The sequence below is a fragment of the Andreprevotia chitinilytica DSM 18519 genome (assembly GCF_000711875.1).
GTDB lineage: Bacteria > Pseudomonadota > Gammaproteobacteria > Burkholderiales > Chitinibacteraceae > Andreprevotia > Andreprevotia chitinilytica.
This window is the reverse complement of sequence record NZ_JONM01000001.1, coordinates 230687-346029: the sequence shown is the minus strand read 5'-3', so window position 1 is coordinate 346029 and position 115343 is coordinate 230687. Positions and strand designations below refer to the sequence as shown.

Sequence of the window (115343 nt, the reverse complement as noted above, 5' to 3'; positions counted from 1 at the left end):
TGCGCCGACCAAGCTTGTTGCCGTGCTCGACAAGAACGGCAATCTGGCCATCGACCCAAGCTCGCCGACCAGCGCCACCAAGGGCGCGCCAGTGTTCACGCATGACGGCAAAGTCACACCGGATGGCTTTGCCATCAACACCATCGAACCGCCCTACCAGCCGACCTACACCCCGTGGGTGACCGGCAGCAATCCGATGCTGACCGACCCGGCCGGCAACCCGCTGCCGCCGCAAAGCAACACCACCATCGGCGATACGCTCACCGCCAAGAACGTGAACTGGAAGTGGTATGCGGGCAACTACACGCTGGCACTGCAAGATGCCGCGCAAGACCCGAGCAAACCGCGCAACGTGAACTGGGCGGAAAACCCCGGCCAGCCGGACTTCGAGCCACACCATCAGCCGTTCAACTATTACAAGCGCTTCGACCCGACCACCACCACCGGCCAAGCCGAGCGCGCCGCCCACTTTGCCGATGAAACCGACATGCTGGCCGATGCCAAGGCTGGCAAGCTGCCGCCGGTTGCGTTCTTCAAACCCAAGGGCGAGGTGAACGAACATCCGAACTACACCGACATGAAGAGCTCGGACGCCTACCTGGCCGGCATCGTGCAGCAACTGCAAGCCAGCCCGCAATGGAAAAACATGGTGATCGTGTTGACCTTCGACGAGAACGGTGGCTTCTGGGATCACGTCGCGCCGCCCAAGGGCGACCGCTGGGGCCCAGGCAACCGCGTACCGATGATCGTGATTTCGCCGTACGCCAAGAAGGGCTATGTCGATAGCGCACAGTACGACACCACCTCGATCCTCAAACTCATCACCCGCCGCTTCGGTTTGCAGCCACTGGCCGGGGCGCAGACCCGCACCAACGTAGGTGACCTGACCAATGCGCTGGATTTGACTCAGCACTGATCATGTAATGCATGGTATGCGGGACACCACGCAGCAAAAGGCCGGCATCGCTGCCGGCCTTTTGTATTCCTACTCTGCCTCACATTCATGCTGATCGCTTATCGAGCGGCACTCACGGCCACCTTGGGTGGATACGCCGTATCCGCTTCTGGCGATTCGGCATTCGCTTGCACCGCCGCCTTGGCCAGCGATTTGGCATGCATCTTGTGGACTAACGATACCGCCAGCGGGCAAAAGATCACGGTAAAGATCACAGCCGACGAAATCTGTGCACTTGCGGCCGGCACCAGCGCCGCCACGCTCGGATCGATCTGCGCGACTGCGGCAGGAAACGCGACGGAAAGACCAGCCGTACTGCCAACGGCAATGCCGACGGCAGGTGAAGCGCTACGGAAAAACAGGCGATAACCCAGATAGCCAAGCCCACCGGAAATAGCCAACACCATCACGCCCAACAGAATCCCTTGTGGGCCAGCCTCCACCAATTGCTTCAGATTCATATTTGCGCCCAAGGCCCAGGCGAAGAATGGCACCAGGAACGCTTGTGCACTGGTCAACAGCTTTTTCCAGTCCTCATCCAGATTGCCGAGCACGAAGCCGACGAACATTGGCAAGATCACCGCAATCAAGGCGGTATAGGACACCGTCACCATGCCGGATGCACCGAGCGCGGCCAAGGTAAAGAACGGGCTATCGCCCAACAGCACCAGCGCCATCGCGCCCATATCGCTCCGATCACCGACTTCGCCGGCCAGGCCGCCATAGAGCCCGCCGTTCACAGCCGTCAAAGCCGGAATCACGGCGAGCGGGGTCAATCCCCAGAAACCAGCTGCGCCGAAGAAATGCGCGAAGGCCAAACCGAATGCAACGCCAGAGCCAATCTTGGCTAAAAACAGCACCATGCCTTTTTTCAATGGCAGGCCAACCTGGCGCACGCTGATACCGGCGCAAGCGCTCAACAAATACAGCGCAATGAGCGGTGCTGCGGCCTTGACAAACAATTGTTCAGTGAAGCCGCCAATACGCAACAAGCCAGGCCAAAACGTATTCAGGCACGCGGCAATAAGCAGTGGGACGACCATCATGCCGCCCGGCACCTTTTGCATGGTTTTCATGATTCTCATGGGGAAACCTCCATTTGAAATGAAAGGCCTGCCAGAAAACCCAGGCGGTCTTTCAACTTGTATTGACCATCGTCATCACTGATTCGAATTACCTGCTACGAATGACGATCTAAAAAAATGGGCTTTGTGTCCAAGACACAAAGCCCATCCGGGGTTAGATCTTCGGACCGTGGGTGTGGATATCCATCGTACGGTTGTAATTGATCGCTTCCGATTTGGTCAGCTCGCCAGAGAGAACCCGCATGAAGATGGTCATGGTCTCATCGGTCACTTGCTCGATCGATTTGTTACCCAGAATGATCTGACCAGCATCCACATCCATATCGTGCGACAAATTCGAATAAGTGCGTGGGTTACCGCAAATCTTCAGCACCGGCACGATCGGGAAGCCTTGCGGAGCACCACGCCCGGTCGAGAACACGATGCCTTGTGCGCCACCAGCGGCAAGGCCGGTAAGGATTTCCGGTTCGAACCCCGGGGAATCTTTGATCCACAAACCCTTGTCCGGAACCAGATCAGGGTAATCCAGCACGCCCTCGATGATGCGCGAACCCGATTTGTTGATGGCGCCCAGCGATTTTTCTTCAATGGTGGACAGGCCGCCCTTGATATTGCCGGGGGTAGGCTGACCATTGCGCATATCGACACCAACGGCCATTGCGCGTTTTTCCATTACATCGACAATTTCATAAATGCGACGGCCGACTTCCGGAGTACGCGCACGGCGGGCCAGAATGTGTTCTGCCCCCATGAATTCGGTGGTTTCACCAAAGAGCACGGTACCGCAGGCATCGACAATGCGATCCGACATCTGGCCAATCACCATATTGGATGACAAGCCGGAGGTGGTATCAGAAGAACCGCACTTGATCCCCATGATCAGATCTTCCAGGCCAGCTTCAACGCGCTGCTGGCTGGAAATGGCAATGGCCATCTTCTGCACGATATCAATACCAGCATGGATCGTGGCGCTGGTGCCACCCAGCTCTTGCATCACGATCTTTTCAACCGGGCGGCCAGTAGCAGCGATGCGGGCAACGATTTCATCGGCGTTGGAACCTTCGCACCCCAGACTGATCACCAGCGCGGCGCCAACATTGGGATGGCAGCCCAGATTGGCCAGGGTATCGGTCACCAATTTCAGATCCGGCATCAATTGACAACAGCCGCAGTGATGTTGCAAAGCGCGAGACATCTGGGTGTTATAAACAATGGCCTGGGCAATTTCATTCACACAAACGGTAGCAGGAATAATAGCTACGATATTGCGCGAACCAATTTGACCATTTTGACGACGATAGCCGTACCAGGTGTAGTTGCTAGACATGATGGAAACCCCTCATGATTATTGATGATTAATAACGGGAAGCGCGGGTATGGGCGACTTTGCTCGCGCCCTCATTCACATCGCCGCATCCGTATTGGCTGTCAATATTCTGGGTGTGGACGTGTTCACCCGGTTCGATGGTTCGTGTCGCCACGCCCAGGCTTTCGCCATATTTCAAAATTTCTTCGCCTTGCTTGATCTGGCAAGTCGCAATCTTGTGACCAAACGGAATTGCATCTTTGGAAAGCAGTGCAGAAGTATTGCCCGCTTTGTCTTTCACCGTTATGGCATCACTTGGCTTGACGTCCTCAAGCACAGTTGCCACGCTGTCACAGGCCATGATCTTCAGGGCCAGAATAGTATCGCCGTTCATAGAAACCTCCGCCTATCAATTCACGTTGATCGTTAATTCACAAAATTCTTTTAAAACTGCCAACTGCTTTATCCAAATCAATTTACATTTAAAAGCAAATCGTTTGCGAGCTTCATCGCTATTCCATGAGCATTATTTAACGCCAAAGCGGAAACGCCGTCCCTGACAAAATACCAAAAACCCATGCCATTTTTTTCAATTTTTACAAATCATTGAGAAAGGTTTATTGAATTGGAAATCCATGCAGATATTCAATAGCGACAAGAAATAGTCATCGGAAATTGATTCCGGCTGCGCCGTTAATCATTGAATGGGGCGTGTGGTTCGCGAACGCGCAGTAAGGAACCTGGCGGCGAGCAGGGGCGCACCGCGCCCACGGGCGGGTTCGGTGCCAGGGATGCATCAATGAGCACGGATCGCCTGCCGCCGATCGGCAAGCGCGTAAGCAGACGCTACGGCTGATACCCATCCGTCAGCGTATTCATGAACACAATCACATCGGCAATCTCAGTCTCGCTCAGTGCAGGAGCCGCTCCCGGCTGACGTCCGAACGGCGCATCCGTCATATCGACGTTGCCGCGATAGGCCACAGGCAGATCGTCGAACTGGTTGATCGAACCATCGGCATTGGCCGGATACCATTTTTCCGGCTTGGTATCGCGTTCGACATAAAAGTGCATCACGTCCTGCAACGTGTGGAAACGCCCGTTATGAAAGAATGACTTGCGCAGCGCCACATTGCGCAGCGATGGCGTCATGAACAGGCCGCAATACTCAGTGTGGCTGGCCAGATCGGTGCGAGTTGGGCCACATAAGCCCAAGTCGAAATAGCTTGCCACCGCATTGGCAGGAATCTCCGGATTACGTGGCACGCCGAGATTCACAAAGCCGTGATCAGTAAATTGCGGCGGCAAGCCACCTGCACCCGGCGTGCTGACATGGCACTGTGCGCAATTGCCTTTGGCCGGATCGTTGAAGAGCGCCAGCCCGCGCAACTCCTGCGTGGATAACGACACCTTGCCGGCCAGATATTGATCGTACTTGCTGGTGTAGGGATTGAACGAAGCATCGGTCGATTCGAAGGCATGCAGCGCCTGCGAGGCGGCATTCAGCGCAGTCGTCCCGTCCTTGAATACACCGGCACCGAAAACCTGCAGCAACTGCGGCGCGTAGCTGGCCTTCTGTAAACGCGTGGCGAAATCAGCCGGACTCGCGTTCGCCATCTCGTTAGCAGACAGGAAGGGCAGCTTGGCTTGATCGGCAAACGTGTTGACGCGGCCATCCCAGGTCAGCCCACCAGTCGGGCCGGCATCGGTACTGGCGTTGAGGAAGAAATGCTCGCTGAACGCCGGCACGAATTGCAGGTAACGCAAGGATGGCGCGGTGCGTGTGCCGGAGAGAGTGAGCGCTGCCCCACCCGGCTGCACCGCCAGATTGTTCGATGGCGCATAGGCATTGTTCGGATCGTGACAAGTCGCGCACGACATCTTGCCGGAGCCGGACAAGGAAGGATCGCTGAAGATTTGTTTGCCGAGCGCCGCCAGCTGGGCCGATGACGGCGCGGCGGGCACTGGCGTTGCCGCGGTCGCGGCAGGCGTGCTGCTCGCCCCTCCCCCACCACATCCAGCCAAACCCAGCAGCAAACTGGCAGAGAGGAGCGTGACAGCGTGAGGTGAAGGCGAAAACATGGCAGCAACAACCTGATAACAAAAGCGCGATCATGCAAGCCGATGGTGACGTCTAGATGACGCCACAGCGATCAGTAAAATACGCGGTTTGGCACGCCGTAACATCAACGCAATTTGCTGTTTCGCGTTGCCTGGCTGTTCAGCCACAGCCGCCGCTGCCGCTATACTCGTGGCATTTCGTCCTCCCGCCCGATAACGGCACGGCCAAACATGATCCTGAATCAGCGTCAGCAAGAACTTCTGGACTGGGTACAGCGCGACGGTCACGTCAGCGTCGAAAAACTCGCGACGCATTTCGACGTCACGCACCAGACCATCCGGCGCGATATCAATCAACTGGCCGATGCCCGCATGTTGCAACGGGTGCATGGCGGGGCCAGCGCGCATTCGAGTGTGGAAAACGTCGCCTACAACACGCGCCAGGTGATGTTCAGCACTGAGAAGCAACGCATCGCCCGCTTGGTCGCACAGCACATCCCCAATCACGCTTCGCTGTTCATTAACCTCGGTACGACCACCGAAGAAGTCGCCAAGGCGCTGCATAGCCACGTGGGCTTGCGCGTGATCACCAACAATCTCAATGTCGCCGCCATGATGTGCAGCTACACCGATTGCGAGGTCATCGTGGCGGGTGGCGTGATGCGCCCGCGTGATCGCGGCATCATCGGCGAGGCGACCATCGAGTTCATTCGCAAATTCCGCGTCGATTACGCCATTCTCGGCATTTCCAGCATTGAAACCGACGGCACGCTGCGGGACTTCGACTTGCGTGAAGTACGCACGTCCGAGGCGATCATCGAGCATTCGCGCAGCGTGTTCCTCGTTGCCGACCATTCCAAGTTCGGCCGTCCGGCGATGGTGCAGCTGGGGCATTTATCCCAAGTGACTGCCCTCTTTACCGATCGCCCGGTGCCGCCGGAGATGGAAAGCGTGCTGGCGGAAAACGGCACCGAGCTGTACGTCGCCGCGTAATCGCGCGGACTCCGCCTGCGATCCCACGTTCGTTCTTCACCCGAAGCCACAAACAACATTCACTCGAACTCGCACCAAAACATTCCGCTTGTCTGAAAAGCGCAACAAACTGGTGCGATGTTCATAGAGAAAAACCCTTACCTCCACCGCCTGACTCAAACCCCGCTAGCAGCTACAAATCAATGTAGTCGCGGTTTCCAGCACTACACAGCCCCGACTGGCCCGCATACATTGCGCATCGCCAGCCAGCGCGCTCGCCGCGAATCATCTTTTATTTTCCAAAATATTCGAATAATGTTCCGTTTGTGTTGCATTTCGAACTTTATGCGCCACAACCGAAAATCAATCAAACATCCGCTTGCGCCACAAAATACCGGACGCAAGATGCAGCGGTTGCACAATACCGGTGCATGGGAACGGTCATTTCGGGGTCATCGGTAGGGCCTTGGCACAAAGGCTTGCCCATGACGCCTCAACTGGAGAGTCGATAGATGCAAAAGCAATACATCCTGGCCTTGGATCAAGGGACCACCAGCTCACGCGCCATCGTGTTCGATCGCGCCGGCAATATGGTCTCGGTCGCGCAGAAGGAATTCACCCAGATCTACCCGCAAGCCGGCTGGGTCGAACACGATCCGCTGGAAATCTGGGGGAGCCAGGCAGGCGTTGCCGCCGAGGCCGTTGCATCCGCCGGACTGGAAAGCGGCCATATCGCGGCAATCGGCATCACCAACCAGCGCGAAACCACTATCGTCTGGGATCGCGAAACCGGCCACCCGGTATACAACGCCATCGTCTGGCAGGATCGCCGCACCGCTTCCTTCTGTGATTCGCTCAAAGCCGATGGCCTGGAAAAGCTGATCCGCGAAAAGACCGGTCTGCCGATCGATGCTTATTTCTCCGGCAGCAAGATCAAGTGGATTCTGGATAACGTGCCCGGTGTGCGCCAACGTGCCGAGCAAGGCAAGCTGGCCTTCGGCACGGTGGATAGCTGGCTGGTGTGGAACCTCACCCACGGCCGCGACCACGTCACCGATGTCTCCAACGCCTCGCGCACCATGCTGTTCAACATCAACACGCTGGAGTGGGACGACGAGCTGCTGAACCTGCTGACCATTCCACGCAGCATGCTGCCGAGCGTGCGTTCGTCCAGCGAAGTCTACGGCCACACGGCCGACGCGCTGTTCGGCGGCAGCATCGCCATTGCCGGTATCGCCGGCGATCAGCAAGCAGCGCTGTTCGGCCAGCAATGCACCCGCCCCGGCATGGTGAAGAACACCTACGGCACCGGTTGCTTCCTGATGATGAACACCGGCGACAAGCCGATCGCATCGCGCAACAACCTGCTCAGCACCGTGGCATGGCAAGTCAAAGGCCAAGTGCAATACGCGCTGGAAGGCAGCATTTTCATTGGCGGCGCGGTGGTGAAATGGCTGCGCGATGGCATGGGCGTCATTAGATCATCAGCCGAAGTCGAAACCCTCGCCCGCAGCGTGAACGATAGCGACGGTCTGTATCTGGTCCCCGCCTTCGCCGGCCTGGGCGCACCGCACTGGAATCAGGATGCGCGCGGTTCGATGTTCGGCGCCACGCTCGGCACCACCTCCGCCCACATCGCCCGCGCCGCACTGGAAAGCATCGCTTACCAAACGACGGACGTGCTTGCCGCCATGGAAGCCGACTCCGGTATCAAGGTGCCGGAACTGCGCGTGGATGGTGGCGCAACGGTGAACAACCTGTTGATGCAGTTCCAGGCCGACATCCTCGGCATCAATGTGGTTCGCCCGAAAATCACCGAAACCACTGCGCTGGGTGCGGCCTATCTCGCCGGCTTGGCGGTCGGCTACTGGAATGATGTGGAAGACGTGCAAGGGCAATGGCAGCTGGATCAACGCTTTGCACACGACCTGCCGGAAGTCGAGATCGCCCGCCGCGTAAAAGGCTGGCAACGCGCGATTACGGCGACCAAGGCTTGGGCGGCGGGTTGATCGCAACGCATTGGCTCCCCTCGCCCTCGCGTGCAAGGCTTTAGCCTTGTTCAGCGACAAATGGGAGAGGGGTTGGGGGTGAGGGTGGTGCCAAATGCATCGACTTTTGCAAGCACCCTCTCCCTAGCCCTCTCCCATAAATGGGCGAGGAAACAAAACCTTGGTCGTTGCTTGGCTGCAACTCCCACTTATATTCCGTTCCTTTCGGAACCCCTTTCAGGACATTCCAAATGAATCCTCTGATCGCAGAATTCCTCGGCACCGCATTGCTGGTCCTGCTCGGCGATGGTGTTGTCGCCAACGTCATCCTCAATAAAACCAAGGGCCAGAACAGCGGCCTGATCGTGATCGCCTTCGGCTGGGCGATGGCGGTATTCGTCGCCGTATTCTGTGTCGCGGCGTATAGCGGCGCGCATATCAACCCGGCGGTGACGATCGCACTGGCGGTAGCCGGCAAATTCCCGTGGGCTTCCGTGCCGGGCTATGTGGCGGCACAAATGCTGGGCGGCATGTTCGGCGCTTTCCTGATGTGGTTCATGTATCGCAAGCACTTCGAGAACACCGATTGCCCGGATACCAAGCTCGCCGTGTTCTGCACCGGGCCGGCGATCCGCAGCCTGCCGGGCAACCTGGCTTCCGAAGTCATTGCCACCTTCGTGCTCGTGTTCGCCGTGTTGCACATGGTGTCACCGAAAGTCTCTCTGGGCGCGATGGATGCGCTGCCGGTCGGTCTGCTGGTGCTGGGCATCGGCGTATCGCTGGGCGGCACCACCGGCTATGCGATGAGCCCGGCCCGCGATCTGGCCCCGCGCATCATGCATGCCATCCTGCCGATCCCCGGCAAGCGCGACAGCGACTGGGGCTATTCCTGGGTGCCGGTGATCGGCTCGCTGGTGGGCGCAGTGCTGGCGGCGGCATTTTATCTGAACCCGCTGCACTGATCCGCATTCGAACATTTTTCTTCCTCTGCTCATCACTGAGTGTTTGCCCGGACCCATGTCCGGGCTTTTTTTGTGGTTTATTTTCGATTTTCGATCAACCACTTCAAAAACAAACAACAAAACAACATTAAATGAACATATTTTGTTGTTTTATCTTGCATTGACGATTAGAATTATTTTCATACGAACCATACAACAAACGAAACCGACCCCTTTAGCGGTGATCCAATCTTCAGGGGCGGCGAATGAACATCAGAACCCTGAAGGCAGACTGAATTGACTCCGACTGCATTGAACAAAACGATTCATGACTTGCTCATCATCGGCGGCGGCATCAACGGCGCTGGTATTGCACGCGATGCCGCCGGGCGTGGTCTGTCGGTGTTGCTGTGCGAACAAGACGATCTCGCCCGGCATACCTCGTCGGCCAGCACCAAGCTGATCCACGGCGGTCTGCGCTATCTCGAGTACTACGAATTCGGCCTGGTGCGTAAAGCGCTGCAGGAACGTGAAGTCTTGCTGCGCGCCGCACCGCACATCATGGGGCCGCTGCGCTTCGTCATGCCGCACGCGGCTGATCAACGCCCGGAATGGCTGATCCGCGCCGGCCTGTTCCTGTACGACCATCTGGCAAAGCGTGAGGTACTGCCGGGCGCGGAAACGATCCGTTTCGATTCGCACCCGTCTGGCGTGCCACTCAAACGCGGCTTCAAGCGTGGCTTTGCCTATTCGGATGGCTGGGTGCAAGACGCCCGACTGGTGGTACTCAATGCACAGGATGCGCATGAGCGCGGCGCGACCATCCTCACCCGCACGGCAGTAGTCGGCGCGGTGCGCGAAGCAGATGCGTGGCGCGTATCGCTGCGCCATGCCGATGGCACACCGGAAACCGTGTTCGCCCGTGCCGTGGTGAATGCCGCCGGCCCGTGGGTGGATCGCATGCTGCGTGACGTGATCGGCGGCGGCGACGCCAGCCATGCGGTGCGCTTGGTCAAAGGCAGCCACATCATTGTGAAGAAGCTGTTCGATCACCCCTATGCCTACATCTTCCAGAACCCGGACAAGCGCATCATTTTCGCCATTCCGTATGAAGGCGAATTCACGCTGATCGGCACCACCGATATCGAATATCACGGCGATCCGGCTGCCGTTGCCATCGACGAGTCTGAAATTGCTTATCTGTGCGAGATGAGCAACCGCTATTTCGAGCGCCAGATCGGCTCGCAAGACATCGTCGCGACGATGTCCGGCGTGCGCCCCTTGCTGGATGATGCCGCCGACAACGCCGCCAGCGTCACCCGCGACTATTCGCTGGAGTTGAATACCGACGGGCCTGCGCTGCTGTCCATCTTCGGCGGCAAGATCACCACCTACCGCAAACTGGCCGAGCAAGCCGTCGACCAATTGATGCCATCCCTTTGTGCGAAAAACCCCGGCGCGAAAAAATCTGCCTGGACGGCTGGCGTGCCTTTGCCCGGTGGCGACATGCCCAACGCCGATTTTGATGCCTTCCTGGCCGCGACCAAGAAACGCTATCCGCTACTGCCCGAAACGCTATTGACCCGCTACGCCCGCGCCTATGGCACCCGGCTTGAGCGCGTGATCGCTCCGGCCCGCACCGTGGCCGACCTGGGCGAAGAAATCGCCCCGGGCCTCTACGCTGCCGAGGTGCGCTATCTGATCAAGGTGGAATGGGCGCGTACCGCCGAGGACATCCTGTGGCGGCGCTCCAAGCTCAAGCTGCATTTGCTGCCCGAACACGTCGTGGCGCTGGAACACTGGCTGGAAAAACACGCCGGCCGCGATACGCCTGTTGCACACGCACAGCGTGCGCGCGTTGCTTGATGGAGAGAGGTGAATGATGGATCTCTTTACTGGTTCCCGGCATGCCCCGGCCGCTGTGCAACCCCGTTGGCAAGCAGACACAAAGGGCATCAATCCAGCGCCAGTACATCGACGCAAACTCGTGGTCGCCAACTGGAAGATGTACGGCAGCCTGGCCATGTGCCAGGAAGCCGTCCCGCTGCTGGCAAGTGTCGCCACAGCTGAAGTCGGCATCGTGCTCTGCCCGCCAGCGCCCTACCTGGGCGAAGTCGCCCGCCTGGCGCAATCCACTCAAGTGCAGTTCAGTGCCCAAAATGTGGCTGAGACGGTCGATGGCGCACGCACCGGCGAATGGTCGGCCGCCATGTTGAACGAGCTGGGTTGCCGCTACGCCATCGTCGGCCACTCGGAACGCCGCCAGCACCATCACGAACACGACGCATTGATCGCCGCCAAAGCACAAGCCTGTGTCGATGCCGGCCTCACGCCCATCGTCTGCATCGGCGAAAGCTGGGTGGAGCGCCAGACCGGCCAGACCGAAGCCGCCTTGCTACATCAATTGAATGCCCTGCTCGCGACCGAGGGTTGGCGCAAGGCGGTGATCGCCTATGAACCGGTCTGGGCCATCGGCACCGGTCAAGCCGCGACGCCGGAAATGGCGCAAGAGGTGCATGCCTTCCTCCGCAGCCGTCTGGCCGCGATGGATGCCGCAGCCGCCGATGTCATGCCTTTGTTGTATGGCGGCAGTGTGAAAGCCGACAACGCCGCCGCCTTGTTCGCCATGCCGGATATCGATGGTGCGTTGGTGGGGAGTGCTTCGTTGCAGATCAGTACCTTGCTGCAGATTTATGCGGCGGCTTGCGAGGCGTGATGCTGTTTCAATTCCCTCTCCCTCGCGTGCAAGGCTTTAGCCTTGTTCAGCTATTAGTGGGAGAGGGTTAGGGAGAGGGTGGCGAAAAGAATATTGTCCTTGACATGCGCCCTCACCCCCAGCCCCTCTCCCACTTTCCCTGAGCAAGGCTAAGGGCCTTGCACGGGATGGGAGAGGGGAGCAAGTTCAGACCTCGCGATTTCACCGATAGACCATGCAATACCATCGCGAGCAAGCTCACGCCCACCAGACATCTCCAATCTGGAGCCGCTAACAAAACCCTGCTGGCAAGGCGCGCGAAACGCAGACATTACTCAACGTACGGCAAGTGAGTGCAACACAGCCAGCAGGGTTTTGTTAGCGGCTCCCAACGGCGTCGCTTTTTAGGGAAACAAACATGAATACGGGCATCAGCCTCGCGCAATTCATTGCAGAACAATCTGCCAAAGCCGCAGATCAGGATGTCACCGATCTGCACGCCCTCCTCGGCCATGTGGCAACGGCTTGCAAGGTCATCGGCAATGCGGTTGCCAGAGGCGCGTTGACCGGCTCATCCGGCAGTGCCGGCACCGATAACGTGCAAGGCGAGGTACAGAAAAAACTGGACATCATTTCCAATGAAATCCTGATCCAGCAAACCGAGTGGAACGAGCACATTGCCGCCATGGCTTCCGAGGAGATGGAAGACATCTACCCGATGCCGACCAGCCGCCAGCACGGCAAATACCTGCTGGTGTTCGACCCGCTGGATGGCTCGTCGAATGTGGACGTCAACGTTTCCGTCGGCACGATCTTCTCCATCCTGCAGAGCCCGGCCGGCAAGCAACCCAGCGCAGCGGACTTCCTGCAACCGGGCACGGCGCAAGTCTGTGCCGGCTACGCGGTGTATGGCCCATCGACCATGCTGGTGTTCACCACCGGCAACGGCGTGCACGGCTTTACGCTGGATCGTGAAACCGGTGAGTTCATCCTCACCCACGCCCGGATGACGATTCCGGCCGACACGCGCGAATTCGCCATCAACGCCTCCAACTCCCGCTTCTGGGAAGCCCCGGTCAAACGCTATATTGAGGAATGCCTCGCCGGCACCACCGGCCCGCGTGGGCAGAATTTCAATATGCGCTGGGTGGCCTCGATGGTGGCGGAAGTACACCGCATCCTGGTGCGCGGCGGCGTGTTCATGTACCCGAAGGACACCAAGGACTTGGCCAAGGCCGGCAAATTGCGCCTGATGTATGAAGCGAATCCGATGTCATTCATCGTCGAACAGGCCGGCGGCGCAAGCTCGACCGGCCGGGCACGGATCATGGATGTGCAGCCGGATCAGCTGCATCAGCGCATTCCGGTGATTCTGGGCTCCAAAAACGAAGTGGAGCGCGTCGTTCGCTACCACCAGGAAACCTTGTAGGAGCGAGCTTGCTCGCGATTGCTCACGCTCAAACATTGCCATCGCGAGCAAGCTCGCTCCTACAGACATCGAATTCAGTCGTCTTTCAGGAAAACCATCATGCCCCTCGTTTCCATGCGCCAATTGCTGGATCACGCCGCCGAACACCAATACGGCCTGCCCGCGTTCAACGTGAATAATCTGGAGCAGATGCGCGCCATCATGGAAGCCGCTGACCGCACCGACAGCCCGGTGATCGTACAAGCCTCTGCCGGCGCTCGTGCCTACGCCGGTGCGCCGTTCCTGCGCCACCTGATGTTGGCAGCGATCGAAGAGTTTCCGCACATCCCCGTCGTCATGCATCAGGACCACGGCACCAGCCCGGCGATCTGCCAACGTGCCATTCAGCTTGGTTTCTCGTCGGTGATGATGGATGGCTCGCTGGGCGAGAACGGCAAGACGCCGACCGATTACGCCTACAACGTCGCCGTCACCCGAACCGTGGTCGATTTCGCCCACGCTTGCGGTGTCTCGGTCGAAGGCGAACTGGGTTGCCTAGGCAGCCTGGAAACCGGCACGGCCGGCGAAGAGGATGGCGTCGGCGCGGAAGGCAAGCTGGATCACAGCCAGATGCTCACTGACCCGGAAGAAGCCGCGGCCTTCGTACGCGAAACGCAAGTCGATGCCTTGGCGATTGCCATTGGCACCAGCCACGGCGCATACAAATTCACTCGGCCACCGACAGGTGACACCTTGGCGATCGAGCGCATCAAGCAAATCCATGCCCGCCTGCCGAACACCCATTTGGTGATGCACGGCAGCTCATCAGTGCCGCAGGACTGGTTGGCAGTGATCAACGAATTCGGTGGTGCAATTCCTGAAACGTATGGCGTGCCGGTCGAGGAAATCGTCGAAGGCATTCGCCATGGCGTGCGCAAGGTGAACATCGATACCGATCTGCGCCTGGCTGCGACCGGCGCAATCCGCCGCGCCTTCGCCAAAGCCCCGGCTGAGTTCGATCCGCGCAAATACCTCAAGGACGCAACGGTTGCGATGCGAAACATCTGCATTGCCCGTTATGAGGCGTTTGGGGCAGCCGGGAAAGCGAGCAAGATCAAGGAAATCTCGCTGGAGCAGATGGCGACGCGGTATGCCAACGGTGATTTGCGTGCGGTCATTAAATAGCGCAGCGCGTTTCAGGTGATCGGTAATAAAAAACGCCCGGCGATCGGGCGTTTTTTGTTGCTGCTTTAATGGGTCAGTTACAAGGCCGGAGTAAACGGAAAATCCACCTCCGGCTTCCGGCCGGAAACCAGATCGGCAATCGCCTTGCCGGAACCGCAACACTCCGTCCAACCCAGAGTGCCGTGCCCCGTATTCAGCCACAGGCTTGGGTAACGCGTGCCGCCGATATAAGGCAAGTTACCCGGTGTCGCGGGCCGCAAGCCGGTCCAGAATTGCGCCGCAGCATAATCGCTGCCATTCGGAAAGATCTCCCGCGTGCGATCGACAATCGCCTTGCAACGCACGGGATTCAGGTCGAGGTTATAGCCGTTGAATTCCGCCGTGCCCGCCACCCGCAGGCGGTTGCCGAGCCGGGAAAACACCAGCTTGTGGCCATCGTCGGTCAGGCTCACCGTGGGTGCTTGGTGGTGATCCTGTACCGGGATGGTGGCCGAGTAACCTTTGGCCGGATAGATATCGAGCGTGATGCCAAGCGACTTGAGGTGCAGCGGGCTGTAGCTGCCCAGACAGACCACGAAGGCATCGGCAGCCAGTCGTTCGCTACCGGCCGGGTCTCCATTCAAGCCACGCACTCGCACGGCACGGACATCCCCGCCCTCGCGCTCAAACCCTTCGATGGCGCAGTCATAGCGGAACACCACGCCCAGCCCTTCGCACAGTCGCGCCAGCTCATCGGTAAACCGGCGCGCATCACCGGATTCATCGCTGGGTGTGTAGGTGCCGCCGACAATGGGGCGCATGGAGCGCTGCAGCGTCGGCTCGATGGCAAGACATTCCGTCGCACTTTTTACTTGCCGATCCAGGCCGGCATCGCGCATGAGCCGGGCGGCAGGAATGGCCGCTTCGAACTCGGCCGCATCGGTATAGAAATGTAATATGCCTTCGGTACGCTCGTCGTAATGAATGCCGGTTTCCGCCCGCACTTGCTGCAGCAATTCACGGCTGTAAAGTCCAAGCCGCACGAGATTTTGCAAATTGCGGCGAGCATGAGCAGCGGTGCATTGCTGCAGGAAGCGCCAACCCCAGCGCCATTGCGCCGGATCGAGTCGCGGGCGAAACAGCAGCGGCGCTTCCTCGTCCCCCAGCCATTGCAATACTTTCCACGGCGCTTTCGGGCCAGCCCAAGGCTCGGCGTGACACACCGAAATCTGCCCGCCATTGGCATAACTGGTTTCCCGCGCCACTTCCGGCGCGCGCTCGATCACAGTGACCTGATGGCCTGCCTTGGCCAGGAACCAGGCCGACGTCACCCCGATGACACCACCGCCCAAAACGATCACTTGCATGTAAAGCGCACTCCCCGGCCTTTCTTGGACACGCGATTATGCCGCGCCCAAGCCCCTCCAGCGCACGTTTTGCCTCCGTCATATGCTGCGATCTGCCAACATGCACTAGACTAGCGGCGAAAGCGCCATGTCTATTCCAACAATGAAAAACCTCTCGCTCCGCACTGCTCTTGTCATCGCTACGCTGCTCGGCTTGTTGTTGCCGGCCAGCGTGAATAGCGTGCTGCTGCTCACCAGCCGCCTGCAGCAAAGCCGCGTGCAAAATGCGCAGGATCACCAGCGCATCGCCGACATCCTGGTGCTCGGCATGCAAGAACCGCTGTGGAACCTGTCGCCGGATGCCGGCCGGCCGCTGCTGGATTCGGTGATGAGCGACGAGCGCATCATCCGCGTCACCGTCAACGACACCACGCTCGGCGTGTTCCTGTCTGCCAACCGGCCCGAGCGTCGCACCGGCAACGTCCATACCCTGAGCCGCACCGTCACCAAGCAAGGCAACAGCATCGGCACCGTGACGGTCGATCTGGATGACGGCAAGGAAATTTCAGCCATCGAGCAGGAACAGCGGCTCTATACCGGGGCCGTGGTCTTGCAGGTCGTGATCAGCCTGGCGCTGATCCTGTTCCTGCTCAATTCACGCGTGGTCAAACCGTTGGCGCGGCTATCGCAGCAATCGTTGAAGCTGGCGCACCGGCAACTGGATGAACCCTTTGTCTGGGCACGCAAGGACGAAATCGGTCAGCTCGGCCATAACCTCGAATCCACCCGGCAATCGCTGCACGCATTGATCGAGGCGCTGGAATTGAAGAATCTGCAGCTGGAAGCAGACATCCTCAGCCGCCGCCAGATCGAATCTGCATTGCGCGTGAGCCAGGATCGCTATAAGCGGCTGGTCGAATCCACGCAAGTGATCCCGTGGGATGCCAACGCCAGCGAATGGCGCTTTACCTACATCGGCCAGCAAGCCGAGAAGCTGCTCGGCTACCCGCTCACGCTCTGGTACCACGAAGCCTTCCTGTCGAACTATCTGCATCCGGACGACCGTCACCTCGCCTACCAATTGTTCAGTGACCACGCCGATACGCCGGAGCAGGAATTCGAATGCCGTTTCCTCGCCAAGGATGGCCGCACCGTCTGGGTCTTGCTGGTTGCCGCCAGCCATGCCGATAACGAAGGCGTGCGCCAGCTACAAGGCTTCATGATCGATATCAGTACGCGCAAACAGGCGGAACTCGGGCTGGAGCAATACCGGCATCATCTGGAAGAAACGATCGAAGTGCAGACCCGTGGGCTGGCCGCCGCCAATCACGAGCTGGACAGCTTTTCGCATTCCATCTCCACCGACCTGCGCAGCCCGTTACGCACCATCGAGGGCTTCAGCCAGGTGCTGATGGAGGACTACAGCGATCGGCTCGATACCAACGCACGCGGCTACCTCGCCCGCATCCGCTCCGCCGCGCATTCGATGACCACGCTGATCGACGATCTGCTCTCGCTGGCACGACTCAGCCGCAGCGATGCGCGACGCCAGCCGCTCGATCTATCGGCGCTGGCGCTGGAGATCATCGAGGAATTCCAGCTGTTGCAGCCGGATCGGCAGATCGATCTGGCGATTTCGCCGGCGCTCAATGTCGAAGCAGACCCCAAGCTGATCCGCATCGCGCTCCACAACCTGCTCGACAACGCCTGGAAATTCACTAGCCAGCAAACGAATCCCAGAATCAGCCTGGGCGTTACCCACGTGCATGGGCAAAGCGTCTATTACGTGGCGGACAATGGCGTCGGCTTCGATATGGCCCAAGCCAGCAAGTTGTTCAGCCCTTTCCAGCGCTTGCACAGCGACTACAGCGGCAACGGCATTGGCCTTGCGTTGGTGCAGCGGATCATCACGCGCCACGATGGCCGCATCTGGACCAAGAGCTCGCCGGGCGAAGGCGCCACCTTCTACTTCACCTTGCCAGTGCCGCGGCACGAGCCTGATCTGCCAACAGCCTAAGCCATCCATGAATGTGGCATGCCGGCACCGCCTGGCAAAAACCGTTTGCCAAACAGAACGATTGTTCTATAATCGCTCCAATACTTCGTAGCAACACTTCGAACACCTCTTCGAATCACCCTTCTCATACGGAACAGGCAATGGACGACAACAAGAGCAAGGCGCTGGCGGCTGCACTGGCACAAATCGAACGCCAATTCGGTAAGGGCGCCATCATGAAGATGGGCGAAAGCCAGATCGAAAACGATCTGCAGGTCGTTTCCACCGGCTCGCTTGGCCTTGATCTCGGCCTCGGCGTCGGCGGTTTGCCCCGTGGCCGCGTTGTTGAAATCTTCGGCCCGGAATCCTCCGGTAAAACCACGCTGTGTCTGCACGTGGTCGCCGAAATCCAGAAGACCGGTGGTGTCGCCGCCTACATCGATGCGGAAAACGCGCTCGATCCGGTCTACGCACAAAAACTCGGCGTCAACGTGCAAGACATGCTGATCTCGCAACCGGATACCGGTGAGCAAGGTCTGGAAATCTGCGACATGCTGGTGCGCTCCGGCGGCGTGGACGTCATCGTGGTCGACTCGGTGGCCGCCCTCACCCCGCGTGCTGAAATCGAAGGCGAAATGGGCGATCAACTGCCCGGCCTGCAAGCCCGTCTGATGAGCCAGGCGCTGCGCAAGCTCACTGGCAATATCAAGCGCACCAACACCTTGGTGATCTTCATCAACCAGCTGCGGATGAAGATCGGCCAGATGATGCCGGGCCAGAGCCCGGAAACCACCACCGGTGGTAATGCGCTCAAGTTCTACGCTTCGGTTCGCCTTGATATCCGCCGCATCGGCGCGGTGAAAAAGGGCGACGAAATCATCGGCAACGTCACCAAGGTCAAGGTCGCCAAGAACAAGGTTGCGCCCCCGTTCCGCGTGGTCAACTTCGACATTCTCTACGGAGAAGGCATCTCACACGAAGGCGAACTGATCGAGCACGGTGTTACGCACAAGATCGTCGAAAAATCCGGTGCCTGGTACAGCTACAACGGCAACAAGATTGGCCAGGGGCTGGAAAACTCCCGTATCTACCTGAAAGACAATCCGGAAGTCGCGGCCGAAATCGAGCAGAAGATTCGCGCCAAGGTGGGGATCTCCACGTTGCCGCTCGAATCCGGTGGTGGCCTGATGGAAGAGGAAGACAGCGAAGCCGTGGCCGAATAAACCACGCAGTTTCACTGCCCGACTGGCCGCCCCGTGCGGCCAGTCGCATTTCAGACTGCCCTCCGCTGCACTCGAAGTGCGCAATCATCCTTTTCACCGTCCTGCCCCCGGAGCCCGTCGATGTCCGATCTGCGCAACAAGGCCCTCGCCTATCTGGCCCGGCGTGAATACAGTCGCAACGAACTACGGCAGAAGCTCCTGGTTCGCATCGAAGACGAAGCAGACCTCCTCAAACTCGATGCCCTGCTTGATGATTTCGAAGCCCGTGGCTGGCTATCGGATGGCCGCTTTGCCGAGCAATGGGTCAGCAGCCGCGCCAGCCGCTATGGCCCCAATCGCCTGCGCGCAGAATTGCGGCAAAAAGGCGTCGACAGCGAACAAATCGAAAGCGCGATTGCCGGCACCGAAGAAGATGAACTCGCCCGAGCCAATGCCGTCTGGCGCAGAAAATTCCCCAATCCACCCAGCGACGCTGCCGAGCGTGCCAAGCAACTCCGCTTTCTGGCGGCACGCGGATTTTCGCTGGATGTCATCTATCGGATTGTTGGTGGAGAATTCGACGCAGATTGATACCAATGTCTTATGACAAGTGGCAGACTCTGATATTGAAAGCTATCAAGAACGTATTAGTTCACCGAGTCTGCCATGACGATTGCTGCCGGCCCGCCTGCTGCCTCACCCGCTGATCTCACTAGCGCCAGCCCGCTTGATACCGGGTCTGATATCGAGGCAATCCCGGCAGGATTCGACAATGAACTTGATTGGCTTCGCAGCGAACTGGACGGCCTGCGCAACGAATTACTCCGCAAAGAACAACTCGCCTCCATCGGCAGCATGGTCGGCGGTTTCGCCCACGAACTAAACACCCCGATCGGCAATTGCGTCACCGTCTCCAGCACGCTCACCGACAAGACACGGGCAGTCGTCGAAGCATTCGAAGCCAACACCCTCAAGCGCTCGCAACTGGCCGACTACCTAGCCAGTGCCAACGAGGCATCGCAGCTGCTGGAGCGCAATCTACAGTTGGCCCATGAGCTGATCAGCCATTTCAAGCAAGCGGCCGTCGACCAGACCAGTGCCAATCGCCGCAGCTTTGACCTGAAAACAACACTGACCGAATACGCCGAGCTGTTTACGCCGCAAATCCGCAAGACCACCTATACGCTTGAGCTCGATTTGCCGGATCACGTATCGATGGACAGCTATCCCGGTCCGCTGGGCCAAGTCATGGGCAACCTCATCGGCAACGCCATCGTGCACGCTTTCGATGGCCGACCGACCGGGCATATCCGGGTCAACGGCCGCCGCGTTGGCGATCATGTCGAATTGAAATTCGAAGATGATGGTGCGGGCATTCCTGCAGCATCGCTGGCACGAATTTTCGAGCCCTTCTTCACCACCCGATTAGGCCGGGGTGGCAGCGGGCTGGGCTTGCACATCGTGCATAGCCTGGTGACCGGACTACTCGGCGGCACCATTTCAGTACAGACCCAAGAGGGGAAAGGCGCTTGCTTTATCGTGACCTTGCCTTGCATCGCCCCACCCGCAACGGAACCCCAGTCATGAATGCAACCAGCCCGGATCACGACACCCTCCGCCTCTCCGATGAGCCCGAAGAAAGCGGCGAGGCCTTGCAACGCTGGCGCATCCTGGTGGTCGACGACGAACAGGATGTCCACCTCGCCACGGCTTTTGCACTCCGGGACAGCCTGATCCTCGATCGCGAGCTTGAATTTCTGCACGCCTATAACGGCCAGGAAGCACTCAACATCCTCTCCCGTGAGAGCGATATCGCCGTCGTGCTGCTGGATGTCGTCATGCAAGGCGACGACGATGGCCTCAAAGTCGCCCACGCGATCCGCAACCAGTTGAACCTGCAAGAACTGCGCATCGTGCTGCGCACCGGCCATCCCGGTTATGCCCCGGAATACCAGGTGATCCGCGACTACGGCATCAACGACTACAAGACCAAGTCCGACCTGTCGCAAATCCGCCTGCTGACCACGCTCACCACCGCCATCCGCTCTTATCAGCAGCTCAAGATCATCAACGCCAGCCGCCGCGGCCTGGCATTGATCGTCGAAGCCTCCGGCCAACTGTTCGAACGCCGTTCGTTCGAGAGCTTCACCGGCCGCGTCCTTGCCGACATGGCCGCGCTGCTGGGCCTGCCACTAGCGGGGCTGATCTGCGTGCATAACCCCGGTAGCCCCGGCTTTCAGCCCCCCCATGCCTGGACGATCACCAGTGCGATCGGCGCACTGGACAAGCGGATCGGCCAGCCACTCAATGCCATCAACGACATCGAACTCACCAACACGATCGAACACGCCATCCGCTCGCGCAGCACCTTGTTCACCGATGAATACGTTGTGCTCTATGTGTCGCGGCCCAGCGAGCAGGAAGCGGTGATCTACCTGCATACCGGTCGGCCGCTCGACGACATCGAGCAACAGCTGCTCGACGTGTTCTGCAGCAATATCGCCATCGGCCTGGAAAACATTGCGCTGTTCCAGCAGCTGCAGGAACTGGCCTATAGCGACCCGCTCTGCCACATCGCCAACCGTACCCAGTTCGTCAGCCAGCTCGATCAGCTCCGTGCCGGTGCACAGGGTGATGAATGCGTGTTGATGATCGATGTCGATCACTTCTCGCAGATCAACGATGCGCTCGGCCACCTGATCGGCGATCAACTCCTGCAAAGCATCACGCTGCGGCTGCGCGCCCTCATTCCACAGGGCATCGTGCTGGCGCGGGTCGATGTGGACGTCTTCGCGCTGGCTGGCCGCGCCGGCGAGCTCGATATCCCGCAGATTCTGGCCGCGTTCTCACGCCCGTTCGCCGTCGCATCCCACCAGTTGCGCGTGCAAGTCACCACCGCCGCCGCCCGGCTGGCCGATACCGAAGCCGACGGGCTGGGTTGCCTCAAGGATGTGACCATCGCGCTGAACCTCGCCAAGCAATCGGCCCGCGGCGGCGTGATGTGGTATTCGCCAGCCATGAGCCGCGCCTCGCGCCAGCGGCTGAACCTGCTCAATGATCTGGAATCGGCCATCGCCAACCGGCTGCTCACGGTGTTCTATCAACCCCAGATCGAACTCTCCACCGGCCGCGTCATCGCCGTCGAAGCACTCACGCGCTGGCCCTTGTCGGATGGTCAGTACGTGCCCCCTGACCAGTTCATTCCACTGGCAGAGCAATCCGGCCTGATCATCGAACTGGGCGACTGGCTGCTCGACAACATCTGCAAGCAGATTGCCATCTGGCGTGACCAAGGCTTTGGCGAGCTGCGCGTGGCGATCAATGTCTCGATGGTGCAGTTCAATCACGAAGGGTTGACCGACCTGCTCGCCAGCGCCCTGCGTCGTTACCAGATTCCGCCCGAGTTGATCGAAATCGAAATCACCGAAAGCGTGGCGATGCACAACCCGGAAGACGTGATCGCCCGCATCGACCAGTTGAAAAAACTCGGCGTGCAAGTCGCCATCGATGACTTCGGCACCGGTTTCTCGTCACTGGCCTATCTGCAGCGGCTGAAAGCGGACCGGCTCAAGATCGACCGCGCCTTCATCCGCGACATGGGCACCGGCGAAACCAGCATTGCCGAAATGGTGATCAACCTTGGCCACAAGCTCGGCATCAAAGTCTTGGCGGAAGGCGTCGAATTCCCGGCCCAGGCGGCGATCCTGCGCTCGCTCGGCTGCGATGAGGCGCAAGGCTATCTGTATGCCAAACCCGCGCCACCGGGGCCGCTGACCGTGTGGTTTGGGGAAACGGGATTGAAGGTTTAGGCGCGCTGACATTTGCTTGCTGTTGAAATATTGCTGTTGGAATAGGCGCCTAACCCTTCACACGCTGCTGATCCGTTCAATGTCCATGGCAATGGCACACGCGGACCAGCAGTGATCGACTTCCAGTCCGGACCATGCCCGCATCCATCCCAGACGAAGAACTGCTTGTCCGCTATCGAGATGGCGACACCAGCGCGTTTGCCGAGCTGTATCAGCGCCATCGCGTTGGTCTGCATCGCTTCATTCATTGGCAATGCCCTCGCGCCGACTGGGCCGAGGAGATCGCCCAGGACAGCTGGAAGAACGTCATTCAGGCTGCGGATCGCTACGAAGCCAGCGCCAGCTTCAAAACCTGGCTCTACCAGATTGCCCGCAACCGGCTGATCGACCTGTTGCGACAGCAACAACCGGTCCTCGCCAGCGATCTTGCGCACGACGATGCCGAGCAAACCTGCCTGGATCGCATCGCCGATGAAACAGCAGGCGGCGACGGCCCGGAAGCCACGCTGGATCGCCAGCAACAAGCCGATCAATTGCATGCGGCCATTCGGACGCTGCCGAACGAACAACGGGAGGCCCTGGTGTTGCAACAATTCAGCGGGCTGGAGATTGCCGACATTGCCAGCCTGACCGGCGTCAGCACCGAGACCGCCAAGAGTCGCTTGCGTTACGCGATGCAAAAGTTGCGGAGCCTGCTCACGCCATCACCCATGCCCGTGCAGGAGGAAAGAGGATGAGCCAGCCAGACCTGCACAACACCCCCAACCCGGTCAGCGATGCCGAGTTCGATGCCTTTTTGCGCGGCGAAGGCGAGCTGGCAGATGCCTTGCGGCAACTACCGCAAGCCGAACCGAGTGCCGAAAGCGATGCGGCCATCCTCGCTTTTGCGAAGGAACACGTCCGCACGCAACCGCCGAGCGACAGCACATCAGCTACAACGCGGCAGCAAGGCAATGCCGCCAATGACGACACGCATCCCGGCGCAATGCCATTCCGTCGCATTCCTCATGCGTGGAGTTACGGCTTTGGCTTGGCTGCCAGTATCGTGCTGGGGGTGAGCCTGCTGCTATATCGCGGCCTGCCAACGGATCAACCAACACCAGGTCACCCGAAGCCAGCCGACCTTGCCGAGCAGACACCAGCCGCTCAAGCGAAACCCGCCGCCGCCCCGGCGCAGTTGGCGCAGTTGGCGCAAAACGATGCCGTACAGCGTCAAGCCGCCCCCGAAACCAGCAAAGCAGCGGAACGGGCCGCCCCTGCGGCAGCCCCCTCTTCCGCCAAGCCGCAGGTCAATGCGCCAGCCAAAGCAGAACACAAGCGGGAAGCCCCGACAGCCTTGGCCAAGGTGGATCAAACCCAACAAGTTGAGCCCGTCGAGCCCGCTGCAGCAGGCGCACCACCGGTTGCGCTCGCCAAAGCTGATCAGGCGGACGAGCAACGTGCACGTGTGACTTCCGTTGCCCCGCAGACCCATACCGAGGAAGCCATCCGGCCAGCCCCGGTTGCCGCTGCGCCAGCCGCACCTCCAGCAGCCGGGGTAGCCAGCACGGACACCTCGCCAGCCAAAGCGTGGCTGGAGACGATCGAGGCCATGATCGATGCCGGCCTCAAACGTGATGCACGCGAGGAATGGAAGAAATTCCAGCGGGCCTATCCGGATTACCAGCCCTCGCCCAAGCTGCAGGCCAAGCTCAAAACGCTGGATCGCTAGTCGATGCCCGCAGAGAGCTTGAACGTAGCCCGGACGCGTTTTTTGCGGCCGGGGTTGCTCCGTATCCATTGCTGCTCCCGGCTGTCCACAAAAGCCAAACCTTGTAGGAGCGAGCTTGTGCCCCGCAAGCGTGCGATGGCTTGCCATCGCTCAGCGAGGAAATACTCTTGGGGTGCTCGCGATTGCACAGATGGATTTAACGCAGCAATCGCGAGCAAGCTCGCTCCTACAAGAGTTGCTATAAAGCGATCCCGCAAAAAATATTCACCCTTTGCCAACCCGATTTAACCCCGCCCATGCCCCCGCCCCGTTTCATTGATCAGGCCTCCTCACATCAACTGGAACTGCCATGACCAAGCGCCTGTTGTCCCCCTTGTTTACCGTGGCGTGTTTGCTCGCAAGCACGCTCATCGCCAGCCCTCTCAGCGCAGCAACCTTGCCTCGCCCGATGCTGCTGACCACCCCCTCCACCAATGACAGCCCGATCCGCGTGCAATCGCTTTCTGCCGAAGTGGAAATCAGCGGCACGCTCGCGCAAACCACCGTGGAAATGCAGCTGAACAACCCGACCGGGCGCGTGCTCGAAGGCGAGTTGCAACTCCCCCTGCTCGCCAATCAGCAAGTCACCGGCTTTGCGCTGGATATCGATGGCGCACTGCGGCCGGCGGTCCCGGTTGAAAAAGCCAAGGGCCGGCAAGTGTTTGAAGAGATCGAACGCCGACGCGTCGACCCTGGCCTGCTGGAGCAAACAGTGGGCAACAACTTCCGGCTGCGGGTATATCCAATTCCGCCTCAGGGCAATCGGCGCGTGCGCATCGTGTTCAGCGGCCCGCTGGAGCGGCAAGGGCAGGAATTGCACTACCAGTTCCCGATGGCCTATTCCGGCATGACTACCGATTTTTCCCTGACAGTCGAAGTGCAAAACAGCCCTGTCGCGCCAAAGGTCAGCAGCAGCCTGGGCGCAATGCGCTTCGAGCCGGATGGCTTCGGCGTGCAGGCTCGCCTCAAGCGCAAAAACGTCGTCCCAGGCACCGTGCTGGGCCTGCAGTTACCGGCGTCGACGCAAACCCAGGTGTATCGCCAGATCAACGACGACGGCGCATGGTTCGTGGCCGAAGTCCCCATCGCCGGTAAGGCCGAACGCCGCGTGTTGCCCAAGGTGCTCGGGCTGCTTTGGGATAGCTCCGGCTCGGGTGCTGCACGCAATACTGCCGACGAGCTGGCCGTGCTGGATCGCTATTTCAAGGCAATGGGCAACGGCGAAGTCCGCCTGACCCGCCTGCGGGACAAGGCCGAGCCAACCGTCTCCTACCCGATCGTCAACGGCGACTGGTCCGCACTGAAGCAAGCATTGCGCGATACCGTGTATGACGGCGCCAGCGCGCTCAATGACTGGCAGCCGCAAGCCGATGTCGGCGGTTATCTGCTGGTGAGCGATGGCATCAACAATTATGGCAACAAGCCCTTCCCGACCCTCGCCGCCAAGCAACGCCTGGACGCCTTGAACAGCGCCGTCGGTGCCTATGGTGCCAAGTTGAATGCGCTGACCAATAGCCACGGCGGCAAGCTGGTGGATCTGCTGCAGGAAGGCAGCGTGAATGCCGCTGCGGATGCGCTGCTGAACGATGCGCCGCGCCTGGTCGATATCGATGCCACCGGCGCAGCCGACGTCGCCAGCGAAACGCCCTTTGCCCGCAACGGCCTGCTCCGGCTGGCCGGCAAGCTCACTGCCAGCAGCGGCAACCTCAAACTCACCGTGCAAACCGGCCAGCAACGCCGCCAGATCAACGTGCCGCTGCCTGCCAAAGCACCGGAACACCCCTATGCCGGGCGTCTCTGGGCCGGCTACCGCATCGCCGCGCTGCAAGCGGACGACATGTTCAATCGCGCCGCCATTCGCCGCCTCGGCCAGCAATTTGGCGTGGTCACGCCGGAAACCTCGCTGATCGTGCTCGATCGGCTGGATGACTATGTGCGCTATGACATCGCCCCGCCGGCGCTCTATGCCGACGCCTATGAAAAGCTCAGGGCGCTGCGCGGCAGCCAGATACGCGTCCAGCAGAAATCACATCTGGACAACGTGGTGCGCGAGTTCGAAGAAAAGGTGAGCTGGTGGGAAAAAGACTGGCCCAAAGGCGCACGCCCGACGCCCAAGCCCGCCCCCAAACCCACCGCTAGCGATCAGCGTCGGGAACGCAGCAACGAAGTCAACGCTGAAAGCGCCCGCCAATCCAGTGTTGCTGGCGCAATGGCCCCCCGCGCTGCACCAGCACCAGCACCAGCACCAGCCGCGGCACCAGCACCGGTCATGATGAAAGCGGCGGAAAGCAGCGACAGCGTAGCGGGTAGCGACAGCAGCATCGCCATCACGCTCAAGCAGTGGGCACCCGATTCACCCTACGCCAACCGCCTGCGCGCTACCGCACCGGATCAGCTCTACCGGATTTATCTGGACGAGAAACCCAGCTATGCCAACAGCAGCGCTTTCTATCTGGATGTAGCCGATCTGTTGCTGGAAAAAGGCCAGCGAGAACTGGCACTGCGCGTGCTCTCCAATCTGGCCGAGATGAATCTGGAAAGCCCGCATCTGCTGCGGATTCTGGGCTACCGTCTGCTGCAAGCCGGGGAACCCAGGCTCGCCATACCGGTGTTCGAGCAAGTGCTGCGCATGGCCGAAGAAGAACCGCAGTCCTTCCGCGATCTAGGTCTGGCTTATGCCGCCAACGGCGAAGACCAGAAAGCCATCGACCAGCTCAATCGCGTGGTTGAGGGCACTTGGGATAGCCGCTTTGCCGAAATCGAGTTGATTTCGCTGGCAGAGATGAATGCCATCATCGCCAACGCCAAACAATCGCTGGATACCAGCCGCATCGATCCGCGCCTGAAAAAGAACCTGCCGCTCGATCTACGCGTGGCGCTGACCTGGGATGCAGACAACACGGATATGGATTTGTGGGTGACTGATCCGAATGGCGAGAAATGCTTCTACGGCCATCGCTTCACCTATCAGGGTGGCCGGATCTCGCGTGACTCCACCGGTGGCTATGGGCCGGAAGAGTTCTCGCTCAAAACCGCCAAGCCGGGCAAATACAAGATCGAGGCCAATTACTTCGGCAGCCGCCAACAGATCATCACCGGCGCGATCACCTTGCAGGTCAAGCTTTCCACGGCATTTGGCAAAGCCAACCAGCAAGACCAGATGATCACGCTGCGGCTGAAGGATAAAACCGACACCGTGTTCGTGGGGGAATTCGAGGTGAAGGGGAAATAAACCACTTCGCAGGTCATGTTCAAGCCAAGGGCCAGCTCACACTGGCCCTTGGCTTTTGCCGCCACTTTGGATTGATTGGGATTGACTGCGCCCGATCTCAGCGCTCGAACAACTCGCCATCCACGTAGTACCAGCGCCCGCCTTCCCGCACGAACCGACTCCTTTCATGCAGGCGATAAGCGCGACCACCCGCCTTGTAACGGGCCAAAAACTCAACCGTGCCGGCATCGCCCTCCTTGCCGGCTGCTTTCACGCTCAAGCCCAGCCATTTGGCCGGCATATCGCTGGCCAGATCAAGGCTCGCTGGACGGGTACTGGCATGCCAACTCGCCAGCAGGTAGTCCTCCAGCCCGAGCACGTAGGCGCTATAGCGTGAGCGCATCAAGGCTTCTGCAGTGGGGGCCGGCTCACCAGCGTGGTAACGGCCGCAGCAGGCGGCAAATGGCTTGCCGCTGCCGCATGGACAAACATCGAGGCTCGGAGCGGTGTGGGGTTTCGGAGCGGTTTTGGACATAGGGTGATCGGCGGCAGGCTGGTAGACTCGGGATTTGCGCGCCATCTTACCTCGTCCATGCCTGAATCCACTCCCCAAGCCCCTATCCACGCCGCCCTGTTCGATATGGACGGGCTGATGCTCGATACCGAACGCATTGCCTGCCAAGCCTGGCACGATGCCGCCGCCGAGCTTGGCTACGACGTCCCTGCGGAAGTGGTGCTGGGCATGGTTGGCATGCACTCCAGCAAGGTCGAAGCGTGGCTGAAAAGCCAACTGGGCGACGATGCCCCGGTGACCTTGCTGCGCGAAGCGACGCACGAACGTTATCTGCAGCTGACCGATGGACCGATTCCGCTCAAACCGGGCTTGATCGAGCTGCTGGATTGGCTGGCCGCCCAAGGTCTGCCGATCGGTGTCGCCACCTCCACCCGCCGCAGCATTGCCGAACATCATCTCAAAGCCGCCGGCATCTGGCCGCGTTTCGCTTTTGCAGTCTGCGGCGACGAAATCGAACACCCGAAACCCGCGCCGGATATTTATCTCAAGGCTGCCGGGCAGCACGGCATTGCACCGGAAAGCTGTGTGGTGTTCGAGGATTCCAATTTCGGCGTCCGTGCCGCCCACAGCGCCGGCTGCCGCGTCATCATGGTGCCGGACTTGCGCCAGCCGACGTCGGAAACGCTCACGCTCGGTGTACCGGTGGTCGCCTCGCTGATCGAAGCGCAGGCGCTCACCGCCAGCTGGTTCAATTAAGAGAGTCCGCACAAATGGCGCGCAAGAAACAGCTGGCTCGGCAAATTGATAGCCTGTTTCTGCGTCTTGATGCGTTGCGCGCCAATTTGCTGGCCGGTAGCGACCCGGAAGCCTTGCATGAATTTCGTGTGGCATTGCGCGGCTTGCGCACACTGTTGCCGCTGTTGCTGACCAAGCGCGATCTGCTCGATCAATCGCTTCGGGCGGGCTGGCGCAAGCTCGCCAGCCTTACCGGCCCGGCCCGCGATGCCGAAGTGATGCTCTCCGCCCTGCCCGCCGATCACCCGGCCATCGCGATGCTCAAGGAACAGGAAGCAGCCGCTTACCGCGAAGTGATCGCCGCGCTGGAACGGATCGACTGGCCGGTGCTGCACGCCGCCAGCCGCGCCCGCTTAAACAATCTGATCGACACACGTCGCGGTAAACGCATTCGCTTGCGCATCCGCCGCAAGGCCAGCCGACTCGCCCACACGCTCAACGTCGAGCTGGAGACCGATAACACCTTGCAGCATTGGCATCTGTTGCGCATCGAGATCAAACGGCTGCGCTACCTGATCGAGCATGCCGGGCCGTGGCTGCCCAAGTCGCGGCGGCGCGCTTATCCGGCACTGAAACACGCGCAAGGCGTGCTGGGTGAGTTGCATGATCTGGAAGTGCGCACCGAGGCGGGCATTGTGTTGCCGGGGGATGCGAGCCTGCGCGAGAAACTGCTGCTGCACGCGGCCGAGGCCGTGATCAATCTGCGACAAACACGTCGCTGATTCGCAACGCCGGCCAGTGTGCCAACCAACCCTTGCCGCTCACACGCAAGCTCATCAGCTCGCTCGCATCCGGATTGCGCGGGCTCGGGCGCAGCAGCAAATCCCAGGCATCCGCCAATCCATAGGGCGCCAGCAGCGCCAGACTTCCGTCTGACTGAAGCCGTGCGCCAAGGCAGGTGGCAGCTTCCGGATAGAAAGAAACAGCCTCCGCCATCTCACGATAGGGCGCATGGCCATTGCGCACGTGCATGCGCGCCTGATTGCGCACCTGCCAGGTGACTTCCGGCACAGCTTGTTGCAGAGAGCGTTCATGGACGGTTTCGGTGGCACCCGATAAATCGTGCCGGTCGAAATACGCCACATCAACGTCATTCAGCAACGACGGCCGGGCATGCCCGGCAGCCGCATCCCAGATCAGATTGCGCAGAAAACCGGCCACGATCCAGCCATCGGGCAAGCCGAGGTCGGCCATGGCATTCAGGCATGCCATCCGCAATGGATCGGACAGCAACAAGGCCCGCGTACGGGCCTCGATGGATGCGCTCATGAGCAAGACGGCTCAGTGCTTGCCGGTGCTGCCAAACCCGCCAGCACCGCGATCGCTTTCGGAAAATTCCTCGACGAGATTGAACGTCACCTGCACCACCGGCACAACGACCAGTTGAGCGATCCGCTCCATCGGCTGAATGGTGAAGCTGGCGTGACCGCGATTCCACACCGAGACAAAAATCTGCCCCTGGTAGTCCGAATCGATCAGTCCAACGAGGTTGCCCAGCACGATGCCGTGCTTATGACCGAGCCCGGAGCGCGGCAGGATCATGGCGGCGAGGCCGGCGTTCTCCAGATGAATCGCAATGCCCGCTGGCACCAGCGCTGTCGCACCTGGAGCAAGCTCCAGCGGAGCGTCCAGACAAGCGCGCAAATCGAGGCCAGCAGCACCTGGCGTGGCGTAATGCGGCAGGTTGTCCTTGAGGCGATCGTCCAGGATCTTCACGTCGAGCGTGGTCATTTGGTTTTTCCTTTTCCGTAAAGTTGTGCGACGTGGGCAATCAATTTGCGTGCGACGTCCAGTTTCGGGCCGTGCGGCAAGCGGGTTTCACCACTATCGTCGAGCAGGATGACTTCGTTGTCGTCGGCACCTATCGCGTTCTGCACCAGATTGGCAGCAAGGAGCGGCAGGTGTTTGCGCTTGCGCTTGGCTTCGGCGTACTCCAGCAGGTTTTCGGATTCCGCCGCGAAGCCGACGCAGAACGGCGGCTTATCCCGCGTAGCGACGCGGGCGAGGATATCCGGATTGGGCGCCAGCTCGAGCGTGAGGATATGGGCATCCTTCTTGATCTTCTGCTCGGACGGGTTAAGCACGTAATAGTCGGCTACGGCGGCCACGGCAATGAAGATATCCGTGTCATCTACTTCGCTCTCGACCGCGCCCAGCATTTCCTGTGCGCTGAGCACATCGATGCGACGGCAGCCGGGCGGCGTCACCTGCGCAGTTTCGCCGGCAATGATCGTCACTTCGGCCCCAGCCTCCCATGCGGCACGCGCAATGGCGAAGCCCATTTTGCCGGAGCTGGAATTGGTAATGCCGCGCACGGCATCGATACGCTCGAAGGTCGGGCCGGCGGTCAGCAACACGCGTCGGCCGGCGAGCGGTTTGGGCTGGAAGCTCGCTTCCAGATGCAGCATGAGTTCTTCCGGTTCCAGCATGCGGCCGAGGCCGACTTCGCCGCAGGCTTGATCGCCGGCATCCGGGCCGAGGATGGCAACGCCGTCGGACTCCAGCTGGGCGATATTGCGCAGGTTCGGCGCGTTTTCCCACATTTGGCGGTTCATGGCTGGCGCGATCAGCAGCGGGCAATCTCGGGCGGAAATCAGGGTGCTGAGCAGATCATCCGCCAAGCCCAACGCCGCCTTGGCGATCAGGTCGGCGGTCGCCGGCGCCACCAGCAACGCATCCGCACCACGCGTGAGCTGGATATGCGCCATGCCGTTGCTCACGTCCGGCGACCATAGCTGCGTGTAGACCGGCCGGCCGGATAGCGCCTGGAACGTTACCGGGCCGACAAACTGCGCGCCCGCTTCGGTCAGCACCACATCGACCTGCCAGCCCGCCTTGACCATCAGCCGCGTCAACTCGGCTGCCTTGTACGCCGCCACCCCGCCGGTGACGCCGAGCACGATTCGTCTTTGCTTCGTCATTTAGGTGTTCGCTTATTTCCGTTTGCGTGAGGGCTTCACAAAATTCGTCAACTTATGTGGCGGCGAACAAAATCGCCTTGGCTAGGCGCTCAGTCGCAGACAGTACAACTGGTACGGCAAGACTGAGCAACAACGCCAGGGCGGTTTTGTTCGCCGCTACCACCCCTCCTAGATTGCAAGAGTGTAAACCATGCCCATCACCGACTGGCCGCTGGACGAGCGCCCGCGCGAAAAACTGCTGCAACGCGGCGCAGCGGCTTTGTCCGATCCTGAGTTGCTGGCGATCTTCCTGCGGGTAGGCGTCACCGGCATGAGCGCCGTCGATCTGGCCCGCGTGCTGCTCATCCGCTTTGGCAGCCTGAATGGCTTGTTCGCTGCATCGCGGCAGGATTTTGGCGATGTACTTGGCATGGGCGATGCCAAATACGCGCAATTGCAAGCCGTGCTGGAAATGGCCCGCCGCGCCCTTGGCGAGGAATTGCAACGCGGCAGTGCGCTCGATTCCCCGACGGCAGTACGCAATTACCTGGGGCTGTTGCTGCGCAATCGGCCCAACGAAGTCTTCGTCGCGCTATTCCTTGATTCTGGCCACCATCTGCTCGCCACCGCAGAACTCAGCCATGGCACCGTCAACGAAACCCGTGTTTATCCGCGTGAGTTGGCGAAAAAGGCCTTGGCGGTCAATGCCACGGCCGTGATCGTGGCGCACAACCATCCGTCGGGCCGGACCACGCCATCCACTGCGGACATCACGCTCACCCACCAGTTGCGTGATGGACTGAACCTGTTGGAAATCAAGCTACTGGATCATTTCCTTGTGGCAGGACATCAAGTCATTTCCTTTGCGGAACTGGGGATTTTTTCGTAAGCGCCAATCAAGAATCCGCGCTGGCGGCCGATGACCCTTAGATAGATCATCCGCCGGAGCATTGGTCATGCGCATCGTCCAATCCAACGTTCAAAATCAGGCCAGCCACAGCTTCCAGAGCATGCTGCAGACGCAAACGTCGGTGCGTTACCAGGCGCCGGAGGCCAAACGCCCGGATGTGACCCTCTCGGATGCGGCGCTCGCCAAGAGTAGCCAGGAGCCAGCAGCGCAAAAGGCGGACAGCAACAGCGAGATGAGCCAACTCTCGCCCTATCTGCAGCTCCTCAAGGATCTGATCGAGAAACTCATCGGACATGAAATCCATCTGCTGCAGAACCCGATCAGCGATCCGGCTTCCACTCCCGCAGCAGCCAGCCCAGCCACACCGGCGGCGCCACCCACGCCAGACCAAACCAGCGGAGCCGGTTTTGCCGCCGAATACAGCAGCACCTATAGCGAAACCGAAAGTACGCACTACAGTACCGCCGGCACCATTCAGACCAGCGATGGCAAGCAGATTCAATTCAGCGCGCAGCTGGATCTCGCCCGCAGCTATACGCAAACCGTGAGCGAGGGCGTCTATGCCGGCAGCCTCGCCAAACCCAAGCAAGATCCACTGGTGCTGAACTTCGGTGGCACGGCCGGGCAGCTGTCCAGCCAGACCTTTGCCTTCGACCTCAATAACAATGGCCAGACTGAGCAGATCAGCGAACTCAAGCCAGGGTCGGCGTTTCTCGCGCTCGATCTGAACAACAACGGCAAGATCGACAATGGCAGCGAGTTGTTCGGCACCAAAACCGGCAACGGCTTCGCCGAACTGGCCGCTTATGACCAGGACCACAACGGCTGGATCGACGAAAACGATGCGGTGTTCAGCAAGCTAAAACTGTGGCTGAAAGACGACAGCGGGCAAAATCGGCTGGTCGATCTCAAATCGATGGGCATTGGCGCGATCTACCTTGGTTCGTCCCAGGCCGACTTCAACATCAACGACGCACACAACAACACGCTGGGGCAGATTCGGGGCAGCGGCGTGTATCTGACTGAATCCGGCCAGGCGGGCAGCCTGCAGCAGATCGATCTCAGCGCCTAGATTGCTTACGTCGAATCAAGAAAAATCGTCAGAATCGACAAAGAGTGGCGTGCACGCAACACTTCCACTAGGGAAAACCCATGTTTGACAGGGTTTCATACCCCTCGCCATGATCGTTTTCTATCATCGTGACAAGCCCTGCACCCGGCCGGCTTCTACCGGCCTGCATCATCCGCGAGGGCGATGCCGGTGATTCAGTCCAGATCGCAATTCAGTTCAATTCAAATCGTATAAACAGCATCTAGGGGATTAGCACATGACCATCGCGCGTTATAGCTTGATTGCAGCTTCGCTGCTCACGCTCGCAGCTTGCGGCAAACAACAGGAACAGGCCGCACCGGAAGCCAGCGCTCCGCCGGCCGCCTCCGCAGCAGCGGCTGCGCCAGCCGGTGGCGAAGGCACCACCGTCAAGATCGGTCACGCTGCACCGCTGACCGGCAACATCGCCCACCTCGGCAAGGACAACGAGTACGGCGTGAAGATGGCGATCGATGAGATCAACGAAGCCGGCGGCGCCGACATCGGCGGCAAGAAGGTCAAATTCGAACTCGTGTCCGAAGATGACCAGGCCGACCCGAAGACCGCCACCACCGTTGCCCAACGCTTTGTCGACCAGAAGGTCGCTGGCGTGATCGGCCACTTGAACTCCGGCACCACCATCCCGGCTTCCAAGATCTACTCCGATGCCGGCATCCCGCAAATCTCCCCGTCGGCCACTGCCGTTGCCTACACCGCACAAGGCTTCAAGACTGCCTTCCGCGTGATGGCCAACGACGCGCAGCAAGGCAAGGTGCTGGGCGAATACGCCGTGAACAAGCTGAAGGCCAAGAAAGTCGCGATCGTTGATGACCGCACCGCCTACGGCCAAGGTCTGGCAGACGAATTCGAGAAGGCTGCCAAGGCTGCTGGCGCGAATGTCGTGAAGCGCGAGTTCACCACCAATCAGGAAACCGACTTCAACGCGATCCTGACCAGCATCAAGGGTGCCAAGCCGGATCTGATCTTCTACGGCGGCATGGATGCACAAGCTGCCCCGCTGAAGAAGCAAGCCAAGAAGCTGGGCATCAGCGCGCAGGTGATGGGTGGCGACGGCACGCAAACACCGGAGCTGATCAAGCTCGCCGGTGCTGACGCCGAAGGCATGATCTCCTCCAGCCCGGGCCAGGAAAAGGTTGCCATGCCGGGCGGCAAGGCGTTCCTCGACAAATTCAAGGCCAAGTTCGGCACCGAAGTGCAGCTGTATTCGCCGTACTGCTATGACGCAGTCAAGGTGATGGTTGAAGCCATGAAGAAAGCCGGCTCCACCGAACCTGCCAAGTACCTGCCGGAAATCTCGAAAGTCGAACTCGACGGCGTAACCGGCCACATCGCCTTTGACGAAAAGGGCGATATCAAGAATGGCGCCATCACCCTTTATCAGGTGAAGGGCGGCAAGTGGGAAGTGCTGGATACCATTGGCGGCGGCGCCAAGTAATCCAAAGCTGACCAAAGGTTCTGTTGACGTTAGTTTCACGGCTGAGTTTGGGGAAATCAGCTGCAAAACAAACGTTAACAGAGCCTCAGTACCCGGTCCGATTGCAACGGCGCTCGCAAGAGCGCCGTTTTCCATTTCTGCAGCCGCCATTCGACGCCTGCCTGCCACCATCCGACCCGAATTCCGGCAACCCACGCCGCGTTCCCACGCTTAGCAAAGGCAATTCGTCAGCAACCAGCTAACTTGTAATTTGAAACCTTTCAAACGGATGCCTGGATGGTTGCTGAGCCACAGCCTGACCGCGCTCATGTTGCACAAGCTCATTTTGCCGATGAAGCCCAGCTGATCCGGCAACTGTTACCGCTCGCCCGTTTGAATGAAGCCGAACAGGCGGCAGTCGATGCCACAGCCCCGATCATCTGCAGCCGATTGCGCACCGAGCGTCGTAACGGCATTGGGGCAGATGCGCTACTTGCTGCTTTTCCACTGGCCAGCCCCGCCGGGCGCGCACTGCTGACCTTGGCCGAGGCGTTGCTGCGCATTCCAGACCTCGCCACCGCCGACCGATTGATTCGCGATCAGCTCCACGCGGCGGCCTGGGACAGTCAACCGGGTACAACCACTGTAATCCGGGTGATCCAATGGGCCTTGCGGCACGCGCGCAACTGGAGTGAGCACGACAGCATCGAGCCACTGGTCCGCTTCGCCATCAAAGCCGTCCTGCAGGAGCTTGCCCAGCAATTCGTCATCGCTGAAGACCTGATACACGCGCTACGGCGGCGCGAAGCACCGTTTCTTTATTCATTCGATATGTTGGGCGAGGCCGCCCTCAACCGGCAGGATGCAGCGGCCTATCACGCGGCCTACCGCCATGCACTGGAACACCTGAGCTATCAGGCGTTCGGCGAGGGTGCGCGTCATCCACTGGGCATCTCGGTCAAGCTATCGGCGTTGAGCCCGCGCTACGAGCCCCGTCAAGGCGCACAGATCATCAAGACCATGTACCCCGCATTGCGGGGGCTGGCGCTGATGGCAGCCCGGCATCGGCTGCCGCTGACCATCGATGCAGAAGAAAGCGAGCGGCTCGATCTGGCGCTGGATTTATTTGGCTACCTGCTGAACGACCCGCAACTGGTTGGCTGGGATGGCTTGGGGATCGCGGTGCAGGCCTATCAGAAACGCGCCGTGGCGCAGGTGGATTGGCTGATCGATGCCGCCCGTGCAGCCGACCGGCAGATCACCGTACGGCTGGTCAAAGGCGCGTACTGGGATAGCGAAATCAAGCACGCACAACAAGAAGGCTGGCCCGACTACGCTGTATTCACCCGCAAGGAGCACACGGACGTCAGCTATTTGGCCTGCGCACGTCGATTGTTCAGTGCGCCCGATGCCATCTACCCGCAATTCGCCACCCACAATCCCTACACGGCACTCGCGGTCAATGCGATGGCAGGGAGCAGCGAATTCGAGTTTCAGAGCCTGTTCGGCATGGGTGAAACGCTCTACCGCCTGCTGCATGAACAGGGTATCCGGCGCCCGTGTCGGCTCTATGCGCCGGTCGGCAATCAAGCCACGCTGCTGCCTTATCTGGTGCGCCGCCTGCTGGAAAATGGCGCAAACAGCGCATTCGTCCACCAGTTGATCGTCGCGGATCAACCTGATGTCGCTACCGTCGATCCAGTAGCCGCCGCAGCCGCCAATCTGCCCCCTCCCTCCACCGGTGACCCTGCCCTCACCCTCGCCAAACCGACCCAACGAGACGCTGACCATATCCAGGCCGATGGTTTGTGCTGGGGTGAGCCCGCAGCCGTTGCTGCCTTGATTATCGACATCGAATCAGCACGGCGCGCGCTGCTGCGAGCCACGTCCCTGCCCAAGCCAAACGGCATGCAGGAGCCGATTGCAGTGCCCAGCCGGCCAGCCCAGACCGCGCATGCTCCGGCAGACCTGCTACGCGTGCTGGGCACGGTACAAGTAGCGAATACAGCCGAGATTGAGCACGCCTTGACCACGGCCCACGCGTACGCCCCACATTGGGCTGCCACGCAATTGGTCAAACGTGCCGCTTGCCTGGAACGGACTGCCGACCTGCTGCAACAGCGTCAGGCCGATTTGCTGGCCTTGTTGATCGACGAGGCCGGCAAGACCTTGCCCAACGCACTGAGCGAGCTGCGCGAGGCCATCGATGCGTGCCGCTACTACGCCCGAACTGCACTTGCGGCATGGCCAAGCCATCCTCCCGCGCCACTGGGCATGGTCATCGCGATCAGCCCGTGGAACTTCCCTCTGGCGATCTTCCTGGGCCAGATTGCCGCGGCCCTGATCGCTGGCAACGTCGTGCTCGCCAAGCCGTCCGAGCACACCCCGTTGATTGCCTGGCGAGCGGTGCAACTGCTCTACGACGCTGGCGTGCCGCCAGAGGCACTGCAACTGCTGTTGGGGGACGGACAAACAGGTGCCTTGCTGACCGGTGATGCGCGGGTTGCAGGCGTGCTGTTCACGGGCAGTTTGCCCACCGCTCAAGCCATTCACCGCGCATTGGCCCACAGCGATACGGAGGGAAACGAGGAGCGCGTTCTGGTGGCGGAAACCGGCGGCGTGAACGCCCTGATCGCGGATAGCTCGGCACTCACCGAGCAACTGATCCAGAACGTGCTGATCGCGGCCTTCGACAGTGCTGGGCAACGCTGCTCGGCCTTGCGTTTGCTGTGCGTGCCGACGGCCACCGCACCAGTCGTCCTCAACGGGCTCAAGGCCGCCATGAATGAACTGCAAGCCGGTGATCCGCGACTGCTGGATACCGATATCGGCCCCCTGATCTCGCAAACCGCGCTGGGCAAGGTAGAAACCGCGATCCTGAACTTCCGGAATGCAGGGCTGACCGTAACCCAAGGCGAACTGCCCGAGCCGTGCTGGAGCGCGCATTTCGTACCGCCGACACTGGTGGAACTCGACCGCATCGACCAGTTACCGGGTGAAATCTTCGGGCCGGTACTCTGTGTACTGCCCTACTCGCCGGAGCGACTGGAAGCACTGCTGCAGGAAATCGACCAACTCGGCTATGGGCTGGCGCTTGGCATCGAAAGCCGTTGCCCGAGCTTTATCGCCCAAATCCAGGCGGGCCTTTACGCCGGCAATGTCTATGTCAACCGTCCGCAAATCGGTGCCGTTATTGGTTGCCAGCCATTCGGCGGTGCGCGCTTGTCCGGCACCGGGCCGAAAGCCGGCGGGCCGTGGCTGATCTGGCGGCTGGTGCGCCAAGCCGATCCTTGTCAGGCCGGCCCGGCCACGCCCAAGGTAAGCACTACGGCCAAGCGGCTGCGCGCATTGGCCGAGCGTTTTGAACCCGATCTGTGTGTCCTGATCGACAACATCACCAGTCGCAGTCCGGTGGGCCTGTCGCACCACCTGCCCGGCCCAACCGGAGAGCAGAACACCCTGCACTACCAACCTTGCGGTATCGTCGCGTGCGTCGCCCGAGACCGGCAGGCGCTGCTGGTACAACTGATCACCGCCCTGCTCACCGGCAATCGCGCGTTGATCCCGGGTCATATCGAACCGCCCGAATGGGTAGCGAATTTCCCGGATGATCTGCCGGTCGTCGCAGACCCGCTGCACGAGGAGTACGACGTAGTGTTGTGTGATTGCTACAGTGCCGCGCTGGAAAGACAGCTTTCCGAAAGCAATGGTCCGGTGATTCAAGCCGTCATCCCCGATCAAAGTGGCCGTTATCCGCTATTCCGGCTGGTGCGAGAGGTGTGCGTTAGCATTAATACAGCCGCAGCAGGAGGCAATGCAGCGCTGCTTGGCGGCCAGCTGACGGACGGTGGTTAAGGCGTTTTTGGTAGGGGAAAAACGCAAGTAGGCGGGGTTTCCGGGCAGATGTAAGGTGCGCTCGCTAAACTGTAACGGTTGCTTTGAAACACAACTGAATACAGAGACCGTCGCCCCACGATCCACCGATCGCAAGATGGTCAACACCAATAACCTCACCGAGGATGGGAGCAGAAGTGGATATCTTTTTGCAGCAAATCATCAACGGCCTGGTGGTCGGCAGCATTTATGCGCTGATCGCACTGGGCTACACGATGGTGTACGGCATCATGCAGCTGATCAATTTTGCCCATGGCGAAATCGTGATGATCGGTGCGATGGTCACCATCACCTGTATCAACCTGCTGATTGGCGCCGGCATCAACCTGCCCGGCCCCTTGCTGTTGCTGGCAGGCCTCTTGATGGCGATTCCGGTGTCGATGCTGTTGGGCTTCGCCATTGAGCGCATCGCCTACCGGCCACTACGCCGCGCCCCGCGCCTTGCGCCACTGATCACCGCCATCGGCGTTTCCATCGTGCTGCAACAGGCCGCCATGCTGATCTGGGGCCGCAACTATCGCCCCTTCCCCGCCATTCTGCCGACCGAAGTGCATGACTTCTTCGGCGCAGCCATCACCGATCTGCAAGTCGCCATCGTCGTGCTCGCGCTGCTGCTGATGGGTGGCCTGTTTTTCCTGATTGAACGCACCAAGCTGGGCCGCGCCATGCGCGCCACCTCTCAGAACCCGGAAGTCGCCGGGCTGATGGGCGTGAACATCAACACCATCATTTCCATGACCTTCATGATCGGCTCGGCACTCGGTGCGATGGCCGGCGTGATGGTGGCCGCCAACTATGATCAGGCACATGCCTACATGGGCTCGCTGATCGGTCTGAAGGCGTTTACTGCTGCGGTACTCGGCGGTATCGGCAACCTGGCCGGCGCAGTGGTCGGCGGCATTCTGCTGGGCCTGATCGAAAGCATGTGCGCGGGCTACCTGAGCAGTAGCTACAAGGATGTGTTCGCCTTCGTCGTGCTGATCGGCGTGCTGGTGTTCCGCCCAAGCGGTTTGTTGGGCGAACGTGTGGCCGATCGGGCATAAGGCGGAGAGAACAACAATGGCTATCGATTTCCTGAAAACCCCACGCCAACGGCTGGCCGTCTATATCGCGCTGGCCGTGGTGCTCGCGGTACTGCCTTGGGCACTGGGCGGCCTGTTTGAGAACGGCAAATCCTGGCTGCGCGCCGTCGACTTCGCGCTGCTGTACATCATGCTGGCACTCGGGCTGAACATCGTCGTCGGCTACACTGGCCTGCTCGACCTGGGCTATATCGCCTTCTACGCGGTTGGCGCCTATACCTACGCCCTTCTCAATTCGCCGCACCTGCAAGCGATGTTGCCCGTCTGGATGATGCATCCGCCCTTTGTGGTGATGATCATCCTGGCGGCCTTCATGGCGGGCCTGTTCGGCGTCTTGCTGGGCACGCCAACCTTGAAGTTGCGCGGCGACTACCTTGCCATCGTGACGCTCGGCTTTGGTGAAATCATCCGCATCTGCCTGAACAACCTCGATCACCCGATCAACATCACCAACGGGCCGCAGGGTCTGAACGGGATCAGCAAGGTGCATCTGTTCGGGCTTGATTTCGGCAAGCCGATCCAGTGGCTGGGTCTGACCTTTGACGTGGCGCACAGCTACTACTATCTGATCCTGGCCTTCTGCGCGTTGATCATCTTCGTGACCTTGCGCCTGCAGCAATCGCGCATCGGCCGCGCCTGGGTGGCAATCCGCGAGGACGAAATCGCTGCCAACGCGATGGGGATCAATACCCGCAACATCAAGCTGCTGGCATTCGCCATGGGTGCAAGCTTCGGTGGTGTGTCTGGTGCGCTGTTCGCCAGCTTCCAAGGCTTTGTCTCGCCGGAATCGTTCGTGCTGATGGAATCGGTGATGGTGCTGTGCATGGTCGTGCTCGGCGGCATGGGTAACATTCCGGGTGTGATCCTCGGTGCAATCCTCGTGTCGATCACGCCGGAACTGCTGCGCGATGCGATCAACCCGTTGCAAAGCGCGGTATTCGGCCGGCGCGTGTTCGACCCGGAAAACCTGCGCATGCTGATCTTCGGCCTCGCCATGATCACCATCATGCTGCTGCGCCCAGAAGGTCTGTGGCCATCCCGGCGCCGTAAACTGGAAATCCACGAGCATGAAGAGGAGGCTACGGCATGAACGCGCCCCAACAGCTCCTCGCCATCGAGGGCATTCACAAACGCTTCGGCGGCCTGCATGCCCTGAACGACGTCACCCTGTCGATCAACAAGGGTGAAATCTATGGCTTGATCGGCCCGAACGGTGCCGGCAAGACCACGCTGTTCAACGTGTTGACCGGCCTGTATTTGCCGGATGAAGGCAAATTCAATTTCGACGGCAAGAATCTGTTCCGCCAGAAGCCTTATGTGGTGGTCGAATCCGGCATTGCCCGCACCTTCCAGAACATCCGTCTGTTCCATAACATGACGGCGCTGGAAAACGTGATGGTCGGCCAGCACGTGCGCACCAAGGCCGGCGTGATCGGCGCGGTATTCCGCAATCCGTCCGCCAAGGCGGAGGAAGCCACGATCAAGGCGCGTGCCGAAGAACTGCTCGACTATGTCGGCATCGGCAAGCGCAAGAACGAGCTGGCACGCAACCTCAGTTACGGCGATCAACGCCGGCTGGAAATTGCCCGTGCGCTCGCCACCAAGCCGATCCTGCTAGCGCTGGATGAGCCGGCGGCCGGCATGAATCCGAACGAAACGGCGGCGTTGAAAACGCTGATGGAAAAGATTCGTAGCGATGGCGTGACCATCCTGCTGATCGAACACGATGTGAAGCTGATGATGGGTCTGTGTGACCGCATCGCCGTGCTCGACTACGGCAAGAAGATCGCCGAAGGTGTTCCCGAACAAGTGAAGAACGATCCGCGCGTGATCGAGGCCTACCTGGGAGTGGCCCCCGAATGAGTCAAACGCTCCTGCAAGTCAAAGACCTGAAAGTGGCCTATGGCGGTATTCACGCCGTCAAGGGCATCAATCTTGAAATCAAACAGGGCGAACTGGTCGCGCTGATCGGTGCCAACGGTGCCGGCAAGACCACCACGCTGAAAACGCTGATCGGCATGGTCAAGCCCAGTGACGGCGAGATCATGTTCAATGGCAAATCGACTGCCAAGCTGCACGCCTACGACTACGTCCGCCACGGCCTGGTGCTGGTACCGGAAGGACGCGGCATTTTCAGCCGCCTGACGGTGGAAGAGAATCTGCAGATGGGCGCTTATGTGCGAGATGATAAAGCGGAAGTCGCTGCCGATCTCGAGCGCGTGTATGGCCTGTTCCCGCGCCTGAAAGAGCGCTACAAACAGCTCGCCGGCACCTTGTCGGGCGGTGAACAACAGATGGTCGCCATCGGCCGCGCCATGATGAGCCGCCCCAAGCTGCTGCTGCTGGACGAACCTTCGATGGGCCTCGCGCCAATCATCGTGCAGAAGATCTTCGAGATCATCCGCATGATCGCGGCCGAGGGCGTGACCATGTTGCTGGTCGAGCAAAACGCCAAGCTGGCTTTGCAGACCGCCAATCGCGGTTACGTGATGGAATCCGGCCATGTGACTTTGGCCGATTCGGCAGCCAACCTGCTGGCCAACGAGGCGATCCAGAAAGCCTATCTGGGCGAGTAAACGCCTGCAGGCGGCGACTCAATCATCACGCTTGACCAGCCAACACAAAGAGCCGCAACCTTGCGGCTCTTTGTATTTGTGCCGCTGCAATGTCACCCAGCTTCCTGATCAAGAACACCATCGCCGCTTTCCTGTTGCCGCCCATGAATGGCTTGCTGCTGATTGCACTCGGCGCATGGCTGCAACCACGGCGCAAACGGCTAGGGCGTTCCCTGCTGATCAGTGGTATCGCCCTGCTCTATCTGCTCTCCACCCAGCTGGTTGCCAATGGCTTGACCGGCTTGCTTGAGCCCGCGCCGATTTCCGCTGCGAATTTGCGTAACGTGGATGCCATTGTCTGCCTGGGTGGCGGCAAACGATTCGGCGCGTATGACCAGCCCGCCGGCGAAACCGTCAACAATGCGACGCTGGTCCGGCTGCGCTACTGCGCCCAGCTGGCACGGGCCAGCGGCAAACCGGTGCTGGTGAGTGGTGGAGCGCCCATTGGCGGTATTCCGGAAGCCGATCTGATGGCTGCGGCGCTACGCGAAGATTTCCAGATACAACCGCGCTGGATCGAGAACGGCTCCGACGATACCGCTGAAAATGCCAGACTCTCCGCCCGCATGTTATTGCCGCCGCAGCGTCGTATCGCGCTGGTCAGCCAAGCCTGGCACCTACCGCGTGCCGAGCATTTATTCGTTGTTGCCGGCTTCGAAGTCACGCCAGCGCCAACCGATTTTGCCAATCGTGAGCCGTTCAGCCTGTTGCAGCTGCTGCCCAAGGCCAAAGCGCTATATGAAAGCAGCTTGGCTATTCACGAACTGGTCGGACTCATCTGGTATCGGCTGCGTTAGAATCCGCCAGTTGCACCAAAAAAACGCAAAGCAAAAGCATCCAAATCAAAAACAATTGGAGGAGTCCCATGAACCGTTTGATTCTGCCGCTGCTGCTTGCAGCGCTCGTGGCGGGCTGCGACAAGCCAGCCACACCACAAGTTGCAGCGCCCGGCACCAGCAGCACCGCCGATACTGGCTACCGCGAGCCGAACCCGCTATTGAACCTGCCACCTGAGCAGTTCAAGACCGTGCTTGGCGATTGCGCCTACAAGGTGTTCGTCGCGACTCAGCACCCGGACGATGCAACGCGCAAGCAGTGCTACAGCGACATCCGTACTCGCCTGAAAGCAGCAGTCAATCAAGAAATCACCGATCACGAGTTCGAGAATCCGTATATTCCGCAGCGCGTGAAGCACGAGCAGGACGAGCACCGCATGTAATCCGCGGACGCTGTCTTGGTCAGCCCAAGCAACAAAAAGCCCCGCAAACTGCGGGGCTTTTTGTTGGTAGAACTGGGTAAAACCCGTCGATTACTCGACCTTGGCCTTGGACACCAGATCGTCCACATACTTCTGAGCACGCTCGCCCTGCACTTGACGCTGCAGATCGGCCTTCACTTCATCGAACGACGGGCCCTTGGCTTCGCGCACGTCATCCAGCTTGATGATGTGCCAGCCGAACTGGGTCTTCACCGGCTCGGAGATCTTGCCCTTCGACAGTTCGGTCAGCGCCTTGGCGAATTCCGGCACGAAACCGCTCGGGTTCGCCCAGCCCAGATCGCCGCCTTGTGCGCCGCTGGCCTTGTCCAGCGACTTCGCCTTGGCGATGTCGTCGAACTTCTTGCCCTTCTTCAGTTCAGCCAGGATCGCCTTGGCTTCCGCTTCATCCTTCACCAGGATGTGGCGAGCCTTGTATTCCTTGCCGCTCATGCCGGCCTTGATCTTGTCGTACTCTTTCTTCAGATCGGCATCGGAAACCTGGTTGTTCTTCACATAGTCATTGACCAGCGAGCCACCCAGGATTTGTTGCTTGGCGATGTCGAGACGCGCTTGCACGTCCGGGGTCTTGTCCAGGCCCTTCTTGGCCGCTTCTTGCGACAGCACTTCGCTACGAACCAGTTCTTCCTTGATCTTGGCGCGCAGTTCCGGCGTATCTTTCTGGCCGCGCTCAGTCACTTGCTTGACGTAGAACTCAAGCTTGGAATCCGGAATGGCGACGCCGTTGACGGTAGCCACATTGCCAGCAAAGGCTGCGGCAACGCTGAGAGACAGCAGCAGCGCGAGACGTTGAGGTTGACGCATTGAGTCTTTCCTTGAGTGTTGTTACGCGTGAGATTTATCAGAATTCACCAGGCGCATACGCTTTCACGCTCAACGCATGCACCTGGTCTGGAATCAGGTCGCCCAGCAAGCCATACACCGTACGGTGTCGCTGCAGCGCAGTTTGCCCAGCAAAGACCTTTGAAACAATGACGAGATCAAAATGCCCGCCGCCAGTGTTACCGGCATGCCCGGCATGCGCTGCGCTATCGTCATGCAGCTCCAGCGCCTCAGGATTCAGCACCGCCAGCCGCTGACGGATCTCGTCATGCAAGCGCATTAGGGTAACACGTGCTTGAACGGCTTGACGATGACGTCAACATAGACGCCGACAGCGCGATACGGGTCAGCCTCCGCCCATGCTTGCGCTACCGTCAGCGATTCAAACTCTGCCACGATCAGGCTGCCGGAAAAACCGGCTGCACCCGGATCAACACTATCAACAGCCGGAAACGGCCCGGCTAATACCAGGCGCCCTTCTTCTTTCAACGCTTCCAACCGGGCAAGATGTGCCGGGCGGCTAGCCAGGCGATCGGCAAGACTCTCTAAACGATCAGTTCCGATGATGGCGTACAGCGGCATGGCTTATTCCGTTTCCTTGTTCTGTTCTGGCGTCGCCTCGATGTGGCGCGACAAGTACAGGCTTTGTGCCAATACGAACAACAGCGTCAGGCCCATCGTGCCAAACAGTTTGAATTTGACCCAGAGCGCCTCATCGAAATGGAACGCGATCACCAGATTCAACGCCCCGAGGACCGCAAAGAACAAGGCCCACGCCCAGTTAAGGCGGAACCAGACCACTTCGGGCAACGCGATGTGCTGGCCCATCAGGGATTTGATCAGATTCTTGCCGCGCAGGTAGTAGGCGCCCGTCAGGACCAGCGTAAAGGCCCAGTACAACGCCGTTGGCTTGACCTTGATGAAGGTCTTGTCATGCAGAAGGAGTGTGGCCCCGCCGAGCACGATGATCATGGCAAAACTCAGCCACAACGTAGCGTCGACTTTGCGCCAGCGCCACCACGAGAACAGCACCTGCAAGGTGGAGGTCACCATCGCCACGCCGGTGGCGATGAATAGATCGCGGGTAACGAGATAGGCGCCGAAAAACAGCAGGACAGAGAGGAGATCGAACAGAAACTTCATTGGCAGCACGTTCGCTGAAGATTGCGCATTATGCTGCTGCGCTTGGGGCAAAACAAGTTGGGCCGACGTGAATAGTCCGCGCAGCGGCGAAAAAGCCAGATCACAACGAACAGCAGCAAACTTCAGGAGATAAACGGCGGAAACGCAAAGGGCCGGCATAACCGGCCCTTGCATGGAATGAGGTGGCGAGCCTAACCCCCGGCACTGGCATCAAACGCTGTGGCTGCTTCCTTCCGGACCTGACCAGGTTCACGTCTTAGCCATGCGGGGAGACCCGCCATTGCAGAGGCGAGACTATATCACAGCGGCCGACCGTCTGTCCGTTCTCCGACAAGATTGCGTTCAAACAGCGTGCGTTGCATCGCAAGATCATGTTCCTGCCCCGCCATCCAATACAGTTTCGTCAGCGCTGCCTCAGGCGTCATGTCGGCCCCATTGAACGCGCCAACTTCCCTCAATTCGGCACTAGCCGCGTAGTCAGCAGCTACACCACCTCGCGGACACAAGCTCAGATTGACCAATGGATGATGTGCGGCATAGGCATGCAATGCCCGGTGCAAGCTGACGCAATTAGGTAAATTGCCGCTGCCAAAGCTCTGTAGCAATAACGCATGCGGCGGATCAGTAGCTAGCGCAGCAGACAACCAAGTCGATGTACCGCCAGGTGCAAGTGAGAACTGGACAATCTTCGCCATTTCCGCGACCGGTTGAAACTGGAACGGCACGGCAGGTGGTTGCAATTGCGCCTCGTCCAGCAGCCATTGGCCGTGACGGAAAACGCCAAGCGCCGGCGCATTCGGACTATCGAAGGCCGCCACACCAGCGCAATCCATCTTGCGAACGCGACAGCCGCGAAATGCTTGCCCGGCAAAGACGACCGCAACCTCACGCAGCCGTTCATCCCGCGCCAAGGTCAACGCGGCAGCGACATTGGTCGGTGCATCACTTCCCGGCGCATCCCAAGGCAGCATCGCGCCAGTCAACACGACGGGCTTGTTCAAACCCTGCAACATGAAAGCCAGCGCGCTCGCCGTCCATGCCAGCGTATCCGTCCCATGCAACACGACGAAGCCGGCGAATTCATCGGCACGTGCAGCGATATCGCGTCCGATACAGTTCCAGTCGGCCGGCCCCATCGAGCTTGAATCGAGCAGCGGCGAATACTCCAACATGGTGATGCCGGTGTGGATGCGCGTGACTTGCTCGGACAAGAAACCAGCCACCGGCGCAAGGCCATTCGGGCCGGGCTGCATGCCAAGCGTGCCGCCGGTGTAAATCACAAGCAGGGACATGTTGTTGACGCCTCCGTTACAATCGCGTTTTGCCTGTTATCAAGCAACGCCCCAATGACCATTGTCGACAATCGCAAAGCTTTTCACGATTTCTTTATTGAAGACCGCTTTGAAGCCGGCCTCGTGCTTGAAGGCTGGGAAGTGAAATCGATCCGCGCCGGACGCGTGCAGCTGAAAGAATCGTATGTCACTTATATGAAGGGTGACTTCTACCTGCTGGGCGCACACATCTCGCCGCTCACCACCGCATCGACTCACGTTTATCCCGATCCAACCCGAGTACGAAAGCTGCTGCTCAATGCGCGCGAAATCGAAAAACTGGCCAACAAGGTCGACCGCGCCGGTTATACCGTCGCCGCCCTCAACATGCACTTCACCCGTGGCCGGATCAAGCTGGAAATCGGCCTCGCCAAGGGCAAGAAGCAGCACGACAAACGTGAAGCCGAGAAAGACCGCGAATGGCAGCGTGAAAAGCAACGATTGGCGCGGGATCACAACAAACGCACCTGACCCACGCGCCAAAACTGAAAAAGGCGATCATTTGATCGCCTTTTTTGCGCCGGGCAATTATTGCTTGCCGGGCCCTGCTTGATCGCCAATCTTGCCCTCCTTGCCAACAAACAAACCCCGAATATTCTGGTGATGCCGAGCAATCAACAGCACCGCAATCACCAACACCACATATAAGTACAGACGCTCGCCCGGCATAAAATAAGCCGTCAACAAGGGCGATGCGACGGCAGCAATCAATGCCGCCAGTGACGAAATCTTGAAACCCTTGGCCATCAACAACCAGATCGCCAGTACCGCCAAGCCCACCCGCCAATCCAGCGCCAGAAGAATACCGGCTGCGGTTGCCACCCCCTTGCCGCCCTGAAAACGGAAGAACACCGGCCACATATGGCCCAATGTGACCGCCAGTGCCGCAGCCGCGATCGCCTCGGCACCCAAACCGTATGCACCCGCAATCCGTTGAGCAAGAAACACCGCCAGCCAACCTTTGAGCGCATCACCGGCAAGCGTCAGCGCTGCCGCCTTTCTATTGCCGCTGCGCAAGACGTTGGTGGCACCTGGATTGCCTGAACCATAGCTGCGCGGATCGTCCAGCCCCATCAGGCGAGAGACGATCACCGCGAACGAAAGCGAGCCGATCAGGTAAGCCCCTAATGCGAGCATGAACACAGCGAATGGCGATGGCATTCACGAATCCCGTAAAATAGTCAGTCCGGCATTCTAAGGCAAAGCACCCGTGGCCATACAAACCACGAGGTCCGCAATTCATATGGACATCATTTTTCTGCACGGCGTTCGCGCCAAAACCCTGATTGGCTGGTACGAATGGGAGCGGGTCGCCCTGCAAGTGGTCGAGCTCGACCTGGAAATCGGCCTGCCGTCAACCCGCGCCTGTCTGTCAGACAACCTGACCGACACCATCGACTACGACCACGTCGTCAATACCTTGCGTGCCAGCATGGCCGAACAGCATTTCCAGTTGCTGGAAGCGCTGGCTGAGCATATCGCCCACATCCTGCTCGAAGACTTTAAAGCGCCGTGGGTGAAGGTCTCCGTGACCAAGCTCGGCATCCTGCACGAGGTCGGTCGGGTAGGCGTCACCATCGAACGTGGCCAACGCAACTGAAAAAGCGGCCGTTGCGAAATAAAACCACCAAGGTTGAACTTCCGAACCAGCGATCCCACTAAAAGCGGGCAACTCATCATTACAAAGGAATACCCCCGCATGTTCGCTGCTGGCTCTGCTCAACGCCTGATCGCCGCCTTGATTACCGTATCGCTCGCACTAAGCCCGCTTGCCGAAGCCAGACGGCTTGGCGGCGGCGGCTCAGCAGGTAAACAACGGAGCATCACCCGTAACGCTGCACCACCCCAGCAACCCGTTGCCCCCGCACAACCAATACCGCAGCAACAGCCTCAACCGGCCGGCAACGGCATGGGTAAGGCCCTGGCTGGCGCCGCAGTCGGCGCAGCCGTTGGTGCAGCTGGCGGCTATATGCTCGGCAAATCGATGAATGCGTCGGGTGCCGCGCAATCTGAATCCAGCAGCTTCCCGTGGGGCTGGCTGTTGTTGTTGGGGGCACTCACTATCGGCGGCATCATGCTGCTGCGTCGCCGCACCCAAAGCGCCTACGGTCAGCCGGCGCCCGCTGGTGCAGCTGCAAGCGCCGCCAACTGGCAAAGCACCCCGCAACCACAATCTGATCGCGTGTTCCGGATTGGCGAAGGCGCAGTCAGCGCACCTGCAGCAATGACGCAATCGGGTCGTCTGCCGGATGGCACCGAAACAGCCGCCTTCCTGCGTCAGGCCCGTGCGAGTTTTCTGCATATGCAGGCGCTCAATAGTCCCGAGCAACTCGAAGAACTGCGCAAATACCTGACGCCTGAACTGTTCAACGAATTGAAGGGCGAGATTGCCGTCAATCGCGACTTGGCCGAATTCCCGGAGCTACAGGTTGAATTGGCAGATACCGGCAATGACAACGGCCAACTTTATGCCAGCGCGCGTTTTTATGGCCGGGTCAGTGAGGCACTCAACGCCGCGCCAATGCCGTTCGAAGAAATCTGGCATTTCGTCAAACCGCGTGCCGATGATCCGCGCTGGTTACTGGCAGGCATTCAGCAATCGGCTTGATTGGATGAATGATTGACGAAATACGGGCTTGCCATATTGCACGGCAAGCCCGTTTTGCGCTTACAATCAACTTATCCCGAATTTATGCAAACTTCATACAGCCCATGCTGAACCTCAACCTGTTGCTAACACGCTGTATGTTTGCCCTTTTGCTGACGGCACCGCTTGCCGGCTGCGATCAGATCATGGAAGTCCTCAACAAACAGCAAGCGAACGGCAAGGCCATTGGCGCCGCATGCCGTCATAGCGGACGGGCGCTGGAAGACTGTTATCGCCGTAATCCGAAAATTTCCAAGGCGGATATTTTCTCCGGCTGGAAAGAAATGAACGAATACATGCTGGCGAAGAAACTCGATATCGTTCCTCCGCCACCCGATATTTCACTCATCAACAAGAATCAGGCAAACATTGCCGAAGACGGCAGCGCGCCAGACCAGAATAGCCAAGAAGCCAAATCGGCCAAGAAAACTGAAAAAGCCAGCGCCGCCAAATCAGAATAACCAACGACATACAAAGGATCGAGACTGCATGGAAACTCAATCAATCAAATCTTTTCTGACCGGCTTGGACGTTTTTGGCGACTTCTCTGCTGAAGACCTCGACGTCGTGCTTGAAGCTGCCATCAAGCGCCAGCTGCCCAAGGGTGCTTTTCTATTTCGTGAAGGTGATCCCGGCGAAGCCATGTATTTGCTGGTCGAAGGTCGTACCCGCTCGTTTGCCAGCGACAATCAAGGCAAGGAATTCGTATTCCTGATCGGTGAAGCCGGCGACGTGTTTGGCGAGCTCTCGCTGGTCGACGACGAACCGCGCGGCTGGTCGGTGCAAGTCGATGAAGACTCCACCTTCCTCATGTTCAACAAAGCCGACTTCCGTACCGCGCTCGATGCCTACCCACAATTGAAGGACAAACTGATCCTCAATCTGGCACGCATCGTTCGCAAGCTATCCGCAACAGTGAAAAACCTGGCTTTGCTCGACGTCTATGGCCGGGTTCGCGCATTGTTCGAAAGTATTGCGGTTGATTACGAAGACCACTGGATGATCGCCGAATCGCTCACCCAGCAAGCGATTGCTGACCGGGTCGGCTCCTCGCGTGAAATGATTGCCCGCATCCTCAAGGAACTGGTGTTCGGCGGTTATATCAAGCTGGAAAACAAGCAGATCATCATTCTGCAAAAGTTGCCCGAGCGTTTCTAAATCACGGAACCTCATGAAAAACCGGCGCTCAACCGCCGGTTTTTTTACGCCAACCGATCTCTTATCCCACCGCAGCAAACGCCGGCCAGCGTAGCAAGCGAACAGCCCGTCACGCTATACTCCTGTTTTATCAGCACATTACCTTGTCATGACCGCGCAGATCGAACGCGCCCTCTCGCTGCTCCGCGCTGGCGAGCTCGTCGGCATCCCCACTGAAACCGTTTATGGCTTAGCCGCAGATGCCGCAAATCCGCAAGCGGTCGCAAAAATATTCGCGCTAAAAGGCCGCCCAGCCGATCACCCGGTCATCGTGCATATCGCCGGTAGTGCTCAGCTCTCCGATTGGGCACAAGACATCCCTGACGATGCCTGGAAACTGGCCGAAGTATTCTGGCCGGGGCCACTCACCCTCATTCTCAAGCGCAAAGCACATGTTCCCGACGCCGTTACCGGCGGTCAAAACACCGTCGGCTTGCGTGCCCCCGCCCACCCACTCACCCATGAACTCCTGCTGCAATTTGGCGGCGGACTGGCCGCGCCGTCAGCCAACCAGTTTGGTCACGTGAGCCCCACAACGGCACAGCACGTCCGCGAGGAATTTGGCGCGGCCCTACCGCTGGTCCTCGACGGCGGCCCCTGCCAAGTTGGTGTCGAATCAACCATCGTGAGCCTCGTGGATGGCAGACCCAAACTACTCCGCCCCGGCGGCATCTCCCGCGACGTGATCGAAAGCTTGCTTGGATATGAACTTGAGCACCACGTAAAGGCCAGCACAGCCGGTATACGCGCCTCCGGCCTGCTCGACAGCCACTACGCGCCACGTACCCCGCTCTGGCTCGGCGCGCGGGCGCAACTGCTTGAAATTGCGGCAGAACACACCGCCGCCAACCAGCGAACAGCACTGCTACTACTCGGGGACGTGACGAACGAAACAAATGCGCTTATGCCAGGTCAATATGTCCATTACCTGCCCGCCGATCCGGAAGCCTATGCGCAAGCCCTTTACGCAACGCTACGTCACCATGACCAGCGCTTCGACCTCCTCCTCCTCGAAACCCCACCCCGCACGCCCGCTTGGCTCGCAGTCCACGATCGGCTGCAACGTGCCGCAATTCGTAAGTACTAACTGCCGTTTATCGGCACATCCGTACGCCCGGCAGCCCATTCCCATCAATCGATTGTCAGCTCCGAACCCATACAGTAAGGTTTGAGCCGAGAGGGATATAAAAATGAAAAACAATAAGGGCTTTACCTTAATGGAGCTAATGGTTGTCGTGGCAATCATTGGCGTTCTGGCCGCAATTGCCATTCCAGCCTTCCAAAACTACGTTCGAAAAAGCCGTAGAAGTGATTTCAAGGCTGTCGTTGCCAAGATCATTCAGGCGCAAGAAAAATTCCGGGCCACTAATTCCACCTATTCAAATGATTTTTCCAGTAGCAGTGCTGGCTTGAGCCTGCTCAGCACGACTACCGCAACGACGGCGGCGACGGCAACTGATTCATTTGGTGGTGGTGGATACTATACGGTCGTCATAGGTAGCAATACAGCCACCGGCTACGTAATTACCGTCGCTGCAGTTTCCGGAAAATCACAAGCGAATGACACGGGCTGCACCAGCATCACCACGACGGTGAGCGGCGCCAATATCAGCCAAGTTGCCAGCACCTGCTGATTGCAATCAATCCTATCCGGATTCGCCCCAAAATCATGATGAAAAGAATCTCCTTGGGACTCAAGCAGCAAGTAGGCTTGACCTTGATCGAAATGATGACCGTTGTTGCCATCCTTGGCATTGTCGGGTCAATTGCAATACCTGCCATGTCCGGCTATGTGCAACGCGCCAAATTGAAAGGGATCGCTGCCGAAATGCAACGAAACCTGCAAATGGCGCGCAGCGAGGCAGCGCGTAATAATCGTCCGGTGCTATTAACTGTATCAACCGGAACAAATCAATGCTACGGGCTAACCGCTAACTCCACCGCCTGCGACTGCACAGTCAGCTCTACATCAGCCAGCAATTATTGCGAAATCAAGCGCATTTCGGCAACCGATCTGAACCTGATTACCTTGGCAACCGGCATTGACGTTTCCTTGACACAAGGTGGAACAACAGGCACTAGCGGCACGTTCACCAATATTGGTTTTGACCCGGTCCGTGCCATGCCCTATAGCACAAATGGCACAGCCTTCACTTACCAAACATTGAAATTGACCAGCAAAAATAGTGAAGTCCTGAATCTGGTTTTATCGGCAACGGGCAAAGTGACGATTTGCACGCCTAGCGGTGTCGGGGCGGTCCCATCTTTTAATACTGCGTGCTGAACCGATGAAAAAATCAATTGGCTTTTCGTTAGTTGAATTGATGATCGCCATGGCAATCGGCATATTCCTCCTCGGCGCGGCAGGCAGCTTCTTTCTCAGCAACATGAAATCATCGCGAGACTTGCTGCTATACAGCCAAGTACAACAAGAGCTGCGCCAGAGCGCTGATTTGATGCAACGGGAATTGCGTCGCGCCGGCTATTCGCTTCTTAATCAAAGCGCTGTCAAAACCGCTTATCTGAAGCGCAATCAGTCAAGTACGGGTTCCAGCAATTACGATTGTGTTTTATACAGCTACTACAATGCTGACGATTCGCAGAAAAACGACTTGGGATTCATGCTCGACGACAACGGCTCAATCCAATTCAAGGCCCAAGGCGTAACCACAAGCACCAATAACAACAAAACCTGCAACACAGCCAGTACCTATGGCACTTGGCAGCCGCTAACCAGCGGCCCCAGCAGCACGACAGCTACCGATGGCATAGCCAAGATCACCGGCTTCGACATCAGCTTCCTGCCACCGTGGACGACCGGTTCGGCCCAATTGGCGGCTGTCGCCTCGAGTAACCTGATCACCCGAACGACCGGCTCCTTTGTGACCGATGGCTTCCAGGTGGGCGACTTGGTCACGCTGGCCGGCTTTTCCAGCAGCAATAATTTTGTGCAGGCCAAAGTCACGGCGGTGAACGTCACTTCGCTTCAATTGGCTACAGTGAACAGTAGTGGTACCGCCACTCAGCTGGCTGACGATACGGCTGCGGCAAATCGCACCGTTAGCCGTCAGGGCAATGCGCTGAGCATCACTCTGGTGGGGCAATCGACCAAAGACAGCAAGATCAAAGCCAGTTACAACCAAATCATCACGCTATTCAACGTGCAGGCGCTGGATAGTGCACTGTGAAAAAAACTCGCACACTCATGTTCATTCGGCCTCCTTATCATCAGGCACCCGCGAATCAAACCGGAATTGCTACATTATTTGTGACGATCGTCATGTTGCTCGTGGTGACGGTATTTGCCATCTATAGCAACCGTTCAACCTTTATCGAGCAAAGAACATCTACCAATCAGTTGAAACGCGCCGTTGCATTCAATGCCGCGCAGTCGGGTCTGGATCAATTTGTTGCCGATATTTTCGACGGCAATTCTGGCGTGGGGACTCTTTACCTCACAGGCGTGGCGGGCAACTATACCGGCGTGAAAACCGCCTACAACAACACCCCTAACAACAGGGGATATCTGAATAGCACTGCCGGTGCCCTTTATCATGACTTCACCAACACCAATTCCACTACGCTAAATCCGGCAAACAACAATGCCAATAGCTTTTCCGGAGTGACGTTGACACAGCCAACGGGCTCCAACCAGATCTCGAGCTATACAATTTATCTGACAGATTTAGGTGGTGGGAAACTACGGATTTTCAGTCGGGGTTGTGCTGATGCGGTGTGCCCAACGACGCAAACGGCCACCTCTACCGCATATGCCGAAGCAGTCATCAGCATTGATATCAACGCAAATGGCGGCAACTCTGCTTGTGCCTTGGATATCAACGGCTCGCTCACCGAATACAACGGATCCAGCATTCACGGCTATACCGATCAGCAAACCCCACAAGTCATTACCTGCGGCATCCGCGTCAGCAATGGGGTAATCAGCGGCGATGGCTCGGCATTGGATGTCAAGGATTGCCCAGGCACTGGCGCTTCGGGCGGAAGCTGTGGCGCATACAACACCGGTACCCACAGTTCATCGCAGGCGAGTTACTTCCAAAGCATATTTGGCCAAAGCATGAGCACCGTTCAGGCCGCGAGCACAACGTTACAAATTAGCGGAACAACAGGCGCAGGTACGGGTGGAGCCGCTTCAGGAAGCGATCTATGTGCCGCAATTACATCCGCGAATGCCGCGAGCCCAAAGAAAACAGTAATCTGGATCAATGGCAATCTAGACATATCGGTTGCAACATATCCATTCTTGGCTTGTGCCAACGAAGGCTATCAAGCGCTTGGCTACAACGAAGTACCAACAGGAACAGGTCAGTTTCCCATTGAGGGTGGCGGCTCATCAACCAGCACCCCTTTGACTTTCATCGTCACTGGTGACGCAAGCATTAATGGCGCGTTGAAAATTGACGGCACGCTATATGTCGGTGGCAGCACCACCAGTACTGCTTCCGGCTCAATCGTGGTCAATGGCTCCGCTGCCTTCTATGGCAATGTTTCGACAAATGCGTCATTGCGCGTTAATGCTGACAGCGCCATAACCAGTAGAACAACTTACCCGCCGGCCTCTACTGGCGCGGCCAAGACCGGGCAATCCTGGAAAGATTTCTGAATCATGCAGATCAAGAAGATATTACGACTGCGAAATTGGCAAGCCGGTATCTCCATCATCGAAATGATGATTTCGCTGGTCATACTCAGTAGCGGCTTATTGGTCTTGTCGAAGTTTCAGGGGCAATTGTATCAATCCGCCGCACTTTCCACGCAACGCAGTGAAGCACAGGCATTGGCACAGCGGGTGATTGATGGTTACCGGGCCACCCGGGGCAGCGCCTTGAATACGATTGTCGGACTCTGCCCGATCAGCGGCAGTACAACGTGTTATGTCACAGACCTGAGCACGCCAAGTAATCTGCTCACCCCTTCGACAGGGACAGCCACAGCAATCAGCAGCGTTTCGGGTAACAGCTACACCACTTCCTGGAAGATGAGTTCGACTGCCACGAGTGCCAACGCGGCAACGCAAAAATTCATCTATCGCGTGGAAGTAACAGTGAGCTGGGACAACCCTCAGGGTACTCAGCAATATTTGGCTTTCGGACTGATCTTGCCCAGCGCTTGACATCAATCAGCTTGTCACTTTCGCAACAAGCAAACAGGGTACACTACGCGCTTTTCCGGGACGTCCAAGGCCGGTAACAGCGCGCATTGCCACGCTGCCAGAGGTACCGCGCTCCCTTTCCTTTATCTCTTTGGAAAGGTTCACCGCTCATGCGTTTTTATTTTCCCATCGTCATCATCGACGAAGACTTTCGCTCCGAGAACACCAGTGGCTCGGGCATTCGTGAACTTGCCGCCGCGATGGAGGCCGAGGGCATGGATGTCATCGGCTATACCAGCTACGGCGATCTGACCAGCTTTGCGCAGCAGCAAAGCCGCGCAGCCGGTTTTATCCTGTCGATCGACGATGAAGAATTCGGTGGCGGCAGTCCGGAGGAAACGCAGGAGGCTTTGACCAGCCTGCGTAACTTCGTGGCCGAGATTCGTCGCCGCAATCCCGATATCCCTATCTATCTGTATGGCGAAACGCGTACCGCGCGCCATATTCCAAACGATGTGCTGCGTGAGCTGCATGGCTTCATTCATATGCATGAAGACACGCCGGAGTTCGTGGCGCGCCACATCATCCGCGAAGCCAAGTCCTACCTGGATTCACTGGCACCGCCGTTCTTCCGTGCCCTCACCCACTATGCGCAAGATGGTTCGTATTCGTGGCATTGCCCGGGGCACTCGGGTGGCGTGGCGTTCCTGAAATCGCCGGTCGGCCAGATGTTCCACCAGTTCTTTGGCGAGAACATGCTGCGCGCCGACGTCTGCAACGCGGTCGATGAGCTCGGGCAGCTGCTGGATCACACTGGCCCGGTCGCGGCATCAGAACGCAATGCGGCGCGTATTTTCAATTGCGATCATTTGTTCTTCGTCACCAACGGTACTTCCACCTCGAACAAGATCGTGTGGAACTCGACCGTCGCGCCAGGCGATATCGTCGTGGTGGATCGCAACTGCCACAAGTCGATCCTGCACGCGATCATGATGACCGGCGCGGTGCCGGTGTTCCTGATGCCCACACGTAACCACTACGGCATCATCGGGCCGATTCCGCGTAGCGAATTCGAGCCGGAAAGCATTCGCCAAAAGATGCTGGCCAACCCGTTCTGCCGCGAAAAGCTGGAACAGAATCCGGATGTGAAGCCACGCGTGCTGACGATCACGCAATCCACCTACGACGGCATCATGTACAACGTCGAGGAAATCAAAGGCCTGCTGGATGGCCAGATCGAAACGCTGCATTTCGATGAGGCCTGGTTGCCGCACGCCGCCTTCCATGACTTCTATGGCGACTATCACGCCATTGGCGAAGGCCGGCCGCGCTGCAAGGATTCGATGGTGTTCTCCACCCAATCCACGCACAAACTGCTGGCGGGTCTGTCGCAAGCTTCGCAAATCCTCGTGCAGGATGCTGAGGACAACAAGCTCGACCGCGATATCTTCAACGAAGCCTATCTGATGCACACCTCCACCAGCCCGCAGTACGCGATTATCGCGAGCTGCGATGTGGCGGCGGCGATGATGGAAGCACCGGGCGGCACCGCGCTGGTGGAAGAATCGCTCACCGAAGCGCTCGACTTCCGTCGCGCCATGCGCAAGGTGGATGAAGAATACGGTGAAGACTGGTGGTTCAAGGTCTGGGGCCCAGACGATCTGACCGATGAAGGTCTGGATCATCGCGATGCGTGGATGCTCAAGGCAGGCGAGGATTGGCACGGCTTCGGCGATATCGCCGAGGGCTTCAACATGCTCGATCCGATCAAGGCCACCATCATTACCCCGGGCCTGAACGTACAAGGCGAATTCGATTCGACCGGTATCCCGGCATCGATCGTCTCCAAATACCTCGCCGAGCATGGTGTGGTGATCGAGAAGACCGGGCTGTATTCGTTCTTCATCCTGTTCACCATTGGCATCACCAAGGGCCGCTGGAATACGCTGCTGACTGCCTTGCAGCAATTCAAGGACGACCACGACAAGAACGCACCGCTGTGGCGCATCCTGCCGGAGTTCGTAGCGCAGTTCCCGCAGTACGAGCGCATTGGCCTGGCCGATCTGTGCAGCCAGATTCACGCCTGCTACAAGCGCAATAACGTCGCCAAGCTCACGACCGAGATGTACTTGTCCGATCTCGTGCCGGCCATGAAGCCCGCCAAAGCGTTCGCCAAGATGGCCCACCGCGAGATCGAGCGTGTGCCGCTGGATGAACTGGAAGGCCGTGTAACCGCCGTGATGCTTACGCCTTACCCACCCGGTATTCCGCTGTTGATTCCTGGCGAAGTCTTCAACAAGACCATCGTGGATTACCTGAGGTTTGCGCGGGAATTCAACCATGGCTTCCCGGGCTTTGAAACCTACATTCACGGGCTGGTCGCCGAAAAGGTCGGCGGCGAGACGCGTTATTTCGTTGATTGCGTTCAGGAATAAGCGTTAAACCGTTGCACCATCGTTAGTACCAAACGGCCGCCGATGCGGCCGTTTTTTTATTAGCGCGGACTAATCCAACTCGTTATGATGTTGTCTTTACCAACAAGCCAGCAAGCGTAAAGCTTACAAACGTGACCCACTGGGAAGCGGCCCTGCAGCACGCAGAGGACCTCAACATTGCGGCCCGCAAACATGCCCGCCAAGCGCTGGAAACAGCGAAGCGGGATCGGCTTGCCGCCCGCCGGCAGCGCGATACCAAAGCGGAAGTGGATGCCCGGCTGCGCGAGGCACGCCATCACTGGGAAACCAACCAGTTTCCGTCTGCCCTCACGCAAGCCCGAGCCGCTTTGCGGCTCTTGCGCCAGCAAGAGCGGCCAGTACCCGAAACTCACGCCTGGCAATTGGTCGCGCAAACGCTGCAGGCACAGGGCAGACTGACCAATTCATTACAATCCTGGTTAAAAAGCCTTGCACTCGCCAGCGAGCGCAACGACCTGCCGGCCTTGTGCGAGAGCTACCTTGGCATCGGTGGCCTGTTCCTGCTCGAAAACGACCCGGCCCGCGCCGAGCTCGCCTTCCGCTATGCCTACGACCTCGCCACCGATGCCGGCCACACCGAATACCACTGCAAGACCGGGCTCTACCTGCTTTCTGCGCTCACCGAGCTGGATCGCGTACAGCAAGCGCAGGAAGTGCTGGCACGCATTGGCCCGGTGATCTCGGCCCATCCAAACTGGAGCCAGGCTTCTCACTGCGATTATCGGCTTTACCTCGGCGCGAACCTGCTCGCGCGCGGCGAGCTGGATGCAGCCGAGCAAGCCCTGCGTTGCGCCATGCAAATCAGCCGGGATCACGGCTTGCTCTGGGGACACACTCGGGCCAGCGAGCTGGTCGGCCAATTGCGTGGCCGGCAAGGCCGGTTGGTCGAAGCGGCACAAGCGATCGGGGCGGCGATCAACATGGCAGCGTACTTCGACCCCGGCTTCGTCTTGCAGCGCCTGTACAGTCGATTGGCCGACATCAAGACCGAACTCGGCGACTTTGCCGGCGCGCTGGCTGCGCATGAGCTCTACCACGACTACCGCATCCGCCTGCTCCGCGATAACCGCCAGCGTGCTCGGCTGTTCGATAGCCGTTCGGCACGCAATGTGGAAATGGAATTGCACCTGCACAAGATGCGGCAGGAAAGCCGCCGGCTACAGGCATTGAAAGACGCGGCCAGCCAACCGACACATGACGTCCTCACCGGTTTTGGCTGGTGGGGCCGCAACCAGAGTTGGCCCGAGCGCCGCCGGCCGGAACACAACGCCGCGCAGCAAGGCTTGTTGCTGGTCGTCGCTCGCAATCTGTGGGAAATCAATCTGCAACTCGGCCAGGAGCATGGCGATGCGCTGCTGGCCCGCCTGGCCGGACTGCTGCGCCAGCGCTTCCCCGATGCCAGCGGTTTGCGCTTTGGCGGCTCCGTGCTGGCAATCCAGGTGGATACCGAGGCGCTCGCGGCCCGTTCCGCCCTCGCGGCAGACATGCTCGCCCTGCCCGCCCAACTGGCGTGGCCCGCCGATGCACCGCCCGCCGGGCTCACACTGGCTGCCGGCGCCGCGCTGCCAGGGGAGAGTCTGGAAGCCCAGCTGCGCCGCCTGTTGATCGAAGCCCGAGAGCCCGCCCAATGAGCGACTCCAATGAGCGCCCCAATAAGCATTCGGATCAGCGCCCCGCGATGAAAGTCAGCCGATGAGTGTAGAAATTCTCAGTGCCTTGCTGGATCGGCAAGAGCTCACCAGTGCCCGCGAATGCGCGTTGATCGAGGTGCGCACCGCACGTGCCATGGGGGATCAGATCGGTGCTGCTCAAGCGCAACTGGTCGCCGCCATTGCGCTCGGCCGCCAGGGGCAGATTGCCGAATCCGTGCAAGAGCTGGAGCGCCTGATGCCGCGGCTGCGCCGGCTGCAGCAAAACCAGCTACTGATGAAAGCGCTCGATGAGCTGGCCGGCCACCATCTGCTGCTCGGCCACGTCAACCAAGCCATGCGACGCTGGCTCGATTGCCTGGAAGCCGCCGTGCAAGCCGGCGACGACGCCATGTTCGTCATGGCACATCTGGGCATCGGCAAAATCTATTTCGGCCTGGGCGACTTTGAACAAGCGCTGGCGCATCACTTGCGCTCGCTGGAACACGCCGATGCGGTCGAAGCGCCCGCCTCGCTCGGCTCGATCTACCTTTGCATCGCCAACGATTACCTGCAGCTCGGCCGTCATGACGAAGCGCTGGTCAGCCTGCGTCTGGCCCGGCGCAAGCTCGCCAGCCACGGCCATACCCAGCTGGAAGCGGAAAGCTGGCTGTACGAAGCCATGGCACTGATCCGCCAGGGTGAGCTCGATGTCGGGCAAGCCGCGTTGACTGAAGCAAGGCAGTTAATCCGCGAAACCCGTCATCACTGGTGCGAATTCCACACTGCGTTCACCCAAGCAGAGCTGGATCGGGCAATGAGCCTGCCACAGTCGTGCCAGATCCAGCTCGAACTCGCCCGCCGCTTGGCGCACGACTTGCAATCCGCCACGCTGATCGAACAAGCCGAACGGGCGCTCTACTTGCATCACAAGGCGCACGGTCAGTTTGAGGCGGCACTGATCAGCCACCGTGCCTACCACTCAGCCATGGAACGCAATCTGATCCGTCAGCAGGAAACCCGCCTGCTCGGTGCCACGCTCAAGCGCGTCAGGCGGTTGGAAACGCGCCTCAAACTGCTGCAGTCCGATCAGGAAAACCAGACGCTGCAAGCCCGGCTGCGCCACCACCAAGCCGTGCTCTCGACCCTGAGCCGCGAAGTGGAAACCGATGCCCTCACCGGCACCGCCAACCGCCGTGCGCTCGAAACGCAGCTCGATTTCCTGGCCGAACACGAGCCATCGGCACTGTCCATCCTGATGCTCGACATCGACCATTTCAAAGCCATCAACGACAACTACGGCCATGCCGCGGGCGATCAGGTGCTGGCGCAAATCGGCCAGCTGCTGCGGGAAAGCTGCCGCAACGGCGAAACCGTCACTCGCTATGGCGGCGAGGAATTCTGCATTGTGCTGCCAGGTCTGGACGGAAGCACCGCCACGCTGGTCGCCGAACGGCTCCGCCGCCGTGTTGCAAGCGAAACCTGGGCCGACATCGCCGTCGGCCTGAAAGTCACCACCAGCATCGGCTGCGCCAGCGCCCGCCCCGGCGAAGGCCCACGCGGCGTCATCGCCCGCGCCGATGCCCTGCTCTACCGCGCCAAGAAACAAGGCCGGAATCGGGTTTGTGATGAGGCGAGCGGGGATTTGTTGTTGGGCTAGCAGCACCCCGTAGCCCAGATGGCTTTGCCGGCCGGGGACTGCACCAAGGCATCCTCGACGACAATGGGCACAGCGACCCCGGCCGGCAAAGCCGTCCGGGCTACGGAAGCGCCAACACCCACCAATCCGCAGAAACCCCAGCCAAGCAGCCCCCACCTCCTTACAATGGCGGCAACGACATAGGCATGCCCGTCTCATGGATTATTTCCCCCTCTTTCTCAAGCTCTCCGACCAACGCTGCCTGCTCATCGGCGGCGGTGAAGTCGCCACGCGCAAGGCACGGCTCCTGCTGGAAGCCGGCGCTCAACTCACTCTGGCCGCGCCGGAGCTGACCGCTGAACTCACGGCCCTGCGCGATACCGGCCGTATCACACATATCGCCAACCCCTATCACGCATCCCAGCTCGACGGACAACGGCTGGTGATCGCCGCCACCGATGATGCTGCCGTCAACGCCCGGATTTTTGCCGACTGCGAAACACGCGGCATTCTGATCAACGCGGTAGATAGCCCGGAACATTGCCGTTTCATCGTGCCCGCCATCGTCGATCGCTCGCCGGTCATCGTCGCCATTTCCAGCGGCGGCAATGCGCCGGTGCTGGCACGGCAGGTGAAGGCAAAGATCGAAGCGCTGCTACCGTATGGCTATGCCACCCTCGCCCGCTTGGCCGGGCAACTGCGCGATGCGGTCAAAACCAAATTCAGCGATGAGCGTGCCCGCCGGCTGTTTTGGGAAACCGCGCTGGAAGGCCCCGCCGCCGAACAAGCCATTGCCGGCAACACCCAAGCCGCAGAAGCGACTTTGCTGGCAGAGCTCGCACAGGCTGAGAGCACGCCAAGCGGTGCGGTCTATCTCGTCGGTGCCGGTCCCGGCAACCCGGATCTGCTCACCCTGCGCGCGCTACGCCTGATGCAGAAAGCCGATGTAGTGCTGTACGACAACCTCGTCTCGCCGCAGATTCTTGACTTGGTGCGGCGCGATGCCGAGCGCATCTATGTCGGCAAGAAAGCCAACAACCATGCCTTGCCGCAGGAAGACATCAACAAACTGCTGGTGAAACTGGCACAGCAAGGCCAGCGTGTATTGCGCCTGAAGGGCGGCGACCCGTTCATTTTCGGGCGCGGCGGTGAAGAGATCGAAGAGCTGGCGGACAACGGTGTGGCATTTGAAGTCGTGCCCGGCATTACGTCGGCGTCTGGCGCATCGTGCTACGCCGGCATCCCGCTCACGCACCGCGATTACGCGCAGTCGGTCACTTTCGTCACCGGCCACCGGCGCGGCGATGAGATCGAGCTGGACTGGCCACGCCTCGTCAGCAGCACCGAAACCGTCGTGATCTACATGGGCGTGAAGCAAGCACCCGCCATCTGCGCCCAGTTGATCGCCCACGGCCGCGCCGCCGATACGCCTGTTGCCATCATTGAACGCGCCACCTGGGCGGATCAGCGCACCGTCGTCGGCACGCTCACCACCTTGCCGGCATTGATCAGTGAGCATGCGATCAAACCGCCGGCGTTGATCATCGTGGGGGATGTGGTGAAGTTGCATGGGAAGTTGGGGTGGCGGGATTGAGTCAGATCCTGCGACTGCATGAAAGGCAACGAGGCAGCGTTATGCGCCTACGGCGCGGCTAAATGCTTTACAGCGCGTTCCGCCGCGCGGCCGGGGAAAGGACTTTGTCTCGGGCTGTACATATTCCTTTGGGCCCTCTCCACGCCAAAGGCGACCCTGCGCCTTACGGTCCTCTGGACTACCCTCGGTCGGTCCGCTTTTATTTGAGAACAACTTCCTAGGGTCTCGCGACACTCCCTCGGCGCTTAGCGCGAAGGGGAGAAAAGCACGCAGTGCAACCGTTGCGACAAAAACAGTGACAGCTGTGCACTACGGTTTGTTATTTTGTAGGGCGCAATCCCTATAGCTGGGCGAATCTCTACGTGCGAATTTTTAATTCGCTCAGTGATGGATTCGCACGCGAAAGGGCATTGCGCCGCGCCCGTTTCTCGGCACAACCGACCAAGAATTCATGAACGACCCGGTCGGCAAGATTGCAGTTGCATTCAACCGTCCCTAGCCTCCATCCACATGCGCCCGCAACGCCTCAATCAACGCCCGCACCTTCTGCGGATGATGCCGGGCAGCAGGGAAAACGGCGTGGATGCCTCCATTGGGTAGCGACCATTGCGGCAGCACCCGTACCAACTGACCAGCCGCCACATCCGCTTGCACGGCAAAATCGGGCAGGATGGCAAGACCACCGCCAGCCAGCGCCGCAGCACGCACCGCATAAGCCGTATTGGCCGAAAACGCGGCCTGAAATTGCACCTGCTCTTTCGCCCCATCCAGCGCTTCAAACGTCCACGTCGTCGGCTGTGGGAGTACCGACAGCGACACAAACGGCAGCTTGGACAAGTCTTGCGGCGTGCTCGGCGAGGTATGCGATGCAAGCAGACCGGGGCTAGCCACCAACCAATCCTCGAAAGTCGCCACCTTGATGGCCTGCAGCCCCGAATCGGTCAGCTTGCCGATACGGATCGCGACATCGATCCCCTCGCCCACCAGATCAAAAATCCGATCCCCCGCCAGCAGTTCGATTTTCAAATCGGGATAACGCTGGCGCAATGCGACGGCTACCGGCGCGACCACGGTAGCGCCATAGTCGATCGGGGCCGTCACGCGCAATGTGCCGCGTGGTTCGGCGCTGTTTTGCCCGGCGGCCTCCACGGCTTCTTCCGCATCGCGCACGATGCGCCGACTGGCTTCATAAAATGCCTCACCAGCTTCAGTCAGGCCCAACCGCCGCGTCGTCCTGATCAGCAGGCTGGCGCCGACTTCGGCCTCCAGCCGCTGCATGTGGGTGCTGACCATCGTCTTGGCCAAGCCCAGCCGCGCCGCTGCGGCGGTCAGCGATCCCGCCTCCACCACCGTCACGAAGACCACTAACCGATTGAGATTGATCGCGCTCAGGTTCGCCATGTTCATTGACCAATTTAAATGGACAGTCATTCTAGCAATGGCTGTCTTATCGCGGTGAATGGTGCTTGTTAATCTACTCCCAACAACCCCAAGGAGCCGATCATGAAAGCCGAAGCCCTCGCTGTTCTCTCCACGCTGGCTGTATCCATTGCCGCCCAAGCTGCCCCGGAAGTGAGCTTCCGCACGCTCGATGTCGACGGCATCAAGGTCTTTTACCGCGAGGCCGGCAATCCGGCCGCGCCGACCATCGTGTTGCTGCATGGCTTTCCGTCCTCCTCACACATGTACAGCGGCCTGATCAAGGAGCTTGCCAACCAGTTCCACCTGATCGCACCGGACTATCCGGGCAGCGGCCATACCGTGATCACGCCGGATGCGAACTTCAAGCCGAGCTTCGATGGTCTGGCCACAGTGATGACACATTTCATCCAGGCCAAGGGGCTGACCAAGTACGCGCTTTATGTGCAGGATTTCGGCGGCCCGGTCGGGCTTCGCATCGCCAGCAAGCACCCCGAAGCGATCACGGCGCTGATCGTGCAGAACGCCAATGCCTATCAGGAGGGCCTGTCGGACAAGATCGCCGACAACATCAAGCACACCAGCAAGGGCGTCACGGCGGAAACGCGCCCGGCGCTGGAGGGCATCATCAGCTCGCCCAGCGTGCAGTTCATGTACAAGGCCGGCACACGCGATCCCGAGCACCTGAGCCCGGATACCTGGACCATTGCGCAGTGGGGGCTGGAAAACGCCGCCAATCGCGAGATCCAGATGAGCCTGCTGGCGGACTACCACACCAATGTCGAGCAATACCCGGCGTGGCAGGCGTACTTCCGCAAGCACCAGCCGCCAACACTGGTGGTCTGGGGCAAGAACGACCCACTGTTTGTCGAAGCCGGCGCCAAGGCATTCGCCAAGGACATCACGAACGCCGAGATTCATCTGCTGGATACGGGGCATTTCGCGCTGGAGGAAGACACGCCGGAAATCGCCAGCCAGATGCGCCGCTTTCTGACTCGCGTTGCTGAGCAGCAAGCAAGCGCTGCAAAGTAGGCGCTTCCCACCCTCTGCCAAGCCTGGTGCCAAGCGCCAGGCTCGGCCGCGGACAGCGGATAGGCTGTAAGCACTATCCTCAAAACGACGCCAGCTCCTTATACTGACGTCATATGCCCGCTCGAAAACACGCTCAATCCGCCGCCGCACGGCCTGCGCCCGAAAGCCCTATCCGCTTTGCCGCGGTCGTGATGATCCTCGTCTCGGCCGCGCTGTTCGCCTGGCAACACTTCGGCATGAACCGCAATATCCGCATCGACGGCGCGAGCAGCTACAAGATGCAGACGTCGGACGACCGCACCAACGGCGGGGCATCGGTCGCCAAGCTAAGCCGCAATGGCAAGCAGCTGCTGCTGGACTGCAGTCTGAGCGACCAGAACCAGTGGCCATTTTGCGAGCTGGGCGTCTATTTGACTCCTACCTCCAAGGGCATCGATTTAACCGGCTTCGATCGCGTCAACATGAAGGTCGATTATCGTGGCCCGGGCAATCGCCAAATTCGTTTTTTCGTACGCAACTACGATCCGGCTTATGCCAAGGAAAAAGACGAAAGCAGCTGGAAAATCAACGAAGTGGCCTTCACGCCCAAGCCCGGCGGTGAAACCGTTTCAATCCCGCTGACAAGTTTCTCGGTCACCAGTTGGTGGATCGCCAACAACCACATTCCGCTGGACCATATCGCGCCAGATATGCGGCACGTCCCACTGGTGCAAGTCTCGACCTCCGGCTTCAAGGAACCCGGCCAGCATGAGCTGGTGATCGACTACATCGAATTCCACGGCAAATGGCTCAGCCGCGAGCAACTGGCCCTGTTGCTGGTTGGATTGTGGGTCGGCTATGCGCTACTCACGCTCGCGCTGGACCTGCGCCACCTGCGCAAGCGCCTGCAACGCAGCCGCCGCCGCGAGCACGAGCTGCGCGGCCTGACCAAAGCGTTGCAACTGGAAAACCGCCTGGTCGGCGACATGGCCCGGCGCGATCCGCTGACCGGCGTACGCAATCGGGCCGGCATTCGCGATGAACTATTCCGCGAGGTTGAATTCGCCCAGGAATCCGGCCAGCCACTCGCCGCCGTGTTTGCCGATATCGACCATTTCAAGCGCGTGAACGATACGCTCGGGCACGATGTGGGTGACAAGGTGTTGCAGCAATTCGCCAAGGAACTGGGTGGGCAAATCCGCAGCGACGACTATGTCGTGCGGTGGGGCGGCGAGGAGTTCGTGCTCATCTTCCCGGCCACCCCGCTCCATATTGCGGCGCAACTGGCCGAAAAGATTCGCAAGCAGGTCGAATCCAAAATCTGGCCGGATGGCTTGCGGATTACATCGAGTTTTGGCGTCACCGTGCTGGGCGATGAATCGATCGCAGACTTCGTCAAACGCGCTGACGAAGCGCTTTACGACGCCAAGTCACAAGGACGAAATTGTGTGGTCACGCGTGAGCCCATCACCAGAATGCGTCCGCCAGAGCCGGAATAAAGCACGCTTGAAATGCCTCTGTACATGCCCATTTACAGTGCAAAGCCACTGCACATGAAGGGTTATTGCATATGCGTTTCGACAAACTCACCACCAAGTTCCAGGCCGCCATCGCCGATGCCCAAAGCCTGGCACTCGCCAACGATGCCGGTTTCATCGAGCCGACTCACCTGCTGCTCGCCCTGCTGAACGATGCTGACTCCGGCACCGGTTCCTTGCTGGCCCGCGCTGGCGTGCACGTAGATCGCCTCAAGACCGCGCTCGGCAATGCCATCGAGCACGCACCGAAAGTCGCCGGCACCGATGGCGAAATCACCGTCTCCAAAGACCTGGGCAAGCTGCTCAACCTGACTGACAAAGCCGCTATGCAACGCGGCGATCAGTTCATCTCCACCGATCTCTTTCTGTTGGCGCTGGCGGACGACAAATCCGAAGCCGGCCGGCTGGTCAAGGAATACGGCGGCAACAAAGTAGCGATCACCGCCGCCGTCGACGCCGTCCGTGGCACCGATACCGTCAACGATGCCAACGCCGAACAGCAACGCGAAGCCCTCGCCAAGTACTCCATCGATCTGACCGAACGCGCCCGTGCCGGTAAGCTCGACCCGGTGATCGGCCGTGACGACGAAATCCGCCGCGCCATCCAGGTGCTGCAACGCCGCACCAAGAACAACCCGGTGCTGATCGGCGAACCGGGCGTGGGCAAGACCGCGATTGTTGAAGGGCTGGCCCAACGCATCGTCAACGGCGAAGTGCCGGAATCGCTCAAGCACAAGCGCGTGCTGACGCTCGATCTGGCCGCCCTGCTGGCCGGCGCCAAGTATCGCGGCGAGTTTGAGGAACGCCTGAAGGCCGTGCTGAACGACATCGCCAAGGATGAAGGCAGCACCATCATCTTCATCGATGAAATCCACACCATGGTTGGCGCAGGCAAGGCCGAGGGCGCGATGGATGCGGGCAACATGCTCAAGCCGGCGTTGTCTCGCGGAGAGCTGCACTGTATCGGCGCAACCACGCTGGATGAATACCGCAAATACATCGAGAAAGACGCCGCGCTGGAGCGCCGCTTCCAGAAAGTGCTGGTCGATGAACCGAGCGTGGAAAGCACCATTGCCATCCTGCGTGGCCTGCAGGAAAAGTACGAAATCCACCACGGCGTGGAAATCACCGACCCAGCCATCGTCGCCGCGGCCGAGCTGAGCCACCGCTACATCACCGACCGCTTCCTGCCGGACAAGGCCATCGACCTGATCGATGAAGCTGCCGCCAAGATCAAGATGGAAATCGACTCCAAGCCGGAAGTGATGGACAAGCTCGAACGCCGGCTGATCCAGCTCAAGATCGAGCGCGAGGCGGTCAAACGCGAGAAGGACGAGGCATCGAAAAAGCGTTTCGGCCTGATCGAAGACGAGATCAAGGTACTGGAAAAGGAATACAACGACCTCGAAGAAATCTGGAAAGCCGAAAAGGCCGCCGTGCTTGGCAGCCAAGCCATCCGCGAGGAAATCGAGCAAGTAAAGCAAGCGATGGAAGCTGCGCAACGGCGTGGCGAATGGGACAAGGCCAGCGAGCTGCAATACGGCAAGCTGCCTGATCTGGAAGCCAAGCTCAAGGCGGCGGAAGCCTCGGAAGCCGGCAGCAACAGCAAACCGCGCCTGCTGCGCACGCAAGTCGGCGCGGAGGAAATCGCCGAGGTCGTCAGCCGTTCCACCGGCATTCCGGTCGCCAAGATGATGCAAGGCGAGCGTGAAAAGCTACTGAATATGGAAGACGCCCTGCATCAGCGCGTGGTCGGTCAGGACGAAGCGATCCGGCTGGTGTCGGATGCCATCCGCCGCTCACGCTCTGGCCTGGGCGACCCGAACCGTCCCTATGGCTCGTTCCTGTTCCTCGGCCCGACTGGCGTCGGCAAGACGGAGCTGACCAAAGCGCTGGCGCAATTCCTGTTCGATTCGGATGAACATCTGATCCGCATCGACATGAGCGAATTCATGGAGAAGCACTCGGTCGCCCGCATGATCGGCGCGCCTCCCGGCTATGTCGGCTATGAGGAAGGCGGCTACCTGACCGAGGCCGTGCGCCGCAAGCCGTACAGCGTGATCCTGCTCGATGAAGTCGAAAAAGCACACCCGGACGTGTTCAACGTGCTGCTGCAAGTGCTGGACGATGGCCGCCTCACCGATGGCCAAGGCCGCACGGTGGACTTCAAGAACACGGTCATCGTGATGACGTCCAACCTGGGTTCGCAGCAAATCCAGATGATGGCAGACAGCGACTATCAACTGGTCAAGCTGGCAGTGCTAGCCGAAGTGAAAACCCATTTCCGGCCGGAATTCGTCAACCGGATCGACGAAATCGTGGTGTTCCACGCGCTGGCGCAAGAACAGATTCGCGGTATTGCGCGCATCCAATTGCTGCGACTGGAGCAGCGACTGGCGCAGATGGAGATCATCCTGAAGGTGAGCGACACCGCGCTCGATCTGATCGCCGAAGCCGGTTTCGACCCAGTCTATGGCGCGCGGCCGCTGAAGCGGGCCATTCAGTCCGAGATCGAAAACCCGCTCGCCAAGCGTTTGCTATCCGGCGAATTCGGGCCAAAAGACGTGATTCAGGTGGACGTGCAAGACGGCCATATCGCGTTCAACAGAGCCTAGCGATTCGGCGGCAGTCAGCTTGCCGCCTATCGCGATGCAACATCTGCCGCCGCAAGGCGGCTTTTTCTTTGCTATACACATGTCGAGAACCCTGATTCTTACTTTAATCTTTGCTAATACAAGGAGTCTTCGTCATGAAACGATTGATCGTCTTTTTGCTGATCACCTTGCTGCCGGTGTTTGGTTTCGCGGCGGCAACGGTCAAATCAACCAAGGGCGCTGTTACCATTACCCCCGTCAGTGGCTCGAACTTTCCCGCCTCGGTTGGCATCAAGCTGGATACCGGCGCCAAGATCACCACCGGTGCGGATGGGCTGGTGGTACTGAATTTCGATGACGGTCAAATCATTGCACTGGAAAAGAACTCCCAATTCTCGATCGACAAATACAGCTACGAAGCGGCCAAACCGGCGCAAGGCAGCGTATTTCTCTCCCTATTCAAAGGCGCGCTTCGCTCCGTGACCGGTTTGGTGGGCCACGCCAATACCAAGGCTTTCCAACTGACGACACCGCAAGCCACCATCGGTATTCGCGGCTCTGACTGGATGGCGGCCTTGCAAGGCAATGACTTGTTCACCGGCGTCAACAGCGGTGGCATCGTGGTGAACAACACGGCCAATTCACTGTTGGTTGATGGCGGCCAGTACTCCCTCACACCCGGCTTGTCGACTGCCACCCACCTCATCTCACGATCGCAATTACCGGCGGGTATCTTCGGCAGCTTGCCATCGCTGACCTTGGGCGGTGTCGCTGCAACGGGTGCAGCTGGTGGTGCAGGCGCTGTCGGCGGCGTCTCCTCGACCGCAGTCGCAATCGGCGTAGGCGTTGCCGCGGTGATCGGCGTTGCGGCTAGCAACGACTCGTCGACCACGCACGATTCGTCAACGACGCACCACTGATCGTCACTCGCAACCGTTCTGCCAAACAAAAAGAGCGGCTCATCCGAGCCGCTCTTTTTTATGCCCAAATCCGTTATGGACGCTTGGGCAAGCCGAATTGGTACATCAAGCTCAAGTCATACACCGGCGAGCTCAACTCACCCTTGATGGATTTGACCCGGCCCGCGCTGCCGCGCAATTGCCAACCCGGCGTGAGGTTGTAGCCAAGGAACAACATCGGTTGCACGATCGCGCCGCCGTGGCTGGATACACCACCGCCGCCCGCAGCACCGGCAGCCAGCTCAGCGCCGGCCACCAGCTTGTTCGACGCGAACGCGTTCTGCCAGCCCACACCGAACAAGCCAACCGAATACGCCCCGGCATCCCCAGCGAACGCGCTATGCGCCTGGCCGGTCATGTAAAGGCCTTGGCCCAGATCGCGCTCGATGCGCAAACCGATGGTATCCAGCGCCTTCGTTTCACCAGTGCGACGCTGTGCCGAGCTATAGCGCTGCACACTCGAGCCCCAACGCCAGCCATCGAGATTGGCACTGCTGCGGCCGGCTTCAGGATGATCCAGCGCGAATTGCAACTGCGCACTGCCGTAGTACGCCCGGAACTTGCCTTGCGGCGCATCCGCCAGTCCACCTTCCACTTGCACGCTCAAGTCGCGGCTGAGCGCGACACGGCTGAATACAGCCGCTTTACCCATCAGACCGCCCTTGGTATCGATTGAACCACCGCCGCCAGCGCCCAACGCCGCCTTGCCGCCCAGATACAGCGTGTTGCCGATGACCGGTGTTTCCCAACCCAGGTAGCCAAGGACTTCGGCGTAACCATCCGAGCCGCCCTTGGCTGCGCCTGCCGCCTCGATCCCCCACAGCCAGCCGTTGCTCAAATCCTGCTGCATATCGACGCCGGCGAATCCCACCTTCCGGCGATTGTCGACACCGGTCTTGTCACCGCCATCACGCGGCTTGTACACGCCGCCGCGCAGACCGATGCGATCGAAACCCACCCCACCACGTTGATCAGTCATCAGGCTCTTGCCCACCTCGCCAACAGCGGTGAGATAGAACGGATCATCGATCGCCCACACCACCCCCAGCTGATTGCTGCGGATATCGCCGTTGGGGAAACGCACTTGCGATACCGAAACGCCTGCGCGTTGCCGGCCCCACGCCCATGTCAGATCAACGTGCGGGCGTAGCATCAAGCCACCGCCCACTGGGGCCGCACCGCCACCACCGCCGCCGACATAAACGCCGGCATCCAGCGCCAGCTTGTCGTACAAGGGCTGCCGCCATAGGGTTTCCCAGCCGCCGGTAAAGAACCCGCCACGCTGGCCGGATACCGCGCCATAGGCGGCCGGGCCGACATACAAACCAGGGACGGTTTCGATCAGGTAAGTGGCGCCGACCAGGCCCAGGTGTTCATCACCCGGCAGCTTGATCGATTCGTAGCCGAGGCGGAACGTCGCCTGGTGGCTGGAAAGGGCAACATCGTCGGCAACGGCAGCGCCGGAAAATGCAGCGGTAAGGCAGGCGACGGCGAGTTTGATCTGGAAGCGCATGGGAGAATGTTCTCAAACTTTCAATTCGCCGAAGTATGCCTGTAAATAGGCCATTCCGGCCAAAATCGATTGTCATTGGCATCGAGAAAAAGACAAGAAAATGCTCGAAATGCGGACGGCATCACATACAGCGAAACGACGGGTTATAGTGTGCCGCACACCATAACCAACCCCGCTGCCGATGAACGCACCGCTCCTTGATATTGAAGCGCTTTCCGTCGCCTACCCAACGCTGACGCAGCCTGCGGTCGACGCTATCTCGCTCATCTTGGTCGCTGGTGAAACGCTAGCGCTGGTGGGCGCATCCGGCTCCGGCAAAAGCGTGACTGCGCGAGCGATCCTGCGGCTCGATCCAGATGCAAGCTACACCGGCGCAATCCGCTTTCAGGGCAACGATTTACTCCAAGCCAGCGAGAAAGACATGCGCCGGGTACGCGGCGCGCAAATCGGCATGGTGTTTCAGGAACCGTTATCGGCGCTCAACCCGGTATTGCGGATCGGCGATCAGATCAGCGAAGTGCTCGGCCTGCATCGCGGCTTGGCTGGCGCTGCCGCGCAGGCCGAGATGCGGGTTCTGCTGGACAAGGTCGGCCTGACCGAACCCGACCGCATGCTGAATGCCTTTGCGCATCAGCTCTCCGGTGGCCAGCGCCAGCGGGTATTGATCGCCATGGCACTTGCCGGCCAACCCAAGCTGCTGATTGCCGACGAGCCGACCACCGCACTTGATGCCCACTTGCGCCGCCAGATCCTGCGCTTGATGCAAACGCTGGCGATGGATGCACGGGCGGGATCGAAAATGGGGCTGCTACTGATCTCGCATGATTTGAACCTGGTGCGCGACTTTGCCGATCGCGTTGCAGTCATGGAGAACGGCCGTATCGTCGAAACCGGCCAGACCGCCGATCTGTTCGCCAACCCGCAGCACGCCTACACTCAAGCCTTGTTGGCGGTGCAGCGGCAGCGCTTGAGCAGTGACTTGCCCAGCGATGCCGTCGATGCATTCAGCGCCACCGGCATGCGCTGCACCTACCGTCGCAGCCGCGGCTGGTTCAAGCCGGCCGAAGCATTCTCCGCCCTCGCCCCACTTGATTTCGCCATCCAGCGTGGCGAAACGCTGGGCATCGTCGGCGAATCTGGCTCGGGCAAAACCACGCTGGGCTTGGCCTCACTGCGGTTGATTCGCGAAGCGAGCGGCCAAATCCATTTAGGCACCGGAGGCCGTTTCGACACCTTGCACGGCTCCGCATTACGCGATGCACGCCGCCATATCCAGATCGTACTGCAAGACCCGTTCGCCTCGCTCTCGCCGCGCATGACGGTGGCGGAAATCGTCGGTGAAGGCCTACGCGTGCATCAGCCACACCTCACCGAAGCCGAGCGCCGCGCCCAAGTGATCATCGCCTTGGCGGAGGTTGGCTTGAGCGAGGACATTCTGGAGCGTTACCCGTACTCGTTCTCCGGCGGTCAGCGACAGCGCATCGCCATCGCCCGTGCCTTGGTGCTGAAGCCGGCCGTGTTGGTGCTCGACGAACCCACCTCCGCGCTCGATGCCCACATCGGCTTGCAAGTGCTGGAACTGCTCGCCCGACTGCAACGCGAGCATGGACTGGCCTATCTGCTGATCACCCATGACCTCGCTGTCATTCGGGCATTGGCGCATCGGGTGCTGGTGCTCAAAAGTGGCGAGGTGGTTGAAGCCGCCGATGTCAGGCAGCTCTTTGACGCGCCACAGCATCCATATACGCGGGGTTTGCTGGCGGCGGAGTTTGGGGAAGAGGTGCTGGAGGGGTGAATCATTGATCATGGGTTTGGAAAGCACCCTCACCCCGGCCCCTCTCCCGTAAACGGGCGAGGGGAGCCAACCGCGACCCTGCTAACTTGAAACGCCACCGCACCAAATCAAGTCCCCCTCTCCTTCAAGGAGAGGGCCGGGGTGAGGAGGGTCTGCCCCCCTTTCAAAAGCGCCCCGCCAGCCAGACTAGCACGGGGGTTTCGGGGATCGAGTGTTTGAGGGCTTTAGCCCGAGTTTTCGATTCCCGCCCGTGACGGGCTGGCTGGCGGGGGAATCTGGCGCTTGCGCCAGACGCTTTTGCAGGGTCGCCTTTCTTGGCTTACTTTCTTTGGCGAGACAAAGAAAGTGAGTCGGCCCGCGGGACGAACTCCCGCTGTAACGCCTTTACCTGCGCCATCGGCGCTGAACCCCGTCCGCCGGGCGGAACCGGCATGTAACGCCCTTGACCGCGTCGCAGGCGCATAACGAACAACGCCAACAACTCATCCACAGCAACAGCACCTCATCCCCCACCACCGCACCTCATCGCAACCCCCAGCAAACACCGCCCCAGCATCGCATGCTTCCAGCATCACCCCACCCTGGAGCCAGCGATGACCACCCCCTACTTCACCACCCTCGATCAAGCACGTGACCACGCCCACAAGCTGGCCGCGTTTTACCGCCACCTCTGCCTGTACGTGCTGATTTGCGGTGGTTTATCGGCACTGAATTTCCTGCAAACGCCGCACTACTTCTGGGCGGGCTGGGTCTGGTTCGGCTGGGGGATCGGCATGGCATCGCATGCGCTCCGCCTGTTCACACGCGGGCCGCTAGGTCAGGACTGGATTGAGCGTAAAGCGAGCGAGCTGCACAACGCACAGCAGACCGCCACGCACCAGCAAGACCGGCGCTAAAACCCGGTTGCCCATATCCCACTGACATGGCACGCTCCGACGCGATGAAAACCCGATTGACCGACCTCGACCCACGCCAGCGGCGCAAACGCGCGTTGACCAATCTTGGCTTGCTGCTGCTGATCAACAACCTGATTGGCTTGTATCTGACGTCGAACGACCCGTACACGCCGTTCTGGCACTACTTCATCATCAGCAACGCCGTGGGCCTGAGCATCGATGCCTCCGGGCATTTGCTGCATCTGCTGGTACGTGACCGCATGCCGATCTGGCTGTATTACATCATCGCCGTGCCAATTGGCATGACGGTCGGCTTCAAACTGGCGGCCATGCTTGGCGCCAAGGATGTTCTTGCGTTGGTGACCGATCACTTCGAAAGCAGTGGTCACTGGGTATTGATCAGCACCGTCCTTATCTCTGTCGCCGCCTGCACGTTCTTTTACCTGTACCACAGCCGGGTCGAAATCCGGCTGGCGCTGGAAGCCGAACGCAGCCAGCGCGCTGAAGCGCAACAGGCCGAGGCCATTGCCCGGCTCGGCATGCTGCAGGCGCAGATCGAACCGCATTTCCTGTTCAACACCCTCGCCAACGTGCAAAGCCTGATCGAGCGCGACCCACCCGCTGCCCGCGCCATGCTGGAGCAACTCAACCGCTACCTGCGCGCCAGCCTCGCCCGCACGCGTCGGCCAGACAACACGCTGGCGGACGAGCTGCAACTGGTGACCGCCCTGCTGGAAATCGCCCGCATGCGCCTGGGTGACCGGCTAAGTTACCGGGTCGACATCCCGACCGCCCTGCACGCCCTGCCCATGCCACCGCTACTGCTACAGCCACTGGTCGAAAACGCGCTGGAACACGGCATCGAGCCCGCCATTGCAGGCGGTGAGATCGTCATCGATGGCCGGCAAGACGGCGATACGATCATTCTGCGAGTACTAGACAGCGGCCTTGGCCTGACCGACACCACCGATAGCGATGGCGTCGGCCTCGCCAATATCCGCGCCCGGCTCGATCAGCTGTACGGCGCACGCGGTCGGCTGGCGCTGTACCCGAATACGCCCTCCGGCGTGATTGCCGAGCTAACCTTGCCCTGCTCTCAAGACAAATCAACAGGCTAGCCCCCATGCCCACCGCCCTGATCGCCGACGACGAACCGCTGCTGCTGGATGAACTCGCCAGCCAACTGGCGATGCTATGGCCGGAGCTGGACATCATCGCCCGCGCCAAAAACGGTGCCGAAGCCTTGGCTGCACTCAATCGGGAGCAACCGGATTTCGCTTTTCTCGACATCCGCATGCCGGGTCTCACCGGGCTGGAGGTCGCCAAGAGCACCGCCAGCCGCACACGCATCGTGTTCGTTACTGCCTACGATGCCTACGCCCTCGCCGCCTTCGACGCCTCAGCCGTCGATTATGTGTTGAAGCCCGTCGAAACCAGCCGACTTGCCGCGTGCATTGCCAGGCTGCAGCGAGCAAACGGGCCACAGCCTGATTGGCAACAGGCACTCTCCACCGTCAACGCCCGACCAGCCTCACTGGAATGGCTGACGGTCGGCCTGGCCGACACCACCCGCCTCGTCGCCGTCGGTGAAGTGATCTATTTCGAGGCGAAGGACAAATACACCGAAGTGGTCACCACGCACGAGCGCCACCTGATGCGCACGCCGCTCAAGGTGCTGCTGGCGCAATTGCCGGCCGGTCGCTTCAGCCAGATCCACCGCAGCGTGATCGTGAGCCTGCCAGCGGTGGATCGGATCGAGAAGGATTTGCTGGGCCGGCAGCGGCTGTATCTGCGGGGCCGGGAAGAGGTATTTACGATCAGCCGCAGTTTCGCCGGCCAGTTCAAGCAGATGTAAGGCAGTTCTGTCAGCCATTTGCAACGCCCGAGCTATGCTCAACACATGCTTACTGCCGGAGTGGCACCATGTTCGACCTCACGCAACTGACCGGATACTGGTCGCCCGAAGAGTGGCAAAGCAACCTGATCGTCGTCTTGCATTTGCTGGGCGCCCTCACGCTGGGGCTGGCCTTGGGCTACGAACGCAGCTACCACGGCCGTGCCGCCGGTATGCGGACTTACGCGCTGGTATGCGTGGCGTCCTGCGCACTGGTCGTCATTCTGGGCACGCCGCATGCGTGGTTTGGCGGCAGGCTGTCGGTCAGCCAACTGCCGGCTGCCGTCGCGGCTGGAGACCCCACCCGCGTGATCCAGGGCATCGTGACCGGCATCGGATTTCTGTGCGCCGGGGTGATCATGAAGGAAGGCATCAATATCAGCGGTTTGACCACGGCGGCGTCGATGTGGGTGGCTTCCATCATCGGCATTCTGGTCGGCGTGGGCTTCTATCTGTCAGCCATCGTGCTGACCGTCATCTGCGCCGGCGTGATGATGTGGGGGGTACGGCTGGAAAACCTGTTGCCGTCACACCCGGCGATTGCAGTCATGTTGCTGAGCAAACCGGGCGTCAAGTTCCATGAGGGGGAGTTGCGCAGCTTCATGGGCAATCACCAGTATGTGATTGCAGGCGAATCCATTGTGATCAGATGCCACCAGCAGCAGCAAGAGTGGCACTTTGTCTGCATCGCCAAGACGCGGCATTCCAGTTCGCGATTGAGTCAGTTGGCGGAATTGTTGCCGCAGTTTGAGGGGGTGGCGGAGTACTCGCTGAATCATGCGAGGAATTGAGCCTGCGGCAGGCTGGAATCATGTAGCCCGGACGGCTTTGCCGGCCGGGGTGCACCGTTTGCGTTAATGCTGCGTAGGGTTTTAGCGCCGTTGGCGCGAGTAAAGGCATTTCAAGCGGGAGTTCGTCCCGCATGCCGACTCACTTTCTTTGTCTCGCCAAAGAAAGTAAGCCAAGAAAGGCGACCCTGCAAAAGCGTCTGGCGCAAGCGCCAGATGCCCCCGCCAGCCAGCCCGTCACGGGCGGGAATCGAAAACTCGGGCTAAAGCCCTCAAACACTCGATCCCCGAAACCCCCGTGCCGGGCTGACTGGCGGGGCACTTTTGAAAGGGGGGCAGACCATCCTGACCCCAGCCCTCTCCTGTGAAGGAGAGGGTGACTTGGGTTGATGCTGTAGTGCTTCACATTGAGCTGGGCTGCTTGGTTTTCTCCCCTCGCCCTCGCGTGCAAGGCTTTAGCCTTGCTCAGTTATTAGTGGAAGAGGGGCCGGGGGTGAGGGCTGCTATCAAGGACCGCGTTCTTTTCACCACCCTCACCCCCAACCCCTCTCCCGTAAACGGGCGAGGGGAGAAAATTACGTCCCCTCTTGCGTCCTTGGATCAAACGCTGCCCTTAACCCCTCCCCCACAAACACCAGCAGCAGCAACATCCCAACCAGCACCACAAAAGTAGAAAGCGAAATCCACCACGCATCCAGATTGCCCTTGCCCTGCTCCAGCAACTCGCCCAGCGTCGGCACGTCTGCCGGCACACCAAGCCCGAGAAAAGCGAAGGCCGTGAGCGCCAGTACCGCGCCACTCATACGGAACGGCAGGAAAGCAATCACCGAAGTCATCGAGTTCGGCAGCAGGTGGTGGCGGATGATCTGCCAGTCCGTCAGACCCAATGCCCGGGCAGCAGTCACGTATTCCAGATTGCGGTTACGCAGAAACTCACCGCGCACGTAGTCCGACAAGCCCATCCAGCCAAACACCGACAACACCACGAACAGCACGATCAGGCTTGGTTCGAACATCGACACCAGGATCAGCAGCAGATACAGCTCCGGCACCGACGACCAGACTTCGATCAGCCGCTGCATGGTCAGATCGACCTTGCCGGCGAAGTAGCCCTGAATCGCGCCGAAGAAGATACCCAGCACGCAGCCGACCGCCGTCAGCGCCAGCCCGAACAGTAGCGACACGCGAAAGCCGTACAACAGCCGCGCCAAAATGTCCCGACCACGGTCATCAGTGCCAAGCCAGTTCACGCGGGACGGTGGTGCGGGGTTGGGGCTGGGTGCGAAGTAGTTGAGCGTATTCGGGCCGTACCGATTCGGCGCGAACACCGCCCAGTTGTCACCAGCCGTGATGCGTCGCTGGATGTACGGATCGAGATAATCCGCCGGCGCCGGGAAGTCACCGCCAAAGGTCGTTTCCGCGTAATCCTTGAAGATCGGGAAGTACGTCTGGCCTTGGTAATGCACAATCAGCGGCTTGTCGTTCGATACCAGCTCTGCCGCCAGACTGACCACCAGCAGCACCGCCAGAATCAGCAAGCTGATATAGGCCCGTCGCTGTTGGGTAAAGCGACGCCAGCTGCGTTGCCACGGGCCGGGATGGCGCAAGACGGTCGTTGGCATCGTCATGCCGGCGCTCCTTCAAACCGCAACCTCGGGTCAACCAGCACGTAGCACAGGTCAGAGGCCAGCTTGGTCAGCAGCCCAAGCAGCGAGAACAGGAAGAGTGTGCCGAGCACCACCGGGTAATCGCGGCGGATCACCGACTCATACGACAGCAGCCCGAGGCCATCGAGCGAGAACAGCGTTTCGATGAGCAGCGCACCGGTGAAGAACGCACCGATAAACGCCTCAGGGAAGCCCGTCACGATCGGGATCATCGCGTTGCGGAACACATGCTTCCAGCGGATGCGCGACTCGGCCAAGCCTTTGGCGCGCGCTGTCAGCACGTATTGTTTGTGGATTTCTTCCAGCATGCTGTTCTTGGTCAGCATCGCCACTACGGCAAAACTGCCGACGACCATGGTGGTGATCGGCAACACCAGATGCCACAGGTAATCCATGACCTTACCCGGCAGCGAAAGCTGCGCCCAGTTATCCGACGTCAGCCCCCGCAAGGGGAAGAGCTGCCAGAACGTGCCACCGCCAAACAACACCAGCAACACCACGCCCAGCACGAAGCCGGGAATCGCATAGCCCACCATCAGCGCCAGCGTTGTCGCCGCATCGAAGCGGCTGCCATGCCGTACTGCTTTGGCGATGCCGAGCGGCACGGCGATCAGGTAGGTCAGAAAAAACGTCCACAAACCGAGCGAGATCGAAACCGGCAATTTGGACACCACCAGCGACCACACGCTTTGATGGTGGTAATAGCTCTCGCCCAGATCGAAGGTGGCGTAGCGCTTGAGCAGCGTCCAGAAACGCACCGGCGCGGGCTGATCGAAGCCGTAATAGGCCCTGATCTCCTTGAGCCGCTCCGCATCGAGTCCCTTGTTGCCTTGGTAGAACGCACCGCCGCTCTGCCCCGCCCCACCCGCTTCACCGCCACCACCACGGGCCTTGAGCTGATACACCAGTTGTTCCACCGGCCCGCCGGGCACGAACTGGATCACCACAAAGCTGAGCAGCAAGATACCGAACAGTGTCGGCAACATCAGGGCGAGGCGCTTGAGCAGGTAGCGGGTCATCCAATATGCCCCATCAATCCACGATGAACAGCAACGCGCCGTCCACCGTCGACGAGCGATGCGGCTCGGCGTTATCTGCCACTTGGTAGCTCATGCCCGGCTTGAGCGTAAACACGCGGCCGTCGTCCAGTTCGGTGTGCAGCTCGCCATCCAGGCACAGCAGGATGTGGCCCTTTTTGCACCAATGGTCCGCCAGATAGCCGGCCGAATACTCGACCAGCCGCACGCGAATCTCGCCGAATTGCTGCGTGCGCCACAAGGCGACACCGGTTTCGCCGGGGTGCTCGGTTTGATCGATGCCCGACCAATCGGTGATACCGAAGGGGATGTTCTGCATGTGCATGATTCAAGACTCCTAGGGTTGCCGCCACCACGTCGAAACAATCCAACCGGCTGCCGGGTAGTACTGCGGCAGGGTCGCCGGAAAGCGCAAGGTGTTGCGATAAGCGATGCGATGCGTGCGGCTGTACCAGTGCGGGATCACGTAATAACCATTGCGCAGCACCCGATCGAGCGCCCGCACGGCAGTTACGCGCTCGGCGCGGGTTTCGCTGGCGACAATGGCATCGATCAACCTGTCCACTGCCGGGTCGGCCACGCCAATGACGTTGCTCGATCCTTCAGTCTTGGCCGCCTTGCTGCCAAACAAGTCATACAGCTCGTTGCCCGGCGTTTGCGTATCGCCATAGTGCAAGGTAGTGACATCGAAATCGAAGCCATCCAGCCGCTTTTGGTACAGCGCGAAATCGGCCGTTCGTGGGCGGACGGTAATACCAAGCTTTTGCAGATTGCGTGACCAAGGGGCCAGCACTTTCATCATCGAACCCGAATCATCGAGGTATTCGATGCTGAACGGCTCGCCCTTGGCGTTGCGCAACGCGCCGTCACGGTAAGTCCAGCCTGCTTGCGCCAGCAGATCACGTGCTTGCAACAAGTTGGCGCGTAGCGAGTCGGGCGGCTGGGTGGCGGGCGGCATCGGCACCGGGCCGAACACAGCGGGGTTGAGCTGTTTACGCAATGGCTCCAGCAGCTTCAACTCACCCGGCGTGGGCAGGCCGGTGGCAGCCAGTTCGCTGTTCGAATAGAGGCTGTCCATCCGCACGTACAAGTCATAGAACAGCTGCTTGTTGAGCCAATCGAAATCCAGCGCCAGGCCCAACGCCTTGCGCACGCGCCAATCGGCAAATTGTGGCCGACGGGTATTGAGGATGAAACCCTGAAACCCGGCGGTATTGTGGTGCATGAACTCGTGCTTGATCAGTTCGCCAGAGCGAAACTTGGGGCCGTTGTATTGGCGCATCCATTGGCGGGCGATGGATTCGACATTGAAATCGAATTCGCCCGCCTTGAAAGCTTCCAGCTTGACCACTTCATCCTTGTAGAAGCGCCAGGTCATGCGATCGAAATTGAACATGCCGCGCCGGGTCGGCAAGTCACGCCCCCAGTAATTGGCATTGCGCTTGAAGGTGATGCTGCGGCCAGCATCGAAGTGCTCGATCCGGTACGGGCCGCTGCTGATCGGCGGCGTTAGCCCGAGTTTGTCGAATGGTTTGTTGCCGACCCATTTATCCGAAAACACCGGCAGCGTAGCGACGATCTGCGGCAGCTCCGGGTTCTTGCGCTTGAACGTGAAACGGATCATGAGGCGATCCAGCACCGTTACCGCTTTTACATCCGCGAGCATGGCCGCGTATTGCGGTGCGGCCTGCTTGCTGATGAGCATGTCGAAGCTGTATTTCACGTCCTTGGCGGTTACCGCGTCGCCATTGTTGAAACGTGCCTTCGGATTGATATGGAAGGTGGCGGAAAGCCCATCTGCTGCCACGCTCATGTCATCGGCCAGCAAGCCGTAGACGGTGGCCGGTTCATCCAGGCTACCGGTGGCCAGACTCTCGAACATCAGCTCGCCCACCCCGACCGGTGCCGTGCCCTTGAGGATAAAGGGGTTGAAGGTATCGAAGCTGGTGCGCCGATCCGGATTCGCCATCAGCAGCTCGCCGCCTTTGGGGGCATCCGGGTTCACGTAATCGAAATGGGTGAAGCCGGCCGGATATTTCGGCGTATAGCCGAGCGCAATGGCGTGATCGGCGAGGGCGACGTGGGCGAACGTCATCAACAGGCAGGCGACTAAGATTCGTCTCATGCGCCGATCATAGCCGAGGCCGCCTGAGCGGGCATGTTAGAATCGCGGCCACTGATTTATCTGCGACACCCATGGCTTTTCTCGCCCTCGACACCTCCACCGAACACCTTTCGCTCGCGCTCACCACGCCGACCGGCATCGTTGCGCGCGACTGGCATGTCGGCCAGCGCCACGCCGAACATTCCTTGCCCTATCTGGAAGCGTTACTGATCGAAACCGGCATCGCCCGTGAACAGATCGAAGGCGTTGCCTACGGTATGGGGCCGGGCTCGTTCACCGGCCTGCGCATCGGCTGTGGCATCGCGCAAGGACTGGCGTTTGGCTTGGGCGTGCCGCTGATTGGCATTTGCACGCTGGAAGCGCTGGCGGCACAAGTGGATGGCGACCGCGCCTATGTCTGCCTCGATGCGCGGATGAATCAAGTCTACGTGGCCGCCTATGAACGTGATGGCAGTCGCTGGCATGAAGTCATCCCCCCAACACTGGCCGACCCGGATGCCGTACCGCTGCCGGATACCGACGGCTGGATCGGCCTTGGCAGCGGCTTTGCCGCTTATGGCGATGCGCTCACCGGCCACTTGGGCGCGCATCTCGCGTCCACCCTGCCCGACCGCTTCCCCCGCGCCGTCGAAATCCTCACCCTCGCCCTGCCGCGTTTTGCCGCTGGCGAAGCACTGGCCCCGCACGATGCACCGCTGCTCTACCTGCGCGACAAAGTGGCCCTGAAAACCCACGAGCGGCCGAAGAAGTGACCACGCAGCTGGAACTGCTCACCCCTGCCGATCACGCCACCTTGGTCGCGCTCGATGCCGCCACCAACCCGCACCCGTGGACCGCCAAGCAATGGCAGGACACCTTCAACGTGCAACGCGTATTCGGCCTGCGTGATGGCACCAAGGTCATTGGCGCAGCCGTCGTCAGCCGGGTGCTGGATGAAGCAGAACTGCTGATGATCGCCATCGCGCCGGATCGGCAAGGCAACGGGCTGGGCCGCCATTTGCTCGAAGCGCTGCTCAGCCAACTCGGCCGCGAAGGCGTGCGAGAAATGTTTCTGGAAGTGCGTGCCGGCAATGCCCGAGCGCAAGCGCTGTACCAAGCCGTCGGCGCGAACGAGATCGGCCAGCGGCGCGACTATTACAAAGGCGCAGACGGCGGTCGGGAAGACGCCCATCTCTACGCCTTCTATCTCAGCCACGATGGGGAGCAAGCGCCATGAGCCGCACCGCCCGCGTCCTTGAAGTGCTTGGTCTTGCCCCGCTGTGGGTACGGCGTGAACGGCTGGCGGAACTACAAGCCGCTCAGTTGCAGGCCGAAGCCGCCAACGAACCGGCACAGCCGGAAGCACGCGTTGAACGCGAATCCGCTGCGCCCGTTGCTGATGCACCCGCCCCGGTCGAACGCCCTGCCTCGCAGCGCCCCGCTCCACCGACCGTTGTCGTCCCCTCCCCGGCCAGCCGTGCCGCGCAGGAACCGCAGCAAATCGTGCAGCCAGCCGATGCCCGCAGCGCCCGCATTGCCGGACTCGATTGGGATGCATTGCAAGCCGAAGTCGCCGAGTGCACCGCCTGCAACCTGTGCCATAGCCGGACGCAAACAGTATTCGGCGTCGGCAATCCACAAGCCGAGATTCTGATCGTCGGCGAAGCGCCCGGCGCAGAAGAGGACAAACGCGGCGAGCCCTTTGTCGGTGCGGCTGGCAAGCTGTTGGACAATATGTTGACTGCGATTAGCGAAAAACGCGGCGAGCGCGTCTTCATTGCCAACGTGCTCAAGTGCCGCCCGCCCGGCAACCGCAACCCGACGGTGGAAGAAGTAGCCAAGTGTGCGCCGCTGCTGCAACGTCAGATCGAACTGATCAAACCCAAGGTGATCTTCGCCAGCGGCCGGTTCGCGATCCAGACGCTACTGGAAACCGATGCCCCGGTCGGCGCGCTGCGCGGCAAGGTGCACCAGTACAAGAGCATTCCGGTGGTGGTCAGCTATCACCCGGCCTATCTGCTGCGCAACCTGCCGGACAAGGCCAAGGCGTGGCGGGATTTGCTGTTGTTGAAGGCGACCTTCAAGCAGCAAGGTTGAGCAACCACATCTCCCGGCCACCAACGGTGTCCGGGCTACATGACACAACAATCCCCCCGTAGCCCGGACAGTTTCACCGGCCGGGGCAGCTGCGCTTGAACAGGCATAAACACCCCCGGTCACCCAAGGATGTCCGGTCTACGAAAATCCTGGCTGTTGCGTTTTAGCCATTAAATTTGCTGCGACGCAACATACAACCCCAATCGGCGTTAGGATAGGAGGCGTCTTCCCACAAGGAGTACGCCATGGACGCCGTTACCACCCCCACCGCGTTCCCCCATCCTCCGCTTGATCTCAAGCTGACCGATCACCCGCAACGCCTCGCGCTCAGCAACGAAGCCCACGCCCGCCCCTACGCGCTGATGCTCACGCCCAGCCGTGTCACCCACATCGCCTACCTGCACCGCAACCTGAGTCCGGCTCAAGAGCTATGGCTCTACGGCGAGCTGGCGTTGCGCTTCGGCAAAACACCGCCCAAGACGGGCGATAACCACTACAACGCCGACCTCGGCCCGTGCCGGATCAAATGGGCACGCCACGGCGAGTTTTCTGCGCTCACCGTCATTACGCCGGGGCTCGATGCCCACGCCCCGTTCGCCGAGCCGGCGCTGGCCACGTTGCCGGAAGAGTGGCGGCAACAACTGCCCGGCAATGTACTGATGGCAGCGCATGCGCTGCTGCTACCACAAGTGGAAATGCCGGTCGGCTGGCAAACCATCTCCAGCAAGTATTTCGACGGCAACGACCTGATCGGCGCGGAAATCGGCGAAGGCGCGGGCATGGCCTATACCGACTTCCGCATCCACGAGGACGGCTTCTCGCGCTATGTGATCGCCGACCGCTACATGGGCCGCCGGCAAGGCGGGCGCATGCTGCAACGGCTGTTCGAGATCGATACCTACCGGATGATGGCGTTTCTGGCGCTACCGCTCGCCAAGTCGATCTCGCCCGAGTTGACCGAAGCCGATCGCGAGCTGGCGGAACTCACCAGCGCCATGCAGCAAGCCAAGCAAGCGGACGAACCGATCCTGCTCGACCGGCTCACGCAACTAGCCGGGCGGATCGAGAGCGCGCTGTCTCGCACCGATTACCGTTTCTCCGCCGCGCACGCCTACTACGAAATCGTGAAAAGCCGCATCAGCGAGCTACGCGAAGTGCGTATCCACGGCCTGCAACCGTTCCAACAATTCATGGAGCGGCGGCTCAGCCCGGCGATGGATACCTGTAACGCTGTCGCCCGCCGCCAGCGCGAACTCGCCGCCCGCGTCAGCCGCGCCACCGCCCTGCTGCGCACACGGGTAGACGTCACCCGCGAGCAGCAAAATCAGGAACTACTCACCTCGATGGAGCGCCGCGCCACCTTGCAACTGCGCTTGCAAGAAACGGTGGAAGGCTTATCGATCGCCGCGATCACGTACTACACCATCGGCTTGCTCGGTTATGGCTTCAAGGGGTTGAAAGCGGCCGGGGTCGGGCTGAACGTGGAAGTTGCAACGGCACTTTCCATTCCGGTCGTGGCGGGATTGATCGCGCTAGGATTGCGCCGAATGCGGCAGGCGTTGATGAAGGAGCACGGCTAGCGCGGCGAGAAACCATCGCAGCCCGATGGACAGCCGAACGGGGTATTCGCCTCGTCCCGCCCCTTACTGGCTAAGAGCATGAGTGTGGAATAGCACGACCGCGATCATTCCTCTTGGTGGGCTGATCACATGGGACTCACTGAAAATGAAACACTCCCCAGTAATACCGGGGAGTGTTTCCAACTACCTTGCATTGCGAACAAAGCCCTTAAAACCATGCCAGCGAATATAAGTAGCAACAAATCACGCGGCAAATATACACATCACAAGGGGCAGGGCTTTTTCAGTCGCACTTAATTAAGGTGCAAGAACCTTTGGAATATTTGTCTTGCAGAAGTCGATAACCTCTTGCACCCCAACGACGGCACCAGCGACGAAACCGCTAATTGCACCGACAACGCTACCGACAGGACCGGCAACAACAGCGCCAATCAAGCCAAAGCCCCAACCACCAATTTTCCCACCCAATTTAGTGCCCAAGAAAAGGCCAAAACCATTGCCAGCAATAGCGCCAAGGATCCCGCCAGCTAGAATATCCGAAAGGCGTGTAGCGATCCCGCCGGATACCGATTGAAGTTCAACTTGATTCAATTCACGCATAATTACTATCCAATTCAAAATATAAAAATTGCTAACATCGGAAAATCAAACCGTCCCGACTTCGGTTAATGCCCAAGTGTCAGGCACCAAGGTAAATTCTGCACATCCGTGGAGTTACCGCACGTCTACCGACGGCATTTTCATAAGTTCGATCACGGCATTTCAAGCAAATTTCGCCAGCGACAAAATACGACACTATGTGCAGAAGAATCGACAAGCAGAATCTTGTCTTCCATCCCGATTTTTTACATGGCAACAATATACGTCTGCGCAGCAAACAAATCTCAACATGTGGAAATGAAAATCTGTATTCGTCCACCAAAGCCGCCAATCGAATTCATTGCAGCCTACAAGAAAACAAAATCTTTTAAAAACAAAACAAAACACTTACAAAAACAATGGACACCCATAAAACAAGACTCCCCTACGAAATAATTCGCATGTAATCAGTTTTTTGAACAAAACAAATAAACCAACAAGAAATCAATAAATAACCCCTTAAAATTCATATATAAAATATAAAAACAATGCACAACCAAAGTTGTCGTTTTTCTTTCCACTCCCAGCTGCTTACCAGCTACTCTTTTAGCTAATGACAGCGTGGATTAATTCTTTCTGAATATCGTAGTTTGATATCGAAAAGATTCAGTGCAGTCAGGTCGCTAGCTGCTCGATTTCGATGCCGCCAAGATGCCCCCAAGTTACGACCCAAGACGCCCTGGGTGTCTAAGAGCCTGTTCAAAGTCTTCTTTGGCAACGGAGTTACGTTGCCATTCCCCCCTTTTTATGTCGTGCGAATCTTTGATTCGCTCAGGCATAGGGGCTAGGAGGGATTTCTGCGACATCTCAGCATCTACCGGCGTCGAAATCCCCCTCAATCCCCCTTCAAAAAGGGGGAAGTAAAACCCTGCAGTGCTCAAGTTGACAGTTTGCGAGACTTTGAACAGCCTCCAAGAACACCCGGTCTTGCCGAACACGAGCCTTTCGACCATCGCCACCGCATGGCATGCTCAGGTCATTCAATCCACGTGGAGCGGCACCATGGGCAGTAGCAAAGCAAGCATCCCTCGAATCGTGATCGTTGGCGGCGGCGCAGGCGGGCTGGAGTTGGCGACCAAGCTCGGTCGGCGGCTCGGGGCCAAGAAACGGGCTGAGATTGTTCTGATCGACGCCGCGGCAACGCACATCTGGAAACCGCTGCTGCATGAGGTCGCTACCGGCGCACTCAACACCGGCGAAGACGAAGTGAATTACTTCGGTCATGCCCACCGCAACGGCTATCGCTTTGAGTTCGGCTATATGGATGGGCTGGATCGCGAGCGCAAGGTGGTACGCATTGCCGAGGTACGGGATGACACGGACGAACTGCTCGCCGAACCACGCGAGATCGGCTATGACACGCTGGTGCTAGCGCTTGGTGCAATTGCCAACGATTTCGGCACACCCGGCGCACAAGACCACTGCATGTTCTTGAACACGCCGGAAGACGCCGAAAAACTGCGCAAGAAAATCCTCGCGTTGTCCTTCGCGGTCGGCGCCTCCGGCAATCCGGTCAAAAAGCTCAATATCGGCATCGTCGGTGGCGGGCCGACCGGTGTGGAACTCGCAGCAGAGATCGATCACACCATCCGCGAAATGCATAACTACGGCGCGGGCCTGACGCCGGCCCAGCTGGAAATCACCATCATCGAAGGCGCGGAACGCATTCTCTCCACCGCACCGGAATCGCTCTCCCATTACGCCACCGATGCACTGGCCGAACGCGGCATCCTCGTGGCCTGCAATAGCCGCGTGTCTGAGGTGACCGATGCCGGCTTCGCGCTCGCCAACGGTCGTACCATCGCCTCCGATATCCGCGTCTGGGCTGCTGGTGTGAAAGCCGCCCCGTGGCTGACCACGCTCGGGCTGGCGACCAACCGCTTCAACCAGATCGAAGTGACCACCACCTTGCAAACGCTGACCGACAAACACATCTTCGCGCTCGGCGACTGCGCCAACGCGCCGGATGGTGAAGGCGGCAAGCCCTTGTCCGCCACCGCGCAGGTCGCCCACCAGCAAGCCAGCTGGCTCGCCGACGCGCTCGAAACACTGTTGGCCGGCCGCGAGGTCAAGCCGTTCGTGTTCAAACCGCAGGGCGTCATCGTCTCGATCGGCAAGCACACCGCCGTCGCCAGTCTGGCCTCGGTCGTCGGCCCCAAGCGCGACTATTACGTGGAAGGCCGTGGCGCGAAGCTGATCTATGCGTCGCTCTATCGGCTGCACCAGGCAGCGGTGCATGGCTGGGTGCTGGCTGGCCTGCTGTGGATCGGCGATAAACTGCGGCGTGCGGCGCAACCGGCGTTGAAGTTGCATTAATCGCTTGTTCAGGGCCTTTTAGTTATGCGCCTACGGCACAGATAAAGGCGCGTTACAGCGGGATTCCGTCCCGCGGCCGGGGAAGGGACTTTGTCTAAACGCCTAAGAGCCTGTTCAAAGTCTTTTTTGGCAGCGGTTTACGTTGCCATTCCCCCCTTTTGTGTCGTGCGAATCTTTGATTCGCTCAGGCATAGGGGTTAGCGGGGCTTTCTGCGACATCTCAATATACGACCGGCGTCGAAATCCCCCTCAATCCCCCTTCGAGAAGGGGGAAGTAAAACCCTGAAGCGTTTCAAGCTGACAGTTTGCGAGACTTTGAACAGCCTCTAAGGTCTCGCGACATAGCGCGAAGGGGAGAAAACCGCCAGTGCCACCATCGCGGCAAAAGGAAGCGTCTTTGTAGGGCGCAATCCCCGTGGCGTGCGAATCTTTGATTCGCTCAGCTATGAGGCATTGCGCCGCATCTGCTCCAAGGCCCCCCTCGCAAGCGCCAACACCTCATCAAAAAGAAATCGCGAGCCAGTAATACGCCTCGCGATTTCTTTTGATACAAATAACTATGTCCCGCTGGATGACCCGCCACCTTGCCCTGCACGGCCTGACCGTCCTGATCGCCATCTTCGCGATCGGGCTGTGCCTGCATGCCGCAGCAAGGATCGAACGCACTGCGGATGAAAACCTGCGCGCTCGCGCCAATCAGGACAGCGCGCGCATCGCGCAGAACCTCGTCGATTGGGCGCAGCTGCGCCGTCAGTCCCTACGCGGGCTGGCTGCGTTGTTCGCCAGTGCGGATCGCGTCACCCCGCATGAATTCGCCAAGGCGGTTGCGCTGCTGCGCCTGCAAGGCGATAACAGCACGCTGGAAATCCCCCTCGCCGCCGCCAGAATCTCGCCCGACCATCGCTCGCTCAAGATCGTCTACAGCACCGAAACCTACGGCCTGCTGGCACAAGGCCGCGATCTCTCCGGCAATGTGGAAGCCATGGCCTTGCTCAAAACGGCCTTTCCGGTCGCCAACCATACGGTGCTCAGCCCGGTCTTTCACAACCAGCGCGGCGATCCTTCCGCCTATATGGCGCTGGCCGTGCCCAATACGCCGGATGGCGACCAGCTGATCATCACGCTGGTCAATTTCCGCGACATGTTCGCCGGTGCGGCCTCGCCCGAGCTGGGTATCGTGGCGCGGATGGATGTCCTCCCACCCGATGGCACGCCCATCTTCATTCAGGGCAGCGAAACACAAACGCCGGCCACGCTGTTTACGCTGGTTAACTACGGCGAGTTTTACGGCAACCGCTACCGGCAAATGTGGGACATCCTGCCCAATTACATCGGCAATCAGACTGGCGCGCAGGAGCTTGCCATCACGCTGCGCTATGGCGGCAGCCTGCTGATCCTCGCCGCCACGCTCTTCACCTGGCTGATGCTCAACCTGTATCAGCGCAGTTGCTCCCGCGAGCTGGCACTGGAAGAAGCCCGTGACCGGCTGGCGGAAAACGAGCATCACTACCGCACGCTGATCGACCAAGTGCCGGGTGTCGTCTTCCGTTGCTCGGCAGATATCAAACGCGAGATGGTCTACCTGAGCCCGGCCGTCGAAGCGCTCACCGGCTATGCGGCCGCCGAACTATTGGGCGAGCGCAGCCTGATGAGCCTGGTTCATCAAGACGACCTGCTGGTCGTGCGCCAGAAAATCCACGAAGCCCTCACCGGCGAGACGCATTTCGAACTGGAATACCGGCTGATCGATCGCCACGGTGAAGAACACTGGGTGTACGAGCACAGCCAGGTGTCGGGGATTCGCGCCAGCCAGCTGATGATCGATGGCGTACTGATCGATATCTCCGCCCGCAAGCTCGCGGAAGCCGCGCAAAAACAAACGGCCGAGCTGCTGCGCGGCATCATCGACAACGCGCCGGACGTGGTCATTCTCGGTCTCGATCTCGATGGCTGCTTCCTGCTCTGGAACCGCGCCGGCGAGCGCATGCTGGGCTGGCGCGAAGACGAACTCCTGGGCAAATCCTTCAAGGAGTTTGATTTCGTGAGCGAGCGGGCGGCGGATCAAGCGTTGTCCGATTACCAGCGGATCGCCGAAACCGGGGAACTGCTGCCACCGCGTGAGTGGATGATCCGACGCCGCAACGGCGACATTGCCTGCCTGCTCTGCACCCTGTTCCCCGCGCCGTGGCAAGACCAGACCGCAGTCGTCTGCATCGGCATCGACATCACCGAGCGCAAGCAGATGGAAGATGCGCTGGTCGCCACCCGCAATCATCTGGAAGAACTGGTCACCGCCCGTACCGATGACTTGCACCAGCGCAACGAAGAGTTGAAACAGGCGATGGGGCAGCTGGTGCAATCCGAAAAACTGGCCTCGCTGGGCAACCTCGTCGCCGGCATCGCGCATGAGTTGAATACGCCGCTGGGCAACAGCGTGACCGTCGCCAGCACGCTGCGGCAGAAAGTGCATGAATTCCAGCGCTTGCTGGAGGAAAAACAGCTGCGCAAATCCGAGCTGGAACGCTTCACCCATGCCTGCGACGAAGCCGCGCACCTGATGGAAAAGAGCAGTCAGCGTGCCAGTGAGCTGATCCACAACTTCAAGCAAGTCGCCGTCGATACCGCCAGTACGCGACGGCGTTCGTTCGATCTGCGCCAGACGGTCGATGAAGTGATTTCCACCCTGCGGCCGGCATTCAAGCACACGCCGCATTCGGTCGACATCGACATCCCGATCGGACTGGTACTGGAAAGCTACCCCGGCCCACTAGAGCAAATCCTCACCAACCTCGTCACCAACTCACTCGCCCACGCCTTCGATGGCATCGCCCACGGCAGCATCTCGATCAGTGCCAGAGCGGAAGAACACGATCGAATCTGCCTCGTCTTCAAGGACAACGGCCGCGGCATTCCCGATGAACTCAAGCGCCGCGTGTTCGATCCCTTCTTCACCACGCGACTTGGCCAAGGCGGAAGCGGATTAGGGCTCTATATTGTCTTTAACCTGGTGCACGGCGTGCTCGGCGGACAGCTGACACTCGACGATGCACCAGGCGGCGGCGCGCACTTTACCTTCAGCCTGCCCCGCATTGCGCCACACCCGAAGGAAGCCACTCTGCATGACCAGACGGAAACCGAAACCGGATGACCTGATCACTGTCCTCGACGACACAGCGCCGCCGACCACCGTCGCTGCGGACGAACGTCGCTGGCCGGTGCTGGTGGTGGACGATGATGATGAAGTCCACGCCGTCACCCGTTTTACCCTCTCCGACCAGCTCATCCTCGGCCGGCCGCTGGCCATGTGGCACGCCATGTCTGCCGCCGCTGCCCGCAAGATCCTGGCGCAGCAAAAGGAATTCGCCGTCATCCTGCTCGACGTGGTGATGGAAACCGACGACGCCGGGTTGGTGCTGGTCGACTACATCCGCAATACGCTCGGCATGAAGGAAACCCGCATCATCCTGCGCACCGGCCAGCCGGGTTATGCGCCCGAGCTGACCGTCTTCGACCAATACGACATCAACGACTACCGCACCAAGAACGAACTCACCCGCACCCGGCTCGTCACCGCGATGACCGCGGCGGTGCGCTCGTACGAACAACTGCGCACCATCGCAGAAAACCGCCGCGGGCTGGAACTGATCGTCCACGCCGTCTCTGCCCTGCTGGAAACCCGCGCCATCAGCCAGTTCGCCGAAGGCGTGCTCACGCAGATGACCTCGCTGCTCAAACTGCCGCTCGATGGCATCGTCTGCGCCCAGCGCGGCTCGCCGGTCGGCAACGATCATGATCGACTTTATGTCGTCGGTGCAGCAGGCCGGCTCGCACAATACATCGCCGAGCCGCTCGACCGGCTGGACAACGAGGAAATCCGCAACGCGATCCAGTTCGCAACAACCAATCACCATCACGTATTTGGCGAAAAGAACACCACGCTCTACCTTGCTGGCGCAGGCCAGGAAGCCGCCATCTTCATCGAAACCGGCCACGTGCTGGCGGATAACGACCGCCAGCTGCTCGAAGTCTTCGCCGCCAATATCGCCGCCTGCTTCAGCAATGTGCGGCATGTGGAACAACTGAACTTCGCCGCTTACCACGACACACTGACGCACCTTGCCAATCGCAGCCACTTCATCCTGATGCTCGATGTCGCAATCCGCGACAAACGCACCGACCACGCCGTCATGCTGATCGATCTGGATCACTTCGCCGATATCAACGACGCCTTGGGCCACGATGTCGGCAACGCGTTGCTGGTCGCCGTCGCCACCCGGCTGGAAGAAAGCTGCGGCAAAGACTGCCAACTGGCACGGGTCGGCGCCGACATCTTTGGCGTGCTTGGCCCAGCCGGGCAACTGGCTGCCACCGACCTTTTCAACCTGATGGCACAACCGTTCGAAGTCGGCGAGCACCTGCTGCCCCTGACCGTCACCCTGGGCGATTGCCCGGTATCCGACGACGACAGCGGCTTTGGCCTGCTCAAACGCGCCAACATCGCGCTCAACCTCGCCAAGCGCAACCGCATGACCAAGTACACGCGCTTCTCCGGCGAGATGGAGGCCGACACCCGCTGGCGGCAAGATGTGATCCGCCACCTGCGAGATGACTTCCATGCCGGCAAGCTCGTTGTCTGGTATCAACCGCAGATTGCGCTATCCAGCGGCCGCATGATCGGCATCGAAGCGCTGCTGCGTTGGCCTGACGAAGACGGCTTCGTGCAACCGCCCTCCGTCTTCATCCCGCTGGCTGAATATTCCGGCCTGATCGTTGAAATCGGCGACTGGGTGCTGCAAGAGGCTTGCCAGGCCTACCACCGGCTGGCCGCAATCGGGCAAGACACCACCCCGAAACGCATCGCCGTGAATGTGAGCATGCCGCAATTCCGCGCCGGTAAACTCACCGAACGCATCGCCGCCCTGCTCGGCAGCCAGCGCGTACCCGCCAACGCACTGGAACTGGAAATCACCGAAAGCATCGCCATGGACGAACCCAAGGTGGTGATCTCCAGCCTCTCTGATTTGCGCTCGCTCGGTGTACGCATCGCCATCGACGACTTCGGCACCGGCTATTCATCGCTCAGCCAACTCAAGGCCCTACCCATCGACTGCCTGAAAATCGACCGCGCCTTCATCAGCGAAATCGCCAACGGCCAAGGCGGCATGTTCGCCGAAACCATCGTCGCCCTCGGCCGCCGCCTGGGATTGGACACCATTGCCGAAGGCGTCGAAACCGCCGAACAAGCCGGCTTCCTGCGTGCCCTGGGCTGCACCGAAGCGCAAGGCTTCCACTACGCCAAGCCCATGCCGCTGGATAAGCTGATTGCGTGGATTCAGGATGGCGCGGTGACGCCGGCTTATTCGGCTACGCGGTAATGCTCGATCTGTATATTCCAACCCTTAATGAACAAAAACGCGGCCCGAAGGCCGCGTTTTTGTTACAACACAACTTGCAATCAGCCAGTCGGATTTACCACCCCACATTCACCACCAGCGCCTTCGGATTGCCGTTCTCCAGCAGGCTGCTGTGGTTGCGCACGTCGTCATAGCAGAAGCCATACGCCAAGCCATCGATGCTGTGGTCGTGCCAGAACTTGGCGTAGTAATTGGCCGGTGCGGCGAGGTAGTAGTAGCTCGCGTTGCTCCAGTTGGCTTGGTCCACGGTCTGGATCAGGTGGCGGTTGAAGGCGGCGGTGATTTGCGCCTGCATCACCAACTCGTCCGAGCTGCCGGAGGCGAGGTTGCCAGAGCCTTCCAGAATGCCCTGGGTGGTCGGTTTGCCGTGGATATAGAGGTTGTAGGCACCGCCGTTCTTGCTGAACACGAAGTCGTTGCCGACCACATGACCGCTGAACGTACCCGCTTCGGCGGTGAACGTGAGTTCATGCGTGGCGTAGTAGCTCCACACCTGATTCACGTAGTTGTCGAAGTAATTGGCATACGTGCCGCTGGCACCGAGTGCGCCCTTGGCCGGGGCGACGATGCGGTATGGCGTGCGCACCAGCGATTTGAATTCGGTCGGCACGTTGTTCTGGAAAGCGGTGAACAAGGCGGCGCGGATTTCGGTTTCGCCCACGGTCTTGTCGAAACCATCGTTGCCGATCAGGCGTGTGGTGATCGGGAAGCCGAATTGATCCACGCGGGTGGAGTTGCCGTGATAGCCGTAGTTATCAACGGTGAACTCGATCCACTCAAAGTAGACGTTCTGGTTCGGGTCCGTGGCGTTGCCCAGATCCGGCCCGGCAAAACCGAGCGAGCCATCACCTGCCACGTTGATCTTGATGTACATCGGCGAGCCCAGGCTGATGAACATCCGGCCGGAGGTGACCTTCGGCAACGACACCCAATTGGTTTTGCTCATCGGGAAGAAGTAGTTGCTGTAGTTCTGGCCGTTCTTGGTCAGGTGGTTGGCCCCATCGTTGTCTGCCACGGCGGCGGCGACCAGATTGCCGTTGGCATCGACGTAGGAGAGTTTGCCGGTAGCCGGGTTGTAGCCAATGATCGACCAATAGACTTGGCTATCGGCATAGGTGCCGTTGGTGCCATTCAGCAGCTTGATGGTCATCACGCCATTGCCGGTCGGGATGTCGACGCTGGAACCGGCAGTAAAGCTAAGCCAGTTCACATTGAAACCACCGCCGCTGGCGTAAAGGCGCAGCGTTTGCGGGCCGGCACTCAACGTTACCGTGGCTTGAATCGTGGTCCAGTTCTGCCAACCACCGGTGTTGGGTACCGCCGTGGTCGCCAATACCGCACCCGCTGCCGTGCGCAGCTGGATCACTCCGCTGGCACTGGGGCTCGCAACACGGTACTGCACGGTATAGCTGCCAGCGGTTTGCACGTTGACGGCGTAATCCATCCAGTCGCCGGTATCAATCCAGCCCACATCCAGGCCGCCGCCGGTATCGGTGGTGGCTTCCGTTTGTACACCGAACATGGCGGTCCAGTTTTCTGCCTGGATCACGCCGGGAATCGCCGCAGCGTTGGGAACAGGCGTGGGTGTCGGGGTCGGAGCGGGCGTTGGCACCGGCGTCGGAGCAGGTGTCGGGACCGGTGTTGCGGCACCGATCGTCTGGGTGAACGTCGGCGTGTCATAGGCCGGCGAGCCGTTGTTGTAGGTGAATGAATACGCGATCACGTTGCCGGTCGAAACGCCGACTTGTTGCTCGTAGCGCGTTGTCGTGGCGTTATAGGTCGTGCGCAAATTCTGCTGCGCGCCACCGTTGACGGTGTAATGCACGTCCACCCATGACGTGTTGACGTTCGATTTGAACCAGATCGTCGCGATATTGCCGCTGACGCTGATGCCATTCGTGTAGTCCGCTGCAACCGCGCGTGCGGCCAGCAACGGTAGACAGACTGCAAGCAGCCCGATCAGGAACCGTATCCATCGCTTCATTTGTCTTTCTCCAGTCCATAGGTGGTGTGATCAACCGCTCTGATGGCAGCCGGCAAATTGAAAGCGCTTTCAAATAGACTGTCAAGCAAAATTGGCGGGGCAGCGGGAATCAGTGTGGAGCGTGACTCGCCATCACCCCGCGCCAGTGGCGGGCAGCCAGCAGCAGGGCGATCAAGGTCGGGACGATGGCAACGAGTGCCCCTGCCATGACCGCGCCCCAATCCGCCCCGGCCGGGCCTTGCAGCGCCCGCAGTGCCAATGGCGCGGTGTAGTGCTCCGGCGAGGGCAGGATCACCAAGGGAATCAGGAAGTTGTTCCATGCGCCGATGAAGCTGATCACCGCCAGTGTCGCCAGCGCCGGTCGGCACAGCGGCAGCACGATGCGCCAATAGAGCTGGAATTCGTTGCAGCCATCCAGCCGCGCCGCTTCGAGCAACGCGGCGGGTATGGCACTGGCGATGTACTGCCGCATCAGCAGCACGCCCAAGCCGTTGACTGCCGCCGGTAGGTAAAGCGCGCGAAACTGGTCGAGCCAGCCCAGCCAACTGATCCAGAAGAAATACGGCACCACGGTCAGGAAGGGCGGTAACAGCATGCTCAGCACTGCCAAGCCCAGCAGCACACGCCGGCCGCGAAACTCGTACAAGGCCAGTGCAAACCCGGCCAGCGACGAGACCAGCAAGCTCAGCACCGTGGCACAGACGGCGACGTAAATACTGTTGCCCATCGCTTGCCAGAACGGCGTGAGCGAAAGCGCGGCGAGGTTGGCGCCGAAGTGCTGGCCAAAACTCGCTGGCGGGGGCATCGCGAAGATATCCGCGCCGTCATGGCTGGCAAAGACGAGCAAGCTCCAGAACGGCAGCAGCAGTAAAGCGGCCGCTACGGCGAGCAATAGCGAAACCGCGAATTTGCCGCTTGCGCGCCGCGCCGCACCTCTGGCCTGCAGGCCGCTTGCGGGCACAGCAATGCCGAGGAACGCTGCCGCGTTGCGTATCACGCTTATTCCACCCGCCGCCATGCGCCCCTCCCCCACAGCAGGTTGAAGGCCAGCACCAGCGTCACGGTCGAGACCAGCAGCAGCCAGCCCATCGCCGCCGCGCCACCAAGATCGCCGGCATCGAACGCCAGCCGGTATAGATACAGCGTGGTGGTCAGCCCGGCCCGCTCGGTGCCGCCATCAGGCGCGACGATGAAGGGCTCGTCGAACAGCTGGCAGCCACCGATCAGCGTCAGCGTCAGCGCCAGAATGATCATCGGGCGCAATTGTGGCAGCACCACATGCCGGAATCGCTGCCAGCCCCCTGCGCCATCGATTGCGGCGGCATCAAGCAGGGCCACCGGCAATGCCTGCAAGGCAGTCAGATAGAGCACGGTATTCCAGCCGACATAGCGCCAACACACCAGCGCAGCGATGGATAGCTTGAGCAGCAGCGGGTCATGCAGCCAGTCGAATGGCCCTAGTCCGATCCGCGCCAGCCATTGGTTGACCAGACCGTATTCGGAGGAAAGCAGCGTGGTGAACACCAAGGCGATGGCGATGGCGGATGTCACATACGGCACCATGCCGACGATGCCGGCCAGGCCCGTCAAGCGCCCAAGGTAGCGATAGATCATCCACGCAAGCGCCAAGGCCAGCAGGTGTTGCGGCACGCCGGCCAGCAAGGTTAGCACCAGCGTATTGCCAAGCGACTGCCAGAACAGCGGGTCTGCCAGCGCGAAACGGAAATTGCCAAGGCCAACGAACTGCAGGCCAGCTGCGCCCGTCGCCGCATCGCCATGACGAAACGCCAACCACAGCGCCCCCCCGAACGGCACGGCAACGAACAGCAGAAACAGCAGCAGAAATGGCGCGAGAAACAACCACGGCGCTGCGCCATGTCGGCGTCGTGGCAGCGTCATCGCTGAGTACGCAACTCGATCTGGGCCCGTGCCTTGGCCAAGGCGGCACGGATATCCTTCCCGCCGACCAGCACCGAATCGAGCGCGGCATCGACCAGATCGACGGCGACCGGATCATTGCGATCCAGATGCGTGGCCGGTGTGGCTTGTGCGGCGTGGCGCCACACCTGTAGCGCGGTCTGGCCGCCGAAGAATGACATCGGGCTGTCGAAGATGGGGTCTTGCTGGGCATCGTTCAGTGCCGGGAAGGCTTGCAAGGCAGGCGCGCGCAAGGCGTTGAGCTGGTTGTTGCGATCTGTCAGCAGCTGGATAAGCTCCCATGCCAGCGCTTTGTGCCCGGCCTGCTTCGGTATCGCATAAAACGAACCGCCCCATGCGGCGTTGCCGCGGACTGGCAAATCGGTGACGCGCCAGTGGCCGGCCGTGGACGGCGCGATCCAGCTGGCCAACGGCCCGGCAAACCAGGAACCCGATGGCACGATGGCGATCTTGCCGTTACGCAGCATCGCCGCCCATTCGTTGGTCCATGTGTTGATGCGGGCGTCGATACCGGCTTTTCGGGCCGCACGGGCCAGCTCGAACGCTTGTACGAAACGATCCGACTCCACCAGCGACTTGCCGTTCTGGTCGAAGTAGAGCCCCTCGCCTTCCTTCAAGGTGGCGTGCAGATAAAGCTCTTTCAGTTCGCGGGGATTGGCCACCAGATACGCACCGGTTTTGGCCTTGAGTTTGCGACCGGCAGCCAGCAGGCCAGCCCATGAATCGGTCAGCCCGCTTTCCTGAATACCGCAGCGGTCGAACAGATCCTTGCGATAAAACAGCGTGCCGGGGCCGATGTCGGCCGGTAGCGCGAGGATGCGGCCATCCGCCTCAGTCGTTTGCGCAAAGGCGTAGTGCACGAAGCGGGGCTGCAATTGGCCGGCCAGATAGGGGGACGCGGCCAGGTTTTCCAGTACGCCAGCCGCCTTGAAACGACCCAGATAGCTGGTTTCGATGCCAACCACATCAGGCACATTGGCCGTACCGGCCAATTGCGTGGCCAGCCGGTTGTGATGATCGGCATAGCCCAGCACCATCAGCCGGATCGGTACATCCGGGTGGCGCTGGTTCCAGGCCGGCAGCACGAGCCGCACGGCTTCATCCAGTTTGGGAAAAACAGCAACGGTAAGCGTCTCCGCACCCAAAGCGGAAGACGCCAGAAACACCGCCACAGCGGCGTGCAGGCAACGCAACATGCAAGTACTCCCGGGCGACCTGTATCGGCCACCTCTCCACCCTTTCGTGTCCCTCATACCCGATTCCGGGCGAGGACATTCTTTATGTCGGGCGCATATCTCAGCGCCCTTGGGCAGAACATACCGTGTCAGTTTTGCGCCGCAAAGCACCCGCCCCAAGAAAAGGGCCCGACTCCCTAGCGCAGCCGACGAGTGGAATCGCGCACGATCAGTTCCAGCCCGAATTCCGGCGGTTCCGGCACTTGCCCACCCAGCATGTTCACCAGTGTTGCAGCCGCCGCAACACCGATCTCAAACGTCGGCTGTCGCACCGTGGTCAGCGGCGGCGTGGTGTAGATCGAATTCTGCAAATCATCGAAGCCGACCAGCGAAATATCTTCCGGCACGCGAATGCCGTGCTGGTACAACGCCAACCGCGCGCCATAGGCCATCTGGTCGTTGGCCGCGAAAATCGCCGTGAACGGCACCCGATCCGCCAGCAACTGGTTGACCGCGATCACACCACTGCCTTCGCTGTAATCGCCGCGGGCAACCAGTCGCTCATCCAGTTCAATCCCGGTGAAGGACAGCGCTTCGCGATAACCCGCCAGCCGGGCATGGGAATCCGGGTGGTGCTGCGCCCCGGCGATATGCGCAATCTGCCGATGCCCCAAACCGATCAGATGTTCGGTAGCGTGCCGGGCTGCAGCGCGGTCGTTCAACCAGAAGCTCTTGATGTTCGGTGCATTGAGCTGGCGGCCGGTCACGACGATGGGCAAGCGTCTGGCCTGCTCGATCAATGCGCCATCCGTCACGCTGCCGGTGAGAATGATCAGGCCATCCACCTGCCGGCTCGCCAACAGCGCAATCCGGTGCGCTTCTTCGTTCGCATCCCAATGGCCGTTGGCGAAAATCGGCGTATAGCCGGTATCGGACAAGCCGTTTTCAATCCCTTCCAGACATTCGCCGTAAAACGGACTGGCGATGTTCTGCGTGAGCACGCCGATGGTCATCGAGCGGCCACTGGCCAATGCTTGCGCAGCTTTGTTGGGTTGGTAATTCAGTTTGGAAATGGCGCGTTCTACCGCTTCTCGCTTGGCGTCCTTCACGCCAGCCGTACCGTTGAGGATGCGGGATACAGTGCTCGGCGAAACGCCGGCCTCACGCGCCACCTGTTCGAGGGTGGTCGATTTATCGTTCATAACTCTTCTCGTGATTTTCTTATCATGAAAGCGTTGTCATTGAAAAAACGCTTTGTTATTCTGCGTTCACAGTTTGGTAACTGCTTATTTGTGCTGATTATTTTAACATGATGTTCTGATATTTCATCCCCCTGGATCGGCTACTTCCAAGGGAAGAATCAAAAAATACTGAAAGCGCTACCATACAATAAACCAAAGCCAGCGAGCACCCGACGCCAGATCGGTAAAACAAGAACGTCAACACACGTTCGGGATGATGGAGACGAAACATGAATGCGGCAATCATCTGCTGCGGCGTACGGCTGCATGTTGGGCTCAGGCAACAGATTGCGCGCCCGATCAGCCGGCTGATCACAGACCTGCGCCCTGCTTCAGCCCTCTGCAGCACCTTACCCGGCTCCACCTCGCTTGAAACACCGTGCCCCCGCCTTTTGGACGCACGGCATTTGTATTTGTAGCCCCCAATTTCGACCCGTCGACAAGGCCTACTTCCAGCCGGCGAATCGGAACATGCAGTAACAGAAGCGAAACCAATCGCCACCAAATCTAAAACAGGATGGAGCAATAAAAATGAATCGAATCAATGCGCTGTTTATCGCCGCCTGCGGCATCAGCCTCACCGCTGCGGCTTACGCCGCCAGCTATCCGGCCTGGCAGCCGGATACCACCTATACCGCCGGCACCATCGTTTCCTACAACGGCCACGACTACAAAGCGCTAGTGACCCAGACCGACTATAGCGGCACCGGCTGGAACCCGACCGTTGGCAGTTTGTGGCAAGACCTCGGCGCGGATAGCGGCACGCCAAGCCCGTCGCCAACGCCTGCGCCGACACCTACCCCTACGGCAGCCCCCACACCCGCCCCAACACCGCAACCGACCGCCACGCCAGCGCCCACCCCGGCCCCCACCGCCACCCCGATACCGGGCTCCGGCTGCTCTGCCGCCTGGAATGCCAGTACCGCCTATAACAAAGGCGATCAGGTGAGCTACAACGGCGTGAACTACAGCGCCAACTGGTGGACTCAGGGCAACAACCCGTCGACCAGTTCCGGCCCGACCGGCAGCGGCCAGCCGTGGACCGTAGTCAATAACTGCAGCGGCGGCAGCACCCCGGCCCCCACGCCAACGCCAGCCCCGACGCCCAAGCCGACGGCAACGCCGACACCCGCTCCGACCCCGACACCAACCCCTGCGCCAACACCCACACCAGTCCCCGGCTGGAAGCTGGTGTGGAGCGACGAATTCACCAACAGCAGCATCGATACGTCGAAGTGGCAGTTCGAGGTCAATGGCAAGGGCGGCGGCAACAACGAGCTGGAGTACTACACCGACCGGCCGCAAAACGCCTATATCGACAACGGCCATCTGGTGATCAAGGCACTGCAGGAGCAATACACCGGCCCGGATGGCACACGCAGCTATACCTCCGCCCGCATCCACACCAAGGCCGCATGGACCTACGGCCGCATGGAAGCCAGCATCAAGCTGCCGTATGGCCAAGGCCTGTGGCCGGCGTTCTGGATGATGCCGCAGTCGGATATCTACGGCGGTTGGGCTGCCAGCGGCGAGATCGACATCCTGGAGGCGATCAACACCAAGGGTGCCGGCGGCAACACCATCTACGGCTCGATCCACTACGGCGCAGCGTGGCCGAACAACCAACACACCACCGTGGCCTATACCCCGGCCAGCAGCATTGCCGACAACTACCACCTGTACGCGGTGGAATGGGAGAACGGCCAGATTCGCTGGTACGTGGATAACGTGTTGTATTCGACGCAAACACAATGGTCGACCACCGGTGGCGCCTACCCCGCCCCGTTCAACCAGCCGTTCTACATCATCCTGAATGTCGCCGTCGGCGGCAGCTGGCCGGGCAACCCGGACGGCAGCTCCAGCTTCCCGCAGGAGATGGATGTGGAGTATGTGCGGGTGTATCAGAAGTAAGCGCTTGAGGCTGCTTTAACGAGCGTCACTGCAGTGCTTGAAGCCCTCTTCTTTGGAAGGGGGCTTTTTCATTGCACCTGTACCTTCCTCCTCGCCGCAGCCACTCCTGACTTTCTGTATTGCATAACAAGGCGTGTCACGAATTGCCACAATGACCTGCACATTTGTTGCGCACACCTTGCTTGTTGATTCAGAATTCCCCGCTCCCATCCCGGCGCAGACCAATCTTGCAGCCCTTCGGCCAAGGAAGAAAAACACCATGCCCTTTCAGCATCGCGGCATTGCCCATGTCACCCTGATTTTTGCCATGTCATTGCTCATGAATTGCACTTGGGCTGCGTGGGAACGCCAAACACCAGCCGATGCGGGCATCGATGCCGCACAATTGGCGGCACTGGATAAGGAAATTGCCGGCGGTCAATTCCCGGTCGATGCCTTGCTCATCGCCCGCAATGGCAAACTGGTCACCGAAAAATATCTCAACGGTACGGCCGCCAATCAGCGGCTGCCGATTTATTCCTGCACCAAGAGCATTACTGGCGCATTGGTTGGCATCGCCATCGCCGACCACAAGATTTCCGGCACCGATGCAACGCTCGGTTCACTCTTGCCCAATTTGAAATTGCCTGCGGACAAAAGCGCCATCAAGCTGGAAAACCTGTTGAGCCTGACCGCCGGCTTCAAATGGGCACTCGGGTCTGACGATCGCGACATGTATCAGCAGCAGGATTGGCTTAACTACGTAGTGAACAAGCCACTGGTCACCGAGCCGGGAACACGCTTTGTCTACAACAGCGGCGTCTCACACTTGTTGGCAGCAGTGGTGCAGCAAGCGAGTAAGCAAGACTTGCTCACCTACGCGAACACCAAATTGTTCGGGCCACTGGGTATCAGCGATGTCAATTGGAGCTCCGACCCGAAAGGTATTCGCGCAGGCGGCTTTGGTCTGGAGTTGCGGCTGCCGGATTTGCTCAAGATCGGCCAGCTCTATCTGGATCAAGGGCGCTGGCAAGACAAGCAATTGATTCCGGAATCCTGGGTTGCCACTAGCACAACCAAGCATATCTATAGCGACCATGACGATATGAACTATGGCTACCAGTGGTATATCGACCCGAAAGGCCGCTATTTCGCTGCTTTCGGCCTCGGCTCAGAAGGCCACCGCATGCTCGCGGTTGTGCCAGACAAAAAGCTGGTCGTCCTGCTGCTTGGGCATTTCTCAGGCCCGAGCCAAGCTCGCGATATTCTGGAAGATTATTTGATTCCCGCTGCGCAATAAGCGCAGTTTCTTTCATCCACGATTGACCACCCCAAACACACTGGTCATTCCCCCAACACAAAACTTCATGCTCAAAAAATCCGCACTTCTGATCTTGTCCCTGCTCTATGTAACGCCCTGTTTAGCTGCTGACCACGAAAGTGTTGATGGCTGGCTACAGGTTACCAGTAGCGAAATCGGCTTGTTTTACAATCAATGCGGCGTGCCAGATCGGAAAATTTATGGCGCAGACAAACTGACTTGTTTGCAATCGAAGTTCGGTCAAAAAATGACAGAGCTGAATCTTGGTAAATTCAATTACCAGATCACGATGCTAAAAAATGGCGATGCCGAATATGAAGCCAAAACGCTCCAAGATTGGACAAAGGAATGTTACCGCTACAGGGCAAAGAATAACGCCGACGGGGGCTTAGCCATTGAAACCGGCTGCCAGGCTTTTATGGAGGCCAGAATGACAGTTTTGAAAACACAGGCTCAAGCTCAAGTAAAAGCAGATGCAGAGGCTGAAGCCAAACTGGCAGTAGCCGCAGACTCAACGCAATAACTATCGCGTAATCACCACGATGACCTAATCAAACAAAAACGCGGCGATAAGCCGCGTTTTTGTTTCCAAGTCATTCCTCAATCCCGCAATGCCTCCGCAATCAACCAATTCCTGAACGCCGCAAACCCGGCCTTTTCCAGCGAATCCGGCGGGAAGATCAGGTAGTAAGACAAACGCAACGACACCTCGACCGGCAGCGGCTTCACCAGCCGGCCAGCTGCGATGTCGTACTCGACCAGGATGCGCTGCCCCAGCGCCACGCCCTGCCCGTCGATGGCGGCTTGCAGCGTCATCATCGCGTCGGAAAACCCCGTCCCGTGGGAGGCATCAACGCCACGCGCGCCCACCTCATCCAGCCATTGCTGCCACGTCGCATGGTGAGATAAACGCTGCGCGCCACGCTCGTGCAATAGCGTCTGCCCGGCCAAGTCCTGCGGGGTTTTTAACGTAGTCTGCAACACCGGGCTACACACCGGAAAGAAGCTGGTGCTGGCGAAACGCTCCACCACCAGATCGCGCGCATCGACTTGCCGATCGTCGATCACGACGTCGTAACTGTGGTAGTCGCGCACCGGTTCAGTCGAGACTTCCACGCGGATATCCGGGTGCTGGTTGAAGAAGCGATACAGCCTTGGCACCAGCCATTTCGCCCCGAAAGTGGGCGGCACCGCCACGCGCAACAGCACGGTCTTGTCGTCCAGAAGCAAGTCTGTGGCTTGTTGCAGTGCACGAAAAGCATCCCGCACACGCGGTAGATAGTTCTCGCCGGCGCTGGTCAGCAGCAGCTGATTATTGCGCCGCTCGAACAGTTTCAGACCGAGGAATTCCTCCAGCTGCTTGATCTGGTGGCTGACCGCGGCATTGGTCACGCAGAGTTCGTTGGCTGCCTTGGTAAAGCTCAAGTTGCGGGCAGCAACCTCAAAAACGCGCAAGCCATTAAGTGGGGGTAAACGTCTAGCCATGATTAGTCATTAAGTTTTTCTTAATGAAGCAGCAAATATTTGTAGTTTGCCACATTTGGCTACCGATTCAACAATGGTGCACATCAACCCGACGACGCACCAAAATGATCATCCTCACCATCGATACCGGTACGACCAACACCCGCGTCACCCTCTGGCGTGATGGCGTGGCGCAGCATCAAGCAGCTCGCCAAGTGGGTGTGCGCGATACGGCCATCACCGGCAACGTGGTCACATTGCAAGCGGGTGTGCGGGCCACCATCGACGCCGCGCTGGAACGAGCGCACATCAGCATCGAAGCCGTCGATCTGGTGCTGGCCTCCGGGATGATCACCTCCAACGTCGGCCTGTACGAGATTCCGCATCTGATCGCCCCGGCCGGCAAGAAAGAACTCGCCGCCGGCATGCAGCAAGCGCTGATCCCCGAGGTGTGCAGCAAGCCGATCTGGTTCGTGCCGGGCGTGCGCAATCGTGTGGACAACATCGGCCTGCACAACTGCGAAGCGATGGACATGATGCGCGGCGAAGAAGTGGAGACGATGGCGCTGGTCGAGCGGCTCGGCATCAACGAGCCGACGGTGGTGATCCTGCCCGGCTCGCACTCCAAGTTCGTGCATCTGGATGGCCAGCAGAAAATCATCGGCTGCGTGACCACGCTGGCGGGCGAACTGCTGCATGTGATCACCCACAACACCATCCTCGCCGGCTCGCTCGATAGCGATTTCGCCAGCGAGATCGACGAAGAAATGCTGCTGGCCGGCGCACGTTCCGCCAGCCAGATCGGCCTCGGTCGCGCCTGCTTCACCGTGCGCACGCTCGGCCAGTTCACCATTTACGACCGCAATGCGCGGGCCAACTTCCTCCTGGGCGCTGTGCTCGGTGCGGACCTCTTGACGCTGAAAAACTCCAGCGCCATCCGCATGAGCCCCGGCACTCAGTTCATCGTCACCGGCAAGCCGATCCTGCGCGAAGCGCTCGGGCTGCTGGTTCAAGGTGACGACTTTTTCTCCGGCAAGGTCACGATCACCCACAACGACGAGCAAGCCGACATGGCCGGCTTTGGCTCAATCGCCGTAGCGCGGGAACGGGGCCTTTTGAATATCCGATAAAGCATTTCTCACCACTCCCACGAAGTGGGCGAGGGAACAAAGCATCGGCGGATTTACACGCCGCGTATCACGGGCGCTACAAGAGCCCGGTTTCGCTCCCCTACGGAGCTTTCCCTAGATAGTTGCAACCTGGAGATCGACAAAATGAAGCACGAATTTCGTATGAAGTGGGGTCGCACGCTGCTGGGCTCGATCGGGCTTTCCCTCGCCTTGGTCAGCGGTGCGCACGCAGCGGAAGAGGTCAAGATCGGCTTTCTGGTCAAACAGGCCGAGGAACCGTGGTTCCAGGACGAATGGAAATTCGCCGAACAAGCGGCCAAGGACAAAGGCTTCAAGCTGGTGAAGATCGGCGTGCCAAGCGGCGACAAGGTGCTCACCGCCATCGATAACCTCGGCGCGCAAAACGCGCAGGGTTTCATCATCTGCGTGCCGGATGTGAAGCTCGGGCCGGCAGTGGTCGCCAAGGCCAAGCAGAACAAACTGAAAGTGATGAGCGTGGATGACCGCTTTGTCGATGGCGCCGGCAAGCCGATCGAATCCGTGCCGCACATGGGCATCTCTGCGTTCAAGATCGGTGAGCAAGTCGGCGCGGCCTTGGCCGAAGAAGCCAAGAAGCGTGGCTGGAACCTGAATGAAGTGGGCGCGATCCGCATCGCCTACGACCAGTTGCCGACCGCCAAGGAACGCACCGACGGCGCGATCGCCGCACTGACCGCCGCTGGCTTCCCCAAGGCCAACATCATCAATGCGCCGCAAGCGAAGACGGATACCGAAAACGCCTTCAACGCTGCCAACGTCGCCATCACGCAGAACCCGAAATACAAGCACTGGCTGGCATTCGGCCTGAACGATGAAGCGGTCCTCGGCGCGGTGCGCGCAGCGGAAGGCCAAGGTGCGAAAGCGGATAGCGTGATCGGCGTGGGTATCGGTGGTAGCCAATCGGCACTGAACGAATTCGCCAAGTCCGAAAAGACCGGCTTCTTCGGCACCGTGTTGATCAGCCCGAAACGCCACGGCTACGAAACCAGCGTGAACATGTACGAGTGGGTGAAGAACGGCAAGGAGCCGGAAAAACTGACCCTGACCTCGGGCAAGTTGATGACGCGTGATAACGCGGCGGCGGTGAAAAAGGAAATGGGGCTTTAAGCGCCAAATCCGTGGGTATGGCACTTCGTAGGATGGGTTAGCCGCAGGCGTAACCCATCAGGCAATACGTCGAGCGTCGTTGCAGCGACTTTCAACATTGCCCGGTGGGTTACGCCGCAAGACGGCTAACCCACCCTACGAAGCCGCTGAGCAATCGTTGGGTTCCGGCTCCAAATCGGCCGTGAACGCGAAAGCACGCCGCAGACAGTACAAGTGGTACGGCAAGGCGTGCTGACAAAGTGCACGGCCGATTTCGAGTCGGAACAGGAGCAGTTGTGAGTTACCTCGAATTTAGATCCATCAGCAAAGTCTTCCCCGGTGTACGGGCGCTGTCCGACATCAGCTTCAAGGTCGAGACCGGCCGGGTGCATGGCCTGCTGGGGGAAAACGGCGCGGGCAAATCCACGCTGATGAAAATCCTCGGCGGCGAATACATCCCGGAGGAAGGCGAGCTGATCGTCGGCGGCGAAGTACGGCGCTTTCAACGAAGCCGTGATGCCATCGATGCCGGTATCGCCATCATCCATCAGGAACTGCAATACGTGCCCGAGTTGACAGTGATGGAGAACCTGCTGCTGGGCCGACTGCCGAGCAAGTTCGGCTTCGTGCAAAAGCGGCAGGCCATCGCCTGGACGCGCACCCAGTTGCAAAAGATCGGTGTGGATATCGACCCGCTGGCCAAGCTGCGCGATCTCTCCATCGGCCAGCGCCAGATGGTGGAAATCTGCAAGGCGATCCTGCGCGATGCCAAGGTGATTGCGCTGGATGAACCGACCAGCTCCCTCTCCCACCGCGAGAGCGAAATCCTGTTCCGGTTGGTGCGCGAGCTGAAGGCCCAAGGCAAGGTGATGATCTATATCTCGCACCGGCTGGAAGAAGTCTTCACCCTGTGCGACAGCGCCACCATCTTCCGCGATGGACGCAAGGTGGCGGACTACCCCAGCCTGACCGGCATCACCCGCGATGAGCTGGTGAACCGCATGGTCGGCCGCGAGATCAGCGACATCTTCGGCTACCAGCCCCGTGAGCTGGGCGAAACCCGGCTGGAAGTGCGCGGCATGCATGGCCGGAAAATCGCCGGGCCAGCCAGCTTCAGCGTGCGGCGCGGCGAGATCGTCGGCTTCTTCGGCCTTGTCGGCGCCGGGCGTAGCGAGTTGATGCAGCTCGTTTACGGCGCAGACAAGCGAATGGCCGGCGAAGTCCGCATCGACGGCAAGCCCCTGCCCGGCCAGGGCATCCGCGATGCGATTCGCTCCGGGCTGGTGTTCTGCCCGGAAGACCGCAAGGAGCACGGCATCATCGGCTGCCGCTCTGTGTCGGAGAACATCAACATCAGCTGCCGCCGCCACTACCGGCAGGCGCACTTCTTCGTCAACGACAAGGCCGAAGCGGAAACCGCCGATGGCTATATCAAGTTGCTGCGGATCAAGACACCGAACCGCCAGCAGAAAATCCGCTTCCTCTCCGGCGGCAACCAGCAAAAGGCGATCCTGAGTCGCTGGCTGGCCGAGCAGGATTTACGCGTGCTGATCATCGATGAACCCACCCGCGGTATCGACGTCGGCGCGAAAAACGAAATCTATGCCGTGCTGTATGAACTGGCCGCCAAGGGCGTCGCCATCGTGATGGTGTCGAGCGAATTGCCGGAAGTGCTCGGCGTGGCCGACCGCGTGGTGGTGATGTGCCAGGGCCGGATCACCGGCGAATTACAGCGCGGTCAGGCTAATGAACAAGACGTGCTGTCGCTGGCGCTGCCGGTGAGTGATGCGCCGCAATTGCAGGCCGCCTAGAAACACTGAGAGCCACGGAGAATCATGTAGGAGCGAGCTTGCTCGCGATGGCGATGCGTCAAACGGCGCAATCGCGAGCAAGCTCGCTCCTACATCCGTCCTCCGTTGTTCAAGGTTTTGAATTTGATAAGGGAATCCAAACCGATGAACACCGTAATCACCGCTCCAACCACAGGGAGCCCAAACATGAACAAAGCCAAATGGCTACGTCATCTCGACGAATACAGCCTGATCCTGATCTTTATCGCCCTGTTCGTCGTACTGTCGTTCACGGTCGAATACTTCTTCTCGTGGCGCAACATGATCGGGCTGGCGCTTTCGGTGTCACAGATCGGCATGGTCGCGTGCACGATGATGTTCTGTCTTGCCTCGCGCGATTTCGACTTGTCGATCGGCTCCACCGTCGCCTTTGCCGGCGTGCTGTGCGCGATGGTGATCAACCAGACCGGCAGCGTCACCCTCGGCATTCTTGCCAGTCTGGTCGGCGGCGGCATCATCGGCTTCATCAACGGTGCAGTGATCGCCAAGCTGCGCATCAACGCGCTGATCACCACGCTGGCGACGATGGAAATGGTGCGCGGTCTGGCATATATCGCCTCCAACGGCCAAGCGGTCGGCGTATCGAAAGAATCCTTTTTCGTGCTCGGCAACGCCGAATTCCTCGGCATCCCCAGCCCGGTCTGGATCACCATCCTGTGCTTCATCGTGTTCGGCATCATGCTCAACAAGACCGTTTACGGCCGCAATACGCTGGCCGTTGGCGGTAACCCGGATGCCTCCCGGCTGGCCGGGGTCAACGTCGACACAACCCGCATCTATATTTTCCTGATCCAGGGCGTGATCGCGGCGCTGGCGGGGGTGATCCTGGCCTCGCGCATCACCAGCGGCCAACCGAATGCGGCACAAGGGTTCGAACTGAACGTGATCTCGGCCTGCGTGCTCGGCGGCGTATCGCTGATGGGTGGACGGGCAACGATGAGCGGCGTGATTGTCGGCGTGCTGATCATGGGCACGGTGCAAAACGCCATGAACCTGCTGAATATCGACGCCTTCTATCAATACCTGGTGCGTGGCGGCATTTTGCTGGCGGCGGTGCTGATCGATCAGCTGAAGAATCGCGGTCAGGCGGATTAAAACCTTCAGTCTGAACTACAGAGGCACAGAAAACACAGAGAAAACCAAACCGTGCTTGAGAAAGAAACCTGTAGGAGCGAGCTTGCTCGCGATAGCGATGTATCAAACTGAGCAATCGCGAGCAAGCTCGCTCCTACAAGATCTCGCACTTGCCCTTCTCTGTGTTCTCTGTGCCCTCTGCGGTGAAAGATTTTGACTTTGGATTAACACCATGAGCAATTTCGCCCACTACCCTAGCCTCGCCGGCAAAAGCGTCTTCATCAGCGGTGGCACCACCGGCATCGGCGCGAGCTTCGTCGAGGAATTCGCCAAGCAAGGCGCGCGGGTGGCTTTCATCGGCCGCAACGCGGCGGCTGCAGAAGGTTTGCTGGCCGAGCTGACGACGATTTCGCGCCGGCCGCTGTTCATCCAGTGCGATGTAACCGACACCTTGGCGCTGCAAGCCGCCATTGCCCGCGCCCGCGAGGTCAACGGCCCGATCACCGCGCTGATCAACAATGCCGCCAATGATGTGCGCCACAACACGCCGGACGTCACCCGTGCCTTTTGGGACAACGCCATCGCCATCAACCTGAGCCACCAGTTCTTTGCAGCACAGGCGGTGATGGAGGATATGAAAGCCGCTGGCGGCGGCAGCATCGTCAATCTGGGCTCCACCAGCTGGAAGATCAAACAGGCCGGTTACCCCGCCTATGCGACCTGCAAGGCCGCGATCAACGGCCTTACCCGCAGCCTTGCTCGCGAACTCGGCCCCTTCAACATCCGCGTCAATACCCTCACTCCCGGCTGGGTGATGACGAAGAAACAGCTGGAACAGTGGGTCGATGCTGAAGGCGAAGCAGAAATCGAACGCAATCAATGCTTGCAGAACCGCGTACAGCCGGACGACGTCGCCAGACTGGCGCTGTTTTTGGCATCGGACGATAGCCGGATGTGCTCGGCGCAGGAGTACGTCATCGATGGCGGCTGGACATGAAAAATGACCTCTAAGCCTACTGCGCGACCATGACCCGGTGCGGTACGGTACTCGCGATCCTCACGTACGCAACGTACGTTCCGGTCGCTCCGTTCCGGGCCGCACCGGCTGACGGCCGCTCGCTACGGCTTCCAGGCCATTTTTATCCTTTCACACATTGCAAACCCCGAGTCCCCAATGCAACCAGCCTCTCCCATCACCCCATCCCGTTTCGCCCTCGGCGAAGGCATCCTTTGGGATGACCAACTCAACGTCCTGTGGTGGACCAACATCCACGCCGCCGAGCTATGGCAATTCAACCCTGCCACACAAACAGAGCGCTGCTGGCCGCTACCGCAGCGGCTGGGCTGCTTTGCACTGACGCAAACGCCGGGCGTGCTGCTGATGGGGCTGGAACAGGGGCTGGCGAAGTTCGATAGCACCAGTGGCGAGGTCACTCACCTGACGCCGGTTGAACCGGAATTCCCCCACACCCGCGTCAACGATGGCCGTTGTGATCGCGCCGGCAATTTCGTCTTCGGCACCATCAACGAAGGCGGGCCGGAGGCCATCGGCGGCTATTACCGCTACACGCCAGCCGGCGAATTGCAGCGGCTCGACCTCCCCGGCTGTGCCATCGCCAACAGCATCTGCTTCAGCCCGGATGGCGGCACGATGTATTTCGCCGACTCACCGACCAAGAAAATCCTGGCCTGCGATTACGACACTGCCAGCGGCAAAACCGGCAACGTGCGCCTCTTCGTCGATGTTGCCGCGCATACCCCAGTCGCCCCACCAGACCCAGACGGTTCCATCGTCGATGCGGACGGCTTTCTGTGGAACGCCGAATGGGGCGGCCACCGCGTTGTTCGCTATGCACCGAATGGCGAGATCGATCGCGAGATCAAGCTCAGCGCCTCGCAAGCCACTTGCCTGACCTTCGCCGGGCAAACGCTCGATACGCTCTACATCACCACGGCCCGCGTCAGCCTGTCCACAGCCCAGCTGGCCGAGGAAACCACCGCCGGCGCGGTGTTTCACGTTGCAACCGTCGGCACGCATGGTCTGCCGGAAGTACGGTTTGGCGGGTTCTGATCCATGCAAACGTTGGTGCTTGATAACGGATTGCTGCACGTGGAAATCCTGCCGGAACTGGGCGGGGGAATCGCCCGTTTTGACTGGGTTTCAGGCGCGGCGACGCTGCCGGTCTTTCGTCCACGCAATACCGACGCAGACCCGAGTGAACCGAACACACTAGCCTGCTATCCACTGGTGCCTTGGTCGAACCGCATCGGTCATGGCCGTTTCGATTTCGGCGGTGCAACCTTCAATGCCCCGCAAACTCGGCCAGATGAGCCCTACCCGATCCACGGTCACGGCTGGCTGTCGGAGTGGGAAGTGCTGGCGGCCGAGACGGGCAGCATCGAGCTCTATTTGCAGCACAACGCGACCGATCCTTTCTGCTACGAGGCGTGGCTGCGCTATCAGCTCTCGGGCAACCGGCTCTCGGTCACCTTGTCAGTGCGCAACCTTGGCCAACCGCTCCCGTTCGGCCTCGGCCTGCATCCGTTCCTGCCGCGCACTGACGATGTACAGCTGCAAGCGCCAGCCGCCACCTTATGGCAAGCCGGCCCGGATTGCCTGCCGACGCAACTGACCACGCCCACCGCAGCCTGGAACTTCGACGAAGCCCACTCACTGGATGCGGAAATCAATCACGCCTTCGGTGGCTGGCCCGGTCGCGCTGAAATCCGCTGGCCGGCCCAAGGGCTGCAACTGAACATCAACGCCGACCCCGGCTATTACGTGCTCTTCACCCCGACTCGACAGGACTTCTTCTGCTTCGAGCCGGTGGATCACCCGGTCAACGCGCATAACCTGCCGGGCGGTGCGGCCACCAACGGGCTGACCGTATTGGCAACCGGCCAGACGCTCAGCCGACGTTTTCACTTCACCGTGCATCAGACGTTGTTTTCAGCATCGGCGAGCAGCCGTCAGCGTGGGGAGGACAGCACGCAGGAACCGGAATGTACTGAGGTACATGAGGATTCCGAGTACTGCCCTACTCGCGATCACGGTTGCGCAGCCATGCTGAAAACAGCGGCTCAGGAGCAAGCATGAGACTGGCCAATAAAGTCGCCCTCATTACCGGGGCCGCACAAGGCATCGGTGCCGCCACCGCCAAGCTGTTCGCCGCGCAAGGCGCGAAAGTCGCGATCAACGTCCGCCGCCGCGATGCCCGCGCCGAAGCACTGCGGGATGAAATCGGTGTGGATAACGTGCTGATCGTCGAAGCCGATATCGCCGACCGCGCCGCCGTACAGCAGATGGTCGACCAGACCATCGACCGCTTCGGCAAGCTGGATGTGCTGGTGAACAACGCCGGCATCAACGTCTTCAATGACCCGCTATTGCTCACCGACGATGAATGGGAACGCTGCTTCGCCGTCGACCTGAAAGACGCATGGCATTGCTGCCAAGCCGTGCTGCCCAGCATGCTGGCGAATGGCGCTGGCAGCATCGTCAACATCGCGTCGGTACACGGCCACAAGATCATCCCGAACGCCTTTCCCTACCCGGTCGCCAAGCATGGCCTGATCGGACTGACACGCGCACTTGGTATTCAATACGCCGCCCAAGGCCTCCGCGTGAATTCGATTTCGCCCGGCCTGATTCTCACGCCGCTGGCAGAGGATTGGCTGGCGACGCTCACCGCAGAAGAAAAGCAGCGCCAAATGGATCTATTGCCCTGCAAACGCATCGGCGAACCGGAGGAAGTGGCTTATACCGCCCTGTTTCTGGCGAGCGATGAGGCAAGGTTTATCAATGCGACGGACATCCTGATTGATGGGGGACGCTCGCAGCTGTACCACGAGTAAGGAACAGCTCACAAAACCCTTCTGGCGTTGTTGCGCGGTCTTGTCGT

At 59.8% G+C, this 115343-nt stretch carries 97 protein-coding genes, 2 other RNA genes and 1 pseudogene (1 of these 100 cut by a window edge); 70 read left to right on the top strand and 30 right to left on the bottom strand.

Features of this window, described 5'->3' with window-relative positions; genetic code table 11:
- Positions 1–916, top strand: partial view of an acid phosphatase gene (gene acpA, locus BR41_RS01580; protein ID WP_051709761.1) — the end only. The gene continues 1139 nt to the left of window position 1, outside the view; 916 of the gene's 2055 nt are visible here — the last part of the coding sequence; its start codon lies off the left edge, out of view; its stop codon occupies positions 914–916.
- Positions 917–1014: 98 nt separating this feature from the next.
- Here acpA and BR41_RS01575 read toward each other — a convergent pair whose 3' ends face one another.
- The 4 genes from BR41_RS01575 to BR41_RS01560 form a co-directional block, all read right to left on the bottom strand.
- Positions 1015–2040: a 2-keto-3-deoxygluconate permease gene (locus BR41_RS01575; protein ID WP_084186759.1), complete on the bottom strand. Its 1026-nt coding sequence runs from the start codon at positions 2038–2040 to the stop codon at positions 1015–1017.
- A 154-nt stretch (positions 2041–2194) separates the two neighbouring features.
- On the bottom strand, positions 2195–3367 hold the full coding sequence (locus BR41_RS01570; protein ID WP_035051932.1) for a UxaA family hydrolase: 1173 nt from the start codon (positions 3365–3367) through the stop codon (positions 2195–2197).
- Between the two features lie 28 nt (positions 3368–3395).
- On the bottom strand, positions 3396–3740 hold the full coding sequence (locus tag BR41_RS01565; protein ID WP_035051930.1) for a UxaA family hydrolase: 345 nt from the start codon (positions 3738–3740) through the stop codon (positions 3396–3398).
- 452 nt (positions 3741–4192) lie between these two features.
- Positions 4193–5428 (bottom strand): cytochrome-c peroxidase, encoded by a 1236-nt coding sequence (locus tag BR41_RS01560; RefSeq protein ID WP_035051928.1) that lies wholly within the window; start codon positions 5426–5428, stop codon positions 4193–4195.
- Between the two features lie 210 nt (positions 5429–5638).
- Here BR41_RS01560 and BR41_RS01555 point away from each other — a divergent pair, with 210 nt between their 5' ends.
- The 7 genes from BR41_RS01555 (at position 5639) to fba (ending at position 14596) form a co-directional block, all read left to right on the top strand.
- Positions 5639–6400 carry a DeoR/GlpR family DNA-binding transcription regulator gene (locus BR41_RS01555; protein WP_156970500.1) on the top strand — a complete coding sequence of 254 codons (762 nt, stop codon included), beginning with the start codon at positions 5639–5641 and terminating at the stop codon, positions 6398–6400.
- Between the two features lie 491 nt (positions 6401–6891).
- On the top strand, positions 6892–8388 hold the full coding sequence (gene glpK, locus BR41_RS01550) for a glycerol kinase GlpK (RefSeq protein WP_035051926.1): 1497 nt from the start codon (positions 6892–6894) through the stop codon (positions 8386–8388).
- Positions 8389–8618: 230 nt separating this feature from the next.
- Complete coding sequence (locus tag BR41_RS01545) at positions 8619–9329, top strand: MIP/aquaporin family protein (RefSeq protein WP_035051924.1); 711 nt, start codon at positions 8619–8621, stop codon at positions 9327–9329.
- Positions 9330–9605: 276 nt separating this feature from the next.
- Positions 9606–11174 carry a glycerol-3-phosphate dehydrogenase gene (glpD, locus tag BR41_RS01540; RefSeq protein ID WP_308417270.1) on the top strand — a complete coding sequence of 523 codons (1569 nt, stop codon included), beginning with the start codon at positions 9606–9608 and terminating at the stop codon, positions 11172–11174.
- Positions 11175–11187: 13 nt separating this feature from the next.
- Positions 11188–12024, top strand: a complete 837-nt coding sequence (gene tpiA / locus BR41_RS01535) for a triose-phosphate isomerase (RefSeq protein WP_211251626.1) — start codon at positions 11188–11190, stop codon at positions 12022–12024.
- Between the two features lie 397 nt (positions 12025–12421).
- Positions 12422–13432 (top strand): class 1 fructose-bisphosphatase, encoded by a 1011-nt coding sequence (locus BR41_RS01530; protein ID WP_035051919.1) that lies wholly within the window; start codon positions 12422–12424, stop codon positions 13430–13432.
- A gap of 99 nt (positions 13433–13531) precedes the next feature.
- Positions 13532–14596, top strand: coding sequence for a class II fructose-bisphosphate aldolase (gene fba / locus BR41_RS01525; protein ID WP_035051917.1), 1065 nt, complete (start codon positions 13532–13534; stop codon positions 14594–14596).
- A 77-nt stretch (positions 14597–14673) separates the two neighbouring features.
- Here the strand turns inward: fba and BR41_RS01520 are convergent, their stop codons facing one another.
- On the bottom strand, positions 14674–15942 hold the full coding sequence (locus BR41_RS01520; RefSeq protein WP_035051915.1) for a D-amino acid dehydrogenase: 1269 nt from the start codon (positions 15940–15942) through the stop codon (positions 14674–14676).
- Between the two features lie 127 nt (positions 15943–16069).
- On the opposite strand from BR41_RS01520, the gene BR41_RS22565 reads away from it, so the two are divergent.
- The 8 genes from BR41_RS22565 (at position 16070) to BR41_RS01475 (ending at position 27910) form a co-directional block, all read left to right on the top strand.
- On the top strand, positions 16070–17938 hold the full coding sequence (locus BR41_RS22565; RefSeq protein ID WP_084186758.1) for an ATP-binding protein: 1869 nt from the start codon (positions 16070–16072) through the stop codon (positions 17936–17938).
- A gap of 140 nt (positions 17939–18078) precedes the next feature.
- A complete protein-coding gene (gene recA / locus BR41_RS01510; RefSeq protein ID WP_035051913.1) occupies positions 18079–19140 on the top strand; it encodes a recombinase RecA in 1062 nt (353 codons plus the stop codon).
- 120 nt (positions 19141–19260) lie between these two features.
- On the top strand, positions 19261–19710 hold the full coding sequence (recX, locus tag BR41_RS01505; protein ID WP_035051910.1) for a recombination regulator RecX: 450 nt from the start codon (positions 19261–19263) through the stop codon (positions 19708–19710).
- A gap of 75 nt (positions 19711–19785) precedes the next feature.
- Entirely contained in the window at positions 19786–20706 is a 921-nt protein-coding gene (locus BR41_RS01500; RefSeq protein WP_051709755.1) for a sensor histidine kinase, read from the top strand.
- A complete protein-coding gene (locus tag BR41_RS01495) occupies positions 20703–22928 on the top strand; it encodes a GGDEF/EAL domain-containing response regulator (RefSeq protein WP_035051907.1) in 2226 nt (741 codons plus the stop codon). The genes BR41_RS01500 and BR41_RS01495 overlap by 4 nt, the downstream gene beginning before the upstream one ends.
- A 134-nt stretch (positions 22929–23062) precedes the next feature.
- On the top strand, positions 23063–23665 hold the full coding sequence (locus BR41_RS01490) for an RNA polymerase sigma factor (RefSeq protein WP_035051904.1): 603 nt from the start codon (positions 23063–23065) through the stop codon (positions 23663–23665).
- Positions 23662–24639 (top strand): hypothetical protein, encoded by a 978-nt coding sequence (locus tag BR41_RS01485; protein WP_035051903.1) that lies wholly within the window; start codon positions 23662–23664, stop codon positions 24637–24639. Before BR41_RS01490 ends, BR41_RS01485 begins: the two co-directional genes overlap by 4 nt.
- Positions 24640–24988: 349 nt before the next feature.
- Positions 24989–27910 carry a DUF2135 domain-containing protein gene (locus BR41_RS01475; RefSeq protein WP_035051899.1) on the top strand — a complete coding sequence of 974 codons (2922 nt, stop codon included), beginning with the start codon at positions 24989–24991 and terminating at the stop codon, positions 27908–27910.
- Positions 27911–28007: 97 nt separating this feature from the next.
- Here the strand turns inward: BR41_RS01475 and BR41_RS01470 are convergent, their stop codons facing one another.
- Positions 28008–28424 (bottom strand): YchJ family protein, encoded by a 417-nt coding sequence (locus tag BR41_RS01470; RefSeq protein ID WP_035052451.1) that lies wholly within the window; start codon positions 28422–28424, stop codon positions 28008–28010.
- Between the two features lie 57 nt (positions 28425–28481).
- Between BR41_RS01470 and BR41_RS01465 the strand changes: the two genes are divergently transcribed.
- Together BR41_RS01465 and BR41_RS01460 are read left to right on the top strand one after the other, a co-directional pair.
- Positions 28482–29159, top strand: coding sequence for an HAD family hydrolase (locus BR41_RS01465; protein WP_035051897.1), 678 nt, complete (start codon positions 28482–28484; stop codon positions 29157–29159).
- Between the two features lie 14 nt (positions 29160–29173).
- Positions 29174–29920: a CHAD domain-containing protein gene (locus BR41_RS01460; protein WP_035051895.1), complete on the top strand. Its 747-nt coding sequence runs from the start codon at positions 29174–29176 to the stop codon at positions 29918–29920.
- On the opposite strand, the gene BR41_RS01455 is transcribed toward BR41_RS01460, so the two are convergent.
- The 3 genes from BR41_RS01455 to coaBC are packed head-to-tail and all read right to left on the bottom strand — an operon-like array spanning position 29895 to position 32119.
- On the bottom strand, positions 29895–30467 hold the full coding sequence (locus tag BR41_RS01455; RefSeq protein WP_035051893.1) for a nucleotidyltransferase family protein: 573 nt from the start codon (positions 30465–30467) through the stop codon (positions 29895–29897). The genes BR41_RS01460 and BR41_RS01455 overlap by 26 nt on opposite strands.
- Before the next feature lie 12 nt (positions 30468–30479).
- Positions 30480–30929, bottom strand: coding sequence for a dUTP diphosphatase (dut, locus tag BR41_RS01450; protein WP_035051891.1), 450 nt, complete (start codon positions 30927–30929; stop codon positions 30480–30482).
- Positions 30926–32119 carry a bifunctional phosphopantothenoylcysteine decarboxylase/phosphopantothenate--cysteine ligase CoaBC gene (coaBC, locus tag BR41_RS01445; RefSeq protein WP_035051889.1) on the bottom strand — a complete coding sequence of 398 codons (1194 nt, stop codon included), beginning with the start codon at positions 32117–32119 and terminating at the stop codon, positions 30926–30928. The genes dut and coaBC overlap by 4 nt, the downstream gene beginning before the upstream one ends.
- A gap of 190 nt (positions 32120–32309) precedes the next feature.
- Between coaBC and radC the strand changes: the two genes are divergently transcribed.
- From radC to BR41_RS01395, 10 genes are all read left to right on the top strand, one after another.
- Entirely contained in the window at positions 32310–32987 is a 678-nt protein-coding gene (gene radC / locus BR41_RS01440) for a RadC family protein (protein WP_035051887.1), read from the top strand.
- Between the two features lie 67 nt (positions 32988–33054).
- Complete coding sequence (locus BR41_RS01435; protein ID WP_035051884.1) at positions 33055–34080, top strand: SPM autocatalytic domain-containing protein; 1026 nt, start codon at positions 33055–33057, stop codon at positions 34078–34080.
- A gap of 256 nt (positions 34081–34336) precedes the next feature.
- The gene (locus BR41_RS01430) at positions 34337–35554 is read left to right on the top strand and encodes a branched-chain amino acid ABC transporter substrate-binding protein (protein ID WP_035051881.1); all 1218 of its coding nucleotides are present in this window, start codon (positions 34337–34339) and stop codon (positions 35552–35554) included.
- A 276-nt stretch (positions 35555–35830) separates the two neighbouring features.
- Positions 35831–39388, top strand: a complete 3558-nt coding sequence (gene putA / locus BR41_RS01425) for a bifunctional proline dehydrogenase/L-glutamate gamma-semialdehyde dehydrogenase PutA (protein ID WP_035051879.1) — start codon at positions 35831–35833, stop codon at positions 39386–39388.
- Between the two features lie 176 nt (positions 39389–39564).
- Positions 39565–40470, top strand: coding sequence for a branched-chain amino acid ABC transporter permease (locus BR41_RS01420; protein WP_035052449.1), 906 nt, complete (start codon positions 39565–39567; stop codon positions 40468–40470).
- Positions 40471–40486: 16 nt separating this feature from the next.
- A complete protein-coding gene (locus BR41_RS01415; RefSeq protein WP_035051876.1) occupies positions 40487–41599 on the top strand; it encodes an ABC transporter permease subunit in 1113 nt (370 codons plus the stop codon).
- Complete coding sequence (locus BR41_RS01410) at positions 41596–42372, top strand: ABC transporter ATP-binding protein (RefSeq protein WP_035051874.1); 777 nt, start codon at positions 41596–41598, stop codon at positions 42370–42372. The genes BR41_RS01415 and BR41_RS01410 overlap by 4 nt, the downstream gene beginning before the upstream one ends.
- Entirely contained in the window at positions 42369–43085 is a 717-nt protein-coding gene (locus BR41_RS01405; RefSeq protein ID WP_035051872.1) for an ABC transporter ATP-binding protein, read from the top strand. The genes BR41_RS01410 and BR41_RS01405 overlap by 4 nt, the downstream gene beginning before the upstream one ends.
- An 89-nt stretch (positions 43086–43174) precedes the next feature.
- Positions 43175–43921, top strand: coding sequence for a YdcF family protein (locus BR41_RS01400; RefSeq protein WP_035051861.1), 747 nt, complete (start codon positions 43175–43177; stop codon positions 43919–43921).
- A 68-nt stretch (positions 43922–43989) separates the two neighbouring features.
- Positions 43990–44343: a hypothetical protein gene (locus BR41_RS01395; protein ID WP_035051859.1), complete on the top strand. Its 354-nt coding sequence runs from the start codon at positions 43990–43992 to the stop codon at positions 44341–44343.
- A 90-nt stretch (positions 44344–44433) separates the two neighbouring features.
- On the opposite strand, the gene BR41_RS01390 is transcribed toward BR41_RS01395, so the two are convergent.
- The 6 genes from BR41_RS01390 to BR41_RS01370 all read right to left on the bottom strand — a co-directional run bounded on the left by BR41_RS01390 (position 44434) and on the right by BR41_RS01370 (position 47657).
- Positions 44434–45204 (bottom strand): peptidylprolyl isomerase, encoded by a 771-nt coding sequence (locus BR41_RS01390; RefSeq protein WP_035051856.1) that lies wholly within the window; start codon positions 45202–45204, stop codon positions 44434–44436.
- A gap of 37 nt (positions 45205–45241) precedes the next feature.
- Complete coding sequence (locus BR41_RS01385) at positions 45242–45502, bottom strand: BolA family protein (protein WP_035051854.1); 261 nt, start codon at positions 45500–45502, stop codon at positions 45242–45244.
- Entirely contained in the window at positions 45502–45804 is a 303-nt protein-coding gene (locus tag BR41_RS01380; RefSeq protein ID WP_035051852.1) for a YciI family protein, read from the bottom strand. Before BR41_RS01380 ends, BR41_RS01385 begins: the two co-directional genes overlap by 1 nt.
- Before the next feature lie 3 nt (positions 45805–45807).
- The gene (locus BR41_RS01375) at positions 45808–46365 is read right to left on the bottom strand and encodes a septation protein A (RefSeq protein ID WP_035052446.1); all 558 of its coding nucleotides are present in this window, start codon (positions 46363–46365) and stop codon (positions 45808–45810) included.
- 181 nt (positions 46366–46546) lie between these two features.
- An RNA gene (gene ffs / locus BR41_RS23420) (signal recognition particle sRNA small type) lies at positions 46547–46644 on the bottom strand.
- Positions 46645–46664: 20 nt separating this feature from the next.
- Complete coding sequence (locus BR41_RS01370) at positions 46665–47657, bottom strand: asparaginase (protein WP_035051850.1); 993 nt, start codon at positions 47655–47657, stop codon at positions 46665–46667.
- A gap of 54 nt (positions 47658–47711) precedes the next feature.
- On the opposite strand from BR41_RS01370, the gene smpB reads away from it, so the two are divergent.
- Positions 47712–48167: an SsrA-binding protein SmpB gene (gene smpB, locus BR41_RS01365; RefSeq protein WP_035051848.1), complete on the top strand. Its 456-nt coding sequence runs from the start codon at positions 47712–47714 to the stop codon at positions 48165–48167.
- A 57-nt stretch (positions 48168–48224) separates the two neighbouring features.
- Here smpB and plsY read toward each other — a convergent pair whose 3' ends face one another.
- Positions 48225–48857 carry a glycerol-3-phosphate 1-O-acyltransferase PlsY gene (plsY, locus tag BR41_RS01360; RefSeq protein ID WP_035051845.1) on the bottom strand — a complete coding sequence of 211 codons (633 nt, stop codon included), beginning with the start codon at positions 48855–48857 and terminating at the stop codon, positions 48225–48227.
- Positions 48858–48939: 82 nt separating this feature from the next.
- Here plsY and BR41_RS01355 point away from each other — a divergent pair, with 82 nt between their 5' ends.
- The 14 genes from BR41_RS01355 to cysG all read left to right on the top strand — a co-directional run bounded on the left by BR41_RS01355 (position 48940) and on the right by cysG (position 63988).
- A complete protein-coding gene (locus BR41_RS01355) occupies positions 48940–49296 on the top strand; it encodes a dihydroneopterin aldolase (RefSeq protein ID WP_035051842.1) in 357 nt (118 codons plus the stop codon).
- Positions 49297–49395: 99 nt separating this feature from the next.
- Positions 49396–50304, top strand: a complete 909-nt coding sequence (locus BR41_RS01350; RefSeq protein WP_035051839.1) for a Tim44 domain-containing protein — start codon at positions 49396–49398, stop codon at positions 50302–50304.
- Positions 50305–50312: 8 nt separating this feature from the next.
- Positions 50313–50804 carry a hypothetical protein gene (locus tag BR41_RS22560; protein WP_169741228.1) on the top strand — a complete coding sequence of 164 codons (492 nt, stop codon included), beginning with the start codon at positions 50313–50315 and terminating at the stop codon, positions 50802–50804.
- Positions 50805–50832: 28 nt separating this feature from the next.
- Positions 50833–51501, top strand: coding sequence for a Crp/Fnr family transcriptional regulator (locus tag BR41_RS01340; RefSeq protein WP_035051836.1), 669 nt, complete (start codon positions 50833–50835; stop codon positions 51499–51501).
- Positions 51502–51649: 148 nt separating this feature from the next.
- Positions 51650–52627 carry an L-threonylcarbamoyladenylate synthase gene (locus BR41_RS01335; protein ID WP_035051834.1) on the top strand — a complete coding sequence of 326 codons (978 nt, stop codon included), beginning with the start codon at positions 51650–51652 and terminating at the stop codon, positions 52625–52627.
- Positions 52628–52730: 103 nt separating this feature from the next.
- Positions 52731–53174 (top strand): type IV pilin protein, encoded by a 444-nt coding sequence (locus BR41_RS01330; protein WP_035051832.1) that lies wholly within the window; start codon positions 52731–52733, stop codon positions 53172–53174.
- 35 nt (positions 53175–53209) lie between these two features.
- Positions 53210–53824, top strand: a complete 615-nt coding sequence (locus BR41_RS22555; RefSeq protein WP_051709744.1) for a pilus assembly FimT family protein — start codon at positions 53210–53212, stop codon at positions 53822–53824.
- 4 nt (positions 53825–53828) lie between these two features.
- Positions 53829–54728 (top strand): PilW family protein, encoded by a 900-nt coding sequence (locus BR41_RS01320; RefSeq protein ID WP_084186757.1) that lies wholly within the window; start codon positions 53829–53831, stop codon positions 54726–54728.
- Complete coding sequence (locus tag BR41_RS01315) at positions 54725–56164, top strand: pilus assembly PilX family protein (protein WP_156970499.1); 1440 nt, start codon at positions 54725–54727, stop codon at positions 56162–56164. The genes BR41_RS01320 and BR41_RS01315 overlap by 4 nt, the downstream gene beginning before the upstream one ends.
- Before the next feature lie 3 nt (positions 56165–56167).
- Positions 56168–56674, top strand: coding sequence for a type IV pilus modification PilV family protein (locus BR41_RS01310; protein WP_035051827.1), 507 nt, complete (start codon positions 56168–56170; stop codon positions 56672–56674).
- A 149-nt stretch (positions 56675–56823) separates the two neighbouring features.
- A complete protein-coding gene (locus tag BR41_RS01305; protein WP_035051824.1) occupies positions 56824–59088 on the top strand; it encodes an arginine/lysine/ornithine decarboxylase in 2265 nt (754 codons plus the stop codon).
- Between the two features lie 131 nt (positions 59089–59219).
- Complete coding sequence (locus tag BR41_RS01300; protein ID WP_035051822.1) at positions 59220–60758, top strand: hypothetical protein; 1539 nt, start codon at positions 59220–59222, stop codon at positions 60756–60758.
- Between the two features lie 61 nt (positions 60759–60819).
- Positions 60820–62415 carry a GGDEF domain-containing protein gene (locus BR41_RS01295; protein ID WP_035051820.1) on the top strand — a complete coding sequence of 532 codons (1596 nt, stop codon included), beginning with the start codon at positions 60820–60822 and terminating at the stop codon, positions 62413–62415.
- Positions 62416–62611: 196 nt separating this feature from the next.
- On the top strand, positions 62612–63988 hold the full coding sequence (gene cysG / locus BR41_RS01290; protein WP_035051818.1) for a siroheme synthase CysG: 1377 nt from the start codon (positions 62612–62614) through the stop codon (positions 63986–63988).
- A 495-nt stretch (positions 63989–64483) separates the two neighbouring features.
- Here cysG and BR41_RS01285 read toward each other — a convergent pair whose 3' ends face one another.
- Positions 64484–65389 (bottom strand): LysR family transcriptional regulator, encoded by a 906-nt coding sequence (locus BR41_RS01285; protein WP_035051815.1) that lies wholly within the window; start codon positions 65387–65389, stop codon positions 64484–64486.
- A gap of 102 nt (positions 65390–65491) precedes the next feature.
- On the opposite strand from BR41_RS01285, the gene BR41_RS01280 reads away from it, so the two are divergent.
- The 4 genes from BR41_RS01280 (at position 65492) to BR41_RS24790 (ending at position 71470) form a co-directional block, all read left to right on the top strand.
- Positions 65492–66439, top strand: a complete 948-nt coding sequence (locus BR41_RS01280) for an alpha/beta fold hydrolase (protein WP_035051812.1) — start codon at positions 65492–65494, stop codon at positions 66437–66439.
- Between the two features lie 113 nt (positions 66440–66552).
- A complete protein-coding gene (locus tag BR41_RS01275; RefSeq protein ID WP_084186756.1) occupies positions 66553–67917 on the top strand; it encodes a GGDEF domain-containing protein in 1365 nt (454 codons plus the stop codon).
- Positions 67918–67988: 71 nt separating this feature from the next.
- On the top strand, positions 67989–70571 hold the full coding sequence (gene clpB, locus BR41_RS01270) for an ATP-dependent chaperone ClpB (RefSeq protein ID WP_035051807.1): 2583 nt from the start codon (positions 67989–67991) through the stop codon (positions 70569–70571).
- Between the two features lie 134 nt (positions 70572–70705).
- Positions 70706–71470 (top strand): FecR family protein, encoded by a 765-nt coding sequence (locus tag BR41_RS24790; RefSeq protein ID WP_051709741.1) that lies wholly within the window; start codon positions 70706–70708, stop codon positions 71468–71470.
- Positions 71471–71543: 73 nt separating this feature from the next.
- On the opposite strand, the gene BR41_RS01260 is transcribed toward BR41_RS24790, so the two are convergent.
- A complete protein-coding gene (locus BR41_RS01260; protein WP_051709738.1) occupies positions 71544–73022 on the bottom strand; it encodes a hypothetical protein in 1479 nt (492 codons plus the stop codon).
- 181 nt (positions 73023–73203) lie between these two features.
- Here BR41_RS01260 and BR41_RS01255 point away from each other — a divergent pair, with 181 nt between their 5' ends.
- The 5 genes from BR41_RS01255 to BR41_RS01235 all read left to right on the top strand — a co-directional run bounded on the left by BR41_RS01255 (position 73204) and on the right by BR41_RS01235 (position 78398).
- The gene (locus BR41_RS01255) at positions 73204–74817 is read left to right on the top strand and encodes an ABC transporter ATP-binding protein (RefSeq protein WP_035051805.1); all 1614 of its coding nucleotides are present in this window, start codon (positions 73204–73206) and stop codon (positions 74815–74817) included.
- A 593-nt stretch (positions 74818–75410) separates the two neighbouring features.
- A complete protein-coding gene (locus BR41_RS01250; RefSeq protein WP_051709735.1) occupies positions 75411–75713 on the top strand; it encodes a 2TM domain-containing protein in 303 nt (100 codons plus the stop codon).
- A gap of 44 nt (positions 75714–75757) precedes the next feature.
- On the top strand, positions 75758–76831 hold the full coding sequence (locus BR41_RS01245) for a sensor histidine kinase (RefSeq protein WP_035051803.1): 1074 nt from the start codon (positions 75758–75760) through the stop codon (positions 76829–76831).
- A gap of 5 nt (positions 76832–76836) precedes the next feature.
- The gene (locus tag BR41_RS01240) at positions 76837–77568 is read left to right on the top strand and encodes a LytR/AlgR family response regulator transcription factor (RefSeq protein ID WP_035051801.1); all 732 of its coding nucleotides are present in this window, start codon (positions 76837–76839) and stop codon (positions 77566–77568) included.
- A 68-nt stretch (positions 77569–77636) separates the two neighbouring features.
- Positions 77637–78398, top strand: coding sequence for an MgtC/SapB family protein (locus BR41_RS01235; RefSeq protein ID WP_035051799.1), 762 nt, complete (start codon positions 77637–77639; stop codon positions 78396–78398).
- Between the two features lie 572 nt (positions 78399–78970).
- Here BR41_RS01235 and BR41_RS01230 read toward each other — a convergent pair.
- Genes BR41_RS01230 through BR41_RS01215 form a run of 4 tightly spaced genes read right to left on the bottom strand, consistent with a single transcriptional unit; the run spans position 78971 to position 83224 of the window.
- Positions 78971–80023: an ABC transporter permease gene (locus BR41_RS01230; protein WP_051709732.1), complete on the bottom strand. Its 1053-nt coding sequence runs from the start codon at positions 80021–80023 to the stop codon at positions 78971–78973.
- The gene (locus BR41_RS01225; RefSeq protein WP_035051798.1) at positions 80020–81081 is read right to left on the bottom strand and encodes an ABC transporter permease subunit; all 1062 of its coding nucleotides are present in this window, start codon (positions 81079–81081) and stop codon (positions 80020–80022) included. Before BR41_RS01225 ends, BR41_RS01230 begins: the two co-directional genes overlap by 4 nt.
- Before the next feature lie 13 nt (positions 81082–81094).
- Positions 81095–81424, bottom strand: a complete 330-nt coding sequence (locus BR41_RS01220) for a DHCW motif cupin fold protein (protein WP_035051796.1) — start codon at positions 81422–81424, stop codon at positions 81095–81097.
- A gap of 12 nt (positions 81425–81436) precedes the next feature.
- Complete coding sequence (locus BR41_RS01215; protein ID WP_035051794.1) at positions 81437–83224, bottom strand: extracellular solute-binding protein; 1788 nt, start codon at positions 83222–83224, stop codon at positions 81437–81439.
- A gap of 71 nt (positions 83225–83295) precedes the next feature.
- Between BR41_RS01215 and tsaB the strand changes: the two genes are divergently transcribed.
- The 4 genes from tsaB (at position 83296) to BR41_RS01195 (ending at position 86880) form a co-directional block, all read left to right on the top strand.
- Entirely contained in the window at positions 83296–83976 is a 681-nt protein-coding gene (gene tsaB, locus BR41_RS01210; protein ID WP_035051791.1) for a tRNA (adenosine(37)-N6)-threonylcarbamoyltransferase complex dimerization subunit type 1 TsaB, read from the top strand.
- Positions 83973–84440: a ribosomal protein S18-alanine N-acetyltransferase gene (gene rimI / locus BR41_RS01205; RefSeq protein ID WP_035051789.1), complete on the top strand. Its 468-nt coding sequence runs from the start codon at positions 83973–83975 to the stop codon at positions 84438–84440. Before tsaB ends, rimI begins: the two co-directional genes overlap by 4 nt.
- Entirely contained in the window at positions 84437–85300 is an 864-nt protein-coding gene (locus BR41_RS01200) for a uracil-DNA glycosylase (protein WP_035051787.1), read from the top strand. Before rimI ends, BR41_RS01200 begins: the two co-directional genes overlap by 4 nt.
- Positions 85301–85545: 245 nt before the next feature.
- Positions 85546–86880: a DUF3422 family protein gene (locus BR41_RS01195; protein WP_051709728.1), complete on the top strand. Its 1335-nt coding sequence runs from the start codon at positions 85546–85548 to the stop codon at positions 86878–86880.
- Positions 86881–87177: 297 nt separating this feature from the next.
- Here BR41_RS01195 and BR41_RS23415 read toward each other — a convergent pair whose 3' ends face one another.
- A complete protein-coding gene (locus BR41_RS23415) occupies positions 87178–87480 on the bottom strand; it encodes a class IIb bacteriocin, lactobin A/cerein 7B family (RefSeq protein ID WP_084186754.1) in 303 nt (100 codons plus the stop codon).
- A gap of 1041 nt (positions 87481–88521) precedes the next feature.
- Here BR41_RS23415 and BR41_RS01180 point away from each other — a divergent pair.
- The 3 genes from BR41_RS01180 (at position 88522) to BR41_RS01170 (ending at position 95210) form a co-directional block, all read left to right on the top strand.
- Positions 88522–89835: an NAD(P)/FAD-dependent oxidoreductase gene (locus BR41_RS01180; RefSeq protein ID WP_035051779.1), complete on the top strand. Its 1314-nt coding sequence runs from the start codon at positions 88522–88524 to the stop codon at positions 89833–89835.
- A gap of 571 nt (positions 89836–90406) precedes the next feature.
- Positions 90407–92983, top strand: a complete 2577-nt coding sequence (locus BR41_RS22545; RefSeq protein ID WP_051709726.1) for a PAS domain-containing sensor histidine kinase — start codon at positions 90407–90409, stop codon at positions 92981–92983.
- The gene (locus BR41_RS01170) at positions 92955–95210 is read left to right on the top strand and encodes a putative bifunctional diguanylate cyclase/phosphodiesterase (protein WP_035051776.1); all 2256 of its coding nucleotides are present in this window, start codon (positions 92955–92957) and stop codon (positions 95208–95210) included. Before BR41_RS22545 ends, BR41_RS01170 begins: the two co-directional genes overlap by 29 nt.
- A gap of 94 nt (positions 95211–95304) precedes the next feature.
- On the opposite strand, the gene BR41_RS22540 is transcribed toward BR41_RS01170, so the two are convergent.
- The 5 genes from BR41_RS22540 to BR41_RS01145 all read right to left on the bottom strand — a co-directional run bounded on the left by BR41_RS22540 (position 95305) and on the right by BR41_RS01145 (position 101548).
- Positions 95305–97233 (bottom strand): beta-1,3-glucanase family protein, encoded by a 1929-nt coding sequence (locus BR41_RS22540; protein WP_051709723.1) that lies wholly within the window; start codon positions 97231–97233, stop codon positions 95305–95307.
- A gap of 109 nt (positions 97234–97342) precedes the next feature.
- Positions 97343–98230 (bottom strand): carbohydrate ABC transporter permease, encoded by an 888-nt coding sequence (locus BR41_RS01160; RefSeq protein ID WP_245615778.1) that lies wholly within the window; start codon positions 98228–98230, stop codon positions 97343–97345.
- Between the two features lie 2 nt (positions 98231–98232).
- Entirely contained in the window at positions 98233–99132 is a 900-nt protein-coding gene (locus BR41_RS01155; protein WP_084186751.1) for a carbohydrate ABC transporter permease, read from the bottom strand.
- The gene (locus tag BR41_RS01150; protein ID WP_035051774.1) at positions 99129–100367 is read right to left on the bottom strand and encodes an extracellular solute-binding protein; all 1239 of its coding nucleotides are present in this window, start codon (positions 100365–100367) and stop codon (positions 99129–99131) included. Before BR41_RS01150 ends, BR41_RS01155 begins: the two co-directional genes overlap by 4 nt.
- A 176-nt stretch (positions 100368–100543) precedes the next feature.
- A complete protein-coding gene (locus BR41_RS01145; protein WP_035051772.1) occupies positions 100544–101548 on the bottom strand; it encodes a LacI family DNA-binding transcriptional regulator in 1005 nt (334 codons plus the stop codon).
- Between the two features lie 570 nt (positions 101549–102118).
- On the opposite strand from BR41_RS01145, the gene BR41_RS25350 reads away from it, so the two are divergent.
- From BR41_RS25350 to BR41_RS01130, 3 genes are all read left to right on the top strand, one after another.
- Complete coding sequence (locus BR41_RS25350) at positions 102119–103498, top strand: family 16 glycosylhydrolase (protein WP_051709720.1); 1380 nt, start codon at positions 102119–102121, stop codon at positions 103496–103498.
- 259 nt (positions 103499–103757) lie between these two features.
- Positions 103758–104777: a serine hydrolase domain-containing protein gene (locus BR41_RS01135; protein WP_035051769.1), complete on the top strand. Its 1020-nt coding sequence runs from the start codon at positions 103758–103760 to the stop codon at positions 104775–104777.
- Between the two features lie 67 nt (positions 104778–104844).
- Entirely contained in the window at positions 104845–105321 is a 477-nt protein-coding gene (locus BR41_RS01130; RefSeq protein ID WP_169741227.1) for a hypothetical protein, read from the top strand.
- A 77-nt stretch (positions 105322–105398) separates the two neighbouring features.
- On the opposite strand, the gene gcvA is transcribed toward BR41_RS01130, so the two are convergent.
- Entirely contained in the window at positions 105399–106283 is an 885-nt protein-coding gene (gcvA, locus tag BR41_RS01125) for a transcriptional regulator GcvA (protein ID WP_035051764.1), read from the bottom strand.
- A 104-nt stretch (positions 106284–106387) separates the two neighbouring features.
- On the opposite strand from gcvA, the gene BR41_RS01120 reads away from it, so the two are divergent.
- The 7 genes and pseudogenes from BR41_RS01120 to BR41_RS25515 form a co-directional block, all read left to right on the top strand.
- Positions 106388–107392, top strand: coding sequence for a 2-dehydro-3-deoxygalactonokinase (locus BR41_RS01120; RefSeq protein WP_035051761.1), 1005 nt, complete (start codon positions 106388–106390; stop codon positions 107390–107392).
- Between the two features lie 144 nt (positions 107393–107536).
- Complete coding sequence (locus BR41_RS01115) at positions 107537–108538, top strand: arabinose ABC transporter substrate-binding protein (protein ID WP_245615777.1); 1002 nt, start codon at positions 107537–107539, stop codon at positions 108536–108538.
- Positions 108539–108813: 275 nt separating this feature from the next.
- Positions 108814–110328: an L-arabinose ABC transporter ATP-binding protein AraG gene (araG, locus tag BR41_RS01110; RefSeq protein ID WP_035051758.1), complete on the top strand. Its 1515-nt coding sequence runs from the start codon at positions 108814–108816 to the stop codon at positions 110326–110328.
- Between the two features lie 144 nt (positions 110329–110472).
- Positions 110473–111462 carry an L-arabinose ABC transporter permease AraH gene (gene araH, locus BR41_RS01105; RefSeq protein ID WP_051709716.1) on the top strand — a complete coding sequence of 330 codons (990 nt, stop codon included), beginning with the start codon at positions 110473–110475 and terminating at the stop codon, positions 111460–111462.
- 211 nt (positions 111463–111673) lie between these two features.
- Complete coding sequence (locus tag BR41_RS01100; protein ID WP_051709713.1) at positions 111674–112438, top strand: SDR family NAD(P)-dependent oxidoreductase; 765 nt, start codon at positions 111674–111676, stop codon at positions 112436–112438.
- A gap of 177 nt (positions 112439–112615) precedes the next feature.
- Positions 112616–113512 (top strand): SMP-30/gluconolactonase/LRE family protein, encoded by an 897-nt coding sequence (locus BR41_RS01095; RefSeq protein ID WP_035051750.1) that lies wholly within the window; start codon positions 112616–112618, stop codon positions 113510–113512.
- Positions 113513–113515: 3 nt separating this feature from the next.
- A pseudogene (locus BR41_RS25515) lies at positions 113516–114307 on the top strand (aldose 1-epimerase); the annotation flags it as partial.
- Positions 114308–114386: 79 nt separating this feature from the next.
- Here the strand turns inward: BR41_RS25515 and BR41_RS23410 are convergent.
- Positions 114387–114460: non-coding RNA, sX9 sRNA (locus tag BR41_RS23410), on the bottom strand.
- Positions 114461–114534: 74 nt separating this feature from the next.
- Between BR41_RS23410 and BR41_RS01085 the strand changes: the two genes are divergently transcribed.
- On the top strand, positions 114535–115296 hold the full coding sequence (locus tag BR41_RS01085) for an SDR family oxidoreductase (protein ID WP_035051747.1): 762 nt from the start codon (positions 114535–114537) through the stop codon (positions 115294–115296).
- Positions 115297–115343: the final 47 nt, after the last annotated feature.

Bases quoted from the DNA above. Each gene is read 5' to 3' on its own strand.
- BR41_RS01530 (WP_035051919.1), top strand. From the start codon at position 12,422: ATGAATACGGGCATCAGCCTCGCGCAATTCATTGCAGAACAATCTGCC.
- fba (WP_035051917.1), top strand. From the start codon at position 13,532: ATGCCCCTCGTTTCCATGCGCCAATTGCTGGATCACGCCGCCGAACAC.
- BR41_RS22560 (WP_169741228.1), top strand. From the start codon at position 50,313: ATGATTGACGAAATACGGGCTTGCCATATTGCACGGCAAGCCCGTTTT.
- BR41_RS01490 (WP_035051904.1), top strand. From the start codon at position 23,063: ATGCCCGCATCCATCCCAGACGAAGAACTGCTTGTCCGCTATCGAGAT.
- BR41_RS01465 (WP_035051897.1), top strand. From the start codon at position 28,482: ATGCCTGAATCCACTCCCCAAGCCCCTATCCACGCCGCCCTGTTCGAT.
- BR41_RS01435 (WP_035051884.1), top strand. From the start codon at position 33,055: ATGCGCATCGTCCAATCCAACGTTCAAAATCAGGCCAGCCACAGCTTC.
- BR41_RS01170 (WP_035051776.1), top strand. From the start codon at position 92,955: ATGACCAGACGGAAACCGAAACCGGATGACCTGATCACTGTCCTCGAC.
- BR41_RS01150 (WP_035051774.1), bottom strand. From the start codon at position 100,367: ATGTTGCGTTGCCTGCACGCCGCTGTGGCGGTGTTTCTGGCGTCTTCC.
- BR41_RS01350 (WP_035051839.1), top strand. From the start codon at position 49,396: ATGTTCGCTGCTGGCTCTGCTCAACGCCTGATCGCCGCCTTGATTACC.
- BR41_RS01280 (WP_035051812.1), top strand. From the start codon at position 65,492: ATGAAAGCCGAAGCCCTCGCTGTTCTCTCCACGCTGGCTGTATCCATT.
- BR41_RS01485 (WP_035051903.1), top strand. From the start codon at position 23,662: ATGAGCCAGCCAGACCTGCACAACACCCCCAACCCGGTCAGCGATGCC.
- BR41_RS01495 (WP_035051907.1), top strand. From the start codon at position 20,703: ATGAATGCAACCAGCCCGGATCACGACACCCTCCGCCTCTCCGATGAG.
- BR41_RS01285 (WP_035051815.1), bottom strand. From the start codon at position 65,389: ATGGCGAACCTGAGCGCGATCAATCTCAATCGGTTAGTGGTCTTCGTG.
- BR41_RS01460 (WP_035051895.1), top strand. From the start codon at position 29,174: ATGGCGCGCAAGAAACAGCTGGCTCGGCAAATTGATAGCCTGTTTCTG.
- BR41_RS01430 (WP_035051881.1), top strand. From the start codon at position 34,337: ATGACCATCGCGCGTTATAGCTTGATTGCAGCTTCGCTGCTCACGCTC.
- BR41_RS01560 (WP_035051928.1), bottom strand. From the start codon at position 5,428: ATGTTTTCGCCTTCACCTCACGCTGTCACGCTCCTCTCTGCCAGTTTG.
- BR41_RS01520 (WP_035051915.1), bottom strand. From the start codon at position 15,942: ATGCAAGTGATCGTTTTGGGCGGTGGTGTCATCGGGGTGACGTCGGCC.
- BR41_RS01570 (WP_035051932.1), bottom strand. From the start codon at position 3,367: ATGTCTAGCAACTACACCTGGTACGGCTATCGTCGTCAAAATGGTCAA.
- BR41_RS01135 (WP_035051769.1), top strand. From the start codon at position 103,758: ATGCCCTTTCAGCATCGCGGCATTGCCCATGTCACCCTGATTTTTGCC.
- araH (WP_051709716.1), top strand. From the start codon at position 110,473: ATGAACACCGTAATCACCGCTCCAACCACAGGGAGCCCAAACATGAAC.
- BR41_RS24790 (WP_051709741.1), top strand. From the start codon at position 70,706: ATGAAACGATTGATCGTCTTTTTGCTGATCACCTTGCTGCCGGTGTTT.
- BR41_RS01235 (WP_035051799.1), top strand. From the start codon at position 77,637: ATGTTCGACCTCACGCAACTGACCGGATACTGGTCGCCCGAAGAGTGG.
- BR41_RS01220 (WP_035051796.1), bottom strand. From the start codon at position 81,424: ATGCACATGCAGAACATCCCCTTCGGTATCACCGATTGGTCGGGCATC.
- BR41_RS01375 (WP_035052446.1), bottom strand. From the start codon at position 46,365: ATGAAGTTTCTGTTCGATCTCCTCTCTGTCCTGCTGTTTTTCGGCGCC.
- BR41_RS01115 (WP_245615777.1), top strand. From the start codon at position 107,537: ATGAAGCACGAATTTCGTATGAAGTGGGGTCGCACGCTGCTGGGCTCG.
- BR41_RS01155 (WP_084186751.1), bottom strand. From the start codon at position 99,132: ATGACGCTGCCACGACGCCGACATGGCGCAGCGCCGTGGTTGTTTCTC.
- BR41_RS01395 (WP_035051859.1), top strand. From the start codon at position 43,990: ATGAACCGTTTGATTCTGCCGCTGCTGCTTGCAGCGCTCGTGGCGGGC.
- BR41_RS01260 (WP_051709738.1), bottom strand. From the start codon at position 73,022: ATGCGCTTCCAGATCAAACTCGCCGTCGCCTGCCTTACCGCTGCATTT.
- BR41_RS01410 (WP_035051874.1), top strand. From the start codon at position 41,596: ATGAACGCGCCCCAACAGCTCCTCGCCATCGAGGGCATTCACAAACGC.
- BR41_RS01180 (WP_035051779.1), top strand. From the start codon at position 88,522: ATGGGCAGTAGCAAAGCAAGCATCCCTCGAATCGTGATCGTTGGCGGC.
- BR41_RS01095 (WP_035051750.1), top strand. From the start codon at position 112,616: ATGCAACCAGCCTCTCCCATCACCCCATCCCGTTTCGCCCTCGGCGAA.
- BR41_RS01250 (WP_051709735.1), top strand. From the start codon at position 75,411: ATGACCACCCCCTACTTCACCACCCTCGATCAAGCACGTGACCACGCC.
- BR41_RS01390 (WP_035051856.1), bottom strand. From the start codon at position 45,204: ATGCGTCAACCTCAACGTCTCGCGCTGCTGCTGTCTCTCAGCGTTGCC.
- BR41_RS01255 (WP_035051805.1), top strand. From the start codon at position 73,204: ATGAACGCACCGCTCCTTGATATTGAAGCGCTTTCCGTCGCCTACCCA.
- BR41_RS01275 (WP_084186756.1), top strand. From the start codon at position 66,553: ATGCCCGCTCGAAAACACGCTCAATCCGCCGCCGCACGGCCTGCGCCC.
- BR41_RS01475 (WP_035051899.1), top strand. From the start codon at position 24,989: ATGACCAAGCGCCTGTTGTCCCCCTTGTTTACCGTGGCGTGTTTGCTC.
- BR41_RS01320 (WP_084186757.1), top strand. From the start codon at position 53,829: ATGAAAAAATCAATTGGCTTTTCGTTAGTTGAATTGATGATCGCCATG.
- BR41_RS01200 (WP_035051787.1), top strand. From the start codon at position 84,437: ATGAGCCGCACCGCCCGCGTCCTTGAAGTGCTTGGTCTTGCCCCGCTG.
- BR41_RS22565 (WP_084186758.1), top strand. From the start codon at position 16,070: ATGTCTATTCCAACAATGAAAAACCTCTCGCTCCGCACTGCTCTTGTC.
- BR41_RS01100 (WP_051709713.1), top strand. From the start codon at position 111,674: ATGAGCAATTTCGCCCACTACCCTAGCCTCGCCGGCAAAAGCGTCTTC.
- tpiA (WP_211251626.1), top strand. From the start codon at position 11,188: ATGATGGATCTCTTTACTGGTTCCCGGCATGCCCCGGCCGCTGTGCAA.
- BR41_RS01310 (WP_035051827.1), top strand. From the start codon at position 56,168: ATGCAGATCAAGAAGATATTACGACTGCGAAATTGGCAAGCCGGTATC.
- BR41_RS01470 (WP_035052451.1), bottom strand. From the start codon at position 28,424: ATGTCCAAAACCGCTCCGAAACCCCACACCGCTCCGAGCCTCGATGTT.
- plsY (WP_035051845.1), bottom strand. From the start codon at position 48,857: ATGCCATCGCCATTCGCTGTGTTCATGCTCGCATTAGGGGCTTACCTG.
- putA (WP_035051879.1), top strand. From the start codon at position 35,831: ATGGTTGCTGAGCCACAGCCTGACCGCGCTCATGTTGCACAAGCTCAT.
- BR41_RS01120 (WP_035051761.1), top strand. From the start codon at position 106,388: ATGATCATCCTCACCATCGATACCGGTACGACCAACACCCGCGTCACC.
- BR41_RS01335 (WP_035051834.1), top strand. From the start codon at position 51,650: ATGACCGCGCAGATCGAACGCGCCCTCTCGCTGCTCCGCGCTGGCGAG.
- BR41_RS01355 (WP_035051842.1), top strand. From the start codon at position 48,940: ATGGACATCATTTTTCTGCACGGCGTTCGCGCCAAAACCCTGATTGGC.
- BR41_RS01455 (WP_035051893.1), bottom strand. From the start codon at position 30,467: ATGAGCGCATCCATCGAGGCCCGTACGCGGGCCTTGTTGCTGTCCGAT.
- recX (WP_035051910.1), top strand. From the start codon at position 19,261: ATGTCCGATCTGCGCAACAAGGCCCTCGCCTATCTGGCCCGGCGTGAA.
- BR41_RS22545 (WP_051709726.1), top strand. From the start codon at position 90,407: ATGACCCGCCACCTTGCCCTGCACGGCCTGACCGTCCTGATCGCCATC.
- BR41_RS01380 (WP_035051852.1), bottom strand. From the start codon at position 45,804: ATGCCGCTGTACGCCATCATCGGAACTGATCGTTTAGAGAGTCTTGCC.
- BR41_RS01340 (WP_035051836.1), top strand. From the start codon at position 50,833: ATGGAAACTCAATCAATCAAATCTTTTCTGACCGGCTTGGACGTTTTT.
- BR41_RS01405 (WP_035051872.1), top strand. From the start codon at position 42,369: ATGAGTCAAACGCTCCTGCAAGTCAAAGACCTGAAAGTGGCCTATGGC.
- BR41_RS01215 (WP_035051794.1), bottom strand. From the start codon at position 83,224: ATGAGACGAATCTTAGTCGCCTGCCTGTTGATGACGTTCGCCCACGTC.
- BR41_RS01085 (WP_035051747.1), top strand. From the start codon at position 114,535: ATGAGACTGGCCAATAAAGTCGCCCTCATTACCGGGGCCGCACAAGGC.
- tsaB (WP_035051791.1), top strand. From the start codon at position 83,296: ATGGCTTTTCTCGCCCTCGACACCTCCACCGAACACCTTTCGCTCGCG.
- BR41_RS22540 (WP_051709723.1), bottom strand. From the start codon at position 97,233: ATGAAGCGATGGATACGGTTCCTGATCGGGCTGCTTGCAGTCTGTCTA.
- BR41_RS01305 (WP_035051824.1), top strand. From the start codon at position 56,824: ATGCGTTTTTATTTTCCCATCGTCATCATCGACGAAGACTTTCGCTCC.
- BR41_RS01500 (WP_051709755.1), top strand. From the start codon at position 19,786: ATGACGATTGCTGCCGGCCCGCCTGCTGCCTCACCCGCTGATCTCACT.
- BR41_RS25350 (WP_051709720.1), top strand. From the start codon at position 102,119: ATGAATCGAATCAATGCGCTGTTTATCGCCGCCTGCGGCATCAGCCTC.
- BR41_RS01370 (WP_035051850.1), bottom strand. From the start codon at position 47,657: ATGTCCCTGCTTGTGATTTACACCGGCGGCACGCTTGGCATGCAGCCC.
- gcvA (WP_035051764.1), bottom strand. From the start codon at position 106,283: ATGGCTAGACGTTTACCCCCACTTAATGGCTTGCGCGTTTTTGAGGTT.
- recA (WP_035051913.1), top strand. From the start codon at position 18,079: ATGGACGACAACAAGAGCAAGGCGCTGGCGGCTGCACTGGCACAAATC.
- BR41_RS01225 (WP_035051798.1), bottom strand. From the start codon at position 81,081: ATGACCCGCTACCTGCTCAAGCGCCTCGCCCTGATGTTGCCGACACTG.
- cysG (WP_035051818.1), top strand. From the start codon at position 62,612: ATGGATTATTTCCCCCTCTTTCTCAAGCTCTCCGACCAACGCTGCCTG.
- BR41_RS01400 (WP_035051861.1), top strand. From the start codon at position 43,175: ATGTCACCCAGCTTCCTGATCAAGAACACCATCGCCGCTTTCCTGTTG.
- BR41_RS01295 (WP_035051820.1), top strand. From the start codon at position 60,820: ATGAGTGTAGAAATTCTCAGTGCCTTGCTGGATCGGCAAGAGCTCACC.
- BR41_RS01555 (WP_156970500.1), top strand. From the start codon at position 5,639: ATGATCCTGAATCAGCGTCAGCAAGAACTTCTGGACTGGGTACAGCGC.
- BR41_RS01230 (WP_051709732.1), bottom strand. From the start codon at position 80,023: ATGACGATGCCAACGACCGTCTTGCGCCATCCCGGCCCGTGGCAACGC.
- BR41_RS01130 (WP_169741227.1), top strand. From the start codon at position 104,845: ATGCTCAAAAAATCCGCACTTCTGATCTTGTCCCTGCTCTATGTAACG.
- BR41_RS01245 (WP_035051803.1), top strand. From the start codon at position 75,758: ATGAAAACCCGATTGACCGACCTCGACCCACGCCAGCGGCGCAAACGC.
- BR41_RS01195 (WP_051709728.1), top strand. From the start codon at position 85,546: ATGGACGCCGTTACCACCCCCACCGCGTTCCCCCATCCTCCGCTTGAT.
- dut (WP_035051891.1), bottom strand. From the start codon at position 30,929: ATGACCACGCTCGACGTGAAGATCCTGGACGATCGCCTCAAGGACAAC.
- BR41_RS01330 (WP_035051832.1), top strand. From the start codon at position 52,731: ATGAAAAACAATAAGGGCTTTACCTTAATGGAGCTAATGGTTGTCGTG.
- BR41_RS01565 (WP_035051930.1), bottom strand. From the start codon at position 3,740: ATGAACGGCGATACTATTCTGGCCCTGAAGATCATGGCCTGTGACAGC.
- glpK (WP_035051926.1), top strand. From the start codon at position 6,892: ATGCAAAAGCAATACATCCTGGCCTTGGATCAAGGGACCACCAGCTCA.
- coaBC (WP_035051889.1), bottom strand. From the start codon at position 32,119: ATGACGAAGCAAAGACGAATCGTGCTCGGCGTCACCGGCGGGGTGGCG.
- BR41_RS01385 (WP_035051854.1), bottom strand. From the start codon at position 45,502: ATGCGCTTGCATGACGAGATCCGTCAGCGGCTGGCGGTGCTGAATCCT.
- BR41_RS01240 (WP_035051801.1), top strand. From the start codon at position 76,837: ATGCCCACCGCCCTGATCGCCGACGACGAACCGCTGCTGCTGGATGAA.
- clpB (WP_035051807.1), top strand. From the start codon at position 67,989: ATGCGTTTCGACAAACTCACCACCAAGTTCCAGGCCGCCATCGCCGAT.
- smpB (WP_035051848.1), top strand. From the start codon at position 47,712: ATGACCATTGTCGACAATCGCAAAGCTTTTCACGATTTCTTTATTGAA.
- BR41_RS23415 (WP_084186754.1), bottom strand. From the start codon at position 87,480: ATGCGTGAATTGAATCAAGTTGAACTTCAATCGGTATCCGGCGGGATC.
- BR41_RS01415 (WP_035051876.1), top strand. From the start codon at position 40,487: ATGGCTATCGATTTCCTGAAAACCCCACGCCAACGGCTGGCCGTCTAT.
- BR41_RS01545 (WP_035051924.1), top strand. From the start codon at position 8,619: ATGAATCCTCTGATCGCAGAATTCCTCGGCACCGCATTGCTGGTCCTG.
- BR41_RS22555 (WP_051709744.1), top strand. From the start codon at position 53,210: ATGATGAAAAGAATCTCCTTGGGACTCAAGCAGCAAGTAGGCTTGACC.
- radC (WP_035051887.1), top strand. From the start codon at position 32,310: ATGCCCATCACCGACTGGCCGCTGGACGAGCGCCCGCGCGAAAAACTG.
- BR41_RS01575 (WP_084186759.1), bottom strand. From the start codon at position 2,040: ATGAGAATCATGAAAACCATGCAAAAGGTGCCGGGCGGCATGATGGTC.
- BR41_RS01145 (WP_035051772.1), bottom strand. From the start codon at position 101,548: ATGAACGATAAATCGACCACCCTCGAACAGGTGGCGCGTGAGGCCGGC.